73 protein-coding genes (1 of these 73 running past the window's edge) are annotated in these 88,611 nt (G+C 64.4%); 51 read left to right on the top strand and 22 right to left on the bottom strand.

Annotation, left to right across the window (positions count from 1 at the left end; translation table 11 throughout):
- Positions 1-247: 247 nt before the first annotated feature.
- Both HWE04_RS08085 and ppk1 read right to left on the bottom strand, forming a co-directional pair.
- The gene (locus HWE04_RS08085; RefSeq protein ID WP_241812064.1) at positions 248-727 is read right to left on the bottom strand and encodes a SixA phosphatase family protein; all 480 of its coding nucleotides are present in this window, start codon (positions 725-727) and stop codon (positions 248-250) included.
- Between the two features lie 54 nt (positions 728-781).
- Positions 782-2,896 (bottom strand): polyphosphate kinase 1, encoded by a 2,115-nt coding sequence (ppk1, locus tag HWE04_RS08080; RefSeq protein ID WP_006464981.1) that lies wholly within the window; start codon positions 2,894-2,896, stop codon positions 782-784.
- Positions 2,897-3,290: 394 nt separating this feature from the next.
- Here ppk1 and pstS point away from each other — a divergent pair, with 394 nt between their 5' ends.
- The 8 genes from pstS (at position 3,291) to HWE04_RS08040 (ending at position 12,278) form a co-directional block, all read left to right on the top strand.
- Positions 3,291-4,340: a phosphate ABC transporter substrate-binding protein PstS gene (gene pstS, locus HWE04_RS08075; protein ID WP_234295768.1), complete on the top strand. Its 1,050-nt coding sequence runs from the start codon at positions 3,291-3,293 to the stop codon at positions 4,338-4,340.
- A 172-nt stretch (positions 4,341-4,512) separates the two neighbouring features.
- Positions 4,513-5,523 (top strand): phosphate ABC transporter permease subunit PstC, encoded by a 1,011-nt coding sequence (gene pstC, locus HWE04_RS08070; protein ID WP_039876741.1) that lies wholly within the window; start codon positions 4,513-4,515, stop codon positions 5,521-5,523.
- Positions 5,523-6,419, top strand: a complete 897-nt coding sequence (pstA, locus tag HWE04_RS08065; protein ID WP_006464984.1) for a phosphate ABC transporter permease PstA — start codon at positions 5,523-5,525, stop codon at positions 6,417-6,419. Before pstC ends, pstA begins: the two co-directional genes overlap by 1 nt.
- 35 nt (positions 6,420-6,454) lie before the next feature.
- Positions 6,455-7,255, top strand: coding sequence for a phosphate ABC transporter ATP-binding protein PstB (pstB, locus tag HWE04_RS08060; protein ID WP_006464985.1), 801 nt, complete (start codon positions 6,455-6,457; stop codon positions 7,253-7,255).
- A gap of 171 nt (positions 7,256-7,426) precedes the next feature.
- Positions 7,427-8,137: a phosphate signaling complex protein PhoU gene (gene phoU, locus HWE04_RS08055; protein WP_006464986.1), complete on the top strand. Its 711-nt coding sequence runs from the start codon at positions 7,427-7,429 to the stop codon at positions 8,135-8,137.
- A gap of 87 nt (positions 8,138-8,224) precedes the next feature.
- Complete coding sequence (locus HWE04_RS08050) at positions 8,225-8,902, top strand: response regulator (protein WP_006464987.1); 678 nt, start codon at positions 8,225-8,227, stop codon at positions 8,900-8,902.
- Positions 8,903-8,978: 76 nt separating this feature from the next.
- Positions 8,979-10,289 carry a phosphate regulon sensor histidine kinase PhoR gene (phoR, locus tag HWE04_RS08045; RefSeq protein WP_077237677.1) on the top strand — a complete coding sequence of 437 codons (1,311 nt, stop codon included), beginning with the start codon at positions 8,979-8,981 and terminating at the stop codon, positions 10,287-10,289.
- A gap of 363 nt (positions 10,290-10,652) precedes the next feature.
- Positions 10,653-12,278, top strand: coding sequence for a methyl-accepting chemotaxis protein (locus HWE04_RS08040; RefSeq protein ID WP_241812063.1), 1,626 nt, complete (start codon positions 10,653-10,655; stop codon positions 12,276-12,278).
- A gap of 88 nt (positions 12,279-12,366) precedes the next feature.
- Here HWE04_RS08040 and HWE04_RS08035 read toward each other — a convergent pair whose 3' ends face one another.
- The 7 genes from HWE04_RS08035 to HWE04_RS08005 form a co-directional block, all read right to left on the bottom strand.
- Entirely contained in the window at positions 12,367-13,686 is a 1,320-nt protein-coding gene (locus HWE04_RS08035; protein WP_006464990.1) for an MFS transporter, read from the bottom strand.
- A gap of 184 nt (positions 13,687-13,870) precedes the next feature.
- Positions 13,871-14,623 carry an SDR family NAD(P)-dependent oxidoreductase gene (locus HWE04_RS08030; RefSeq protein ID WP_006464991.1) on the bottom strand — a complete coding sequence of 251 codons (753 nt, stop codon included), beginning with the start codon at positions 14,621-14,623 and terminating at the stop codon, positions 13,871-13,873.
- Positions 14,624-14,781: 158 nt separating this feature from the next.
- Complete coding sequence (locus HWE04_RS08025; RefSeq protein ID WP_006464992.1) at positions 14,782-15,627, bottom strand: ureidoglycolate lyase; 846 nt, start codon at positions 15,625-15,627, stop codon at positions 14,782-14,784.
- Positions 15,628-15,976: 349 nt separating this feature from the next.
- Complete coding sequence (locus HWE04_RS08020) at positions 15,977-16,723, bottom strand: glucose 1-dehydrogenase (protein WP_241812062.1); 747 nt, start codon at positions 16,721-16,723, stop codon at positions 15,977-15,979.
- 437 nt (positions 16,724-17,160) lie between these two features.
- Entirely contained in the window at positions 17,161-17,931 is a 771-nt protein-coding gene (locus tag HWE04_RS08015; RefSeq protein ID WP_241812061.1) for an SDR family NAD(P)-dependent oxidoreductase, read from the bottom strand.
- 57 nt (positions 17,932-17,988) lie between these two features.
- Positions 17,989-19,188, bottom strand: coding sequence for an arabinose transporter (locus tag HWE04_RS08010; protein WP_241812060.1), 1,200 nt, complete (start codon positions 19,186-19,188; stop codon positions 17,989-17,991).
- 90 nt (positions 19,189-19,278) lie between these two features.
- On the bottom strand, positions 19,279-20,607 hold the full coding sequence (locus tag HWE04_RS08005) for an amidohydrolase family protein (protein ID WP_241812059.1): 1,329 nt from the start codon (positions 20,605-20,607) through the stop codon (positions 19,279-19,281).
- A gap of 184 nt (positions 20,608-20,791) precedes the next feature.
- Here HWE04_RS08005 and HWE04_RS08000 point away from each other — a divergent pair, with 184 nt between their 5' ends.
- Positions 20,792-21,715 (top strand): LysR family transcriptional regulator, encoded by a 924-nt coding sequence (locus HWE04_RS08000; protein ID WP_234296815.1) that lies wholly within the window; start codon positions 20,792-20,794, stop codon positions 21,713-21,715.
- A gap of 69 nt (positions 21,716-21,784) precedes the next feature.
- On the opposite strand, the gene HWE04_RS07995 is transcribed toward HWE04_RS08000, so the two are convergent.
- Positions 21,785-23,515 carry a methyl-accepting chemotaxis protein gene (locus HWE04_RS07995; RefSeq protein WP_241812058.1) on the bottom strand — a complete coding sequence of 577 codons (1,731 nt, stop codon included), beginning with the start codon at positions 23,513-23,515 and terminating at the stop codon, positions 21,785-21,787.
- An 886-nt stretch (positions 23,516-24,401) separates the two neighbouring features.
- Here HWE04_RS07995 and HWE04_RS07990 point away from each other — a divergent pair.
- The 3 genes from HWE04_RS07990 to copD all read left to right on the top strand — a co-directional run bounded on the left by HWE04_RS07990 (position 24,402) and on the right by copD (position 26,711).
- Positions 24,402-25,310 (top strand): LysR family transcriptional regulator, encoded by a 909-nt coding sequence (locus HWE04_RS07990; RefSeq protein WP_241812057.1) that lies wholly within the window; start codon positions 24,402-24,404, stop codon positions 25,308-25,310.
- Between the two features lie 136 nt (positions 25,311-25,446).
- A complete protein-coding gene (copC, locus tag HWE04_RS07985; RefSeq protein ID WP_241812056.1) occupies positions 25,447-25,821 on the top strand; it encodes a copper homeostasis periplasmic binding protein CopC in 375 nt (124 codons plus the stop codon).
- On the top strand, positions 25,818-26,711 hold the full coding sequence (gene copD, locus HWE04_RS07980; RefSeq protein ID WP_241812055.1) for a copper homeostasis membrane protein CopD: 894 nt from the start codon (positions 25,818-25,820) through the stop codon (positions 26,709-26,711). The genes copC and copD overlap by 4 nt, the downstream gene beginning before the upstream one ends.
- A 20-nt stretch (positions 26,712-26,731) precedes the next feature.
- Here the strand turns inward: copD and HWE04_RS07975 are convergent, their stop codons facing one another.
- The 3 genes from HWE04_RS07975 to metC all read right to left on the bottom strand — a co-directional run bounded on the left by HWE04_RS07975 (position 26,732) and on the right by metC (position 29,381).
- A complete protein-coding gene (locus tag HWE04_RS07975) occupies positions 26,732-27,502 on the bottom strand; it encodes an amino acid ABC transporter ATP-binding protein (RefSeq protein WP_241812054.1) in 771 nt (256 codons plus the stop codon).
- The gene (locus HWE04_RS07970) at positions 27,499-28,149 is read right to left on the bottom strand and encodes an amino acid ABC transporter permease (protein WP_077237688.1); all 651 of its coding nucleotides are present in this window, start codon (positions 28,147-28,149) and stop codon (positions 27,499-27,501) included. Before HWE04_RS07970 ends, HWE04_RS07975 begins: the two co-directional genes overlap by 4 nt.
- A 68-nt stretch (positions 28,150-28,217) precedes the next feature.
- Positions 28,218-29,381 carry a cystathionine beta-lyase gene (metC, locus tag HWE04_RS07965; RefSeq protein ID WP_077237689.1) on the bottom strand — a complete coding sequence of 388 codons (1,164 nt, stop codon included), beginning with the start codon at positions 29,379-29,381 and terminating at the stop codon, positions 28,218-28,220.
- 100 nt (positions 29,382-29,481) lie between these two features.
- Here metC and HWE04_RS07960 point away from each other — a divergent pair, with 100 nt between their 5' ends.
- The 4 genes from HWE04_RS07960 to HWE04_RS07945 all read left to right on the top strand — a co-directional run bounded on the left by HWE04_RS07960 (position 29,482) and on the right by HWE04_RS07945 (position 33,550).
- Complete coding sequence (locus HWE04_RS07960; protein ID WP_077237690.1) at positions 29,482-30,411, top strand: LysR substrate-binding domain-containing protein; 930 nt, start codon at positions 29,482-29,484, stop codon at positions 30,409-30,411.
- A gap of 301 nt (positions 30,412-30,712) precedes the next feature.
- Positions 30,713-31,543 (top strand): ABC transporter substrate-binding protein, encoded by an 831-nt coding sequence (locus HWE04_RS07955; protein ID WP_241812053.1) that lies wholly within the window; start codon positions 30,713-30,715, stop codon positions 31,541-31,543.
- 22 nt (positions 31,544-31,565) lie between these two features.
- Positions 31,566-32,435 (top strand): transporter substrate-binding domain-containing protein, encoded by an 870-nt coding sequence (locus tag HWE04_RS07950; RefSeq protein WP_241812052.1) that lies wholly within the window; start codon positions 31,566-31,568, stop codon positions 32,433-32,435.
- 104 nt (positions 32,436-32,539) lie between these two features.
- Positions 32,540-33,550, top strand: a complete 1,011-nt coding sequence (locus tag HWE04_RS07945) for a succinylglutamate desuccinylase/aspartoacylase family protein (RefSeq protein ID WP_241812051.1) — start codon at positions 32,540-32,542, stop codon at positions 33,548-33,550.
- A gap of 37 nt (positions 33,551-33,587) precedes the next feature.
- On the opposite strand, the gene HWE04_RS07940 is transcribed toward HWE04_RS07945, so the two are convergent.
- The gene (locus tag HWE04_RS07940) at positions 33,588-35,132 is read right to left on the bottom strand and encodes a lyase family protein (RefSeq protein ID WP_241812050.1); all 1,545 of its coding nucleotides are present in this window, start codon (positions 35,130-35,132) and stop codon (positions 33,588-33,590) included.
- Positions 35,133-35,303: 171 nt separating this feature from the next.
- Positions 35,304-36,074: an SDR family oxidoreductase gene (locus HWE04_RS07935; protein WP_102661171.1), complete on the bottom strand. Its 771-nt coding sequence runs from the start codon at positions 36,072-36,074 to the stop codon at positions 35,304-35,306.
- A 225-nt stretch (positions 36,075-36,299) separates the two neighbouring features.
- On the opposite strand from HWE04_RS07935, the gene HWE04_RS07930 reads away from it, so the two are divergent.
- From HWE04_RS07930 to HWE04_RS07855, 16 genes are all read left to right on the top strand, one after another.
- The gene (locus HWE04_RS07930; protein WP_241812049.1) at positions 36,300-37,202 is read left to right on the top strand and encodes a LysR family transcriptional regulator; all 903 of its coding nucleotides are present in this window, start codon (positions 36,300-36,302) and stop codon (positions 37,200-37,202) included.
- 91 nt (positions 37,203-37,293) lie between these two features.
- The gene (locus HWE04_RS07925; protein ID WP_446719214.1) at positions 37,294-38,976 is read left to right on the top strand and encodes a VRR-NUC domain-containing protein; all 1,683 of its coding nucleotides are present in this window, start codon (positions 37,294-37,296) and stop codon (positions 38,974-38,976) included.
- A gap of 20 nt (positions 38,977-38,996) precedes the next feature.
- Positions 38,997-41,312 carry an ATP-dependent DNA helicase gene (locus HWE04_RS07920; RefSeq protein WP_241812047.1) on the top strand — a complete coding sequence of 772 codons (2,316 nt, stop codon included), beginning with the start codon at positions 38,997-38,999 and terminating at the stop codon, positions 41,310-41,312.
- A gap of 759 nt (positions 41,313-42,071) precedes the next feature.
- Positions 42,072-43,553, top strand: a complete 1,482-nt coding sequence (gene bcsQ / locus HWE04_RS07915; protein ID WP_241812046.1) for a cellulose biosynthesis protein BcsQ — start codon at positions 42,072-42,074, stop codon at positions 43,551-43,553.
- Complete coding sequence (gene bcsA / locus HWE04_RS07910) at positions 43,550-45,949, top strand: UDP-forming cellulose synthase catalytic subunit (protein WP_241812045.1); 2,400 nt, start codon at positions 43,550-43,552, stop codon at positions 45,947-45,949. Before bcsQ ends, bcsA begins: the two co-directional genes overlap by 4 nt.
- Positions 45,946-48,258 carry a cellulose biosynthesis cyclic di-GMP-binding regulatory protein BcsB gene (bcsB, locus tag HWE04_RS07905; protein ID WP_241812044.1) on the top strand — a complete coding sequence of 771 codons (2,313 nt, stop codon included), beginning with the start codon at positions 45,946-45,948 and terminating at the stop codon, positions 48,256-48,258. The genes bcsA and bcsB overlap by 4 nt, the downstream gene beginning before the upstream one ends.
- A complete protein-coding gene (gene bcsZ, locus HWE04_RS07900) occupies positions 48,251-49,498 on the top strand; it encodes a cellulose synthase complex periplasmic endoglucanase BcsZ (RefSeq protein ID WP_241812043.1) in 1,248 nt (415 codons plus the stop codon). Before bcsB ends, bcsZ begins: the two co-directional genes overlap by 8 nt.
- The gene (locus tag HWE04_RS07895; RefSeq protein WP_241812042.1) at positions 49,474-53,550 is read left to right on the top strand and encodes a cellulose biosynthesis protein BcsC; all 4,077 of its coding nucleotides are present in this window, start codon (positions 49,474-49,476) and stop codon (positions 53,548-53,550) included. Before bcsZ ends, HWE04_RS07895 begins: the two co-directional genes overlap by 25 nt.
- Positions 53,551-53,572: 22 nt before the next feature.
- On the top strand, positions 53,573-54,244 hold the full coding sequence (locus HWE04_RS07890) for an SGNH/GDSL hydrolase family protein (protein WP_039876752.1): 672 nt from the start codon (positions 53,573-53,575) through the stop codon (positions 54,242-54,244).
- On the top strand, positions 54,241-54,909 hold the full coding sequence (locus tag HWE04_RS07885) for an alginate O-acetyltransferase AlgF (protein ID WP_241812041.1): 669 nt from the start codon (positions 54,241-54,243) through the stop codon (positions 54,907-54,909). The genes HWE04_RS07890 and HWE04_RS07885 overlap by 4 nt, the downstream gene beginning before the upstream one ends.
- A gap of 25 nt (positions 54,910-54,934) precedes the next feature.
- Positions 54,935-56,350 (top strand): MBOAT family O-acyltransferase, encoded by a 1,416-nt coding sequence (locus HWE04_RS07880; protein ID WP_234295795.1) that lies wholly within the window; start codon positions 54,935-54,937, stop codon positions 56,348-56,350.
- 15 nt (positions 56,351-56,365) lie between these two features.
- A complete protein-coding gene (locus HWE04_RS07875; RefSeq protein ID WP_241812040.1) occupies positions 56,366-57,544 on the top strand; it encodes an alginate O-acetyltransferase AlgX-related protein in 1,179 nt (392 codons plus the stop codon).
- 398 nt (positions 57,545-57,942) lie between these two features.
- Positions 57,943-58,296 carry a hypothetical protein gene (locus HWE04_RS07870; protein ID WP_241812039.1) on the top strand — a complete coding sequence of 118 codons (354 nt, stop codon included), beginning with the start codon at positions 57,943-57,945 and terminating at the stop codon, positions 58,294-58,296.
- A 287-nt stretch (positions 58,297-58,583) separates the two neighbouring features.
- Entirely contained in the window at positions 58,584-59,948 is a 1,365-nt protein-coding gene (locus HWE04_RS07865; RefSeq protein WP_241812038.1) for a hypothetical protein, read from the top strand.
- Positions 59,941-60,663, top strand: coding sequence for a hypothetical protein (locus HWE04_RS07860; protein WP_241812037.1), 723 nt, complete (start codon positions 59,941-59,943; stop codon positions 60,661-60,663). Before HWE04_RS07865 ends, HWE04_RS07860 begins: the two co-directional genes overlap by 8 nt.
- Positions 60,663-63,476 carry an ATP-binding protein gene (locus HWE04_RS07855; RefSeq protein ID WP_241812036.1) on the top strand — a complete coding sequence of 938 codons (2,814 nt, stop codon included), beginning with the start codon at positions 60,663-60,665 and terminating at the stop codon, positions 63,474-63,476. Before HWE04_RS07860 ends, HWE04_RS07855 begins: the two co-directional genes overlap by 1 nt.
- 92 nt (positions 63,477-63,568) lie before the next feature.
- Here the strand turns inward: HWE04_RS07855 and HWE04_RS07850 are convergent, their stop codons facing one another.
- Complete coding sequence (locus HWE04_RS07850) at positions 63,569-63,817, bottom strand: hypothetical protein (RefSeq protein ID WP_006465087.1); 249 nt, start codon at positions 63,815-63,817, stop codon at positions 63,569-63,571.
- Positions 63,818-64,177: 360 nt separating this feature from the next.
- Between HWE04_RS07850 and HWE04_RS07845 the strand changes: the two genes are divergently transcribed.
- Genes HWE04_RS07845 through HWE04_RS07820 form a run of 6 tightly spaced genes read left to right on the top strand, consistent with a single transcriptional unit; the run spans position 64,178 to position 70,296 of the window.
- Positions 64,178-65,044 carry an STAS domain-containing protein gene (locus HWE04_RS07845; protein WP_241812035.1) on the top strand — a complete coding sequence of 289 codons (867 nt, stop codon included), beginning with the start codon at positions 64,178-64,180 and terminating at the stop codon, positions 65,042-65,044.
- 3 nt (positions 65,045-65,047) lie between these two features.
- Positions 65,048-65,404 carry an STAS domain-containing protein gene (locus HWE04_RS07840; RefSeq protein ID WP_006465085.1) on the top strand — a complete coding sequence of 119 codons (357 nt, stop codon included), beginning with the start codon at positions 65,048-65,050 and terminating at the stop codon, positions 65,402-65,404.
- A 33-nt stretch (positions 65,405-65,437) separates the two neighbouring features.
- Positions 65,438-65,848, top strand: coding sequence for an ATP-binding protein (locus HWE04_RS07835; protein ID WP_241812034.1), 411 nt, complete (start codon positions 65,438-65,440; stop codon positions 65,846-65,848).
- On the top strand, positions 65,833-66,882 hold the full coding sequence (locus HWE04_RS07830; RefSeq protein WP_241812033.1) for an ATP-binding protein: 1,050 nt from the start codon (positions 65,833-65,835) through the stop codon (positions 66,880-66,882). Before HWE04_RS07835 ends, HWE04_RS07830 begins: the two co-directional genes overlap by 16 nt.
- Complete coding sequence (locus HWE04_RS07825; RefSeq protein ID WP_241812032.1) at positions 66,879-68,678, top strand: ATP-binding protein; 1,800 nt, start codon at positions 66,879-66,881, stop codon at positions 68,676-68,678. The genes HWE04_RS07830 and HWE04_RS07825 overlap by 4 nt, the downstream gene beginning before the upstream one ends.
- A gap of 22 nt (positions 68,679-68,700) precedes the next feature.
- Positions 68,701-70,296 carry a hybrid sensor histidine kinase/response regulator gene (locus tag HWE04_RS07820; protein WP_241812031.1) on the top strand — a complete coding sequence of 532 codons (1,596 nt, stop codon included), beginning with the start codon at positions 68,701-68,703 and terminating at the stop codon, positions 70,294-70,296.
- Between the two features lie 37 nt (positions 70,297-70,333).
- Here HWE04_RS07820 and pcaD read toward each other — a convergent pair whose 3' ends face one another.
- The 3 genes from pcaD to HWE04_RS07805 all read right to left on the bottom strand — a co-directional run bounded on the left by pcaD (position 70,334) and on the right by HWE04_RS07805 (position 72,639).
- Complete coding sequence (gene pcaD, locus HWE04_RS07815; RefSeq protein WP_241812030.1) at positions 70,334-71,113, bottom strand: 3-oxoadipate enol-lactonase; 780 nt, start codon at positions 71,111-71,113, stop codon at positions 70,334-70,336.
- Between the two features lie 73 nt (positions 71,114-71,186).
- Entirely contained in the window at positions 71,187-71,474 is a 288-nt protein-coding gene (gene catC / locus HWE04_RS07810) for a muconolactone Delta-isomerase (protein ID WP_006465079.1), read from the bottom strand.
- Between the two features lie 211 nt (positions 71,475-71,685).
- Positions 71,686-72,639, bottom strand: a complete 954-nt coding sequence (locus HWE04_RS07805; RefSeq protein ID WP_006465078.1) for a LysR family transcriptional regulator — start codon at positions 72,637-72,639, stop codon at positions 71,686-71,688.
- Between the two features lie 144 nt (positions 72,640-72,783).
- Here HWE04_RS07805 and HWE04_RS07800 point away from each other — a divergent pair, with 144 nt between their 5' ends.
- The 13 genes from HWE04_RS07800 to HWE04_RS07740 all read left to right on the top strand — a co-directional run bounded on the left by HWE04_RS07800 (position 72,784) and on the right by HWE04_RS07740 (position 86,545).
- On the top strand, positions 72,784-73,989 hold the full coding sequence (locus HWE04_RS07800; protein ID WP_241812029.1) for a muconate/chloromuconate family cycloisomerase: 1,206 nt from the start codon (positions 72,784-72,786) through the stop codon (positions 73,987-73,989).
- Positions 73,990-74,038: 49 nt separating this feature from the next.
- Positions 74,039-74,974: a catechol 1,2-dioxygenase gene (gene catA / locus HWE04_RS07795; RefSeq protein WP_006465076.1), complete on the top strand. Its 936-nt coding sequence runs from the start codon at positions 74,039-74,041 to the stop codon at positions 74,972-74,974.
- A 97-nt stretch (positions 74,975-75,071) separates the two neighbouring features.
- The gene (locus HWE04_RS07790; protein ID WP_241812028.1) at positions 75,072-76,457 is read left to right on the top strand and encodes a Rieske 2Fe-2S domain-containing protein; all 1,386 of its coding nucleotides are present in this window, start codon (positions 75,072-75,074) and stop codon (positions 76,455-76,457) included.
- The gene (gene benB, locus HWE04_RS07785; RefSeq protein WP_077237715.1) at positions 76,454-76,957 is read left to right on the top strand and encodes a benzoate 1,2-dioxygenase small subunit; all 504 of its coding nucleotides are present in this window, start codon (positions 76,454-76,456) and stop codon (positions 76,955-76,957) included. Before HWE04_RS07790 ends, benB begins: the two co-directional genes overlap by 4 nt.
- A gap of 22 nt (positions 76,958-76,979) precedes the next feature.
- A complete protein-coding gene (gene benC, locus HWE04_RS07780; RefSeq protein WP_241812027.1) occupies positions 76,980-78,011 on the top strand; it encodes a benzoate 1,2-dioxygenase electron transfer component BenC in 1,032 nt (343 codons plus the stop codon).
- Positions 78,008-78,796, top strand: a complete 789-nt coding sequence (gene benD, locus HWE04_RS07775) for a benzoate diol dehydrogenase BenD (protein ID WP_077237717.1) — start codon at positions 78,008-78,010, stop codon at positions 78,794-78,796. Before benC ends, benD begins: the two co-directional genes overlap by 4 nt.
- Positions 78,797-78,846: 50 nt before the next feature.
- A complete protein-coding gene (locus HWE04_RS07770) occupies positions 78,847-79,260 on the top strand; it encodes a RidA family protein (protein WP_006465071.1) in 414 nt (137 codons plus the stop codon).
- A 90-nt stretch (positions 79,261-79,350) separates the two neighbouring features.
- A complete protein-coding gene (locus HWE04_RS07765) occupies positions 79,351-80,724 on the top strand; it encodes an MFS transporter (RefSeq protein WP_006465070.1) in 1,374 nt (457 codons plus the stop codon).
- Positions 80,725-80,877: 153 nt separating this feature from the next.
- Positions 80,878-82,047 carry a benzoate/H(+) symporter BenE family transporter gene (locus HWE04_RS07760; protein WP_077237719.1) on the top strand — a complete coding sequence of 390 codons (1,170 nt, stop codon included), beginning with the start codon at positions 80,878-80,880 and terminating at the stop codon, positions 82,045-82,047.
- Between the two features lie 17 nt (positions 82,048-82,064).
- Positions 82,065-83,345 (top strand): GTPase, encoded by a 1,281-nt coding sequence (locus tag HWE04_RS07755; protein WP_241812026.1) that lies wholly within the window; start codon positions 82,065-82,067, stop codon positions 83,343-83,345.
- On the top strand, positions 83,342-84,949 hold the full coding sequence (locus tag HWE04_RS07750; RefSeq protein WP_241812025.1) for a dynamin family protein: 1,608 nt from the start codon (positions 83,342-83,344) through the stop codon (positions 84,947-84,949). Before HWE04_RS07755 ends, HWE04_RS07750 begins: the two co-directional genes overlap by 4 nt.
- A gap of 82 nt (positions 84,950-85,031) precedes the next feature.
- Complete coding sequence (locus tag HWE04_RS07745) at positions 85,032-85,979, top strand: methyl-accepting chemotaxis protein (protein WP_241812024.1); 948 nt, start codon at positions 85,032-85,034, stop codon at positions 85,977-85,979.
- Positions 85,980-86,125: 146 nt separating this feature from the next.
- The gene (locus HWE04_RS07740; protein WP_241812023.1) at positions 86,126-86,545 is read left to right on the top strand and encodes a hypothetical protein; all 420 of its coding nucleotides are present in this window, start codon (positions 86,126-86,128) and stop codon (positions 86,543-86,545) included.
- A 98-nt stretch (positions 86,546-86,643) separates the two neighbouring features.
- Here the strand turns inward: HWE04_RS07740 and HWE04_RS07735 are convergent, their stop codons facing one another.
- The 3 genes in view from HWE04_RS07735 to HWE04_RS07725 are tightly spaced (at most 11 nt apart) and all read right to left on the bottom strand, a layout consistent with a single transcriptional unit that may run on beyond the window.
- Positions 86,644-87,393, bottom strand: coding sequence for an ABC transporter permease (locus tag HWE04_RS07735; protein ID WP_039876815.1), 750 nt, complete (start codon positions 87,391-87,393; stop codon positions 86,644-86,646).
- An 11-nt stretch (positions 87,394-87,404) separates the two neighbouring features.
- Positions 87,405-88,211, bottom strand: a complete 807-nt coding sequence (locus tag HWE04_RS07730; RefSeq protein ID WP_006465063.1) for an ABC transporter permease — start codon at positions 88,209-88,211, stop codon at positions 87,405-87,407.
- On the bottom strand, positions 88,204-88,611 hold the final stretch of the coding sequence (locus HWE04_RS07725) for an ABC transporter ATP-binding protein (protein ID WP_006465062.1). It continues 447 nt past the right edge of the window; only the last 408 of its 855 coding nucleotides appear in the window; its start codon lies off the right edge, out of view; its stop codon occupies positions 88,204-88,206. The genes HWE04_RS07730 and HWE04_RS07725 overlap by 8 nt, the downstream gene beginning before the upstream one ends.

Genomic DNA, 88,611 nt, shown 5'->3' with positions numbered 1-88,611 from the left:
TCAGCAAGAAAACAGGAAACACTTTATCAACCGGAGCTATTCCAAATTAAACTGGTCCGGAAAAACCGGGCAGGTCAGCAGGTCACATTGGTTTTATGGGGCATAATGGCTCGTTTAACTTTGAATGTTTGCAGCCGTCTTGTTTGCTCGTGCGGCATGTGTTCAGCCCGGAACGCAAAAAAGAAAAAAACGCTGCGACCAGCCGGTGCCGGTCGCAGCGTTTTTTTATACCTTGCCAGACCGGCTGTCAGCGCGGGTGATGCTTGCCCGAGGTCGCCAGCAATTCCGGTGCCACCACCGCCTTGAGGTAGTTGGTGGTGACGTCGCCGCGTTCGCGCTGGCTGATCCACCAGATATTGGCCTTGCGCAGCGACCACTCCTGCGGCTGGCCGCAGATCAGTTGTGCGGCCACCTGGCCCAGTGTCGGCTGGTGACCGACGACGAGTACCGGCTCGCGGCTGTCCGGCCAGTTGGCCGCCCGCAGCAGGTCGGCCGCAGTCATGTTGGGGGCCAGGTCGGCCACCACCTTGTGCCGGCGCTTGAGGGCCTCCACCGTCTGCAAGGTGCGTGTCGCGGGACTGACCAGGATACGGCAGCTTTCCGGCAGGTTGCGGTCCAGCCATTCAGCCATCTTGGCAGCCTGCTTGTGACCCTTCGGGGTCAGGGCACGGCCCTCGTCGGGTTCGCCCAGCTCGGCCTCGGCATGTCGCCATAGAATCAGGTCCATCTCAGCTCCTCGGATAAATCGGCAGGTGGCGTCGGGAGTGCTTCGGTGTTGGCCTCACTCTTCCGGTGGCGTGGCCGGAATGCCCAGCGTGGTCATCAAGTGTTGCTGGGCGTTGAAGCACTGCTGCTTGGTGCGCGGTTTCTTGAGCGTATAGACGCCATTGACGTCGAGCTGCCAGGAATTGGTGTTGTCCTTCAGGTAGGGGTTCAGACCTTCCGAAATCACCCGCTTCTTCAGCGTCTTGTCCAGCACCGGGAAGGCCACCTCGATACGGCGGAACAGGTTGCGGTTCATCCAGTCCGCACTGGCCAGGTAGACGTCGTGGGCCAGGTCGTTGCGGAAGTAATAGATGCGCGAGTGCTCCAGATAGCGGCCGATGATGGATCGCACCTTGATGTTTTCCGACAGTCCCCGCACACCCGGGCGCAGCGCGCAGGCACCGCGCACGATCAGGTCGATCTTGACGCCATCGGCCGAGGCCGCGTAGAGGGCGCGGATCACCGACTCGTCCAGCAGCGCATTCATCTTGGCGATGATGCGCGCCGGCCGGCCTTCGCGGGCGATCTGGCCTTCGTTGCGGATGGCACGGATGATTTCCTTCTGCAGCGAGAACGGCGCCAGCCACAGGTGCGTGAGATTGCGCGGCTTGGTCAGGCTGGTGAGATGGATGAAGACCTCATTGACTTCGGCCGTGAGCTCCTGGTTCGAGGTCAGGAGGCCGAAGTCGGTATAGAACTTGGTGGTATTGGGGTGATAGTTGCCGGTGCCGAGGTGGGCGTAGAAGCGCAGGCCCTGGTCGTCGTCGCGGCGGATCACCAGTGCCAGCTTGGCGTGCGTCTTCAGGCCGACCACCCCATAGACCACCTGCGCTCCGGCCTGCTCCAGTTTGACTGCCCAGTTGATGTTGGCTTCTTCATCGAAGCGCGCCATCAGTTCCACGATCACCGTCACTTCCTTGCCGTGCTGGGCGGCGTAGATCAGCGCCTCCATCAGGTCCGAGTTCATGCCAGTACGGTAGATGGTCTGCTTGATGGCCAGCACGCGCGGGTCGTGGGCGGCGGTGCGGATGAAATCCACCACCGGCTGGAAGGACTGGAACGGGTGGTGCAGCAGCACGTCCTTCTTGTCCAGGGCGGCAAAAATGTTCTCGCTGGCCAGTTGCGGCGGCAGGGTGGGGGAGAAGGGCGGGAAGCGCAACTCCGGCTGGTTGACCAGGTTCACGATCTCGCCCAGGCGCACCATGTTCACCGGACCCTGTACCGCGTACAGGCGGTTGCGTTCGATGTTGAACTGGTTCAGCAGGAACTGCGCCAGGTGTTCGGGACAATTGGCCGCCACTTCCAGGCGCACCGCCACGCCGAACTGGCGGCTCTGCAATTCGGTTTCCAGGGCCTGGCGCAGGTTCTTGACCTCTTCTTCATCGACCCACAGGTCGCTGTTGCGGGTCACGCGGAATTGCGAATAGGCGGTGATGTCGCGCCCCGGGAACAGGTCGGCGATGTGTGCATGGATCACCGAGGACAGCAGGCAGAACGAGGACTGGCCCTTGGCCGAGAGATGGTCCGGCAGCTTGATCACGCGTGGCAGCACCCGTGGCGCCTTGACGATGACGATGGCCGTGCCGCGCCCGAAGGCATCCTTGCCGGAGAGCTCGATGATGAAATTGAGGCTCTTGTTGTGCACCTGCGGGAAGGGGTGGGCCGGGTCCAGGCCGATGGGCGTCAGCAGCGGGCGCACATGCTGCTCGAAATACTGCTTGACCCAGGCGCGCTGCGCCTCGTTGCGGTCATCGTGGCGCAGCAGGTGGATACCGTTGGCCGCCAGTTGCGGCAGGATTTCGTCGTTGAGCAGTTCGTACTGGCGCGTCACGATGCGGTGGCATTCGGCGCTGGTGCGTTCCAGCGCGGCGCGCAGTTCGGGCGGATCGATATTCTCGCCCTCGATGCGATTGGCCAGCAGGCTGGCGATGCGCACTTCGAAGAATTCATCCAGGTTGCTGCTGCAGATGCAGAGGTAACGCAGGCGTTCCAGCAGCGGCACGCTGTCGTCTTCGGCCTGGGCCAGCACGCGTCGGTTGAAGGCCAGCTGCGACAGTTCGCGATTGAGGTAAATCGTATTGGCGGGAAGTTCAGGAGGTGTGCTGCTTTCCGGTTTTGCTTTTCTGATCATCAATGTTCCCTGTCCATCCACTTTGAGCGGGCAGTGTATTTAGGAGGTATGACGAGTTTATGACAACACTCATGTCGCTTTGTCACATTGCTTCAGTATAAGAGCAAGCCCATGTGATGACAAAAACATATTTGCTCATATGCAATGCGGGTTTCTCGGCATGACACGGAATTGTCAGGAAACCCGCGTGCAGCCTGGCGCCTGGTTTTGCAGCCCGGTACCAGGATCTGCCCCGGCGCCCGGCGAAGGGCCGCCGGGGCTGGCCTGGATGACAAGTTCGGGTCATAAACTCGTCACATTAGCTGGTTAAAGTTCGCCCTGTCTCGGAAGTCATCCCTCCCATCGTGATGTTTCTTTCTGACGTTCCTCTCTCAAAATCATAGGAGTAGTTGAAATGGGGTTTAACCATCTGATCAAATCTGTTGCAGTCGCAGTGGCCGGCGCTTTCGCCTTCAGCGGTGCCGCTCATGCAGCAGAAATCACCGGCGCCGGCGCCTCCTTCCCGTACCCGGTCTACGCCAAGTGGGCTGAACTGTACAAGACTGCCACCGGCAACAGCCTGAACTACCAGTCCATCGGTTCCGGTGGTGGTATCAAGCAGATCAAGGCCAAGACCGTCGACTTCGGCGCCTCCGACGCCCCGCTGCCGCAGAGCGAACTGGCCGAAGCCGGCCTGACCCAATTCCCCGCCGTGGTCGGTGGCGTGGTCCCGGTGGTCAACCTGGATGGCGTGACCCCGGGCCAGATCAAGCTGTCGGGCCAGGTTCTGGGCGACATCTACGCTGGCAAGATCACCAAGTGGAACGCGCCTGAAATCACCGCCCTGAACCCGGGCGTGAAGCTGCCGGCCGACGACATCACCGTCGTCTACCGTTCGGACGCTTCGGGCACTTCCTACGTGTTCACCTCCTACCTGTCCAAGGCCAATGCCGACTTCAAGGCCAAGATCGGTGCCGGTACCGCCGTCAAGTGGCCCACCGGCGTGGGTGGCAAGGGTAACGAAGGCGTTGCCGCCAACGTGCAGAAGGTCAAGGGCTCCATCGGCTACGTCGAGTACGCCTACGTCAAGAAGAACAAGCTGAACTACACCCAGCTCAAGAACAAGGACGGCAACTTCGTCTCCCCGGATGACTCCTCCTTCAAGGCTGCCACCGCCCACGGCGACTGGGCCAAGACCCCGGGCTTCGCAGTTGACTTCACCGACGCCGCTGGCAAGGAATCGTGGCCGATCTCCAGCGCCACCTTCATCCTGCTGCACAAGGAACAGGCTGGCGATGGCGCCAAGGGCAAGGAAGTCCTGAAGTTCTTCGACTGGGCCTACAAGAATGGTGGCAAGGTCGCCGCCGACCTGGACTACGTGCCGCTGCCGGATTCGGTCACCAAGCTGGTGGAAGATTCCTGGAAGAGCAACGTCAAGGACAGCAGCGGCAAGGCGATCTGGTAAGCCACCGTCAAGTCCGGCCGGGCTCTGAACAAGTCCGGCCAAGCAAGCCTCTCCCCTACGGAGTATTCGGGCCATCGCAGCGAGAACGAGCAACTCTGGAGCACAGAGCATTCGCGGCGATGGCCCGTTTTAATGGTGAATTCAAATGAGCGCTAATTATTCCACCACGGCAATGTCGAATACCGAAGTCAAAAAATCCCCGACAGAGACTGATAGTGCGCAGGTCGCGCGCGAGAAGTTGATGGCCGTCATGCGCCGCCAGCGACTGCAGGACTTCTTCTTCCACAAGATCACCCTGATCTTCGCCCTGTCGGTGCTGCTGATGCTGGGCGGGATCATCGTTTCCCTCATCATCGGTGCTGCACCCGCGTTCCAGGCCTTCGGCCCGGGTTTCATCACGCGCGTCGAATGGGACCCGACCAATAACGAATTCGGCGCCATGATCGCCATCGTGGGTACGCTGTCGACCTCGATCATCGCCTTGCTGATCGCCTTCCCGGTCAGCTTCGGCATCGCCCTGTTCCTCACCGAAATCTGCCCCGCCAAGCTGCGCCGCCCGCTGGGTACCTGCGTGGAGCTGTTGGCCGGCGTGCCTTCCATCATCTACGGCATGTGGGGCCTGTTCGTGTTCGCCCCGCTGTTCTCGGAATACGGCCAGCCCTTCCTGAAGGCCACGCTGGGCCAGATTCCCGGCATCGGCGTGCTGTTCTCCGGCCCCACCATGGGCATCGGCATCCTCACCGCCGGCCTGATCCTGTCGGTGATGATCATCCCCTTCATCTCCTCGGTGATGCGCGACGTCTTCGAAGTGGTCCCGGCCGTGCTGAAGGAATCGGCCTACGGCCTCGGTTGCACCCGCTGGGAAGTGGTGCGCAAGGTGGTGCTGCCCTACACCAAGACTGGCGTGGTCGGTGGCGTGATGCTGGGCCTGGGCCGCGCCCTGGGCGAGACCATGGCGGTCACCTTCGTGATCGGCAACTCGCACCGCCTGTCCTGGTCGCTGTTCTCGGCCGGCAACTCGATCGCCTCGACCCTGGCCAATGAAATCGCCGAAGCCTCCAGCAAGCTGCACGTGTCCTCGCTGTTCGCGCTGGGCCTGATCCTGTTCGTCATCACCTTCATCGTCCTGTCCGCCGCCAAGATCATGTTGATGGGCATGACCCGCAAGGAAGGAGCCAAATAATGAGCCAGACCGTACCAACCGGCAGCGCCGCCGCCAACGCGCCGCAAGCCATCAATCCCGTCTACCGCAAGCGCCTGCTGCAGCATCGCATGGGTATGCTGTTCTCCTTCCTGGCCATGGGCCTGGGCCTGTTCGTGCTGGCCTGGATCCTGCTGACCCTGGTCTTCAAGGGCGTGGCCGCGCTCAATCTGGGCCTGCTGACCGAAAACACCCCCGGACCGGGCGATGCCGGCGGCGGCCTGTTGAACCCCATCGTCGGCTCGCTGATGATGGTCGGCATCAGCACCCTGATCAGTACCCCCATCGGCATCCTGGCCGGCGTCTACCTGGCCGAGTATGGCGAGGAGAGCAAGCTGGCCCAGGTGACCCGCTTTGTCACCGACATCATGCTGTCGGCACCGTCCATCGTGATCGGCCTGTTCATCTACGCCATCTACGTGGCCAACGTGAACCACTTCTCGGGCTGGGCCGGTACCTTTGCCATCTCGCTGATCGCCATTCCGGTGGTGGTGCGTACCACCGACAACATGTTGAAGCTGGTCCCCAGCGGCCTGCGTGAAGCCGCCTTCGCACTTGGTGCGCCGCGCTGGAAGGTGGCCATCATCGTGCGCCTGCGTGCCGTCAAGGCCGGCGTGGTGACCGGCGTGCTGCTGGCGGTGGCCCGTATCTCGGGCGAGACCGCGCCGCTGCTGTTCACCGCCCTGAACAACCAGTTCTTCAGCACCAACATGAACCGTCCGATTGCCAACCTGCCGGTGGTGATCAACCAGTTCGCCATGAGCCCGTATGACAACTGGGTCTCGCTGGCATGGGGCGGCGCCTTGCTGATCACCTTCAGCGTGCTGCTGCTCAACGTGCTCTCGCGCACCCTGTTCAAGCAACAAATCCCCGGCTAATTCTCCAAGTGACCGACATGACTACTGCTCATCAAATGGCAAGCCACGCTACTACCGCATCCGCCAACGCTGCTGCGGACAAGAAGGCCACGCTCGAAGTTTCGCAACTGAATTTCTACTACGGCGGATTCCAGGGCCTCAAGAACATCAACCTCAATATCTGGGAAGGCAAAGTCACCGCCTTCATCGGTCCCTCGGGCTGCGGCAAGTCGACCCTGCTGCGTACCTTCAACCGCATGTACGACCTGTACCCCGGCCAGCGTGCCGAGGGCAAGATCATCTACGCCGGCAACAACATCCTGGAGCCGGGACAAGACCTGAACATGCTGCGCGCCAAGGTCGGCATGGTGTTCCAGAAGCCGACCCCGTTCCCGATGTCGGTCTACGACAACATCGCCTTCGGCATCCGCCTGTACGAAAACCTGCCCAAGGGCGAGATGGACGAGCGCGTCGAATGGGCGCTCAACAAGGCGGCATTGTGGGGTGAAGTCAAGGACAAGCTGCACAAGAGCGGTCTGTCGCTCTCCGGTGGTCAGCAACAGCGTCTGTGCATCGCCCGCGGCGTCGCGGTCAAGCCGGAAGTGCTGCTGCTGGACGAGCCGACCTCGGCGCTGGACCCCATCTCCACGGCCAAGGTGGAAGAGCTGATCGGCGAGCTGAAGAACGACTACACCATCGCCATCGTGACCCACAACATGCAGCAGGCGGCCCGCTGCTCGGATTACACCGCCTATATGTACCTGGGCGAGCTGGTGGAGTTTGGCGAGACGGACCAGATCTTCATGAATCCGGTGCGCAAGGAAACCCAAGACTACATCACCGGCCGGTTCGGCTGAACCGTCGTCTCGGCTACTGCGCGCTCCGATTTCGCGTCTGCGATGCTCGCCGTACTCCAGTACGGCTGCGCTTCTCGACGCGAACTCGAAGCGCTCGCTACGCCGATACGACGATTCCACAGAGTAGTCAGGGCACATATTTTTTATAGAATTTTCTTTTAGGGACGTCACATGACCGGCGATCATTCCTCCAAACAGTATGACCAGGATCTGGAGCAGATCCGCTCCAAGGTGCTTGCCATGGGCGGCATGGTGGAGCATCAGTTCCAGGATGCGATTGCGGCTTTCCGTAACGGTAACCTGGACGTGGCGCATCGCGTGATGAAGGACGACGAGGCCGTCAATCGGCTGGAAGTCGAACTCGATGATGCCTGCAGCCACCTCATCGTGCGTCGCCAGCCGACCGCCAATGACCTGCGTACCGTCATGGCGACCATCAAGATCATCACCGACCTGGAACGCGTGGGCGACGAGGCGACCAAGATCGCCCGGACCGCCATCCACCTGCACAAGCGGGGGATCGGTCTGGTGTCGCATTACGAGACCGTGAGCCTGATCGCCGAGCAGGCCATGGACCAGCTGCGTAGCGCCCTGGACGCATTCGCCCGCCTGGATGACAAGCAGGCCGCCGAACTGATCAAGCAGGATGAGCGCATCGACCACGGCTTCCGCTCCATCACCCGCAGCCTGATCACCTTCATGATGGAAGACCCGCGCACCATCTCCGGTTCCATCGATACCCTGTGGGTGGCCAAGGCCATCGAACGTATCGGCGACCATGCCAAGAACATCGCCGAGTATGTCGTCTACGTGGTCGGTGGCAAGGATATCCGCCATACCGACTTCGGTTCGGCCAAGTCGATCGAAGACGAAGAAGACTGATAGCACGGCGCCGGTGGTGGCGGTCGGGAAGAGCCGTCCATCACCGGGTTGCGGAGGGGAGACCCGCGATACTGCTCAACCGATACCATGACTACTATCCTCATCGTCGAAGACGAACCCTCCATTGCCGAACTGATTGCCTTCACCCTCAAGGAGGCGGGCTGGTCCAGTTTCGTCGTCTCCAACGCGGCGGCGGCCTGGGACTTCGTCCAGCATCGCGCCCCGCAACTGGTGCTGCTGGACTGGATGCTGCCGGACCGTAGCGGCTTGCACCTGCTCTCGCGCATCCGCGCCGATCGCCAGCTGCAGCAGCTGTCGGTAATCATGCTCACCGCCAAGAGCATGGAAGAAGACAAGATCGCCGGCCTCGACAACGGTGCCGATGACTACATCACCAAGCCCTTCTCGCCGCGCGAGCTGACCGCCCGCATCAAGGCGCTGCTGCGTCGCAAGAGCCCGGAGCACGCGCAGGAAGTGATGTCGGCCGGTCCGATTACGCTCGATCCGGCCAGTTGCTCGGTGAGCCTGTCGGGTGCGCGCATCGATATCGGCCATGCCGAATACAAGCTGCTGAAGTTCTTCCTGGCCCATCCCGACCGCGTGTTTTCGCGCAGCCAGTTGCTGGACCGGGTCTGGGGGGACCACGTGGTGATCGAGGAGCGCACCGTGGATGTCCACGTGCTGCGCCTGCGCAAGGCCCTGCGCGATGCCGAGTACCTGATCAAGACGGTACGCAGCGTCGGCTACATGCTCTCCACCAAATAAGCCCGCCGCCGCCCTATTCAGGCGACAATAACAAATCCGGGCGCGCGGGCGCCTGCAAGATCTATCTGCCAAATCAATGAGTCCACAACTTCTGTTCTGGATTCCTGCTGTATTGCGCCTGGTGTTGTGCCTGGCCGGAGCAGGAGTCGTCGGTTTCTTCTTTGGCCCGATCATCGGGCTGGTCACGGCGGTGCTGGCGGTCGGGGCGATGATGATCGCCCACCTGCATTACCTGCTGCGCCTGTCGACCTGGCTGGATGATTCCGGCCAGTCGCGCCTGCCCGACGGTTGGGGCGCCTGGACCGATGTCTATGCGCGCCTGTACCGCATGCGCCGCGATGACGAAAAGAACCAGGCCGAACTGGCCGAGTGGCTGGCGCGTTTCCGCCAGGCCATGAGCCTGCTGCCCGATGGCGTGGTGATCATGGACGACGTGCTGTTCCTGGAATGGTGCAACCCGGCCGCGCAGCAGCACCTGGGGCTCAAGCTGGACCGCGACAAAGGCATGCGCGTGACCAACCTGATCCGCAACCCGGCCTTCATCGACTACATCATCCTGGGCCGCTACGAGCAGCCGCTTACGCTGGCCCTGCATGAGCGCAAGCTGATCATCCAGATCATTCCCTTCGAAAACCGGCGCCAGATCCTGGTCACCCACGATGTCACCGAGTCGCAGCGTATCGACATGATGCGCCGCGATTTCGTGGCCAATGCCTCGCACGAGCTGCGCACACCCTTGACGGTCATCAACGGTTTCCTGGAAATCGCCCTGGCCCAGCCCAACCTGGACGAAACGATCCGTACCGCCCATCTGAAGCTGATGACCGAGCAGGGGCAGCGCATGCAGAACCTGATTGACGACATGCTCACCCTGACCCGGCTGGAATCGATCGACTATCCGCTGCGCTCGGAAGTGCTGCGGGTGCGCCCCTTGCTGGAACGCATCGCCGAAGAGGGGCGGGCGTTGTCGGCAGGCAAGCATGACATCCGCCTCGTGGTCGAAGGCCCCGATCTCAAGGGCAATGCCGACGAGTTGCGCAGTGCCTTCACCAACCTGGTCACCAATGCCGTGCGCTATACCCCGGAAGGCGGCACCATCACCCTGCGCTGGCAGAGCGATGAGCAGGGCGCGCATTTCGCGGTGCAGGACACCGGCATCGGCATCAGCCCCGAACATATCTCGCGCCTCACCGAGCGCTTCTACCGCGTCGACAAGAGCCGTTCCCGCGAGACCCAGGGCACCGGCCTGGGGCTGGCCATCGTGCGCCATGTCCTGCTGCGCCACCACGCGACACTGGACATCGCCTCGGTGCCGGATCACGGCAGCACCTTCACCGTGCATTTCCCGGCGTCCCAGACCATCGAGGACTACGCCGTACAGCATTGAGCAGATGCGAGCAGGAAACACCCGTGAAAGGCAATTGGAAAGGATGCTTCGGCATCCTTTTTTGATGTTTGAATTCCCGGGGCGGGCGTACCATGTGCGCAATAGCTCAGCATGAGCGTTCCATCTCTACGTACAAATACGAATGCCTGCCGGCAAGACTTGTTGGCAACAATAGCGCCACTCGCGGCAATCGAGGCAATCGCGGCACCGGCGCGGCCATCAGCCTGCCCGGCTCGTACGCTTGTCATGGTCCCGCGCTCAGGAAACCCCTGATCGTGCCTGTCCGTGTTTGCTTGCATCATCGGCCCGTGCGCCGCCCTTGGCGCCGGCCGACCCTCCACCCTTGCGCAAGAAGAGAGACAGATGAGCTATTTTTCCCACATGAAGATAGGCCGCCGCCTGGCCCTGGGTTTTGCTGTCATCCTGGCGGCTGCCAGCGTGGTGGTGGCATTGTCGATCTGGCGTCTGCATGGCATTGCCGCCGCAACCGACGAGATGATGCATGAACCCCTGACCAAGGAGCGACTAGTCTCGGACTGGTATCGCACCATCCATACCAGCGTGCGCCGCACGACAGCCATCGCCAAGAGCGCCGACCCCAGCCTGGCAGCCTTCTTTGCCGATGACGCCGCCGCCGCCACCCGCATGTCCACCGAGCAACAGAAGGCCATCGAAGCGCTGCTTGAGAGCGATCAGGAGAAAGAGGTCTTCGCCAAGCTCTCGGCCGTGCGCAAGGATTACATCAAATATCGCGACGCCATCTCCAAGGCCAAGGCCGATGGCCAGACGGAAGAAGCCGCCAGGATCCTGGCCGGTCCCTATGACGTGGCCGCCAAGGGTTACCTGGATCTGCTGCAGCAATTGCTCAATGTGCAGCGTGCCAACATCGACCAGGTGGCCGTCCACATCCACGACACCTATCTCCAGAGCCGCAACCTGATGCTGGCGCTGGCCGTGCTGCAGGTGGTGCTGGGCTGGTTGTTCGCACGCAGCCTGGCACTGGGCATTACCCGCCCGCTGGAGCAGGCGGTGGACGTGGCCGAAGCGGTGGCCGCAGGCGACCTCACCATGCGCGTCGATGAAACCCTGGCAGCGCGGCGCGACGAGACCGGCAAGCTCATGCACGCCCTGCATGCCATGACGGGCAACCTGGCGCGCATCGTCGGCCAGGTGCGCAGCGGCACCGATGCCATCGCCACCGCCTCGCGCGAGATCGCCACCGGCAACCTCGATCTGTCGGCACGCACCGAGCGCCAGGCCGGCGCCCTGGAAGAGACCGCCTCGGCCATGGAAGAACTGACCTCCACCGTCTCGCAGAACGCCGACAATGCACGCCAGGCCAACCAGCTGGCGGCCTCGGCATCGTCGGTGGCGCAGCAGGGCGGGGAGGTGGTGTCGCAGGTGATCTCGACCATGGGCTCCATCAACGAATCCTCACGCAAGATCGTCGACATCATCAGCGTCATCGATGGCATCGCCTTCCAGACCAATATCCTGGCCCTGAACGCCGCCGTCGAAGCAGCCCGAGCCGGCGAGCAGGGACGCGGCTTTGCCGTGGTGGCCTCCGAGGTGCGCTCGCTGGCCCAACGCTCCGCCTCCGCCGCCAAGGAAATCAAGACCCTCATCGATGACTCCGTGAGCAAGGTCGGCTCCGGCAGCGAACTGGTGGTCCGTGCCGGCAGTACCATGGACGAGGTGGTCTCCAGCGTGCGCCAGGTGGCCCAGATCGTGGCCGAGATCACCGCCGCCAGCAGCGAGCAGAGCGACGGCATCAGCCAGGTCAACCTGGCGATCAACGACATGGACCAGACCACCCAGCAGAATGCGGCCCTGGTCGAGCAGGCCGCAGCCGCCGCCGAAGCGATGCAGGAACAGGCAGCACGCCTGTCGGAGGTGGTCAGCCAGTTCCGCTTGCTGGCCCAGGACCAGGTGGCTTACGCCCACGCCGGCAGCGTCGATATCACACCCCTCAGGCCGGCCCTGCGTTGAGATCGCCTCTCCCCAAAAAAAAGAACCCGCCATGGTGGCGGGTTCTGCAAGCGTGCGGAAATCGTTTATATCATTTCCGTATACTCTCTCATTGCTGCGCCGGTTCCTTGAAATACACCCGACGCGGCAAGGCCCACAGCAGCAGTGCCGCACCCACCAGGCATTCCAGCGCCACCACGTACAGGCCCAGTGCGGCGCTGCCGGTGATGTCGCGGATCTTGCCGACCATGTAGGGCGTAATGATCCCGCCCAGCTGGCCCACCGAGTTGATCAGCGCGATGCCGGCCGCGGCTGCGGCACCACTGAGCACGCGCGGTGGCAGGATCCAGAACAGGCCGATGCCGGCGATGATGCCGGTGGCCGCTGCCGACAGCGCCACCACCAGGATCAGGGTATTGCTGCCGAACCAGGCGCTGGCGGCGTAGCCGATGGCACCCATCAGCGCGCAGGCAGCCAGGTGCCAGCGACGCTCGCCGGTACGGTCGGAGTTGCGGCCGATCAGGATCATGCCCAGGCCGGCGCACAGGTAAGGCACCATCGAGATCAGGCCGATGATGAAGGTGTCATCGGTGCCGGCCGACTTGATCAGCTGCGGCATCCAGAACACCAGGCCATAGATGCCCGAAGCCAGCATCAGGTAGATCAGCGACATGACGATGGTGGCCGGCTGCCGGATCGCTTCGCCGAAGGAGTGGGCCGCCTCGCTCTTGGGTTCGGCCGCGATGCGCTCGATCAGCAGGCGCTTTTCTTCCGGCTTCAACCAGCCTGCGTCCTCGATATGGTCATCGATGACCAGATAGCACACCACGCCCAGCAGGATCGAAGGAATACCTTCCAGCAGGAACAGCCATTGCCAGCCATGCAGCGCGCTCACGCCATGGGTGAACTTCATGATGCCGCCCGAGATCGGGCCGCCGATGATGCCGCATACCGCAATGGCCGCCATGAACAGCGAATTGATGCGACCCCGGCGCGCCGACGGGAACCAGTTGGTGAAGAAGTACAGCGCACCCGGTACGAAGCCCGCTTCCAGGCTGCCGATCAGAAAGCGCAGCACATAGAAGCTGGTCTCGCTGGTAACGAACATCATCGCCGCCGAGGCGATGCCCCAGGTGACCATGATGCGGGCGATCCAGCGCTTCGGCCCGACCTTGTGCAGGATCATGTTGCTGGGCACTTCGAAGAGGAAGTAACCGACGAAGAAGATACTGGCGCCCAGGCCATAGACGGCATCCGAGAAGCCCAGGTCGCTTTGCATCTGCAGCTTGGCGAAGCTGATGTTGACGCGGTCCAGGTAGGCGAACACGAAACAGATCATCAGCAGCGGTACGAAGCGCCAGGTGATACGGCGATAGAGCTGGGTTTCCATGTGCTCCGCCGCGCTGGCCGGAATGGTGGTGGTAGTCATGCGGGGTCTCTCCTCTAGCTTTTTCAAAAAATGAAGGCGCAAAAAGTCCATCGCCTCCGCGCAGTGCGGGAGGTCGTCTTATCGTGTTGTTGTCTTGTTGTTGTGCGAGGGGTGGCGCACGGAAGGACTCCGTGCGCCATGGCCGTTCACGCGATCCACGCCAGCGGCAGCCGGCGCCGGAGCATCAGTAGGTCGCGCGGCCGCCCGACAGGTCGAACACGGAGGCGGTGGTGAAGGAATTCTCTTCCGACACCAGCCAGGCCACCATGGCCGCCAGTTCTTCCACCTTCACGAAGCGTGCACGCGGGATCTTCGAGAGCATGTACTCGATGTGCGCCGGCGTGCATTGCTCCAGGATGCGGGTCTGCGCCGCCGCCGGGGTGATGGCATTGACGGCGATGTTCTTGGTCGCGGTTTCCTTGCCCAGGCTCTTGGTCAGGGCGATCATGCCGGCCTTGGCGGCGCTGTAGGCCGAGGCGGTGGGATTGCCTTCCTTGCCGGCGATGGAAGCGATGTTGACAATGCGGCCGTAGTTCTGCGCGATCATGCGCTGGACCACCACCTGGTTGACGTAGAAGGCACCGTTGAGGTCGATGTCGATGACGCGACGCCATTCTTCCGGCGAATAGTCCGCCACCGGATTGTTCTGGCCGGCGATACCGGCGCTGTGCACCAGGATGTCGATGGACTGGGTCAGCTTCTCGGTGGCTTCGATGGCCTTCTTGACGTCGGCTTCGCTGGAGATGTCGACCTTCACGGTCTCCACATTGCCCAGCGCTTCCAGCTTGCTGCGCGCGTCGGCCAGTGCCTTTTCATCCATGTCCCACAGCACGACCTTGGCCTTGCCCTGCAACAGACGTTCAGCCACGGCATAGCCGAAGCCCTGCGCACCGCCGGTGATGATGGCGCTGCGGCCCTGGAAATCGTAGTGATTCATTGTTTCTCCTTCCCTGATTCGGTCATTGGGTAACGCAGGCCGCACGAGCCTGCGCAACATTTTTTCTTGTTATTGAATTGGATTTGGCTGCGCCACCGGATGGCGGCGCAGCACTGACGCGGCGCTGAGGCCGCGATGATGCAGCGATGATGCAGCGATCAGGCGTCGATGGTCTTCTGCTGTTGCTCGCCCAGGCCGTCGATGCCCAGACGCATGGTCTGGCCGGCGCGCAGGAACACCGCTTCCGGCTTGACGCCCATGCCCACGCCCGGCGGCGTGCCGGTGGAGATGACGTCGCCCGCCTGCAGGCTCATGAAGCGCGACAGGTAGGACACGATGTGCGCCACGCCGAAGATCATGGTGCTGGTGTTGCCGTTCTGGTAGCGCTTGCCATCCACTTCCAGCCACATGCCCAGCTTCTGCGGATCGGCCACTTCGTCACGGGTTACCAGCCAGGGGCCGATGGGGCCGAAGGTATCGCAGCCCTTGCCCTTGTCCCAGGTGCCGCCGCGCTCGATCTGGTATTCGCGCTCGGAGACGTCGTTGACCACGCAATAGCCGGCCACGTGGGACATGGCGTCCTTCTCGTCGATATAGGTACCGCCCTTGCCGATGACCACGCCCAGTTCCACTTCCCAGTCGGTCTTCTTGGAGCCGCGGGGGATCTTGACGTCGTCATTGGGGCCGACCACGGCCGAGGTCCACTTGTTGAACACCACCGGCTCGGCGGGGATGGGCAGGTTGGATTCGGCCGCATGGTCCGCATAGTTCAGGCCGATGCAGATGAACTTGCCGATATTGCCCACGCAGGCGCCGATGCGCGGCGAGCCTTCGACCACCGGCAGGCTGGCGATGTCGAGCTTGCGGATCTTGTCCAGCGAAGCATCGTCCAGGGCGGCGCCGTTGACGTCCTTGATATGGGCCGACAGGTCGCGGATCTTGCCGGACTGATCGAGGATGCCGGGCTTTTCCTGCCCAACCGGGCCGTAACGCAGTAATTTCATCTGGTTTCCTTGAAGAAAGAATTGTCTCGGATCGGCGTCGTCGCCCGCTGGCGGCGCATTGGCGCGCAAGCGAATGGGATCACCTGTCGTTTTGGAAGTTGGATATTACCAGTTTATTGGTAAGACCAATAGGCCAATTTTGTGAGGGAAGGGCAAATCGACCTGCGTGTGTCAGTTTTGAACGCAAATCGACACCAGGAGCATCTTCTGGCAAAACGAGGGTGAAAAAGGCGAAAAGGGGCGAGGCAAAAGCGCCTCACCCCTTTTCACATTTCTTGAAATAAAACCTCGGGTCGACTATCTGATCCCTTTTTTTATTTCCAGGCCGCCACTCCTGTGGGATGGTTTCTTAGCGGCTGCCGCCGCCGGCCAGAATCTTCTCGCCAGTCAACCAGCGTGCATCATCCGACGCCAGGAATGTGACCACGTCGGCAATATCATTGGGCTGGCCAATGCGGCCCAGCGGCGTGTTGCTCACGGCCCAGGTCTCGAAATCCGAACCGATAAAGCCGGCACTGTGGGTACCTTCAGTCTCGACCATGCCAGGATTGACGCTGTTGACGCGGATCTTGCGCGGCGCCAGTTCCTTCGCCAGCACGCCGGTGATGGCATCGACGGCACCCTTGGTGGCAGTGTAGACGGCGCTGCCGGGCGGCGTGATGCTGCTGACGACAGAGCCGATGTTGATGACGCTGGCACCTTCCTGCAGATGCTTGGCGGCGGCCTGGGTTACCAGCAGCAGGCCCAGCACGTTGACGTTGAACTGTTTATGAAAATGCTCTTCGGTGATGGCTTCCAGCGGCACCATGTCGTATACGCCCGAATTGTTGACCAGAATGTCGAGGCGACCATATTCCTTGATGGCGGCGTCGATGATGCCTGCCGCATGCGCTGCATTGGACACGTCGCCGCCCACGGCCACTGCACGGCCACCTGCGGCGACGATCTCCCCCACGACCTTGTCGGCGCCGGCGCGGCTGGTCGCGTAGTTGACGACGACGGCGGCACCGCTGGCTGCCAGCGCCTTGGCGATGGCAGCGCCGATTCCTTTCGATGCGCCTGTGACGACGGCGACCTTGCTTTGAAGTTTGCTCATGATGCTTCCTTTCTGTTGGTGGAGGAAGAATGTCGGAGACGACATCTTGGTCGCACTATAAGCAGCATGTTTTTACGGATAAAGCCGCCTTTTTCGACTTCACTGTTCGCAAAATAAATACAATTCATTCAATTAATTATTTTTGTCATAAATAAATGCAACAATTGAATTTCCACAATGCCTCGGTGATCAGGACGACCATCACCGAACACGATCCTCCTCCGACCAAGTCCCCTCATTGGGTCAGCAGTCAGCCAACACCCTGCCCGCAAGCCATAGCGCGCCAGCATGCCTGCATGCAAGCGCTTGAGTTCGTCGATGGTCAGCGCTGCATCTGGGCTTGTTCATGCTCAGGTGCATGAAAATCGCGCCAAATCGCGCCAGAATCGCGCCAAATTGCGCCAAATTGCGCCGCCGGTAACGCACCTCCCTCCGAATCACCCGGGAATATCGATCCCGGAGAGTTTCGCGCAGAGGTCGATCAGGCGATCCTGCTGAATCACATCGAGAGCGACAGGATTCGGGTCCATCTTTTTGAGGTGATAGAAATACTTGCCCGTCACCTGTGCCTTCGCGTCACCGGAGGCGGCCAGCCAGGCTTGCGTGAGATGGGCCTGTTGCATGTCGTCCGGCGCACCAGGTCCGCCCATCTTGGTGGGGACCCACCCTGGCTCCAGAGCATTGGATTTCACCATCGGCCAGCGTCGGGCGATCGCCATGGCCAGCATGGCATCGTGCAGTTTGCTCTCTGCATAGGCGTCCGAGCCATTCCATCGACGTTGCTCCCACAGCAGGTCCTCCAGGTGGGGGCGCACGTGATGATGCATCCCCGAGCTCAGATAGACCAGGCGGGAAGGGCGCTGGATCAGGGCGGTGAGCACATAGGCCGACAAGGTATTGATCGCAAACACATGGGGCAGTCCGTCGACGGTCAGCCGATGCGCTTCACGGTAGCCCACGGCGGCATTGTGGATGACGGCATCGAACTGCCCCAGGGTATTGACCTGGGCGGCCAGCGCGATGCTGCCGGCGATGGTTTCCACGTCGCCCGTGACAATGGCCTCGGCCTTGGGACTGGCACGTCGGGTTTCGGCGGCGCGAGCGGCGTTGCGTGCATGCAGAACTACGCTGTGCCCTTGCTGGATCAACAGCTGGCCCGCCATCAGGCCCAGGCCAGTGGAAGAACCGGAGATGAAGATGCGTGACATGAATTGCTCCTGGATGAATGAGGCGACCCGCCAACGGCGGGCCCGGAATGACGATACTTAGGACCGGGAACGAACGGGTCCAGCGATCAGAACGCCTCCCGCAAGTGCGCAGGCCGTTCCGAAGAGATAGACCGCAGCGTAGCCCAAATGCGTTGCGATGACGCCTGCGACCGGTCCCGCGATGCCATAGGCGATGTCCAGGAAGGCGACGAAGGCAGCCATGGCGCTGCCGCGATTGGCCGGCGGCACCCGCTTGAGCGCTTCCACGCCCAGCGCCGGAAAGATCAGGGCGCATCCCAGGCCGGTCACCAGCGCGCCGGCCAATGCCAGCCAGGCAGTGGGGGCCGCCCACAGCAAGAGTTGGCCCACGGCTTCGATCAGCAAGGAGCAGAGCGCCACGCGGTAACCGCCCAACTGGTCCGGGAGATGGCCCAGCGCCAGTCGTACGAGGATAAAGCCGATGCCGAAGGCGGTCATGACCAGGCCCGCGTTATCCCAGTGACGTGCAGCGAAATAGAGCGAAGCGAATGCCGTCAATCCCGACAAGCCCACTCCCTGCAGCATCAGTCCCAGACCCTCGCGCCAGATGCGGCCCAGTACCAGATGGAAAGGCAGGCGATCGCCACCGGCCGACAGGTAGGAGGTCGATCCCAGGACGATCAGCGCGGCCAGGACCGGTGCCAGGATGCAGGCCATCATGGCAGCCGCCAATCCATAGTGCAGATAAAGCGCCATACCGATCGGAGCGCCGATGGACAGGGCGGCAAACATGGCGATCCCGGTCCAGGACATGGACATGCCGGCACGCTGGGGGCCGACCGAGGCGATTGACCAGGACACGCAACCGGTGACGAACTGGCTTTCGCCAAGACCGGCCGCCAGGCGCCCTGCGATGATGATGATCAGGCTGGCACTGCTGGACATGCCGGGCCAGGCCGCCACCAGATAGAGCAGGCCTGCGACGGCCGACACCACGGCACCTTGCAAGGCCGAACGTTTGCCGCCAAGCTGGTCGGTCAGGCGCCCGGCGTAGCCGCGCGTGAGCACCGTCGCCAGGAACTGGATGCCGATCGCCAGACCGACCAGCAGATCGCCGAAGCCCAGTCGCTGGTGTACGAACAGTGGGATGACCGGTAGCGGCAGGCCGACTGCCAGATAGCCGCAGAACAGCGCGGCAATGACGCCCGGTGCCGGGCGGGGCCGGTGAGCCGGGGCCAGAGCGGCCTCCGGCACGGGTTTGGAAACGAGGGTTCGCATGATTGCCCCTTGAAGGAATACGGTGATGAATGGCGACCCGGTGCGCAGGACGACGCGGATCGCCGCAGCGCGCCGCGTCAACGCCGGCGATCAGGCCCGGGTCTTGAACAGATCGGTGCGATAGCCGCTGGCCTGGATCAGGAAGTCGCGCGAGGCAGTGATCTCGGCATTGAGCTTGGCCTGGTCGACATCGATCAGGCGGCCGCCACGCTTGCGCAGGGTGCCCGCTACCATGACGGTATCGACATCGGCGCGTTCCACCGCCTGGACGATGGTGCCGATGGCATGGGTGACAGGCCATACTGCCACGCCGGTGGTACGCACCATGATGATGTCGGCCTGCTTGCCGGGGGTCAGTGTTCCGACCTGGCCTTCCAGCCCGGCGGCGCGGGCGCCATTGACGGTGGCCGCCTGCAGGACCGCTTCCACCGAGATCGGCGCCGGTGCATCTGCTTCGCCACGGAAACGGCGATAGCGCATGGCCGAGCGTTGCTGGCCGAACAGGGCATGCATTTCGCCGAACATGTCGCTGCCGAATGCAGTATCCAGATCGATGCCCAGGGCCGGGGTGAGACCATGATCGATGGCGATCTGGTAGGCGAAGCTGTCATCGTCGAAGCCGAACAGGGCATCCGAACGGGGATTGACGGTGATGTTGACCCCGGCATCGGCCAGCAGCTTCCAGGTTTCCGGCGGTACGCGGGTGCAGTGGTTGAAGATATTGTCGCTACCCAGCACGCCGGCTTGCGCGAACTCCGGCCCCAGCTTGGCCAGATCGCCGATGAACTCGGTCAGGATGCGCATGTCCAGTTCGCGCGCCACGCGCCACCAGTCCAGATTGAGCTGGCCGAACAGGCCGACCTTGACCAGATTGCCGGCATGGTTCCAGTTGCTGGCCAGGCGCTGCAGGTCTTCCGGCAGGTGGGCCGAGCTGGCCTGCTTGTCCATGGCTGGACCGACCATATGCAGGGCGCGAATGCCGCTGCCTTCCAGCGCATCCAGCGCAGCGTCGGTGTGTTCGGGGCTGCGGGAGCTGTGGCAGGCATCGATGAGGGTGGTGATCCCGGCGTCCAACGATGCCACGGCGGTCAGCCTCGTGCTCAGGAACATGTCCAGCGGACGATAGTGGGCTCCCAGTTTTTCGGCGACCACATCGATGTAGGCGAACAGGTCATCGACGTCCGGCAGCAGACGGCGCATCACGCCCAGCCAGGCATGATGGTGAGCATCAATCAGGCCCGGCATGACGATATGGCCGCTGGCGTCGATCACTTCGGCGTCATCGACAGCCAACTGCGGGCCGACGGCGACGATGCGCCCACCCTCTACCAGAACATCGCCGGTGACAAGATTGGGGACCTTGGGGTCCATGGTGACGACGGTGCCGCCTTTGAAGAGGATACGTTGCGAATGGCTCATGATGTGCTCCACGGGGTTGGATTGAGATCGACCGGAATCGCAAGGGCGTCAAAAGCCCCTCGCTTCTCCGGTGCGGCGGCCAGATCCTGCCTGGCGCGTCGTTGGAGGCACTTTACGCGGCGAGCCATCTTTGATTAAGATGGGGAAAGGCAAATCATCTTTGCTAAAAGTCAAAGGAGCAGGTATGGGTTTCGATGGGCGACTATTGTCGGGAATGACAGTATTGGCGGCAGTGGTGGAAACCGGGAGCTTTACCCGGGCCGCCGAGGTACTGGGGCTGTCCGCCTCCGGTGTCAGCCGTGCCGTCACCCGCCTGGAGGAGCGCATCGGTATCCGGCTTCTGGATCGCAGCACGCGCGCCCTGCATCTGACCGACGATGGCGGGCGCCTGTATCAGTTGGCCGCGCCCCATCTGTCGGGTATCGAAGAGGCAGCCAATGCCGTGTCCCGTTCGGCCACCAGTGCCCGCGGCATTCTGCGGGTGGGTTTGAATCCGCTCTTTTCCGGTCACGTGCTGGCGCCACGCATTGCTGAATTCACCGAGCGCTATCCCGAGATTGAACTGGTCAGCGTGGCTTTTCCCGATAACGCCGATCTGGTGAGCGAGGGGATTGATGTGGCGGTGCGATTTGGTCCGCAACCCTCATCGGCCATGACGTCGCTGAAGCTGATGGAGACCCGGGTGCTGACCGTGGCCGCTCCCGGCTACCTGAACAAGCACGGCACACCACGCCATCCTGATGAACTGGTGAAACACGATTGCATGCAGTTCATCGATCCCCGACGCGGCAGACCGTTCAACTGGGAGTTTCATCGTGGCAAGGAGGTAAGGCAGATCCAGACCCGGGGCCGGCTCACATTGACCGATCCCAATACCATGGTCGGCGCCTGTATCGCCGGTGCCGGCATTGCACAGGTACTGGCGCTGGGGATGGCGCCTTTGTTGGAGAGTGGGGCGCTGCTTGAACTCTTTCCCGATTGGCCGGGCGAGACCTTCCCGCTGTATCTGATCCGGCCCTCGCGCCGCTTGCCGCCGGCGGCGGTCCAGGCCTTCATCGACTTTTGCGTGGAGATATCCAGGCCAGGGCGCAAGCGCCCCGGCCATTGAGTCGCCCGCCAGGGCAGCTGGTGCGCCGTCGGCAAGACTGCGCGCCCGTTCACTGCGCCCATGCCCCGCTCAGAAGGTCGCCCAATCCTCCTCTTTTGCCGCCTGCGCGGCACTCTGATGGTTCAGGCGCCGGGGCGCGGCGTGGCCCACCGCCTGGCTTGTCGTGGCGGCTGTGGTGGCTGTGATGGCCGGCGGCGCAGCCGGGCGTGGCGCATCCTGATAGCCGATAGCGTTCTGTCCCAGGTTGAAGATGCTCACGATCTGGGCCAGGGCATCGGCCTGGTCCTGCAAGGCGCGCGAGGCGGCAGCGGCTTCTTCCACCAGCGAGGCATTCTGCTGGGTCACATCGTCCATCTGCATGATGGCCTGGTTGATCTGCTCGATACCGGCGGTCTGTTCCACGCTGGCCGCCGAGATCTCGCCGATGATGGATGTCACCTTGCGCGAATTCTCCACGATGCCGCTCATGGTAGTGCCGGCCTGGTCGGCCAGGCGCGCGCCGACGGTGACCTTTTCCACCGAGTCTTCAATGAGCGCCTTGATCTCCTTGGCGGCTGCGGCCGAACGCTGCGCCAGATTGCGCACTTCGCTGGCGACCACCGCGAAACCGCGCCCCTGTTCGCCGGCCCGCGCCGCTTCGACGGCGGCGTTAAGAGCCAGGATGTTGGTCTGGAAGGCGATGCCGTCGATCACGCTGATGATGTCCACCACCTTGCGCGAGGAGTCATTGATGGCGCTCATGGTATCGACCACCTTGGCCACGACCTCGCCGCCTTCCAGTGCGACGATGGAGGCCGTGGAGGCCATCTGCTTGGCGTCTTGCGCATTGTTGGCGTTGTGCTTGACGGTGGAAGTCAGTTCTTCCATCGAGGACGCCGTTTCCTCCAGGGCGCTGGCCTGCTGCTCGGTACGCGCCGACAGGTCCAGGTTGCCGGTGGCGATCTGGCGCGAGCCGGTGGCGATGCTTTCGCTGCTGGTGCGCACCGTCTGCACCACCTTGCGCAAGGACGCCTGCATCATGTGCATGGCATTGACCACGCTGCCCTGGGCCGCATGGCTGGTATCGATATGGGTGCTCAGGTCGCCCGAGGCGATGGCGTCGGCGGCGGCGGCCACGTCGCGTGGTTCACCGCCGAGCTGGCGCGTCAGGTTGCGCGAGATGAACAGGCCCAGCGCCACGCCGAAAAGCACGCCGCCGCAGGTCAGCACGATCAGCAGGCTGCGGATGTGGGCATAGATGAGGTCGGTCTCGTCGTTGAGCTTGTCGGCATTGTCCTTCTTGACCTCCATCATCTGCAGCATCATCTTCTCGGCCTCGTTGGCCAGCGGACGCACGGTGGAGAACAACTGGCTGGTGGACTGGCGGCCATCGGCCAGGGATTCCTTGCGCAGCACCTCGGCCGTGGCGGTGATGGCACCCCGATAGGCTTCGAAGGCCTGCCTGGCCTTGCCTACCAGGGCCAGGCCTTCGGGCGTGCTGAAGCGCTGTTCGGCTGCGCTCAATGCCTTGTCGGTGTTGTCCAGGCGCTTGGTGAGTTCATCCAGGCTGTTCGCACGTTCTTCGGCAGTCTCGGCCAGCATGGCGCTGCGGATGGCACGATTGGAGGAGCTCAGGTCCAGCGTGGCCTGGGCAGAATGGCGCAAGCCAACCACCTGCTTCTCGTACATCTCGGTGGCCAGGTCATTGATCTGCCCGGCCTTGAGGATGCCGATGGTACCGATGATGGCGCCGATCGTGGCCACGGCCAAGAAACCACCGAGGAGTTTGTGGCTGACTTTCAGATTGGTGAACCAGTTCATTGCTGCCCCTTATTTCAAATTGAGTTGCATGGCATCGCAGTCGCTCGCGTGCATGTGGTCTGGGCCAGGTTGCGTAGGTGCGTGGGAACCTGCCAATCGCTGTTGAAGACAGGAGATCGGACTTGCCTCGGCCAGAGGGGGTAGGGAGGTACTGCGGGTGATGAGCGGGAATTTCCAGGCCAGGCGTGATCCGAGATTCACCGTCGACGTGCGATCCTTGGTTCTTCTCGTGTCTGGCCAGCGGACTGTATTACAGATGAGCATCCGCGTTTAGTCCCCTGCAGCCTGAAAGACTGTTTGTAAAAACGGGGGAATACAGGGCCGTGAGGCCCGGTTCAGCTGGTCCGCGAATGCATTCCGGCGCACCTGCCGGGTTGGTGCAATGTGGCTCGCCTCCCCGCACTCGACCGGCCGAAGCGGCCGGGAGCAAGGTTTGCCGTGACTTCGTAGCGCCACGGCACGCCGCCGTATCCGTGTGGAAACTATCAAGTTAAATTAACTATTTATTTAATTTTTGCGCCCTAATCAATCCCTCCCTCCTGTATTACATTCCGCAGTTGATGCAGCTTTGCTGCCGAGCTGGTCGATCCGCCATCCGGGTCGCGGGCTGCCGACGCAATCCTGTCGGCCTTGATGCCGTCTTGTCACCCGAGCCGGCCCAGGCGATGTCCTGGTCCTTGTACGGCCTGCCTTTTCCACCGGCAATATGGCCGACTCACATCTAGAGAAGAATTGCTATTCCGTACAATCCGTCATTTAAAGGAATAAGTTCATCCATATCATGTTGCGATAGAAAAAACTCGCATTGCACCGCCACCGGATTCGGGCGCGGTCGCATCAGCATAGTGAATCAATGAGAAAACTTGGAATAGACGATCTCGCGCGAATGGCCACGTTTGCGCGCGTGGTGGAACTGGGTGCTTTTTCGCGCGCCGCCAAAGCCCTGGGCCTGACCACCTCTTCGGTCAGCCAGCATGTCAGGATGCTTGAGTTGTCATTGCAGGCGACGCTGCTCAATCGCTCCACCCGCAAGCTCAGTCTGACCGAAGCGGGTACGCTGTTCTACAAGCACTGCGCGCACATCGTCACGGCCGCCAGCGAAGCCGAGCAAAGTGTTGCGGTACTGAACAACGAGATGGTGGGAGAGTTGCGCATCGCCGTATCGAGTTTCATGTCCACCCGATACCTGATTCCGGCGCTGCATGATTTCATCAAGCACAATCCCAAGATCAAGTTGCGCTTCGAAGTGGCCGATCACAACATCGACCTGATCGATCACCGCATCGATCTGGCACTGCGTGCAGGTCGCAATCGCCAGCCGGGCGACATCTTCCTCGGACGCTTCGCCGACGTCCTGTGCGCCTCGCCGGAATACCTCGAGAGCCGGCCACCCATCCACTCGCCGGTGGATCTGTTGCAGCATGATTTCCTGCTCTTCAATCCCCATGGCGAACCTTGTTTCCTGGAATTTTCCAACGAGGCCTCAGGCACCGTGCGCGTGCGCCTGCAACCGCGCATCAGCGCCAATCATGCCCGCTCCCTGCGCTTTCTGGCGCTCGATGGTCACGGCATTGCGCGCCTGCTGCAGAACAAGATCGACGAGGATCTCCAGAGCGGACGACTGCGCCAGGTGCTCCCGCAATGGTCGTTGGGCGGTTTCGACATCTTCGTGACCGTGCGTCATCGCGACAACATGCCGGCCAAGGTGCGGCAGTGCCTGGATCATATCGAGCATTACTTTGCATCGATCCTCCCGCTGCACGCCATGCCCGTCTGTGCTGCGGCTTCTGGCTGAGCCTGTATGGCTGCGACAATTTGTCGCGGGCGCGCTTGCGCCAGCGGAGTAAGCTGTTGACCCTGCCTCATCCACAGGCATTGCTTCTTTCGTTCAGTCATTCAGTCTTCCAGTCATCTCCAGCCAGACCCACAACATGAAAAAGCTCCGCCATCTCCTCCCCCTGGCCCTGCTGGCCAGCCTCGCCTTCACCTCATCGGCCTGGGCGCATGCCCATCTCAAGTCTGCAGCACCCGCCGACCAGGCGGTGGTAGCCGCTGCGGCTGCTCCTACCGATCTGACGTTGGTGTTTACCGAAGGCCTGAACCTGAACTTCAGCGGCCTCAAGCTGCTGGGCCCTGATCAACAGGAAATCAAGCTGGGCCAGGCCATGCTGATGGACCAGGGCAAGTCGCTGATGGTCCCGGTGCCGTCGCATCTGGGCGCAGGCAAGTACACCGTGCAATGGCATGTGCTCTCGGTTGACGGTCACAAGACCGAGGGAAGCTACCACTTCACCGTCGCCCCTTGAGTGGCGCGGTAGCGCTGCTGGGGCTGTGCCGCCTGCTGCTGGACGGCGCCGCGCTGTTCCTGTGGGGAATGACGCTGATGCTGCTGGCGCTGGTGCCGCAGCCCTTGCGCGATGCATTGTGGCAGCGTCTGGCGCTGTGCCGCCGTGTCCTTTGCACCCTGATCCTGCTGGCCGTAGCCGGCACCTTGCCGCTGCAGGCGGCGATCCTCGGTGAGGGCTGGCCAGACGCACTGCGAATGCAGATGCTGACGGCGGTCGCCAATGGCACCTCGATCGGTACGGCATGGTGGTGCCAGCTGAGTGCGTTGGTCCTGCTATTGGCGGCCGGCCTGTTCCGGGTCACCTTGGCCCAGCGCGCCAGCCTGCTGGCCAGTGCCATTTTCCTGGCGGGACTCTCCCTGACCGGCCACGCAGCCATGCACCAGGGCTGGCCCGGCTTGCTTCACCAGGCCAACGACGTGCTGCATGTCTGGGCCGTGGGCGCCTGGGTCGGTGCCTTGCCGGTGGTGCTGCTGGTATTGCCGCGCCTGCAGCGCAGCGCGCAAGCGCCAGAGACAGCACAGGCGGTGACCATCCTGCGCCGCTTTTCCACCGCTGGGCATGGCGTGGTTGCGCTGGTGTGGTTGACCGGCCTGGTCAACACCTGTTTCATCCTCGGCGGCTTGCCGCTGGACTGGTCGTTTACCTATCAGCGCCTGCTGGCACTGAAGTGCGTGCTGGTGGGCGTGATGGTGCTGGTGGCGCTGTTCAATCGCTATGGACTGGTGCCGGCACTACGCCGCCAACCGCGCGCCTTGGCGCTGCTGGCACGCCTGACCTGGCTGGAGATCCTGCTGTCGCTGCTGGTCATGGCACTGCTGGCCTGGCTGGGGATGCTGCAGCCGGACTGAGGCTGCAGCCTGAGCCGGTCTCAATCGTGCAGGCGTCCCAGGAACTGGCGACAGCGTTCGCTGGCCTGGGCGCCGAAGAAGTGTTCCGGTGTCGTATCTTCCAGCACATGCCCGCCCTCCATGAAGACGATGCGATCCGCCACGTCCCGGGCAAAGCGGGTTTCATGCGTGACCACCAGCATGGTCATGCCTTCCTTGGCCAGTTCACGCATGACGTTGAGCACATCGTCGCGCAACTCAGGGTCCAGTGCCGAGGTCGGTTCGTCGAACAGGATCACTTCAGGCTCCATGGCCAGGGCGCGTGCGATCGCCACGCGCTGTTTCTGGCCTCCGGAGAGCTTGCCGGGATAGGCATCGGCCTTCTCCGCCACTCCCACCTTGCCCAGCAGCGCCAGGCCGCGTCGCCTCGCCTCTTCGCGGGCCACGCCCTTGACCGAGATCAGTCCCTCGATCACGTTCTGCAAGGCCGTCATGTGAGGAAACAGGTTGAAGGACTGGAAGACCATCGCCGTCTGCTGGCGGATCTGCAGGGTCTTGCGACGGCGCTCGCGTGGCGGCAGTGCCGCCGGTTCGGCCAGCTCCACGCCGCAGATCTCGATACTGCCGCGATCAGGCAGTTCCAGCAGGTTCAGCGAACGGATGAAGGTGGTCTTGCCGGACCCGGACGGCCCCATGATGACCACCACCTCGCCGCGCGCGACTTCCAGATTGACGTTGCGCAGCACCTGATTGGTGCCGAAGGCCTTGGCCAGTCCGCGCACGCGGACGGTACATTGTGCGGCTTGGTTCATTGATAGCGCCTCGACAGTGTCTCTTCCAGCCAGGTTTGCAGCAGGGTGAGCAGTTGATTGATGATCCAGTAGATGGTCCCGACGATGATGAACATGTCCATGTAGCGGAAGGTGGTTGCACCCAGCTGGTCGGCTACGCGGGTCAGTTCCACCACCGTGACGGTGGAGGCCAGCGAGGTGTCCTTCATCAGCGCGATCAGGCGGCTTCCCAGCGGCGGGATGGCGATGCGCAAGCCCTGCGGCAGGATCACCCGCAGCAAGGTCTTCCAGTACCCCATGCCCATGGACCAGGCGGCTTCCCACTGGCCACGGTCCACCGCATTGATGCCCGAGCGGAAGTTCTCGCTCAGATAGGCGGCCGAGAAGAGCGTGAGCGCCAACAAGGCGGCCGGGATCGGGTCGATGGTGATGCCGTAGTTGGGCAGGCCGAAGTAGATCAGCAGAATCTGGATCAGCAGCGGCGTGCCGCGAAATATCGAGACATAGGCAAAGGCCAGCCAGCGCAGCGGCCGCCAGTCGGAAATGCGGGCCAGGGCGATCAGCATGCCCAATGCCGAGCCCAGCAGGAATGAACCGAGCCCCAGGCCCAGCGTGACCAGCACTGCCTTTTCCAGCAGCGGCAGCGCCCTCAGGAACAAATCAACCATACTCCTCCTCCCTGCGATGGCGGACATCGCCTCCGATGTCGCCCTCGTTTTTGTCAGTCATGAATCGATCAGCCCGCTGTCTGTGCTTGTGCATACGCGGCCAGCGCCCGGTCCAGATCGGCGATCAGCAATGTGCTGTCTTCCAGTCCGATCGACAGCCGTACCACCGGCTGATCGGTTGCCGGGAAGGCGCGATTGGCCTGCAGTGCGGCCGGATAGTAGGCCGCCAGGCTATGCACGCCGCCCCAGCTGGCGCCGATGACGAAGTGCTGCAAGCTGTCGAAGAAGCTGTGGAAGGCCTGTTCGGGCCCCGGTTTGAGGATCATCGAGAACAGGCAGCCATGGGTCCGGTAGTCGCGTTTCCAGAGTGCGTGGCCCGGGTCGGACTCCAGCGGCGGATACATCATGCGCTCTACCATCGGATGCTGTGCCAGATGGCGCGCCACCTGCAGGGTGGCACTGCCTTGCGCGGCCACCCGCAGCTTCAGGGTTTCCAGTCCACGCAGTACCAGGAAGCAATCTTCCGGGCTGACCTGCTGGCCCAGGATGCTCTGGGTCTCGCGCAGGATGTCGTAGTGGGCATGATCATTCATGCTGATGCAGCCCATGAGCACATCGGAATGTCCGCCAAGGAACTTGGTGGCCGCCTGGATGCTGAAGTCCACCCCATGGTCGAGACCGGCAAAGCCAAGAGGACTGGCCCAGGTATTGTCAAGCATGGTCAGCACGCCGCGTTGACGGGCCACCGCAGTGATGGCCGGGATGTCCTGCATTTCCATGGTCACGGTGCCGGGAGCCTCCATGCAGATCATGCGGGTATTGTCCTTGATCAGCGCTTCGATGTCGGCGCCCATGTCGGGACGATACAGCTCGACCTCCACGCCCATCCGCGCCAGCCATTTCTCGGCGAAGCTCTTGAGCGCGCCGTAGCAGGCCGCCGAGACCAGCAGGTGGTCACCGCCCCGCACGAAGCCCATGACGGTCGTCATCAATGCCGCTGCCCCGGAGGGAGCGATGACGCAGTGGCGGCCATTCTCCAGTTGCGCCACTTTCTGTTCCAGCAGGCGGGCGGTGGGAGTCCCGGTCACGCCATAGCTGAAACCGTCGGGTTGGCGCTGCTTGCGCTGGACGAAATCCTCGAAGTTGTCGAAGACCACGGTGGAGGCGCGCATCACCGCCGGAGACAGGCTGGCGAAGGCTTCTTGCTGGGAGGTCGGAGTGTTCGTGCTCATGCGATTATTTTGTTAATGTAAAAAAGACGGTCTCAGTATCCGCAAGCCGGACGGGACCAGCAACAGCAGGCGTCACTAACTCTATAAGCGATACTTATACATGGACATGCGAGACATCCAGGTCTTCCGGGCCGTCATGCGGGCCGGTACGACCAGCAAGGCAGCGGCTTTACTGAACGTATCGCAACCGGCCATCAGCCAGTCGATCCGCAAGCTGGAGGCTTCTTCCGAACTGCGTCTGTTCGAGCGCACGCGCGGCCGGCTGGTACCTACGCAGGAGGCACTGGCCCTGATCGTGGAGGTCGACCGCTGCTTCGCCGGCTTCGAGATGATCGAGCACCGCATCCGCAGCTTGCGCTCGTTCGGCCTCGGGCGCCTGGCCATCGCGTCCTTTCCCGCACTGGGGATAGGCTTCATGCCACGCGCCATCGCCGCCTTCGGCCTGGCCGAGCGGCGCGTGCAGATGTCGTTCCAGATCATGAGTTCGCGCGAGGTCTACCAGCAGGTCAGCGCCGGACAGCTGGACTTCGGCCTGATGGCTGATGAGCTGGCAGTGTCCGGGCTGGAGCATTCGCAGTTCATGAGCGTGCCGGGGGTGATCGTGATGAACGATCGCCATCCGCTGGCCGGCAAGCCGCTCATCACGGCCGATGACCTGCTGGAGCATCCCTTCATCGCTCTCAATCCCGAGGATGCCAGTCGCCGTCGGCTGGAGCAGGAACTGATCCAGCAGGGCAAGGTGCTGCGCCCCATCCTGGAGACACCCTATTCCAATTCGGTCTGCGAGTTCGCCCTGCGCGGGGTCGGCATGGGCATGGTCCATCCCATCCTGGCACTGGACTACGTCACCCGGGGCCTGCGCCTGAAACCGATGGAAGTCGCGGCCCACTTCACCGCCTTGCTGGTATTTCGCCCTGGCGTTCCCATGTCCGAAAATGCCAAGGAATTGCTGCGTGTCATGCGCATCCAGATGGAGTCGGACATGAATGCGCTGCGTCAGGTGCTGTATCAGAAGCCGGGCGCGTTCTGAACAGGCCTGGCCTGTCCGTAATGGTGCGCCGCGCACATCCTCTGTGCAAATCGGCAGCCCGCATGGGCCCAGGCTGGGACTGCAAGCCACCTTCTCCTCACGTGGCATAAGGCGTTGAGGCCAGCCGCGTTATCATTCCAGGCTGCCCGGTGGTGGTGCGGCATTGCAAAATCCCCGGTCTGTTCGGTGCACACTCTATAAGTTCTGCTTATCAGGTTAGAAACCCGCTCTCATTGCCGGGGCGCCGGCAGCGCCGCAAAATGGGCCTCGACATTCATCAATCATCGAGGGGAGCAGCACCATGCAAATGCGTCATTTCATGTTGAAACTATGCGTGTCGGCGCTATTGGGGTTGGCCGCCGGCGCGACGGTGGCACAGAACATCCCGGCCGATATCCTGGCCAGTGCACGGGCGGCCGGCGTGATCCGCATTGCCAACACCCAGAGCAGCCCGCCCTGGAGCCTGATCGACGACAAGCTGCAGCCGGCAGGCTATGACGTGGAGGTCGCCAAGGAAGTGGCACGGCGCATCGGCGTGGCCAAGGTAGTGTTCGTGGCCGACAGCTTCAAGAATTTCGTCGAGGGACTCAAGGCCGGCAAGTATGACCTGGTCATGAATGACCTGACGCCAACGCCGGAACGCGAGAAACAGGTCGATTTCGCGGCGCCCTACGGCGTGGAGGACTTCCGCATCTTCGTCCTGTCCAGCAATTCCACCATCAAGGATCAGCCCGATCTCAAGGGCAGGAAGGTCGGCGTCACCACCGGCACCAGTAACGAGACCTGGGCTCGCGCACATCTGAAGGAGTCCGATATCCGCACCTATGACAATGGCGGTTTCGTGTTCAATGACCTGGGCAACGGGCGTATCGATGCGGTCATCAGCTCCCATTTCGGCGGCATGAAATACGCCAACGTCAACAAGCTGCCGATCAAGGAAGTCGGGCCGGTCCTGATCTACCAGCTTTCCGCGCCGGCCATGGTCAAGGGGCAGCCGGCACTGAAGGACGCGGTCAGCAAGGCAATTGCCGACATGACCCGCGATGGCACACTGGACCGGCTGGCACGACGCTGGGTCGGACCCGAGTTCGACATGGTGGGCGACATCCAGCGCGCTCTCAGACAGCAGTGACGCTCTGGGAAAGGAGCCATCCATGGAGAATACCTTGCGCAGGTCGTTGCAGCGGCTGCTGAGGCTGCCCACACTGACATTGACACTAATACTGGGTCTGGCGGCGGGCACGGTACTGATGCTGCCGATGCTGTCGGCACAGGCAGCCGCTGACGATTCCCTGAGCCGCCTGCTGCAGGCCGGGGTGGTCAGGATCGCCAATACCCAGACCAGCCCGCCCTGGAGCTACCTGGACGACAAGAACCAGCCTGATGGTTATGACGTAGCGGTAGCCCGCGAAATCTTCCGCCGCGTCGGCGTGGCCAGGATCGAGTTCATCGCTGACAAGTTCAAGAACTTCGTGGAAGGCATCAATGCGCGCAAATACGACGTCGTCGTCAACAGCATGGCGCGCACGCCGGAGCGGGAAAAGGTGGTGGATTTCACCTTGCCCTACACGGTGCAGGACTTCCGTATCTGGGTCAATGCCAGCAATACCGATATCCGTGACCGCGCCAGCCTGAAGGGCAAGAGCGTTGGCGCCAGTGCCGGCACCGCCAATGAAATGTGGGCGCACAAGAACCTCCCGGACTCGCAGGTACGCGCCTACGAAGGGGGCGGCTTCCTCTACAACGATCTGGTGAGCGGCCGTCTGGATTCGGTGATCGACTCCTATTTCAACGGCTACAAGATGAAGACCATCAACAACCTCCCGGTAAAGACGGTCGGTGCGCCGCTGGTCTATTCGCTCGGTGCGGCCGTATTGCCCAAGCACGCCGACGCACTCAAGGCCGCCATGGACAAGGCGATCACCGACATGATCGCGGATGGCACGTTGCAGAAGATCGCGCAGCGCTATGTCAGCCCGGAGTACGACATGGTCGGCAACATGAAGAAGGCGATCGATCACTGATCCGCGCAGATCTGGCGTGTTCCTCAATACCTGAAGCATCCGATACGCCGGTTACATCCGATACACCCGATATATCCAATACATCCAATACATCAGAACATCACATGGCAAGCAATCCCATCAAGAGCGACGTCGATTTCGATGCCGACGGCAAGCAGATCGGTTTTCTGCGGCTTCCGCACTCCGTCCACCGGTCTGCCTACGGCTGGCTGCCCATTCCGGTGGCTTCGATCAAGCGCGGCGAGGGACCGGTGGTCATCGTCAGCGCGGGTACCCACGGCGATGAATATGAAGGACAGATCATCGTCTCGCGGATGATCCGCGAGATCCAGACCGAGATGGTCAGCGGGCAATTGATCCTCCTGCCCATGGCCAATGCCCCGGCCGCCGAGGCCGGTCTGCGGACCTCGCCGCTGGATGACGGCAATCTCAACCGGCTCTATCCAGGCGATCCTGCCGGCACTCCCTCGCAGGTGATCGCCCACTACATCGAACATGTGTTGCTGGCCCGTGCCGATTACATGCTGGACCTGCATTCCGGCGGCAGTTCACTGATGTACGACGGCGCCAACATGATGGGCCTGGAGCCACGCGATGCGGAAGAGGAACAGAAGGTCACGGGCCTGCTCAAGGCCTTCGGTCTTCCCAAGGCCTTCCTGTACCAGCCTAACCCGGTCAATGTCACCGCCGCGGCGCGCCGCCAGGGGGCGATCTGTTTCCTGACCGAACTGGGTGGCGGTGGTGGTGTCGATGCCGCTCTGGTGCGGCAGGGCATGCAGGGTGTGCTGCATCTGCTGGGCTATATCGGGCTGTTGCAGGGCAAGCTGGTGCCGCCGCGACCACCCGCCGATGCGCGGCTGATGGCCATCGACCGCAACCGGCATTATGTCTACGCGATGGACCACGGCGTCTATGAACCGCTGGCCGAGCTGGGCGAAGTGGTCAGGCAAGGGCAGGCGGCGGCCCTGATCCACTTCCCCGACAATCCGGTGCGCCCGCCCGAGACGGTGAGTTTTGCCGCCGATGGTGAGATCGTCTGCAAGCGCGCCATCGCCCAGGTCAGACGCGGCGATTGCATCTTCCAGCTGGCCAGCGAGCGCAAGTCCTCACTCTGAGGCGCTACCATGCGCCCGCTGACCGGGCCGGACGAGATCACCTGACCCCGGCCGCCGCTCCCAGCCGATCGAAGTCCGCATCCAGCTTCTCCAGCGAGGTCCGGATATGCTGCTGGCGCGCCTTGATCCAGGCGTCCTGGCGGCTCACCCGTTCATTGGCCTCGCGCAGCATGCGGTCCATCTCGGCCGGTTGCGGGCCGCCCACGGTGGCGCGATTGCGCACGATGGCAACCGGGTCCAGGGTGCTGCGGAACTCCTGCTCCGACATCGGCAACACCTGCGGGAATTCGGAATTGAGTACTGCCTGCGTGTAGATGCGCTGCGCCTGGGCGTAGGGGAAGTCCAGCGGACGGATGTCGTTGGCCTTGGCATATTCCACCACCTCCGACGCAAAATGATGGCCCACCCGGAACGGCAGCTTGTACTTGCGCATCAGCACGTCGGCCAGTTCCTGGGAGGCGGTCCAGTCGCTGTTGAGTTCTTCCAGCGCGCGCTGGGGATTGATGACCAGCGCATTGAGGATGCTCTCCCAGTTCTTCAGGACCTTGGCCGCATTGAGGACCATGGCCTTGTTGGCCTTCACATCCTTGGGGTCGCTCATGCCGGGCGGGATGTTGTGTGCCTGCAGGGCCGCGCCCATGCCTTCGGTGAGTACCGTGGTGGCATCGCGACGGGTGCTGTTGAGCAGGCCCGGATTGCGCTTCTGTGGCATGGCTGAGGAGACGTAGGTGTTCTCGCCCCCTTCCTGCAGCAGTATCCAGGGACGGGGCTGGGCATACTGCGTCATCACGTCCTGAATGAAGGTGCCGGCATGCAGGGCGATGGACGAGACCACCGCGCCGGCTTCCACCGGCTCATCCACCGCCGACAGTTGCGAGGCATCGTAGGCGTTGTCGACGATGGCACCGAAGCCCAGATAGTCCGCCATGCGCTGGCGGTTCAGCGGCCAGCTGGTGCCGTTGAGCACGGTGGTTCCCATCGAGGAACGGTCGATGCGGAGATAGGCCTCGCGGATGCGCTGGGCATCGCGGTCCAGTGCGGCGGCAAATCCCAGCAGGTAGTGGCCATAGCTGTTGGGCTGGGCCGCTACGCCGTTGGTATAGTTGGGCACGATGGTGTCGCGCTGGCGCGCTGCCAGCTTCACCAGGGCCGCGGTGGTGGCATTGAGCTGGGTCGCCAGGGCCAGCATGTCTTCGCGCAGGATGGCCGAACGCATGGTGGCCAGCATGTCCTGGCTGGAGCGGCCGGCATGCAGCAAGGTGATCTGCGGGCCGGCCGCCTGGATCAGCAGCGGCTCGAAGGTGATGACCAGGGTAGGGCGCTTGGCGCCCGGCTGTTCGGCATCGGCCAATACCTTGCGGATGCCCTTGACGATGAGCGGGGTCATCGATTTGTCCAGCAGGCCTTCGTCGGTATTGATGACGGCAGTGGCCTTGTTGATCTCGCCCAGCCAGAAGAATTCGTCGTGGCGTTGCTGCTGCTGTTGTGGCTGTGGTGGCTGCTGCTGCGGTTGCTGGGCATGCAGCGGGGCCGTCAGGGCCAGCAGGGCGCTGGCAAGGGCAATCGTGGAAAGTTTGTACACCTGGGTCTCCGTGGGTCTTTGGCGATGATCGTTGTTGAGAGGGCAAACCGGGTTTGCCGGGTGCCAATCTTATCCGGCAATGGCGATTTTGTTTTGTCCCGCCTCGGCTGACCACCCAGGCGCAAGGTGCTGCCGGGATGGCCGTCCCCTGCGCCCGCCGGGCAAGCCGCCTCAGGACACGCTATCGACCAGGGTTTCGCCGCCGGAGACTTCCACCACGGTGCCGGTGACGTAGGGATTGGTCATCAGGAACAGGGCGGCATGGCCGATGTCCTCGGCGCGGCCGACGCGGCGGGCCGGGAATGCTGCGGCCACTTTCTCCTTCAGGCCGGCGCGCACCTCGGCCGGCAGGAAGCCCCACATGTCGGTATCGGTGAAGCCGGGGCGCAGGGTGTTCACGCGGGTCGGGGCCAGTTCGATGGCCAGCGCGGCCGACAAGGCTTCCACGGCCGCAAAGGCCGGCGTGACGGCCGCGAAGCCGGGCTTGGGACGTACCGCCAGGCCACCGCTGAGGAAGGTGATCGAGCCCCCGGCACGCAGCAGCGGCGCGGCATGGCGGGCACAGGCCCAGCTGCCGAGGTACTTGCCTTCCATGTAGCTGCGCGCGCCTTGCATGTCGGCGTCCATGAAACCGCCCCAGCTGCCGATGTCGGGTGCGGCGGTCACGACCAGGTGATCGAAGGCACCGATGCCCGCGAAGGCCTGGCGTACCGAGGCTTCGTCGCGCATGTCCAGGCTGACCTGTTCGAAGTTGCCCAGGTCTGCGCGTTCCTGAATGGTCGCCACCCTCCGGCTGGCAACTACGACCTGGGCCCCCGCCGCCTGCGCTGCCTGCGCAATGCCCAGGCCGATGCCGCTCTTGCCGCCGACCACCACCACCTTCTTGCCGGCGAGGTTCAGGGAGGGGGCTGCAGCGAGGGGCTGATGTGTAGATGTGCTCATGTTCAATTCTCCTCAAAGGAATGTTCAGGAGGCGCCGCTATAGCGCCGGTGCCGGTCGGGAAGCCAAAGGCTGCCCGGTCAACGTGAGGAAATCGTAATTCCTGTCGATGTTGATGATAATCAGGTGGGATTCGATTACTCTTATTCCAATATGGAATAAATCCCTGTTCGCCATCCTGATGACAGGACGAAGGCAAGGCAGGGCAACACCGAGGAAGACGGAAGATGGACAGATTTCATGAACTGAACGCCTTTGTCGCCGTGGTCGAGGCCGGTGGCTTCTCGGCGGCGGCGCGGCGGCTGGGCGATTCGCAGTCGGCCATCAGCAAGTCGGTCAACGCGCTGGAAAAGCGTCTGGGCGTGCAGTTATTGCAGCGGAGCACGCGCAGCGTGCGGCTGACCGAGCACGGGCGCCAATACTACGAGCGCACCCAGCCGCTGCTGGAAGAGATGGCCCAGGCCGATGGCGAGATCATGCGCACTACGCTGGAGATCTCCGGCCCGGTGCGGGTCGCGGCGGCGACCTTCGGCCGGCTGCACGTCCTGCCGCTGCTGCCGGCGCTGCTGGCGCGCTACCCCGGGGTGCGGCTGGACCTGCAACTGGCCGATGGCGTCAACGACCTGCTGGCCGAGGGCATCGACCTGGCCATCCGGGTCAGTCCGGAGCGCCATCCGGATGCGGTGGTCAAGCGCATCACCAGCAGCCCGCTGGTGTGCGCCGGTTCGCGCCACTATTTCGCGCAGCACGGGGTGCCGGCCACGCCGCAGGCGCTGGCGCATCACAACTGCCTCATCTACAAGGACATGCGTGAATGGCACTTCACCGGTCCCCAGGGGCGGTTCAGCGTGCCGGTCAGCGGCAACCTCTCGTCCAATACCGTGGAGACCATCCTCAGCGCGGTGCAGGCGGGCCTGGGCATCGGCATGTTCAATCGCGCCTCGCTGGTGGAGCCGGAGCAAGGGCGGGGCAGGGGAACGCAGCAGGACTCGCAGATCATCACCGTCCTCGATGACTTCATCGACGACACCCGCGACATCTGCCTGGTCTGGCCGCGCCGCCGCTTCATCCCGGCCCGGGTGCGGGCGGTGACGGAGTTCTTCGCCGAGGCGCTGGCTCCGCGCCTGTAATCGCCCTTGCAATGGTTCTTCCGATGGTCCTTGCGGGCAGTCGGAAGGGGAGACGCGTTATACTGTGCTTATATACAGTTAAACGCCCCAGATGCATCCCATGGCCGCCGTTTTGGACCCCACCCACCGTTTTTACTACCTCGGCAACTTCCAGCAGGTTCTGGACTGGCTGGCGCAGCGCTATGGCGATCTGCTGAACGCGGAAGAACGCGACTTCATCACGGCCTTCCCCCGCTTGCCGCTGGCTTCGCGCGCACTGTTCGTGCGCATGATGATGCGTAAAGGTGAACTCTTTCGCGTCAGTAAACTGGCCTATCCGGAGATCGATTGTTCATTGCAGGCTTTACGTGGCCTGCCAGGGGCCTGGGTCGAACATGACCCTGTGCTGAGCCTGCAGCAGTTCGCCCAGCTATCGACCCGGGCCGAGCTGCTGGTGCAGTTCGATTCGCCGGCCTTGCGCTCGCCTGCGTGCAAGGCCCTGCGCAAGGACGCCTTGTTGTCGCTGCTGGCCGAGGATGCCGCCCACGGTCATCCGCGGCCTTTTTCGCAATGGCAGCACAAGGGCAGCGACCAGGCCGTGCGCTTGCTGAACCGGCCGCTGTGCGAACGCCTGCGGCTGATGTTCTTCGGTAACCTGCGCCAGGACTGGAGCGAATTCGTGCTGGCCGATATCGGCACCCTGCGTTATGAGCGGGTCACGCTGGGGCCGGAGGCCAGGGGTTTTCGCAGCCGTGCCGACATCGATCTCTATCTGCAGCTGCACGCCTGTCGCCAGGCCTACGAGGCCGGCACCGCCGCGGGCAGCCTGTTGCCCATGCTGCCCCACGGCGCGTTCGACAATCCCTGGCTGGACAGTCGGCGCCAGCGATTGATGTTCCGCATCGGCCAGTTATTCGAGAAGCAGCAGGACCTGTCCCAGGCGCACGCCGTCTATGCAGGCTGCGCCTATCCGGGGGCCCGCGCGCGTGCCATCCGCGTGCTGGAAAAACTGGGCCGCTTCGGCGCCGCGCACAGCTTGCTGCGCACTGCGCAACAGTCGCCGGAAAGCGAAGCGGAGCGCCAGCATCTGGCACGCATCGCACCGCGACTGGCGCGTCAGCTGGGGCAGCCGGCACCGGGGCGGCGCCGCGCCGCTATTGTCGATCGCCTGGACCTGAACCTGCCCCGCCAGGGCGCTGCACGGGTCGAACTGGCGGTGGGCGATTACCTGCAACGGCAGCAGCCAGAGGCAGCGGTGTTCTACGTCGAGAATGTGCTGGCCAATGCCCTGTTCGGCCTGCTGTGCTGGGAGGCCATCTTCGCTGCCATTCCTGGCGCCTTCTTTCACCCCTTCCAGCGCGAGCCGGCTGACCTCTTCAGCGCCGACTTCCATGGGCGCCGGCGTGCGCAGTTCGAGCGTTGCCTGGCACGGCTGGAGGATGGCAGCCATCGCGCCGCCATCCTGGCCACCCATGATGCCAAGGCCGGCGTGCAATCGCCCTTCGTGGCCTGGGGTGGGCTCACCCGTGAGCTGCTGGAACTGGCGCTGGACTGCATCCCGCCCTCGCACCTGCGCTTGTGGTGCCTGCGCATCCTGGAGGACGTGCGCGAGAACCGCAGCGGCTTCCCCGATCTGATCCAGTTCTGGCCGCAGCAGCGCAGCTACCGCATGATCGAAGTCAAAGGCCCCGGCGACAAGCTGCAGGACAACCAGTTGCGCTGGCTGGACTATTGCGCCCGCCACGGCATGCCGGTCTCGGTGTGCTACCTGCAGTGGGAGGCACTGGCTGCATGAGCTTTGTTGCCGCACTCTCCATGCCTCCCGCATCCGCCGCATCCACCAACGCATCCACGGTGGCGCCTGCCACGGACGAGGCGCCGCGCTACCGCGTCTCCGTGCGGGCCCTGTCCGAATTCACCGCCAAGGTCGGCGATCTGGACCTGCGCTTCACGCCCACCCCCACCGCGCAGGAGGGCATCGCCGGCCACGCCATCGTCGCCGCCCGGCGCGGTGAGCACTACCAGAGCGAGGTGGTGCTGGCGGCCGAGCATGGCTCCTTGCACGTGCGCGGTCGCGCCGACGGATACGACCCGCAACAGCAACTGCTGGAAGAGGTCAAGACCTATCGCGGCCAGATCTCCAGCCAGCCCGAGAACCATCGACAGTTGCACTGGGCGCAGTTGCGCGTCTATGGTCACCTCATGTGCGAGAAGCTGGACCTGCCGCAGATCAGGCTGGCGCTGGTGTATTTCGAGATCGGCAGCCAGCAGGAAACCCGCTTCGAGGAGACCCGGCCCCGCGAAGAACTGGCCAGCCTCTTCGCCAGCCAGTGCGAGCGCTTTGCACGCTGGGCCGCGCAGGAACTGGCGCATCGCGCCGCCCGCGATACTGCCCTGCAGACCCTGGCGTTTCCGCATGGAGATTTCCGGCCCGGTCAACGGCAACTGGCGGAGGCCGTGTTTCGCGCCCATCGCAGCCGCCGCTGCCTGCTGGCGCAAGCGCCGACCGGTATCGGCAAGACCCTGGGCACCCTGTTCCCGGCGCTCAAGGCGGCACCGGAGCAGCGACTGGACAAGATCCTCTTCCTCGCCGCCAAGACACCCGGCCGGCAACTGGCGCTGGACGCCGCCGCCACCCTCACGGGCAGGGATGGCCAAGGCCTGCCGCTGCGGGTGCTGGAGCTGTGCGCCCGTGACAAGGCCTGCCAGTATCCGGACCGCCTGTGCCGGGGCGACTCCTGCCCGCTGGCGCAGGGCTTCTACGACCGCCTGCCGGCAGCGCGCTCGGCCTGCCTGGAGGCTGCGCTGCTGGACCGCCAGCGGCTGCAGGAGATCGCCCTGGCGCACCAGGTCTGCCCCTACTACCTGGGCAGCGAGATGACGTGCTGGAGCGATCTGATCGTCGGCGACTATAACTACTGGTTCGACGGCGGTGCCATGCTGCACGCGATGGCACAGGCCCATGAATGGCGCGTCAGCGTGCTGGCCGATGAGGCGCATAACCTGGTGGCCCGCGCCCGCAGCATGTACAGCGCCCAGTTGAGCCGCGCCGGCCTGCGCGCGGCACGGGCGGTGGCACCCCCCGCCGTGGCACGGCCGCTGCAGCAGCTGGCGCGTGCCTGGACCACGGCGACCAAGGGCGCGGATCTGCCGTATCAGGTGCTGGAGGCGCCGCCGGCGCGCCTGGTCGATGCCCTGAGCAATTGCATCGCCACCCTCAACGACTACCTGGCCCAGGTGGCGGTGCCGCTGGAGCCGGCCCTGCGCGATTTTCATTTCGATGCCATGGCCTTCGTCCGGCTGGCCGAGTCCTTCGGCCCGCATTCGCTGTTCGACCTGACGCGCCACGACCAGCGTGACAACCTGCTGTGCATCCGCAATGTGGTGCCGGCGCCTTTCCTGGGGCCGCGCTTTGCCTTTGCGCAGTCGACCACGCTGTTTTCGGCCACGCTGGCACCCTGGCATTATTTCGCCGACCTGCTGGGCATGCCGCCGTCGACCGCCTGGATCGATGTCGATTCGCCATTCCACGCCAGCCAGTTGCAGGTACGGGTGGCGCGCGAGATCTCGACCACCTGGCAGCGTCGCGCCGCGTCCATCGATCCCATCTGCGCCCTGATGGCGCACCAGTACCGGCAGCAGCCGGGCAACTACCTGGCCTTCTTTTCCAGCTTCGACTATCTGCAGCAGGCCCGCGATGCGCTGAACCGCCTGCATCCCGACATTCCCACCTGGCAACAGTCTCCGCGCATGGCCGAAGCCGAGCGTGATGCCTTCCTGGCGCGTTTTGCCTGCGGCGGGCGGGGCATCGGCTTTGCCGTGCTGGGTGGTTCCTTCGGCGAGGGCGTGGACCTGCCGGGCGAGCGTCTCATCGGCGCCTTCGTCGCCACGCTCGGCCTGCCGCAGTTCAATCCGGTCAATGAACAACTGCGCGAACGCATGCAGGCCCTGTTCGGCGCTGGCTATGACTACACCTATCTCTATCCCGGACTGCAGAAAGTGGTGCAGGCGGCAGGGCGCGTCATCCGCACCGAAACCGATCAGGGCACGGTCTGGCTGATCGACCAGCGCTTCGCCCGCCCGGAAGTCCGGGCCCTGTTGCCAGGCTGGTGGCAGGTGGGGCAGGGGTAGCGCAACTGCTTCCCTGTCCACTTTCTGTTCTGCTTCCTCTTCCGCTCCACCTCCCGTCTCCTCCATGGTCCACTTGTTGCTTGATGGACGTGATGTTGCTTGATTGTCACGCAATTGGATTAAGTCACGACAGCGCAGCATGTCGCCCCGACAATTCGGGTTGTGCTTGATCAGCCTCTATCAGGGTTTTCCCGAGTGACAAGTTTTTGGGATCGCATACGATAGGGTTGCGTTTTCCGCTGCCCGTGACGAAGAGCCGCCAGCACATCGGTCGCCCGGCGCCAGAGCAGGCGCTCAATGAAATGTTGTTCATCTGCAGTCGGAAATTTGTGAGCGGTGTGCAGGTAGATGTGCCAAATCTGCGACGGATTTAATTGCAAAGCGTCACTAATAGGCGACAAGAGCATTGCGAGAAAGATAAGATGCTGACCTCGTCCTTCAGCATTTCCTACCGGGAACTGAACAGCTTTTTAACGAAATTTTTCAACTTTTGGTCAATTGAAGGTTGCGATATCAGGATTTGTTTGTTTTAATGACAACTCTGAAATGTGGTCGTTTTTATAACATTTCTTCATCCTGGCCCATGGGGACTTCTTCGCAGCACGCGAAGGAAAGTGACCGCCGACAGAGCGGAACGATGCATATAGCCAACCAATGGCGAAAATTGAGAAGTTTTGGCGATTTTTAACAAGGTTTAGGGCAGGTCCGATGCCTCTGGTCAAAAGCCGGCACCCGTGATCCTGAGCAGGGAGTAAAGAAATGGGAAACGATATCTCCAACTTGCTGAGCAAGTTCGGGGCAACGGTGGATGGCTATCTCGAAATCGAGGCCGCGATCGACTACAAGGAGCCGGTGCGCAAGCCCGCTGCGCCCAAGGTGGTGGTCGAGGCTGCGCCCGCAGTCCAGCAGCAGGCTGAACGGGTGGCCGAGCAGGTGGCACAGGCTGCCCCGGCCGTGGTCAAGAGCGTGCCGCCCATCGTGGTGGCCAAGTCGGTGGCGCCCCAGCAGCGTATCGAACCCGTGATGGAACCGGTGGTGGATGTGGATGTGGCGGCGGCCAAGGTCGAGGCCCCTGTTTCGGCACCGCATCCGGCCCCCATGGCGGCCCTGGTCTCGTCGACCCTGGTGCCAGCGTCCAGCCCCTTGCCTGCGGAAATCCCGGCGCAGCCACAAGTTCAAGCTGAAGCTGAAGCTGAAGTTCAAGTTCAAGCCCGATCGGATTCGCCCGAGCCCCAGCCGGCCGACGCCGCCCTGGTCACGCGTGAGGCCATCGCGCCCGCGCCGGCACCCCTGGCGGCTGCGCTGGTGACAGCGACCGCTCCGGCCGTGATGCCCACGGTGGTGGCGGATGCCGCCGTGCCTTCCATGCTGCGTTCGCTGCTGGGTGAAGTCGCCCAGCAGCGTCAGTCCAAACAGACAGCCGGCGCCAACAAGGTGCTGGCCAGCCTGACACCCTCCACGCCGGCCCAGGTCATTGCCATCGTCTCGCCCAAGGGCGGGGTGGGCAAGACCACCCTGTGCTCGGCCTTGGCCTGCGCGCTGGCGCGGCACGGCCGGGTGATCGCCATCGATCTCGATCCGCAGAATGCCCTGCAGTACCACCTGGGCGTGAGTGTATTGCCCGAACCCGGCAGCGCCGGTCCGGCGCCCGCTGCGATCCACGCCGAGGCGCCCGACTGGCGCGCCGCCTGGCGCGACGGCAGCGCCGGCACCAAGGTGGTCACCCATGACGTGGTGGCGCACCAGGGCGAGGCCGGGATTGCCCGGCAGATGGCACTCGATCCGCAATGGCTGACGCGTCAGCTGCAGGCCATGGACCTGCAGCCGGGCGACGTGGTCATGCTGGACCTGCCGGCCGGGCAGAGCGCCTACTTCGACCAGGCCCTGCAAGCGGCCGACCAGGTAGTGGCGGTGGTGACCCCCGATGCCGGTTCCTTCCTGGCGCTGGAACATATGCGCCAGGCCCTGCATGGCCGCAACAACTGCCGCTACATCGTCAACAAGTACAACGCCGCCCGTACCTTCAGCCAGGACATGCTGGAAGTCCTCAAGCGCTGGATGGGGTCGCGCCTGGCCGGCGTGATCGCACTGGACCACGCCATCAGCGAAGGCCTGGCCTACGGCTTCAATCCGCTGATCAAGGCCGGGCATTCGCCGGCTTATGACCAGCTCCGGACCATCAGCGAGCAATTGCACGCCGAGGTCGTCAAATCCGCCCTCGCAGGTGGACGCGCATCATGAGTCAACCGCAAGCGCAGTCGCAATCCCGTTCCTCCAAGGCCAGCCAGGCGGCCACTGCCGCCGACCCGGCCGCACCCACCTCCAACCGCCTGCAGACCTGGATCCAGACCTGGGGCGAGCGCCTCGAAGCGCTGCCCCGGCGGCCGCGTCGCTGGCTGCAGCTGGGCCTGCTGCTGGTGGCGGTGCTGCTGGCGCTGCTGCTGGTGTCGGTGCCGCTGGAGTTCTATACCCAGTGCATCTTCGCGATCGGCTGCTTCGTGGCGGCGCTGATACTGCGCAAGCAGTCCGGCCGCTTCCCGGTGCTGGTGCTGATCACGCTGTCGCTGATCGTCTCGATGCGCTATATGTACTGGCGCATCACCTCCACCCTGGCCTTCGAAGACTGGCTCGACATCATCTTCGGCTATGGCCTGCTGGCCGCCGAAATCTATTCGCTCATCGTGCTCACGCTGGGTTACCTGCAGACCGCCTGGCCCTTGCGTCGCAAGCCGCAGATGCTGACCATGCCGCCTTCGGAATGGCCGACGGTGGACGTCTTCATCCCGTCCTACAACGAGTCGCTGGACATCGTTTCGCTGACCATCTTCGCCGCCCAGGCCATCGACTGGCCGCAGGAAAAGCTGCGCGTGCACGTGCTGGACGACGGCCGTCGCGAAGACTTCCGCGAGTTCTGCAACAACATCGGCGTGAACTATCTGGTGCGCTCGGACAACAAGCACGCCAAGGCCGGCAACCTCAACGAAGCGCTCAAGGTCACCGATGGCGAATTCGTGGCCATCTTCGATGCCGACCACGTGCCGACCCGCTCCTTCCTGCAGATCTGCATGGGCTGGTTCTACAAGGACCCCAAGCTGGCAATGCTGCAGACGCCGCACTTCTTCTTCTCGCCCGATCCCTTCGAGAAGAACCTCAATACCTTCCGTTCCGTACCCAATGAAGGTGAACTGTTCTACGGGCTGGTACAGGATGGCAACGACCTCTGGAACGCCGCCTTCTTCTGCGGCTCCTGCGCCGTCATGCGCCGTACCGCATTGATGGAGATCGGCGGCATCGCCGTCGAGACCCTGACCGAGGATGCCCACACGGCGCTGAAGATGAACCGTGCCGGCTACAACACCGCCTATCTGGCCATCCCCCAGGCGGCCGGTCTGGCTACCGAGAACCTGGCGCGTCACATCCGCCAGCGGGTGCGCTGGGCGCGTGGCATGGCGCAGATCTTCCGGGTCGACAACCCCTTGCGCGGCAAGGGCCTGAAGCTGGGGCAGCGGTTCTGCTACCTCAATGCCATGCTGCACTTCTTCTATGGCCTGCCGCGCCTGATCTTCCTGACCGCGCCGCTGACCTATCTGTTCTTCGGCGCCCACATCTTCCACGCCTCGGCGCTGATGATCACGGCCTATGTGCTGCCGCACGTGCTGCACGCCAGCCTGACCAACTCGCGCATCCAGGGGCGTTTCCGCCATTCGTTCTGGAACGAGGTCTACGAGACCGTGCTGGCCTGGTACATCCTCGGCCCGGTGCTGCTGGCGCTGGTGAACCCCAAGCTGGGTGGCTTCAACGTCACCGACAAGGGCGGCATCATCCTCGACAAGCACTTCGACTGGAAGCTGGCGCGCCCCTACATCGTGCTGTTGCTGCTGAACCTGCTGGGCATGGTCTTCGGCGTCTGGCAGCTGGTGATGGGCGACCCCAATGCGATGACCACCATCCTCATCAACATGGCCTGGACGCTGTACAACGTCATCATCAGCAGCGCCGCCATGGCGGTCGCTTCCGAAACCCGCCAGGTGCGCAGCGAGCCGCGCGTGGCCGCCGAGCTGCCGGTACGCATCAAGCTGGCCGATGGCAATGAGGTCAGCGGTACCACGCTGGACTTTTCGCAGAAGGGCATTGGCCTGCGCCTGCCCAAGGGCGTGACGATCGCCCGTGGCCAGCACATCAATGTGACGCTGTTCCGCAACCAGCAGGAGAAGGAATTCCCGGCCGTGGTGGTGTTCAGCCGTGGCGAAATGGTCGGCGCCCAGTTCCATGAGCTGACCCTGCGCCAGAACAGTGAACTGGTCCGCCTGACCTTCTCGCGCGCCGATATCTGGGCCAACAACTGGGGCAAGAGCCGCCGCGATACGCCGTTGAAGGCCTTGCGTGAAGTCTCGCTGATCGGTGTGAACGGTATCAAGGAACTCATCCGCGCCACCCTGATCCAGCTGCGCCTGTGGCGTGATACCCGGCGCCCGCCGGCGGCGGCTGGCGTCAAGCAGGATCCGGTGGTGGAAGCGGCACCGGCAGCACCGCTAGCTGCTGCTACGGCCGCAGGCGCTCCGGTAGCAGCAGCGGCAGGCGCGGTCCCGGCCGATGTAGTGGTTCAGGCATTCGACAAATCAATGGAAAAACAATGAAAAACAAGCAGTCTCCAGGAAAGAACCCGACTTTCCGTCGGCGCTCCATCTGTCTGATCATGGCCGGCGTAGTGGCCTCGGGCAGCCTGCCGATCCAGGCCCTCGCGGCTGCCGCGGCGGCCCCTGCAGCTCCCTCTGCTGCCGGTGGTGCTACTGGTGCGGCCACCTCGCCGATGGCCGGTGATCCCTACAACTTCAGCCTCACGCAACTGGGCCGTGGCTATCCGATCACGCTGCACGGCGTCGATGCCACCGACAGCGTCGGTTTCGACGTCCCGGCCAACCAGGTGGTGACCGGCGCCAACGTGACCCTGCAATACACCTATTCGCCGGCGCTGCTGCCGGATCTGTCGCAGATCAACGTGATGGTCAACGACGTGGTGGCCGGCAGCATCCCGCTGCCCAAGGAAAATGCCGGTACCCTGCAGACCAGCAAGGTCGAGATCCCGACCAAGCTGATCACCGAATTCAATCGCCTGAGCCTGCAGTTCATCGGTCACTACACCATGGGGTGCGAAAACCCGCTGCATTCCAGCCTGTGGGCGCGCGTGAGCAACGAGTCGGTACTGGCCCTGCAGACCACGCCGCTGCCGATGAAGGACGACCTGTCAATGATGCCGCTGCCGTTCTTCGACCGCCGCGACATGCGCATGCTGAACCTGCCCTTCGTGTTCGCCGCCGCGCCTGACAATGGCACCCTGGAAGCCGCCGGCACGCTGTCGTCCTGGTTCGGTGCGCTGGCCAGCTATCGTGGTTCGCGCTTCCCGGCGCAGATCAACGCCTTGCCGGCCAAGGGCAATGGCGTGGTGCTGGTCAGCAGCGAAGGCGCCAGCCAGATCGGCGCACTGGAAATCGCTGCCCCCAAGGGCCCGACCCTGACCATGGTGACCAACCCCAACGATCCCAACGGCAAGCTGCTGCTGGTGACCGGCCGCAATGCCGAAGAGGTCAAGCGTGCCGCTGCTGCTGCCGCCCTGGGCAACAAGGCGGTGGCCGGCAATTCGGTGGTGATCGACAAGCTGCAACCGGTGGCGCCGCGCAAGCCTTACGATGCGCCCAACTGGTTGCCCACCGACCGCCCGGTGAAGCTGGCTGAGCTGATCGATGCCAAGCGTCTCAATGTGTCCGGCTACAATCCGGGCGACATCACCATTCCGCTGAACTTCCCGCCGGCGCTGTCGAGCTGGCGCCAGGACGGTGCCAAGCTGGACCTGCACTATCGCTATACACCACAGCCGCGTTCGAGCAATTCCTCGCTGATCGTCAGCTTCAACGACGGCCTGATCAAGTCCGACGTGCTGCTGCCCCGCGACAAGCTGGACCAGGGCCTGCTGGCCGCCATCAAGAGCGATGCCCTGGAGCGCGAGATGAGCGTGCGCCTGCCGCTGGATACCGCGGCCCTGCAATCGCGCCTGCAACTGCGCTACATGTATGACTACGTGAAGCAGGGCGAGTGTGCCGACATCATCATCGACAACGTGCGCGGCAGCATCGATCCTGAGTCCACCATCGACCTGCGCGGTTACGACCACTTCATGGCCATGCCCAACCTGGGCGTGTTCAAGGATGCTGGCTTCCCCTTCACACGCATGGCCGATCTGTCCGAGACTGCCGTGGTCCTGCCGGACAACGCCAGCGATGCTGACCTCGGCGCCTACCTGACCGTGCTGGGCCGCTTCGGCAGCGCCACCGGCTACCCGGCCACGGGTGTGGCCGTGACCCAGGCCGCGCAGATCGCCAAGTTTGCCGACAAGGATCTGCTGGTGATGGCCTCGGGCCAGAACCAGCCCCTGCTCAAGCAATGGGCCGACCGCCTGCCCACCCTGGTGACCGGCGACAAGCAGCGCTTCGACCTGTCGGACCTGGCACTGCGCGTGGGGGGCTGGCTGGGCCTGGACCCGAAGGCGGCGCAGCGCCGCACCCGTCTGCAGATGGCCTTCTCGGGCGGTGACCCGACCTCCTACCTGACCGGCTTCGAGTCGCCGCTGGACGGCAGCCGCAGCGTGGTGGTGCTGGCCGGTGGCGACAAGCTGGGCCTGTCGCAGATCATGTCGGCCCTGGCCAGCAAGGAAGCCGAATCCGGCGCCGTCCAGGGTAGCCTGGTGGCGGTGCGCGGCGAGAGCATCGAACCGCTGCTGGCCGAGCAACAGTATTTCGTGGGTAGCATGTCGCCGCTGCGCATGCTGCGCTGGTGGCTGTCGCAGCACGTGGTGAGCATGTTCCTGATGGTGGCCCTGGGCATCCTGTTGCTAGGTGGCCTGGCATACCTGACCCTGCGCGCCAAGGCGAGAAAGCGCCTCAATGCGTAAGGCCGGGCATTCGGTAGTGAACAGGGCCGCCTCCCCGCGCCGGCGCCGGGTGGTTGGCCTGCTGGGCGCGCTGGGGGGGCTGGCCGCCACACCGTGGCTGCCGGCCCTGGCCGCGACCCAGCAGAACTGCACAGCCCAGGATTGGCCCGCATGGCAATCCTGGGCTGCAGCACATGTACAGGACGATGGCCGGGTGCTGCACTCCAGCCTGCTGCCCAATCACACCACCTCCGAAGGCCAGTCGTACCACATGCTGCTGGCGCTCATCGCCAACGATGCCACGCGCTTTGCCAAGGTCTGGAACTGGACCCTGCACAACATGCTCGGCAACGACCCCGGCAAGATCCTGCCGGGCTGGCTGTGGGGGCAGGGCAGTGACGGCAAATGGCAGATGCAGGACGCCAATTCGGCCTCCGACGCCGATCTCTGGATCGTCTATACCCTGCTGGAAGCGGCGCGCCTGTGGCAACGTCCGCAATACCGCAAGCAGGCGCTGGACCTGCTGGACAATATCGAAGCCAAGCTGGTGGTGGACCTGCCCGGCCTGGGCAAGATGCTGCTGCCGGGGCCACAGGGCTTCAACCAGCGCAATGCGCTGTGGACGCTCAATCCCAGCTATCTGCCGCTGCCGCTGCTGCGCCGTCTGCAAAAGGAGCGACCCAACGGTCCCTGGCAACAGCTGGCCGACAATACGCTGCGCATGATCCAGGGCTCGGCGCCTCGCGGCTACGTGGCCGACTGGGTGGCCTACCGTATGCTGACGGTGCAATCCGGGCAGTTCCAGGTCGATCCGGCCAAGGGCGACCTGGGCAGCTATGACGCCATCCGCGTGTATCTGTGGGCCGGCATGACCTCGCCCCGCGATCCGGCGGCCGCGCCGCTGCTGGCGGCACTGGATGGCATGCGCCAGAGCCTGGCCGCGACCGGCGTGCCGCCCGAAAAGGTCCAGGTGACCACGGGCGCGACCGAAGGACAGGCACCGTTCGGCTTTAGCGCCGCGCTGTTACCCTATCTGGTCGCCAAGGGTGAAACCGCCATGGCGGCGCAACTGCAACGTGCCGTCACGCAACAACTGGAGAACGGACTGGCGCAGCCTGACCCGCGCCCCGAAATCCTGTATTACAACGTCATGCTGGGCCTGTTCGGATTGGGATGGGTCGAGAAACGCTATCAGTTCCGCGATGACGGAACGCTTAATTTGTCCTGGGAGAAGTCATGCGCGCGCGCCGTTCAACGCTAGCCATCGGAGTCCTGAGCGCGCTGCTGGGTGTGGCCGCTCATGCGGCCGAGCCGGAGCTGGCGGCTCAACTGATCGAACAGGGCCAGTACTGGCAGGCACGCGACAACTCGCAGCGTGCCGCCGAGGTGTGGCAGAAGGTCTTGCAACTGGATGCGAATCAGGTCAATGCCCTCTACGGCATGGGCCTGGTCGGAGTGAGGCAGAACAAGCCGCAGCAGGCCAAGCAGTACCTGGACCGCCTGCAGGCGCTGTCGCCACAACCCTGGCAGGCCAACCAGCTGGCGCAGGACATCGCCCTGGCCAAGCCGGAAAACAAGGCCCTGCTGGCCGAAGCCCGCCGCCTGGTCGACGCCGGTGAACGTGATCGCGCCACCGACACCTTCCGCAAGATGTTCAACGGACTCACGCCGCAAGGCACGATAGGACGGGAGTACTACAACAACCTGGCCTTCAACGATGCCGCCTGGCCCGAAGCGCGCAAGGGCATGGAACGCCTGCTGCGCGAAACCCCGGACGACAGCATCCTGGCGCTGTTCTACGCCAAGCAGCTGGCACGTCATGAAGATAGCCGCGTGGAAGGCATCCGCCAGCTGGCACGCCTGTCGAAGAAGACCGACATCGGCGGCGACGCCGACGAAAGCTGGCGCCTGGCGCTGACCTGGCTGGGGCCGCCGTCGCCGGCGCAGTATTCGCTGTTCGAAGAATTCATCAAGAGCCATCCCGACGACCAGCAGATCCGCGATTTGCTGGCCAAGGGCCGTCAGCAGGTGGCCGGCGCCCAGCAGCCGACCGTGGTCGGACGCGGCCTGCAGGCCCTGGAAAAGGGCGACCTGCAGGAAGCCGAGAAGGCCTTCCAGGAGCGCCTGTCCTCGCATCCCGACGACGTCGATGCCCTGGGTGGCATGGGCGTCATCCGCCAGCAGCAGAACCGCCTGGCCGAGGCCGAGCCCTTGCTCGCCCGCTCGGTCGCCAGGGGCGGCACGTCCTGGAAGAAAGCCCTGGACAGCGTGCGCTACTGGCTGCTGATCCAGCGTGGCCGTGACCTGCAGGCACGCGGCCAGACCGCGCAGTCGCAGGACGCCCTGGCCCAGGCCATGCGCCTGGACCCCAAGAGTATCGATGGTCGCGTGGCCATTGCCGATATCCAGGCCAGTGCCGGCCAGTACGAAGCCGCCACTGCCAATTACCGCCAGGTGCTGGCGGCGCAGCCCAAGCAGGTGCCGGCCATCCGTGGCCTGGTCAACGTGCTGGCGCAGACCGGCCACGCCGATGAAGCCCTGCGCCTGCTGGACCAGCTGACCCCGGCGCAGCAGAACGAATTCGGCGACCAGGGGCGCCTGCGTGCCCTGCGCGCGCGCCAGCAGGCCACCCTGGCCGAGCAGCGCAACGACATCGACGGCGCCCTGGCGGCCATGCGCGAGGCCGTCAAGAACGACCCCGACAACGTCTGGACCACCTTCGACCTGGCCCGCCTGTACGTCAAGGCCGGCCAATCCAAGCAGGCGCGCACCACCATCGACGACTTCACCCGCGAACACCGCGACAACGTCGAAGCCCTGTATGCCAGCGCCTTGCTGTCGGTGGAAATGGAACAGTGGCAGGACGCCCTGGACACGCTGCGCCGCATCCCCGACCAGCGCCGTACCGCCGCTATGAACGAGCTGGCCAGCCAGGTGACACTGACCATCCAGGTCAATCATGCCACCGAACTGGTCAAGACCGGTCAACGCCAGGAAGCCCTGGTCCTGCTGGATCGCGTGCAGCCGCAGGCGGCCGGCAATCCGGAGCGCACGGGTACCCTGGCCTCGGCCTATGTCGATGCCGGCGACGCCCCGCGCGCCATGGCGATGATGCAGCCGCTGGTCAATCCACCGGCCACGCCCTCGGTCAATACGCGCCTGCAATACGCCTCCATCCTGCTGCGCGCGGGCGAAGATGCGCAGGTCTACAACATGCTCACCGCCTTGCAGAACCAGAGCATGAATGCCGCCACCCGCAAGCAATACGACGACCTGCGTTTCCTCTACCGCGTGCGCCAGGCCGAACGCCTGCGCCAGGGAGGCGACCTGGCCGCCGCCTACGACACCCTGGCTCCGGCACTGGCACAGCGCCCCACCGACAACGACGCCATCGCCGCCCTGGCCCGCATGTTCAATGCGGCCGGCGACAACCTGCGCGCACTGGCTCTGTACCAGCCGCTGGTGCAGCGCAATCCGCGTGACGCCAACGTCTTGCTGGGGGCGGCCGACACCGCCGTACAGGCCCGCGAGAATGCCTATGCCCTGAAGCTGCTGGACCAGTTCGGCAAGCTCGACAGCAGCGACCCCACCACCTTGACCGAGGCAGCACGCATCTATCGCGCCCTGGGCAAGACCGGCGAGGCCACCGCACTGCTGCGCAAGGCCGTGGCGATTGAGAACGGTGCGCGCCAGCGCACGCTGGCGGCGCAAGGCAATGGCTTCGATCCGGCCATCAATCCCTTCCGCACCCAACGTCGCCTGCCGGGCAGCGACGACATGGCCGCCATTCCGCCGCCGGCCGAGACCATGCTGCGCCCGGTGGCCATGGCCGCGCCGGCCGTGGTCGATACACTGCCCATGCCGGCCAATCCGGCCATGGCGCAGCGCCAGTTGCAGGCGCAGCAGGCCCTGCAAGCACAACAAGCCCAACAGGCGCCGGCCTATGGCACCGCACTGGGCCCGGTGTTCAGTTCGGCCGCACCGGTGGCCGCAGCGCCGGTGCAGGGTGGGGCATATGCCCAGGCCCAGCCGGGCGTGCGTGCCAGAAATACCAACGTCGCCAACGCCCCCACCACCGCACTGCCCGGCGCGGCCACGGCCACCCAGCGCGCCCTGCTGGCCATGCAGGGACCGTCCGCCAATGGCGCCGCCGTGGACAACCTGAGCCCGGCCCAGCGCGCCCTGAACGACATCCTGCAATCGCGCAGCGCCTATGTCACGCAAGGCGTGGTGGTGCGCGGCAATGCCAGCGAGTCGGGCCTGAGCCGCATGAACGACATCGAGGCCCCGCTGGAAGTGAACATGCCCGTCGGTAACGACCGCGTGGCCGTACGCATCACGCCGGTCTCGCTGGATGGCGGCACCCTCACCGACGAACCGGCCAGCCGCTTTGGCGGTGGCGGCAGCAGCGCCACCGGCCTGGGCAAGCAGAGCGCCAGTGGCGTCGGGGTGGCAGTGGCCTACGAGCGTCCCGAGGATGGCGTCAAGGCCGACCTCGGCACCACGCCACGTGGCTTCAAGTACCCCAACATCGTTGGCGGGGTGAGCGTGGAGCAGTCCTTCCCCGGCAGCAGCACCAACCGCTTCGCGGTGAACGTGTCGCGCCGCGCGGTCAACGACAGCATTACCTCGTTTGCCGGCAGCACCGATCCCCGCGCCGGTCTGTCCTGGGGCGGCGTGACCGCCAACGGTGGTCGTGCCGAGATGAGTTCGGACGATGCCCAGACCGGGGTCTACGCCTATGGCGCGCTGCACAGCCTGCGCGGCCGCAACGTGGAATCCAACACCCGGGTGGAACTGGGTGGCGGTGCCTACCAGTACCTCACCAATGCCGAGGACGAGAAGATGACCGCCGGCGTGTCGGCCACCGTCATCAGCTACGCCAACAACCAGAACTTCTATACCTACGGGCATGGCGGTTACTTCAGTCCGCAGGCCTACCTGGGTCTGGGCGTGCCGGTCACCTGGGCCAAGCGTTCCGACAAGTTCACCTTCCAGCTCAAGGGCTCGGTGGGGATGCAGTATTTCCGCCAGGATGGGGCTGACTACTTCCCCACCGATGCCGCACTGCAGGCCGCCAGTGGTCGTCAGTACGCGCAGCAGACCAAGACCGGCCTGGGCTACAGCCTGGAAGGCAACGGCGAATACCGCTTTGCGCCCCGCCTGTTCGTCGGTGGCGCGCTGCGTCTGAACAATTCGAGCGACTTCCGCGAACTCAACGTCGCCATGTATCTGCGTTACACGCTGGAGGACATGCAGGGCAGCTTCCTGACCCTGCCGGTCAGTCCGTACCGTTCTCCTTATTCCAACTGATCCTTTTTATCGACATATCGCTATGGCTACTGCATCCGTTCTGGCAGGTCTGACTATCCTGGTGCTTGGCGAGAGCCACATGAGTCTGGCAGACCACCTCACCGAACCCCTCAACGCCAAGCTGACCCAGCTGGGCGCCAAGGTCCATTCCATCGGCGCCTGCGGCGCCAGCGCCGGCGACTGGCTGACCACCAAGAAGGTCGATTGCGGCGCTGATCAGGTCGACAACGGCAAGATCCAGATCAAGGGTCGCGAAGCCACCACCACCCCGATCGGCCAGCTCATCGCCAAGGACAAGCCGGATCTGGTGGTGCTGGTCATCGGCGACACCATGGCCTCCTACGACAAGCCGGACTTCCCCAAGGCCTGGGCCTGGCAGAGCGTGACCGGCCTGACCAAGGCGATTGCCGCCACCGGCACCAAGTGTGCGTGGGTCGGCCCGGCCTGGGGCAAGGCCGGCGGCATGTACGGCAAGAACGACGCGCGCACCCAGCTGATGTCGCGCTTCCTGGCTTCCAACGTGGCGCCCTGCACCTATATCGATTCGCTGACCATGTCCAAGCCCGGCCAGTGGGTCACCACCGATGGCCAGCACTTCACCGTGGCCGGCTACAAGTCCTGGGGCAATGCCATCGGCGACGCGCTGGCCAAGCTGCCGGCCGACGCCGTGAGCAGCAAGGGAGCCAAGAAATGAAGGTGATGCAGGCACTGGCCGCCGCTGCGGCCCTGCTGTGCGGCGCCAGCGCGCTGGCTGCCGACATCCCGCTCTATCCCACCGGCCCGGCCGAGGATGCAGCCTTCATCCGCTTCGTCAACGGCACTGCCGAGCCCTTGCAGGTGCTGGCCCAGAAGGGCCAGCCGCCGCTGAAGCTGGAAGCGGCCAAGCCGGTCTCGTCCTTCTTCCCGGTGACGGCCAAGTCGACCATCAAGGGTACCCTCACGGTCGGTGCCAAGAGCCTGGAGCTGGGCGTGCAGGCCAAGCCCGGCGAATTCGCCACGGTGGTAGTGCTGCCCGGTGCCAAGGGCATCAGCCAGGTGACGGTGCAGGACAACCCGGACGACTTCAATGGCCTGAAGGCCTCGCTGGCTTTCTTCAACCTGGATGCTTCCTGCGCCGGGGCGGCACTGCGCCCGGCCGGGCGTAACGCCGACCTGTTCAAGGACGCCAAGCAGGGCAGCCTGCAACGGCGCTCGATCAACCCGGTCAAGCTCTCGGTGCAACTGGTGTGCGGCGGTGCCAACACCGGCCCGGCGCTGGACCTGGGTGAACTGAAGGCGGGCGAACGCTACAGCGTGCTGCTGCTGCCGTCGGACAAGGGACCGCGCCTGCTGGCGGCGACCGACAAGCTGGCCAACTGATCCATCGCCCGACTGCGCTGCCGCCATGGTCTTTGCCTCGCTTGAATTCCTGACGCTGTTCCTGCCGCTGTTCCTGCTGGTCTATGCGGTGGTGCCGCAGCGCGGGCGCAACCTCGTGCTGCTGCTGGGCAGCTGGCTGTTCTACGGCTGGCTGAGCCCGCTGTTCCTGTCGCTGCACGTGGTGCTGACCATCGTGGCCTGGGTCGGTGGCCTGCTGGTGGACCGCTCGCGCGAGGACGGGCGAGGGCGCGTGCGCCTGCTGACCGCGCTGGTGGTCTTCAATACTGCGGTGCTGGTCTGGTACAAGTACGCCAACATCGTCGCTGCCACCATCAGCGACCTGATGGTCCAGTACGGCGCCATGCCGCTGGCCTGGCAGAAGGTAGCGCTGCCGGCCGGCCTGTCCTTCATCGTGCTGCAGGCGATCTCCTATCTGGTGGACGTGCATCGGCGCACGGTGGCGGTGGAGCGCAGCTTCATCAACTACGCCACCTATATTTCCATGTTCGGCCATTCGATTGCCGGCCCCATCATCCGTTACGACTGGGTGCAGCGCGAACTGACCCAGCGCTGGTTCAACTGGGAGAATTTTTCCCTGGGCGCGCGCCGCTTCATGGTCGGCATGGCCATGAAGGTGCTGGTGGCCGACACCCTCTCGCCGGTGGTGGATGCCGCCTTCCACCTGCAGCAGCCCAGCTTCGTGGACGCCTGGATCGGCTGCCTGGCCTATTCGCTGCAGCTGTTCTTCGACTTTTCCGGCTACAGCGCCATGGCCATCGGCCTGGGGCTGATGCTGGGTTTCCACTTCCCGGAAAACTTCAACCATCCCTACCTGGCCGGCAGCATCCAGGATTTCTGGCGGCGCTGGCACATCTCGCTCTCCAGCTGGCTGCGCGACTATCTCTACATCGGCCTGGGCGGCAACCGCCATGGGGTGTGGAAGACCTACCGCAACCTGTTCCTGACCATGGCCATCGCCGGTCTCTGGCATGGCGGTGACAGCTGGAACTACCTGCTCTGGGGCTCGGCCCACGGGCTGGCCCTGTGCCTGGATCGCGCCTGGTCGCGTTCATCCTTGCCTGCCATCCCGGGCTGGCTGGCGCATGTGCTCACGCTGCTGTTCGTCTGCCTGGCCTGGACCCTGTTCCGTTCGCCCGACTTCGCCACCGCCGCCACCATGTATGCCGGCCAGTTCGGGCTGCACGGCATGGGTTTGAGCGACGCACTGGCCGTGGTCTTGCGCCCGGTGCAGGCGCTGGCCGTGCTGCTGGGCCTGTTCTGGATCGTCGCGCCCCTGTGGCAGGAGGCCAGCCAGGTGCGCTGGGCCGATAGCGTGGTGTATCTCTGGTTCCTCCGGCTGTGGCCGGTGGCCGGCTTCCTGCTGTCTTTCGCGCTGATTGCCAGCCGTGAGACGGTGCCTTTCCTCTACTTCCAGTTCTGATCCCGCGAGTCCGCCATGAGCACGCCTCCCGTCTCCGCTCCTGCCACGCCGGCCGCCCCCAGCGCCCTGGCCCGGCGCGCCAGCCGCTGGGCCGGCCTGGTCCTGGCCGTGGTGCTGGCAGCCGGCCTGCTGGGCTGTGGCTGGCTGGTCTATGCCAGCAAGATCGAATGGCTGCCCGCCAGCTGGACCCGTGACGATGCCCTGCATGGTGAACTGACCCATCGCATCGCCAAGCAGTTGTCCAATGCCTGGCTGCCGGAACAGGCCGCCCGGCTGGAACGCGCCGGCAGCTGGCTGCTGCTGCATGACACCGGCCCCCGGGTGCGCAGCGGTTGCCCTGGCTGGCTGTTCCTGACCGAGGAATTGCAGGTCCATCGCGATGCCCAGGCCAACGCCCAGGCCAAGCTGCAGGCCGTCATCGCGCTGCGCCAGAAGCTGGCGCAGCGCGATATCGCCCTGCTGGTGGCGGTGGTGCCCGACAAGAGCCGCATCGCCGCCGCGCAGTTGTGCGGCCTGTCGCGCCCGGCCCAGCTGGAAGCACGCGCCGCCCAGTGGGTCGCCGGCCTGCAACAGGCTGGTGTGCGCACCATCGACCTGGCCCCGACGCTGGCACCGCTCGGTGCCTCGGCCTGGCTGCGCACCGATACCCACTGGAACGAAACCGGCGCGCAGGCCGCGGCTGCTGTGATTGCCGCGCAGGTGCGTGCCGCCGGCCTGCAGCCCACGCCGGCGCAGGCCTATCAGGCCCAGCCCGGCCCGCTGGCGCGCCGCCCCGGCGACCTGGTCCACCTGGCCGGCCTGGACTGGCTGCCACTGCGCTGGCAACCCCAGCCGGAAGAGGTCGCGGCCACCGAATTCAAGGAAGTGGCAGCAGCGGGGCCTGCACCGACTGCACCGGCCGAAGCCACCAAGGGAGGCGACGACCTGGACGACCTGCTGGGTGACCAGCAGCTGCCCAATGTGGCCTTGATCGGCACCTCGTTCTCGCGCAATTCCAACTTTGTGGGCTTCCTGCAGCAGGCGCTGGGTGCCAAGATCGGCAGCTTCGCCAAGGATGGCGGCAAATTCTCCGGCAGCGCCAACGAGTATTTCTCCAACCCTGCCTTCACCCAGACCCCGCCCAAGCTGGTGGTATGGGAAATCCCCGAGCGCGATCTGCAGACGCCGTATGAGGCGATCAGGCTGGGGCGGTGAGTCATCGGTGGGCGGCGGGAATCGCCCAGTTTTCTGTTGGCTAAATTCCACCTCGTCGTGAGCGCGGCGAGTTCAATCATCTCCAGGCCAAGTCCAAGCCTTGGATGGTCCCTGTGACCGCTTCCCTGATTGCTCATCTCCACGGCAAGCGCGCTGAGTAAAACACTGGGCACGTCATCGACGCACCATGCAGTGTGACTTACCGCTCGGGACAACAAGCGCAAGGATCATCTGGCGCTGCCCTTTGGTGGAATGGATCGAACTTCAAAACCCTGTACAGTGGCCGTCCAAAAAAACGGATGGGATTTAAATTTTGCTGACAGCGTGCTGGGCATCCGCAGTGCTCAGGAGAAAAGCGCCGGCAGATTCCATCTCCGTAACGACCAGCCTGGATACAAATGAAATTCAAACGACCAGTTCCAGTATTTTTGCTGGCATTCATTCTGTCGGCATCGACTGAACAAGCATTCGCCGCGCGTGGAAAACCTATCACGCGCATTGATGGATGGAAGCCGACGACAGAAATACTGGAATACCATTCCTGCGGAATGGCCGATATGTGCTGGGTGGCAGAGCTCAAGAACAAGAAAACGAGGAAGCGGATTGCCGCACTTCGCTGCAATGGCGAAAAGCTATTTTCGATTTTAGGGAGGGAGCCTGAGAAAATCGCTGCCGCGAATTGCCATGCGTTCGAGGATAAAGACAAATTTGAACAGATACCCCGAGCATTTCGCACCTTGCTTAATCGCTGACAACGCCCCCTCGCGTCGTTCCGCTACCGGGAAGCCGTCGATTCGAGCGTGCAAAGAAACGCCCGCCGCACGGTCACTCCGCACGGTCACCCATCACTCAGCGCAAGACCAGCTACGGTGATGTACCGACGCTGGCTTCCCAATGCAATAAATAAAATATTGTATTTTTATAAATAATCTCTTCCCGCTTTCTCCTTTCCACCGCTCTCCCACCCGCTTTGCTGGAGGCCAACCCCCGGGCCTGCTAAACTTGCCGGTCCGCCCACTGTGCAGGGCGGGCTCCAGGCATGGTCCTGGCCAACCTCCACGACAAATTGACAGAAGAATTCGACCCCGCTCCCCTTGCGGACGAGCATGAATCAGGCTCCTTCGAGAGCTATTTCCGCGATCCCACCCAGGCCGCCGAAGCGCCCCTGGCCTGGGGCCTGGGCCAGCGGCTGGATGTGCTGGACGCCCTGCGCGGCCTGGTCTCCGGTGGCCAGGCGGCGGCACGCCTGCGCATCTGGGTGTTCCTGGAACTGGCGGCCCAGCCGCAAGGGCGGCTGCAGCGCGAAGACCTGAACCAGCTGTTCTACGCCCTGAAACCCGAGGCCATGGACGCCGCGCTCAAGCGCCTGCGCGACCTGGGCCTGCTGGTCTGGGACGCCACCGGCCAGGATTACCAGCTCTCACCCATCGCCCAGCAGGTGCAAGCCCTGCTGGCGCCGCTCACGCGCGCCGTCGGTGAGGATGACGAGATGGCCGCGCTGCTCTCGCAGGTGGCCGGGGCCCAGGCCCTGGGCCTGTCCGACGCCAGCCAGATCCGCCACCTGCATGCCCAGCTGGCGCGCCTGCACGACCAGTTCGCCGATGCCATCGAAAGTGGCTCCGAAGCCCTGCTGCGCGAAGCCCAGCCACGTTTCGAACGCGCCCTGAAGCTGGTCAACCGCGCCGGCGAAGCCCTGACCGCCCTGATCCGCAGTGAACATGCCGACGCCCGCCTGGAGCGCGAAGCCCGCGCCCTGGGCAATGGCCAGGCCCGTCTGCTGACCATGGCCAGCCAGTTCACTCGCGCCCTGCAACAGGCTGACCGCCAGCGCGTCACGCTCGGCAGCACCGGCGTGACCAGTTCGGACGTGCGGCGCTGGCTGCAGAGCCATCCCGATCTGTCCTCCCTGATGGGGGAGGCGCTGTCCATGGGCGTCAAGCCGGTCTTCGTCAGCGGCCACGAATTGCTGGATGTGGCCGAGGGCGAGTTCGAACGCGACCGCCCCGACGCGCAGCGCTCGCAAGGCCTGCCGCCCCCGGCCCAGGCGGTGGAGGGCAAGATCGAAGCGCTGCGCATGCCGGTCGAACTGGGTGACCTGATCGCCCAGCTGGGCCGGCTGGGCGCCATGCCGCAAGAGAGTGGCGCGGAACCACCGCAGCCGCAGCCGCTGTCGACCGTGGTACTGGGCGGCAGCTTCGGCAAGGCCGCCTATCGCCTGCAGTTGCTGCCGCTATTGGGCGACCGCCAGGCGCAGACCCTGCAGGGCCAGACCGGCGACCTGGCGCGCCTGCCATGGCAGGCCGGCTTCCTGCCGCTGGTCGAGAAAATCGATGACCCGGATGTCGCCGCCATCAGTGGCGGCGCCATCCACCCAGATCCATCCCCGGAAAGACCGAATGAGTGAGACCCTAGACGAGGCCGGCCTGCTGGCCGCCGAACTGCTGGCCCGCCGCTGGCTGCCGCGCAAGCATCCGCGCGTGCGCCGCGCCCTGATCGATGCCGACCTGTGGCAGGCGCTGCAGGACCGGCTGACGCAGGTGGGTTTGCGGCTGGTGGACAATATCCACGCCGACCATATCAGCGTGGCACTGGTGCGCCCGGCCGAGTACGCCGTCTTCGGCGAAGCCGGCATGAATGCCAACAACAACATCGACCTGCCACGCGATGCGATCTCGCTGCTGGTGGTGCTGTGGTCGCTGATCGTGCTGCCCAAGCGCGAGCGCCAGTCGGCGCGCGCCGCCGGTGACGCCGGCGAGCAGCAGGAAGAGATGTTCCACACCGACAAGCCCATGCCCAGCGCCGCCGAGGTCAGCCCGGTGGTGTCCTATCGATCGCTGCTGGCCGACTTCGGCACGCAGCTGGGCAAGAAGATGCGCATGGACGGCAACCTGCGTCGCCTGGAAGCCCACGGCTTTATCGTGCGACGCGGTGACGACATCGCCGAAGGCCCCTTGCTGGACCTGCTGCTGGACTACGACGCCCTGGCGCCGCGCATTCTCGATGGCGCCCTGGGTGAAGTGCTGGCCCGCGCCACTGCCCGCGAGGAAGCCGCAGGGGCCGACGCCGACCAGAGCGACCCGGCACCGGTAAAACCGGCAGACGAAGAAGGAGAATTCTGATGTTCCACCTGCAATCGCTGGAACTGCTGCAGTGGGACTATTGCCAGCGCCTGACGCTGCCCCTGGACGGTTCCATCATCACCATCGCTGGCCCCAATGGGTCCGGCAAGACCACGCTGCTGGACGCCATGCGTACCCTGCTCGGGCTGGAGTGCTCGGGCGGGCGCAGCTACAAGACCTATGCCCGGCACGCCAATGCCGACACCACCTGGCTGCGCGCCACGGTGGACAACCGTCCGCATGGCCGCCAGACCTCCACCCGTCCGTTCGCCCGCAACCTGCTCTATGCCGATCAGGTCACGCTGGCCTGCCGCATCGAGCGCAACGGTGGCGACTGGCAACGACGCTACTGCATGAGTGATGGCGATGTCGCCATCGAAACCCTGGCGCAACTGCCGGAGAAGGATTGGCTGGGCCTGGACCACTGGCGCAAGCGTCTGGAAGGTGCCGGGCTGTCGCGCGCGATTGCCCGCGTGCTGGCGCTGGAGCAGGGCCAGACCGACCGCCTGTGCGAATTCTCGCCCAAGGAATTGCTGCGGCTGGTGTTCGAGGTCTTCGGTGACCAGGAAGTGCTGGACCGCTACGAAGAAGCCCGTCGCCACCAGCGCGACCTCGCCGCGGAAGTGACGCTGGCCGAGCAGGAACTGGCCTATAGCGAGGCGCAACTGGCCCAGCTCGACAGCCGCGTGACCCTGTATCGGCAATACCAGGGCAAGCTGCGCGAGCGTGAAATCCTGGCCGCCGAGGTGATCCCCGTGCTGCGCTGGCATGAAGAGCGCCAGACCACGGCCGGACGCCTGCGCGAACTGCACCGCCAGCGCCTGCATCACAACGAGCAGCGTCGCCAGCGCAGCAGCGATGCGCTGCAGCTGTCGGCACTGCTGACGCAACAGCAGGCCGCCCGCGAAAAGGTGAGCACGCTGGAACGCGACAAGGCCGAGGCCCAGCAGGCCCAGCAAAAAGCCCGCGATGCCGAAAAGCCGGTCGAGGAACTGGTCAAGCAGGCCGATGAACTGCTGGCCCTGTCGGCAGTGGAAGGCGATGCCGCGCAACTGCTGTCACGGGTGGAAGAACTGGAGCAGCAGAAGGGCGCATTGAACGACCGCTGGCGCGACCTGGAGCAGCAGCGCAAGCAAGCCCAGGAAGCCCTGGAACGCCTGAGCGGACAGCGCCAGGCCCCCAAGCCGGGCGATGTGCAGCAATTCAGCCGCAGCCTGCGCCAGGCCGGCATTGCGCACCACATCCTGGCCGATGTCATCGAGATCGGCGACGACCACTGGCGCGCCGCCGCCGAAGGGGTGCTGCGCGCGTCCTGCTGGGTGGTGGTGCTGGACGACCCCAAGGATGAAGCCGCCGCCATGGCCCTGGCCGAGCGCGAGCGCTATCGTCACTACGTGGTGTCGGACGCCGCCACCGCACCGGCCCAGCCGGCCGCGGACAGCCTGCTGGCGGTGCTGCGTTTCTCGGCCAAGGCGCCGTCCTGGCTGCTGCGCCAGCTGGCGCAGATCCGCCGTGTGGAGGATACCGTCGAGGGTGCGCGCCTGGGTGGCGAATGGATCACGCCGCAAGCCTACTGGCGCGACGGTCGGGGCGGACGCAGCGTCTGGCGCGACCCGGGTGACTATCAGTTCGGCGCCGCCGCCATGGCCTCGCGCCAGGCCTCGATCCAGAAACGCCTGGCCACGCTGGACGATCAGCTCACCGATGTCGTGCTCAAGCAGAGCGAGGTCAAGCGCCAGCTGGAGGCCGCCAAGAAAGCTACCGAAGGCCACCTGGCCGCCGAGGAACTGGCGCGCCGTAGTGAAGAATTCGAGCAGGCCAGACGTCAGTTGCCCTCGTTGCGCGCAGCCCGGGTGGCCGCCAGCGAACGCTGGACGCAACTGGATGCACAGCATGCCGACGCCATCGAACAGCGCACCATCATCGATGGCAAGTACCAGGGCCTGCAGCGCCGCCTGCGCGACACCGAAGGCGACCTGGCCGGCCAGGAGCGCGACTGGCGCACCCGCCACGACGAGCAGCGCGCCCGCGCGCTGGCCTCGCGGGCGCAGAAGGGGCGCTTCCCGCAACGCTGGATCGGCGCCGACGCCGTGCAGGCGCTGTACGAGAAATACAGCAACGCCAAGCAGGCCGAACTGCGCATGGCGGCGGTGGAAACCGAGCTCGACAGCGGCCAGTGGGAAAAGGACGGCACCGTCGAAGACAAGCACCTCATCATGCAAGGCACGGTGGGCAACCAGCGCAACGAACTGGACTCGCGCAAGATCAGCAATGCCCAGGCCGAGGAAGCGGTAGGCAATGCCCGCGAACGCTACATCGATGTGTTGCGCGCCACCGTGCGGCGCTATCGCAAGAACATCGTCGATCTCGGTGCGCTGGCCGGCGTGATCGTCAGTGCCGACCTGCCGCACCTGGACAACGACGACACCGTACTGCGCCAGGCCGAGCTGAAGGTCAGCTTCAACTTCGACGGCAAGGGCGAGATCGGCCTGAACGACGGCGAAGCCTCGGGCGGGCAGCAGGTCATCAAGTCGCTGATCCTGCTGGTGGGCTTGTTGAAGGACGACGACATGCCGGGCGGCTTCGTCTTCATCGACGAACCCTTTGCCCACCTGGATGTGCGCAACATCCAGCTGGTCGGCAACTTCCTCAAGTCGACCCGCGCCCAGTACGTGCTGACCACGCCGATCACGCACAACGTCGAAGTCTTCGAGCCGGCCGATATCACGCTGGTGACCTCGAAGAAGCCGCGTGAAGCCCGCTGGGCGCCGCCCATCGGGGTGTTGCAGCGGCGGCTGCGGCTGGATGCCTGAAGCGGCTAAGAGGGAAGGAAGAGGGCGCTGACGCTGGTCAGCGCCTTTTTTTCAGGGCCTGTTGACACTGAATCTGCGAGTGTGAACAGGCCCTAGCGCAACTCGCGCACTATCCGTCCGGGAGGCAAGAGGCCAGACGGCACTTCCGGTACCTCGGCCTCCAGCAATTGATGGGCCACGCATTCGCACCAGTGGATGCCGCGGGCCAGTGCCAGGGGCTTGGAGTCGTACAGGCCCGGCAGGGAGCGCTTGGGGAAGAGCTGCCCAATGGAGCGGTGGCGGATTTCCACGCCGCTGACGAACCAGCTGTCGGCGCGGTTGGCGCACCAGACCCTGAACATGAACGGCGAAGAATGTCCCGTCACTTCGTAACAAGACATCGTGTTTGCACGTTGACCCAACTGCTTTCCTCCTATGGTTTGGGCGGCATTATAAACAGCGTCGGGCAAGCTTGCCAAAGGCCCCGGCGCTAGCGCAAGCGCCAGCATTTCCAGTCCACAAGAAAATCAGCAGGAAGTAGGCGGGGGTAATGGATTCCTACAAGGCTTGTAGGTGTTGTCTTGCATAGCTTCAAAGCCGCGTCACCTAGAATGGTCAGACCGTGCGTCCAGGGGGACTGCAGGCGCCCGGTACCTTTCCCAATGCGCCTTCCGCCAGCCACGCGAAGCGGAAGGTATGACCGTCCAGGACACAAAAAGAACATGACTTCCGCTCACACCCAGCAACTGACCGTGATTCTCAACCAGCACCAGCAAAACCTGCTGGAAAACTGGCTCACGACCTTGACGTCCAAACTGGGCCGCAAGGAAAAAAGCGGTGAATTCGAAATCCGCCGCCAGGCCGAACAGTTCCTGAGCCTGCTGGCCCGTACCCTGGAAAGCGGGGCCGGCAGCGACACCGATGGCAACGACTGGGCCGATGTGCGCCACCTGCTGGGCGAAGTGTCGCGTACGCGTGCGCTGCAGGGCTTTTCCTCGCTGGATACCGCCAGCTTCGTGTTTGCCCTGAAGGAACCGCTGTTCGACCATCTGCGCAGCATCCTGGGCGAGCAGCCGGCCCAGCTGGCGCAGGAGATCGCGGCCACCAGTTCGCTGTTCGACAAGCTGGGCCTGTACACCATTGAAGTGCACCAGAAGGCGCGCGAGCAGGTCATCCTGCGTCAGCAGCAGGAACTGCTTGAGCTGTCCACGCCGGTGGTGCAGCTGTGGCAGAACGTGCTGGCGCTGCCGCTGATCGGCACGCTCGACAGTGCGCGCACCCAGGTGGTGATGGAAAGCCTGCTGCAGAAGATCGTCGAGACCGGCGCCATGATCGCCATCATCGACATCACCGGCGTGCCCACCGTCGATACGCTGGTGGCCCAGCATCTGCTCAAGACCATCGCTGCCGCCCGCCTGATGGGCGCGGACTGCATCATCAGCGGCATCCGTCCGCAGATCGCCCAGACCATCGTGCATCTGGGCGTGAACCTGGAAGACGTGACCACCAAGGCCACTCTGGCCGATGCCTTCATGATCGCGCTCAAGAAGACCGGCTCGCGGGTTACTGTCCAGAATACGGAGCAGTAATCCATGGAACGCATCCCTATCCTGCGCATGGGGCGCTTGTTGCTGGTGACCATCCAGGTCGACATGCACGATCGCCTGGCCATGGCGCTGCAGGACGACCTGACCGAGCGCATCGTCAAGGACCGCGCGCGCGGCGTGCTCATCGACATCTCCGCGCTGGACGTGGTGGATTCCTTCATCGGTCGCATGATCAGCAATACCGCCTCGATGGCGCGGGTGCTGGACGCCCGCACCGTGGTGGTAGGCATGCAGCCGGCCGTGGCCATCACCCTGGTCGAGCTGGGACTGACACTGGATGGCGTGCGTACCGCCCTCAATGTGGAACGCGGCGTCAAGCTGCTTGAGTCGGAGAGCGACTGATGGGCGCGCCCCACATGCCGTGCGAGGTACACGGTGGATGAACAGCAACTCCTGACCCAGACCCTGCAGACCGACGAAGACGTGGTGCGCCTGCGCAAGCTGGTGCGCGACCATCTGGTGCGACTGGGCTTTTCGCTGGTGGAGCAGACCAAGATGGTGACGGCGGCCAGCGAACTGGCGCGCAATACCCTGCGCTACGGCGGTGGCGGCGAAGCCCGCGTGGATGAGCTCAATAGCGGCACCCGACGTGGCCTGCGACTGGTATTTGCCGACCAGGGACCGGGCATCGCCGATATCGGGCTGGCGCTCACCGATGGCTACACCACCGGCGGCGGCCTCGGGCTGGGACTGTCCGGCGCCAAGCGGCTGGCCGATGAATTCGAGATCGATACCGCGCCGGGCGCGGGAACCCAGGTAAGCATCATCAAATGGAAACTGTTCTGACGGCCTCGCGCAGCGAGGAATGCGTCGCCGTCAATGAAACCGTCGATATCGCAGCAGCGCGGCGGGCGGCGGCCGACCTGGCGCGACGACTGGGTTTTGCCCAGGAACCGGCGGCCCGGCTGGCGCTGGTGCTGACCGAAGCGGCCACCAATATTCTCAAGCATGCCGGGCATGGAGAAATCCTGTTGCGCTCCGTCATGGGCAATACCGCAGCGGGTGCGGCGGTACGTGGCATCGAGATGCTGGCCATCGATAATGGCCCCGGCATGCAAGATGCCGGGGCCGCCATGACCGACGGCAGTTCGACCACCGGCACCTATGGTGTGGGGCTGGGCGCGATCCGGCGTCAGTCCGACGAATTTGACCTCTATTCCTGGCCCGAGCGCGGCACGATCCTGCGCGCCGTGCTGTGGGAGGCGCCGGGCGCGCGCCAGCCGTGGCAATGCGGCCTGGTCTGCCTGCCCTTGGCGGGCGAGCAGCGCTGCGGTGACGCCGGCTGGGCGGCGACCGTGGATGACGGGCTCTTGTCGATGGTGGTCGATGGCCTGGGCCATGGCGACGCTGCCGCCGACGCCGCCGATGGCGCCGTGCAGGTGCTGGCCGACATGACGGCGGTCAGCCGCGTGCGACCACCTTCCGAGCTGGTGCCGCCCATGCACACCGCCTTGCAGAAGACGCGGGGCGCGGCGGTGGCCGTCGCTAGCATCGATGTGCAGGTCGGCAAGGTGCGCTTTGCCGGGGTTGGCAATATCGCCTGCTGTACCAGCCTCGGCGGTCAACGCCGTCATCTGGTATCGGTCAATGGCATCGTCGGCCACAACCTGCGCAAGGTGCAGCAGTTCGAGACGCCCTGGCAGGATGGCATGCTGCTGATCCTCCATTCGGACGGGTTGACCAGCCGCTGGTCGCTGGATGGCTATCCGGGCGTGGAACAGGCGCACGCGGCCGTGATTGCGGCCTTGCTGTATCGTGATTTCTATCGTGGCCGTGACGACGTCAGCGTCATGGTCCTGCGTCAGGGAGAGGCGGGATGACCTTGCGTTTGCTCACCGTGGCCATCGGGAATGAAATCGATGTGGTCGGCGCTCGCCAGCGCGCGCGCCAGATCGCCGAATTGTGTGGCTTCGCCCAGCAGGACCAGGTGCGCATCGCCACCAGTATCTCGGAACTGGCGCGCAATGCCTTCCGCTATGCCGGGCGCGGTCAGGTGGAGTTCGCCATCGAAGGCAGTACCGCCCCGCAGACCTTGCTCATGTGCGTGCGCGACCAGGGGCCGGGCATTGCCGACCTGGAGCTGGTGCTCTCCGGGCGCTATCAGTCCCATACCGGCATGGGCCTGGGGCTGACGGGTGCGCGCAAGCTGATGGATGCCTTCGATATCGAGACCGCCCCGGGCAAGGGCACCACGGTGCTGATGCGCAAGCTGCTGCCGCCGGCGGCACGGTTGATCACGCCGCGCGTGGCCGGTGAGATCGGCAGCGCGCTGGCGGCCGCACCGGCCGGGCTGGCCCTGTTCGAAACCCAGCAGCAGAACCAGGAATTGCTGGCCACCCTGGCCGAGCTCAAGGGCCGTCAGGAAGAGTTGCTGCAACTGACCCGCGAACTGGAAGACACCAACCGCGGCGTGGTGGCGCTGTATGCGGAGCTGGATGAAAAGGCCGACCACCTGCGCCGCGCCGACGAGGCCAAGTCGCGCTTCCTCTCCAACATGAGCCATGAATTCCGCACCCCGCTGTCCTCCATCCGGGCGCTGGCCAAGTTGTTGCTGGATCGGGTGGATGGCGAACTCGGTACCGAGCAGGAACGCCAGGTGCGCTACATCCTGGACAGCGCCGGGGCCTTGTCGGAACTGGTCAATGACCTGCTGGACCTGGCCAAGATCGAGGCCGGCAAGGTCGAGATCCAGCCCAGCCGCTTCCAGGTAGCCGAACTCTTCAGCGCCCTGCGCGGCATGCTGCGCCCTTTGCTGGTGTCGGACCGGCTACGCCTGAGTTTTGTCGCTCCTGACGAATGCGAGATGTTCACCGATGAGGGCAAGCTTTCGCAGATCCTGCGCAACTTCATCTCCAATGCCATCAAGTTCACCGAGCAGGGCAGCATCACGGTGACCGCCGAGCCGTTGCACGACGGCACGGTGCGCTTCTCGGTCACCGATACCGGCATCGGCATCCCGCCCCAGCATCTGGGCATTATCTTCGAAGAATTCTCGCAGGTGGAAAACCACCTGCAACGCCACGTCAAGGGCACCGGCCTGGGCCTGCCGCTCTGTCGCCAGCTGGCCATGCTGCTGGGCGGTGAAGTGGCGGTGGCCAGTCAGCAGGGCCAGGGTTCGACCTTCAGCGCGGTGATCCCGGTGATCCATGCCGGCACCGGGGCCCTGCCCGATGGGTCGCCGCTGGCCTTGCACGAGCGGCCGGAGCCCTCGGCCGCCAGCCTGCCGGTGCTGGTGGTGGAAGACCGGCCTGAATTGCGTCTGCTGTACCAGCGCTACCTGCACCAGTCGGAGTTCCGCGTGGTGCCGGCCTCGTCGGTGGCGGAGGCCGAAGCCCTGTGGCGCAACGGCGAGCCCTGCGCCGTGGTGCTGGATATCCTGCTGGACGGCAAGGATTCCTGGCACTGGCTGGTGCAGCTCAAGAACGACCCCTCGCGTTGCGATGTGCCGGTCATCATCGCCTCCGACGTGGACGACAAGAGCAAGGCCATGGGACTGGGCGCGGACGCCTATTTCCTCAAGCCGGTAGGACGCGATGAGCTGCTGGCGGCCCTGCGTTCGCTGGTGGAATTGCCGCCGCATCGAAACGAAATCGCCCTCGGCGAGGTCAATGCCTAAATCCCTGTTACCCATGCCTGCCATGAGCCATCCTCAACAACTGATCCTCAACGTCGACGATACCGACGCCGCACGTTATGCGCGCACCCGTATCCTGACCAAGGCCGGGCTGCGCGTGGTGGAGGCTGCCAGCGGCACCGAGGCACTGGCGCTGGCACGCGAACTGAAGCCAGCGCTGATCCTGCTGGACGTGAAGCTGCCCGACATCCACGGCATGGAAGTCTGCTCCCGCCTCAAGGCCGATCCGGCCACCGCCTCCTGCCTGGTGCTGCAGACCTCGGCCTCCTACATCGGACTGGCCGACAAGATCCGCGCCCTCGAAGGCGGCGCTGACAACTACCTGTTCGAACCGATCGAACCGGCCGAGCTGGTGGCCAACGTGCATGCGCTGCTGCGCCTGGCCAAGGTGGAGAACGAGCTACGCGAGATCGACCGCCGCAAGGACGAGTTCCTGGCCATCCTGGCGCACGAGCTGCGCAATCCGCTGGTGCCCATGCGCAATGCCATCGGTATTCTCAACACCCGGGCGCCGGATGCGCCGGAGTGGGAGCTGCGCGCCCGCAACACCATTTCCAATCACCTCGACCACATGGTGCGGCTGGTGGACGACCTGCTGGACGTGTCGCGCCTGTCACACAACAAGCTGGCGCTGCAGCTGCGTCGCACGCTGGTGGCCGAGGTCATCCACAATGCGCTGGAATCGGCCCAGCAGCTGATGGAGCGCAAGCGTCAACAGCTGCACCTGGACATGGCCGATGCCAGCCTGGCGGTGGAGGGTGACGAGGTCCGGCTGGCCCAGGTGCTGATCAACCTGCTGCACAATGCCGCCAAGTTCAGCCCGGAGGGTGGTCATATCTACCTGGCAGCGCAGGCTGAGGCCGACAAGGTGGTCTTGACAGTCCGGGATGAAGGCATCGGCATCGCCGCCGAGCGACTGGACGATATCTTCGGCATGTTCGCCCAGGCCAATGCGCTGGGTCATGATCGTCAGGATGGGCTGGGAATCGGCCTGTCGCTGGCACGCAGCCTGGTCCAGCTGCATGGGGGCGAATTGACCGTGCAGAGTGCCGGCATCGGCCAGGGCAGCGTGTTCCGTATCGAACTGCCGCGGGCCATGCCGGACAAGACCGCCAGCGGTTCCGACCCGGCAAATGCGACGGCCGAGACGACTGCCACGAATGCCGCGAATGGCGCAAGCACCACAAACGCAGCAGCATCAACCGACGGCACGCCGCGTGCCGGCATGCGCGTGCTGGTGGTGGACGACAACATCGACATCGCCGACACCATGAAGGAATTGATGGAGTTGCTGGGCCACGATGTGCAGGCGGTCTATAGCGGCACGCGTGCCATCGCCCGTGCCAAGGAATGGGTTCCCGATGCGGTGTTGCTGGACATCGGGCTCAAGGACATGACCGGTCACGACCTGATCCGCGCCCTGCGGGCCGAGCCGGCCACCCGCAACGTCTACTTGCTGGCCTGCTCGGGCTTCAGCAGCGATGAAGACAAGCGCGAAGCCTACGACGCCGGTGTCGACGACTACCTGGTCAAGCCGGTCGACCTCGATACCCTGGCGCAACTGGAGTTGCGCCGTCCGCCGCCGCGTGCCCGCGCATGAAGCATCCGGGTCGCGGGGCCGGGGACGGCGCGGCGGCTTATTGCTTCAGGAACTGCAGCACGGCCTGGGTGAAGGACTTGGGCTGCTGCTGGTTGGAGATGTGGGCGGCATCGAATTCCACATACAGCGCGCCCGGGATGGTGGCGCGCATGAATTGTCCATCGGCCGGTGGCGTGGGAACATCGCAGCTGCCGGCAATCACCAGGGTCGGGGCAGTGATGCCGGCGATGGCCGCGCGCAGGTCGTTGTCTCGCACCGCCGCGCAGGCGCCGGCATAGCCTTCGGCCGGGGTCGCCAACAGCATCGTGGTCAGCGCTTGCACCTGCTGCGGATGCTGGGCCGCATACTCCGGCGTCAACCAGCGTGACACCACTGCTGCCGCAATGGCGGACAGGCCGTCACGCTGCACGGTCTCGATGCGGCTGTTCCATGCCTCGGGGGTGCCGATCTTGGCCCCGGTATTGCAGAGGATGAGCTTGCTGACCCGCTCGGGATGATGCACCGCCAGCCACATGAAGGTGCTGCCACCCATGGAAAGGCCGCAGAAATGCGCCTGGGCGATCTGCAGATGGTCCAGCAGGGCGATGACGTCACCCCCCAGCTGGGCGATGGTATAGGGGCCGGGCGTAACCTCCGACTGGCCGTGGCCGCGGGTGTCGTAGCGCAGCACGCGGAAGTGCTGGCTCAGTTCGGCCATCTGCGGCTCCCACATCGCCAGCGAGGTCCCCAGCGAATTGGAAAACACCAGCACCGGCAGCGAGGCATCGCCGTCGAGTTGATAGTGCAGCTTGATTCCGTTCAGTGTTGCGAATGGCATGGATCGATCCTTGACGCGCCGGCCGGCATCAGGCCGGGGGCGCGCGATGGTGGTCAGCAGGGAAGGGGGAGGCTCAGCCGATCTGTGCGATGGCCGAGGGGTGCTGGGTCAGCGGGGTGACCGAGATGCTCATGAAGGGATACAGCGGCAGCGCCGAGAGGATGTTGTGCAGCTCGTCATTGCCCGAGACATTGAAGATGCTCACATTCGCATACTGACCCACCACACGCCACAGGTCGCGCCACTTGCCTTCGCGCTGCAGCTTCTGCGCCATCTCCTTCTCGTCCTTCTTCAACTGGTCGGCGACCGCCTTGTCCAGGGTGGCGGGGATGTTGACTTGCATTTGGACCATGAACAGCATGATGTTTTCTCCGTTATCGCGTTGTGATTATGGTGGGGGCGAGGGCTGAAGCTTCAGATGGAATGTTCGATTAACGAACATTAATCCTTTATTCGCACAGCCGAGTGTAGGCGTGTGCCGGTGAGGATGTCAACCTGGGACGACAGCGCAGTGCATCAATGAAGCCCGCATACAGCTGTACCACAGCACCACAGCACCACCACCACGGCGCTCAATCGCGCCGCTCGGGATTGGGGAAGCCGGTGGCCGGGAAGGAACTGGTCTCGATGTCCAGCCAGGCCGGGCGCTCGGCGTACATGTCCGCCACCAGTTGCTTGACGGCCTCGATGTACCAGGCGTTGTCGTTGATGCGGTGGGTCAGGATGATGGGCGAGGTGGCACGCGGGTCGTCGATCAGCCGGTAATGCAGGTCATTGCGCAGGCGCGCCGAGGCCGGGATCAGGCACAGGCCCGACTCCGCCGCCACCAGGCCCAGGGCGGTCTGGATTTCGCGCACCTCGTGCACTTCGGCGGGATGGATGTCCTGGTCGTTGAGCAGGCTCAGGATGTGGTCGGCAAAGCTGGGGCGCGGTTCCTTGGGATAGACGATCAGCTTCTGGCCATGCACTTCCTTCAGGCTCACGCGCTGGTGGCTGGCCGCCAGCGGGAAGGAGGGCGGGATCGCCAGTACCAGCTTTTCCTCGCGCAGGACGATGCGCGCCACCGTGGCGTCGTTGCTGCGGATGCGGCCGAAGCCGATATCGATGCGGCCCGACTTGAGGGCCGCGAACTGCTGCATCGAGGTCAGTTCCAGCAACTGGATATCCACCTCCGGGTAGTGCTGGCGCAGCTTGCGTACCAGCACCGGCAGGCCACCGTAGAGGGTCGAGGCGACGAAGCCGATGGAGAGTGTCTGGCGCTGGTTCAGGCCGATCTGCTGGGTGGCGTTCTTCAGCTGCTCCAGGCGGTTGAGGATCTGCAGCGCCTGCTCGTAGAACACCCGGCCGGCCTCGGTCAGGCGCAGCGGGCGGCTGTTGCGCAGGAGCAGTTGCACGCCCAGCTCTTCTTCCAGCAGCTGGATCTGGCGGCTCAATGGGGGCTGCGCAATGTGCAGCTGCTCCGAGGCCCGCGTGAAGTTGCGCGTATTGGCGACGGCGACGAAGTATTTCAGTTGTCTGATGTCCATGGCCAAAAATCATATCGCACGGGAACAAAAGATGTCTAATTCTTTGATTTCTTTGGGTGCGCTGCAAAACTATATAAAAAAGGTATGAAACTAGATGTATTTGGTGTTGGCAATGGCAGGGCTTTCGGGTGTTCAATGCAAGCCATGGATACCCAACAACACCTTCACACTGCGGCAGCCCCGGCGAGCATCGAGCGGGTCGAGACCTTCCTGGTCGATCTGCCCACCATCCGCCCCCATCAATTGTCGATGGCGACCATGAACGGGCAGACCCTGATGCTGGTACGCCTGTATTGCTCCGACGGCAGTGTCGGTGTGGGCGAGGGCACCACCATCGGCGGCCTGGCCTACGGCGCGGAGTCGCCCGAGGGCATGAAGCTGGCCATCGATACCTATTTCGCACCCCTGCTGCTGGGGGCCAACGCCAGCGCCATCCCGGCCCTGATGGCACGCCTGAACAAGGCCATCCAGGACAACCGCTTCGCCAAGTGCGCCATCGAGACTGCGCTGTTCGATGCCCTGGGCCAGCGCACCGGCCTGCCGGTCTCGCAGCTGCTGGGCGGACCGGCCCGCGACAGCCTGCCGGTGGCCTGGACCCTGGCCTCGGGTGATACCGCCAAGGACATCGACGAAGCCGAGCGCATGCTGGCCCAGCGTCGCCACAATATCTTCAAGCTCAAGATCGGCCGGCGCGAGGTCGACGCCGACGTTGCCCACGTGGCCGCCATCAAGAAGGCCCTGGGCGACCGCGGTACGGTGCGGGTGGACGTGAACATGGCCTGGAGCGAACTGGAAGCCCAGCGCGGCCTGGCCGGCCTGGTCGATGCCGGCTGCGAACTGGTGGAGCAGCCGGTGGCCTCGCCCCAGGCGCTGGCACGCCTGAAGGGCAAGCATGCCATCGCGGTGATGGCCGATGAATCGCTGACCGGCCCGGCCTCGGCCTTCGCCCTGGCGCGCATCGGCGGCGCCGACGTCTTTGCCATCAAGATCGAACAATCCGGTGGCCTGCGCGCGGCCCAGCAGGTGGCTGCCATCGGCGACGCCGCCGGCATCGAACTGTACGGCGGCACCATGCTGGAGGGCGCCATCGGCACCATCGCCTCGGCGCACGCCTTCGCCACCTTCCGCGAACTGCAGTGGGGGACCGAACTGTTCGGGCCGCTGCTGCTGACCGAGGAAATCCTGGCCACGCCCCTGCAGTACCAGGACTTCCATCTCGCCATTCCGCAAGGCCCCGGCCTTGGCATCGTGCTCGATGAAGAGCGTGTGCAATACTTCCGTCGCGACCGCAGGCAAGGCGCTACCGTGACCACAGTGACAGCAGCGAGGCCGACCGCACTGGTCGGATAAAACAAAAAATCACTTTCCCCGATCGATAAATCCAATAGGAGACTCAACCATGGCAGCCAAGATTTTCAGCACCCCCGAAGTACAAGATTTCCTGCGTCTGGCCAGCGGCCTGGACACCGAAGGCGGCAGCCCGCGCACCAAGCAGATCGTGCATCGCATTCTCTCGGACCTGTTCAAGACCATCGAAGACCTGGAAATCACGTCCGACGAATACTGGGCCGGCGTGGCCTACATCAACCGCCTGGGCGCCTCCAGCGAGGCCGGCCTGCTGTCGCCGGGCCTGGGCCTGGACCGCTTCCTGGACATGCGCATGGATGCCGAAGATGCCGCGCTGGGCATCACCGGCGGTACCCCGCGCACCATCGAAGGTCCGCTCTACGTCGCCGGTGCACCGGTGGAGCAGGGCTTTGCCCGCCTGGATGACGGCAGTGACCAGGCCGGCCAGACCATCATCATGCACGGTACCGTCTACGGTGCCGACGGCAAGCCGCTGCCGGGCGTGCAGGTCGAAGTCTGGCATGCCAATACCAAGGGCTTCTATTCGCACTTCGATCCGACCGGCGAGCAAAAGCCGTTCAACATGCGTCGCACCATCATCACCGACGCCCAGGGTCGCTACAAATTCCGCAGCATCATGCCGGCCGCCTACGGCTGCCCGCCGGCCGGTCCCACCCAGGGCCTGCTCAATGAACTGGGTCGTCACGGCAACCGTCCGGCGCACATCCACTTCTTCGTCACCGCCGAAGGTCATCGCAAGCTGACCACGCAGATCAACATCGAAGGCGATCCGCTGATCTATGACGACTTCGCCTACGCCACCCGCGAAGGCCTGGTGCCGCCGCTGGTCGAGCGTACCGATGCCGCCAGCATCAAGGCCGAGGGCCTGGAGGGGCCGTTCGCCGAGATCGTCTTCGACATCTCGCTGACTGCCCTGGTCAACGGCGCCGACAACCAGATCGTCGATCGCCCGCGTCTGGCGGCCTGACGCGCCCCTTCGGCGCCACTTCGTCCACCCCCCGCCGCAGTGAAGCCGCGATGGCCACCATCGCGGGGGGCGGCTTGCACCCTGGAGAAACCGCACCATGAACACCCTCGCCGCCGCTGACAAGTACCAAGCCGTCGACAGCCTGCTCGACAGCGCCCTGCAGGAAGACCCGGCCAATGGCATCTTCCGCTGCCGTCGTGACATCTTCACCAACCCTGAGCTGTTCGAGCTGGAGATGAAGCACCTGTTCGAATCGAACTGGGTCTACCTGGCCCACGAGAGCCAGATTCCCGAGGTCAACGACTACTACACCACCTGGATCGGTCGTCAGCCGGTGGTCATCACCCGCGACAAGACCGGCCAGTTGAACGCCGTCATCAATGCCTGCGCCCACAAGGGCGCCATGCTGTGCCGTCGCAAGCACGGCAACAAGAGCAGCTTCACCTGCCCCTTCCACGGCTGGACCTTCAGCAACAGCGGCAAGCTGCTCAAGGTGAAGGACGAGAAGACCACCGAATACCCGGTCTCCTTCAACAAGGACGGCTCGCACGACCTGACCCGGGTGGCGCGCTTCCAGAGCTATCGGGGCTTCCTCTTCGGCAGCCTGTCGGAGGACGTGCTGCCGCTGGAAGAGTACCTGGGCGAGACCCGCGTGATCATCGACCAGATCGTCGACCAGGCGCCCAACGGACTGGAAGTCCTGCGTGGCAACTCCAGCTACATCTACGACGGCAACTGGAAGATGCAGATGGAAAACGGCTGCGACGGCTATCACGTCAGCACCGTGCACTGGAACTACGCGGCCACCATGGGCCGCCGCAAGGAAGGTGGCACCAAGGCCACCGATGCCAACAACTGGAGCAAGGCGGTGGCCGGTGTCTATGGCTTCGAGAATGGCCATATCCTGTTGTGGACCAATACCCTCAACCCGGAAGTGCGCCCGATCTGGAACCAGCGCGAAGAACTGGCCGCCCGCGTCGGCCAGGCCCGCGCCGACACCATCGTGGCCCAGACCCGCAACCTGTGCCTGTATCCCAACGTGTTCCTGATGGACCAGTTCGGCACGCAGATCCGCGTGGCCCGTCCGATCAGCGTGGACAAGACCGAGATCAGCATCTTCTGCTTCGGCCCCAAGGGCGAGAGTGATGAAGACCGTCGGCTGCGCATTCGCCAGTATGAAGATTTCTTCAATGTCTCCGGCATGGGTACCGCCGATGACCTGGAAGAATTCCGCGCCTGCCAGGCCGGTTACGCCGGTTCGACCGTGCGCTGGAACGACATGAGCCGTGGCGCCCCGCTGTGGAAGCAAGGCCCAGACGAGAACGCCCGCAAGATGGGCATGAACCCCAAGCTGAGCGGCGAGCGCAGCGAGGATGAAGGCCTGTTCGTCTGCCAGCACCACTACTGGACCGAGCAGATGCGCAAGGCGGTCGTCAAGGAGCGCGCCGCGCTGCAAGAGGCACAGGAAGGAGCACAAGCATGAGCAGCACCGTCGAACTGGGCGCGGTATGCGCCTTCCTCTATCGCGAGGCACGCCACCTGGACGAGCGTGAATGGGAACCCTGGCTGGAACTGTACGCTTCCGATGTCGAGTACTGGATGCCGGCCTGGGACGACGACGACCAGCTGACCCAGGACCCGCAGCGCGAAATCTCGCTGATGTACTACGCCAACCGGGAAGGCCTGGAAGATCGCGTGTTCCGCATCAAGACCGAGCGTTCCAGCGCCTCCATGCCGGAGCCGCGCACCAGCCACATGATCGCCAACGTGGAAATCCTGGCCGAGCGGGATGACGCCGTGGACGTGCGCTACAACTTCCACACCCTGTCGCACCGCTACAAGATCACCGACCAGTTCTTCGGGACGGTGCTGGCCACGCTCAGGAAGAGCGCGGGCGCCCCGGGTGGTTTCGTCATCGCCCGCAAGAAGATCGCACTGAAGAACGACTATATCCGCCAGGTCATCGACGTCTATCACGTCTGAGACCGGCGGCAGGAGACAGCAAATGAGCAGCTACCGCATCGCCCTCAACTTCGAAGACGGCGTCACCCGCGTCATCGATTGCGGCCCCAAGGAAAAAGTCCTGGACGCCGCCTTCCGCCAGCGCATCAACCTGCCCATGGATTGCTCCGATGGCGTATGCGGCACCTGCAAGTGCCGCGCCGAGAGCGGTCGTTACGACCTGGGCGATGACTACATCGACGATGCCCTGAGCAGCGACGAGGCGCAATCCGGTCTGGTGCTGACCTGTCAGATGGTGCCGCAGTCGGATTGCGTGGTGGCCGTACCGGTCGCCTCCACCGCCTGCAAGACCGGCACCGCCCGCTTTGGCGGCAAGGTGGCACAGGTGACCGGGTTTGCCGGTGCCGCCTTCGAACTGGTGCTGGAGGTGGCAGCCGATGCGCCCGGTTTCCTGCCGGGGCAGTACGTCAACATCGGCGTGCCGGGCAGCGACCAGCATCGCGCCTACTCCTTCAGTTCGGCCTCGGGCGCTGCGCGCATGAGCTTCCTGATCAAGAACGTGCCGGGCGGCCTGATGAGCAGCTGGCTGGCCACCGCCCGGCCGGGTGATGCTCTCGACCTGACCGGGCCGCTGGGCAGCTTCTACCTGCGACCGGTGACCCGGCCGGTGCTGATGCTGGCCGGCGGTACCGGCCTGGCGCCTTTCCTGTCGATGCTGGAAGAGATGCTGCGCCAGGGCATCGACCAGCCGGTGCACATGATCTACGGCGTCACCCGCGACCAGGACCTGGTGCTGGTGGAGCGCCTGGAAGACTATGCCCGCCGCCTGCCCGGCTTCAGCTTCACCACCTGCGTGGCCGATGCCGCCACCGCGCACCCGCGCCAGGGTTACGTGACCCAGCACATGCCGGCCGAGGTGCTGCACGATGGCGCGGTGGATGTCTACCTGTGCGGGCCGCCACCGATGGTGGAGGCGGTGCAGAAGCACGTCCAGGCCCAGGGCATCAGCCCGGCCAGCTTCTACTACGAGAAGTTCGTCACCAGCCAGCCGGCCCCGGTGGCGGTGGCAGCATGAGCGGGGCCGCCGTGAAGGCCCGCTTCCAGGGCAAGGTGGTGGTCGTCACCGGCGCCGCCCAGGGCATCCTGCGCGGCGTGGCGCTGGCCATCGCCGCCGAGGGTGGGCGGGTGATGCTGGTGGACCGCGCCGAGTTCGTCCACGAAGTGGCGGCCGAGGCGCAGGACGGGCGCGGCATCGGCTTCGTCGCCGACCTGGAAACCTATCAAGGCGCCCAGGCCGCCGTGAGTGAGGCCATCACCCGCTTCGGCCGCATCGACGTGCTGATCAACGGCGTGGGCGGCGCCATCCGCATGCGACCCTTCGCTGAATTCGAACCGTCCCAGATCGATGACGAAATCCGCCGTTCCCTCATGCCCACCCTGTATAGCTCGCATGCGGTGCTGCCGCATATGCTGCGGCAGGGCGCGGGGACGATCGTCAATGTGTCCTCCAATGCCACGCGCGGCATACGGCGGGTGCCGTATTCGGCCGCCAAGGGAGGCATCAATGCCGTGACCACCGCGCTGGCCATGGAATACGGCGAGCGCGGCATCCGTGTGGTGGCGACCGCTCCTGGCGGCACCCAGGCCCCGCCGCGTCGCGTGCCGCGCAATGCCGAGGGCGACAACGCCCGCGAGCTGAGCTGGATGCAGGAGGCGATACAGCAGGTCATCGGCTCCACCTTCTTCAAACGCTACGCCACGCTGGAAGAGCAGATCGCTCCGATCCTCTTCCTCGCCTCCGATGACGCCAGCTACATCACCGGTGCCGTCCTGCCGGTGGCCGGCGGCGACAACGGCTGATCCACCTGATTCACATCATCCACACCATCCACAGATCACGGAGCCAAGCCATGCCAGAGCGCCAGGCCATCATTCCCAAGGGAATGGAAGACGTCTACGAAAAGATCGGTTATGCCCCCGGCGTGCTGGTGGGCAGCATCCTGTATGTGTCCGGCCAGATCGGCCGCAACCACGCCATGCAACTGGTCGAGCCACGCGAAGCCCAGATCGTGCAGGCCTTCGAGAACCTCAAGCAGGTGCTGGAGACCGCCGGCGGCACGCTGGACGATATCGTCGACCTCACCAGCTTCCACACCGACATGCGCGACCTGCCGCTGTTCATCAAGGTTCGCAACCGTTACCTGACGCGCTATCCGCTGCCGGCCTGGACCGCCATCGGCGCCCACATGCTGGGCGGCGCACCCGGCTACATCGTCGAGATCAAGGCGGTGGCACATCTGCGACACGAGGAGACCAGGCACTAGGTAAGCGCAGCACCCGATCCATCAGACATAACAACAACGCACAACAACGTACAACAACGGACTACAACCGAAACAACGGAGGAGAACCCCATGAAGACCCTGGAAGTGAGCCAGATCATCGACGGCGCGCGCTTTACCAAATTCCACTGGATGGTGATGTGCCTGTGCGCATTGCTGCTGGTGTTCGACGGCTATGACCTGTTCATCTACGGCGCCGTGCTGCCGGTACTGATGAAGGAGTGGAGCCTGTCGCCAGTGCAGGCCGGCGCACTGGGCAGTTATGCCCTGTTCGGCATGATGTTCGGTGCCTTCATCTTCGGCCCGCTGGCCGATCGCATCGGTCGCAAGAAGGGCGTGGCGATCAGCTTCGTGCTCTTTAGCGTCTCCACCTTCCTGAGCGGCTTCTCGACCTCGCCCACCGAGTTCGGCGTGTATCGCTTCCTGGCCGGTCTGGGCTGCGGCGGCCTGATGCCCAATGCCGTGGCGCTGATGAACGAGTACGCGCCCAAGCGCTTGCGCAGCACCCTGGTGGCCATCATGTTCAGTGGTTATTCGCTGGGTGGCGTGCTGTGTGCCGGCCTGGGCATCTGGATGCTGCCCAACTTCGGCTGGCAGTCGATGTTCTTCGCCGCCGCCGTGCCGCTGGTGCTGCTGCCGCTGATCCTGTGGAAGCTGCCGGAATCGGTGGGCTTCCTGCTGCGCCAGGGCAAGCATGAGCAGGCGCGCGCCATGCTGGCGCAAGTCGCCCCGCTGGCCGGCATCGCTGCCGATACGCAACTGGTGCAGGCCGAGGCCAAGGGTGCCGGTGCACCCATGCTGGACCTGTTCAAGCAGGACCGCAGCGTCGGTACGCTGATGATCTGGGTGTCCTTCTTCTGCTGCCTGCTGATGGTGTATGCACTCGGTTCCTGGCTGCCCAAGCTGATGGCCAGCGCCGGTTATAGCCTGGGTTCCTCGCTGTCCTTCCTGCTGGCCCTGAACTTCGGCGGCGTGGTTGGTGCCATCGGTGGCGGCTGGCTGGGCGACCGCTTCACCCTGCCCAAGGTGGTGATCAGCTTCTTCGCCGTGGGGACCGTGGCCATTGCGCTGCTGGGCTTCAACAGCCCCACGCCGGTGCTGTACCTGCTCATCATCGTGGCGGGCGCCACCACCATCGGCACGCAGATCCTGCTGTATGCCAACACCGCACAGTTCTACCCGCTGGCGATCCGTTCCACCGGTCTGGGCTGGGCCTCCGGCGTGGGCCGCTCGGGCGCCATCGTCGGCCCCTTGCTGGGCGGTGCGCTGATGGCGGCAGCCCTGCCGCTGAAGATGAACTTCCTGGTCTTCGCCATCCCTGGTCTGGTGGCGGCGCTGGCGATCGGCATCTTCATGCTGCGCTACCGGCATGCCGGCCAGGGCGCCAGTGCCAACAGTGTCGGCGCGAGCGGCGTGTCGCCAGCATCGGTGTCGCGCAGCGTTTAAGATCGCAACTTCAGGACGGCGGCTCGGCGCTGCGATGGTTCGGCCATCGCAGCGCCTGGCCTTTTGAACATCAGGGGGGCAGGGCACAGCCGGCTCCCTCCCGTGTCGTTGCCTGTAGCTTGAGGGCAGGCAGCATGTAGCAAGGAACGATTCATGGTCCATCGACAAGGCTCGCTCACGGCGTGGGTGGCCGGTTTCCTGGCAGTACTGATTTCCTATGCGGGGCCGCTGGTGATCTTCGTGCAGGCTGCACACGCCGGTCAGGTTCCGACTTCTCAACTGGTGTCCTGGGTCTGGGGCATTTCCATGGGGGCGGGGGTGAGCGGCCTGCTGTTGAGCTGGTGGTTCCGGCTGCCCATCATCACCGCCTGGTCGGCTCCCGGGACGGCGCTGCTGCTGAGCCTGTTCCCCGGCATCAGCATGCCCGAGGTGGTGGGTGCCTATGTGATGGCGGCGCTGCTGCTGATCCTCATCGGCGTGACCGGTTACTTCGAGAAGATCCTGGCCTTCATCCCCAAGGGTATCGCCGCCGGCATGATGGCCGGCATCCTGTTCCAGTTCGGGGTGCAGGCCTTCCGCTCCAGCGCGGAGGCACCCCTGCTGGTGCTGGTCATGCTGGCCGCCTACCTGGCCGGGCGCCGCTGGTGGCCGCGCTACGGCATCGTGGTGGTGGCGCTGGTGGGTTTCGCGGTGGCCTTTGCCAGTGGTCGCACCCATCTCGGCGAGCTGGGGCTGGAACTGGCGCAGCCGGTCTTCATCGCACCGCAGTTCAGCCTGGGTGTGTTCTTCAGCTTTACCATCCCGCTCGTGCTGGTGAGCCTGACCGGGCAGTTCCTGCCAGGCATGGCGGTACTGCAGCTGGCCGGCTACCATCCGCCCACCCGCGCGGTGGTCACCGGTACCGGCCTGGCCTCGCTGGTGACCGCCTGCTTCGGCGGCATCACCATCGTCCTGGCGGCCATCACGGCGGCCCTCTGTACCGGCAAGGATGCGCATCCCGAGCCCGGCAAGCGCTACCTGGCCGGCATCGCCAATGGCGTGTTCTATCTCATCGGCGGGACCTTCGCGGCTTCCATCGTAAAGTTGTTCACCGCCTTCCCCAAGGAATTGATCGCCGCACTGGCCGGTCTGGCCCTGATCGGCGCCATCGTTTCCAACATCCGCCTGATGAGCGAGGAGGGCGGCTATGTCGAACCCTCTGTCATCACCTTCCTGGCCACGGCCTCGGGCATGAGCCTGTTCGGACTGGGCGCGGCCTTTTGGGGCGTGGTGTTCGGCATGGCCGCCTACTGGCTGATCGGACGCCCCAGAAAACCAGCTTGAGCTGTATGGAGACTGCAATGCAAAAAGATACCGGATCCACCGACCCCTTCGCCCCCCTGGCCAGCGAGATCCTGGCCGTGGCACCCGGTCGTGCGCATGACCTGGCGCGACTGCGGGTGCTGGCGCAACGGGCCGCGCCCGCCACGGTGACCGTGGTGGGCAAGTACAACCACGGCAAGAGCCGCCTGTTGAACGAGCTGATGGGCAGCGACGTCTTTGCCGTCGCCGACCGCCGCGAGACGGTGAGCCTGTCCGAACACCGGCATGCCGATGTGCGCTGGCTGGATGCACCCGGGCTGGACGCCGACGTGGCCGAGCAGGACGATAGCCATGCCCAGGAGGCAACCTGGCTGCAGGCCGATATCCGCCTGTTCGTGCATGCCGCCAAGGAGGGCGAACTGGATGCGGCCGAGCGCGCGCTGTTGCAGGCCCTGCGCGACGACCAGCAGCGCACGCGCCGCCAGACCCTGTTCGTACTGACCCAGGTCGACCAGATGGCCGACGAGGCGCAACTGGAGCGGGTGAGCGGCGCCATCGCTGCGCAGGCGCCGGGCTTGACGCTCCATCCGGTGTCGTCCACACGCCACCGCAGCGGCATCGAAGGCGGCAAGAAGCTGTTGCTGGAAAAGAGCGGCATTCCCGCCCTGCAGGCCTGGCTGCGCGATGTCACGGCACAGGTCCCGGCGGCGCGGCGCCATGAGCGCGCGCTGCTGCTGGACGAGATCGACCAGCAACTGCAGCACCAGCGACGCAGCGCGCAAACACAGTTGCAGGCACTGCGGCAACAGCAGCACCAGCAGCGCCAGGATTTCGAACAAGGTCTGGAGGCGGTGCTGGACAAGGTGCATCAGGACCTGCTGCCGGTGCTGGAGGTGGAAGGCGACGACCCGGCCCTGGTGCCGGACACGGCCGCCGACGAATTCAAGCTCACCGCCGGCAAGCGCGAGCGGGCGCGCATCCACGTCGCCTATTCGCGGGCCTGCATCGCCATCCGCGCCCATCTCATCAAGCACGGGGTAGAGGGCTTGCCGGCCGACCAGCGGACCTCGGTCACCAGCCTGGATACGGTGATGGTGGCCGTCATGGGCATTTCCATCAAATACCGCGCCGACCTGCGCCGCCGTTTCTGCGAGCCGGCCGGACGCGGGCAGATGACGCAGTCCTTCCTGCACTACTACGAACTGTCGGAAGACCGCCAGGCCCTGGTGCAGGCAGTGGCGCACGCCGACGCCGCGCTGCATGCCATCACCCGCGCGGCCGACGCGCTGGAGCAGTTGCGCGCGGTGGAGCTGGCATGAAGACGTCGGAACAGCGTTTCATCGACATCATTGGCAGCTCCGGCAGCTCCGGCAGCTCCGGCAGCTCCGGCGGTGCCGAAGCGGATGTGGCAACCCTCCTCGCCGCGTTGCGTGACTGGCTGGCCTCGCTGGATGCGGCGCTCACGGCCGGCCTGATCGAGGCCGGTGGCCTGCAACCCGGCAGCGCGCTGGCGCAGCGCATCGCTGCCCTGCATCAGGCACTGGCACAGCAGCACCAGCAGCGCGAAGCCCAATGGCTGGCACTGGCACCGGCACGCGCCCTGGCGCAGCGCTTCGAGGGCAAGCTGATGGTGCTGGTGTTCGGCAAGTTCAATGCCGGCAAGAGTTCGCTGTGCAACTTCCTGGCCGAACGCTTCCGGCAGCATGGGCAGGCGGTGCAGTATTTCCATCTGCAGGGCGGCCAGCTGCTGGCCTCGGACGAGGCCTTCCACGAGGGCGCCACCGAGACCACGGCGCGCCTGCAAGGGGTGTGTCTGGGCGATGGACTGGTCTTGCTGGATACCCCCGGCCTGCATTCGGCCACCGATGACAATGCGGCCCTGACCCAGCGCTTCCTGGACAGTGCCGATGCGGTGCTGTGGCTGACCAGTTCGACCTCGCCGGGACAGGTGCAGGAACTCGACGAATTGGCCCGCGAACTGCGCCGAGGCAAGCCACTGCTGCCGGTGGTGACGCGCAGCGATGTGATCGACGAAGACGAAGTCGATGGCCAGATCGTCAAGTGCCTGCGCAACAAGTCCGACGCCAACCGCGCCGACCAGGAAGCCGATGTCGGCCACCGCGCCGCCGACAAGCTGCAGGCGCTGGGCGTGGCGGCGGCCCAGCTGAAGCCGGCGGTGTCGGTCTCGGCCTACGTGGCGCGCAGCACGGGCGCCGATGCAGAGGCCATGGCCGGTGCCGGTTTCGAGCGTCTCTATGCGGCCCTGCTGGAACTGCTGGCCCCCGCGCTGGCCTATCGCGCCCGCAAGCCGGCCGAAGTCCTGCTGCATCATTTGCAGGAGGAGGTGGAAGCCCCCTTGGTGAACCAGACCATGCCGGCCCTGACTGCCCTGCGCCAGCAGGTGCAAGAAGAACTGGACAGCCTGCCGGCCCGGCAGGCGCGTCTGGTACAACAAGCCTGGCGCGAGGTGATGCCGCAGCTGGCCGACCTGCTGGAAGCGCATGCCGGGGTGGCCGAGGTAGCCAACGTGGCAGCGGTGGCAGCCACATTGCGCGCGGCCTTGCAACAAGCGGCCGCCCAACATGCCCAGGCCTGCCTGGACAGTCACATCTTGCCCACCCTGGAGAGCGCGCTGGACCTGCCTGCCGATCTTGGCTACGACAGTGCGCCGACCGATGGCTTGCCAGCCGCATATGAAAAGCTGTACGAGACCCTGGGCGCGGCCGTGCAGGACAGCCTGCAGCGTGTGGCCGGTGACCTGGCCGAGCGCTGCGCGGCCCGCCTGCAAGCCCTGGATCAGGCGCTGCAGCACAAGCAGAAGATCATCCTGGACGGCCAGCGCCGCCTGGGCCAGATCGCGTCCCTTCTGCGTGGCCTGCACGCAGGTGCGAGCCAATTGCGTGAACCGGCGCAGGAGGTGTGACCACGCTTGAGCGCATATACGGCAGGACCATGGCAACACCCCTATAAAAAACGATAAACGCAGCATCAGGGAGGAAAGCAGCATGTGGAAGAACAATCTCAAACGGCTATGCCTGGCCGTATCGATCATATCGGTCGTCTTGATCGTCGGCGCCGGCTGGCGCCTGTTCAACGCCGCCCATGACGTGGGTGCGCAGGCGCTGGCCTTGCTGCTGCCGCTGGCGGCGCTTGGTCTGCTGATAGGCGGTACTGGCCTGCGCGGACGCGGAACGGAGCTGGCGGTGGCGCAGATGCTGCCGCCGGCCACCGAGCTGGTGCCGCCGCTACCGGTAGAGCAGGTCAGCCAGGGCTACATGGTTGCCGAAGCCGGCATGCAGGATCTGCATGCGCGCGTGCAGGATCTGGTGGCCCTGCTGGAGCAGACCATCGCCGACATGGCACGCGCCGGCGTGGTGGCGCGGCAATCCGGTGGCAGTGTCGACAGCGCGGTGGCGGCCGTGCAGCAGACGGTGACGGCGGTGGCCACCATCAGCCGCTATATCGATGGTTCGCTGCAGACCTACCGTACCCTGGTGGAGCAGGCTGCGACCATCGGCAAGATCGTCGAGACCATCCATGAAATCGCCAGCCAGACCAATCTGCTGGCATTGAACGCGGCCATCGAGGCCGCCCGTGCCGGCGAGAGCGGGCGCGGCTTCGCGGTGGTGGCGGCCGAGGTCAAGCGGCTGGCCGGCCGGGTCGGGCAATCCAGCAAGGAGATCGGCAAGATCGCCACCTCGCTGAGCCAGTCTTCCGGCAGTGCCCTGCGCGAGGCCGAGGCGGCGGCCTCGCAGGCGGCGCTCGGTCGCAACAGCGCCGATCAGGCCCATGTGGCGATGGCCGATGTCATCGATGGCGCCCGCAAGCGCGTGGCCATCGTCGGCGGCATCAACGACGCCCTGGCACGGCAGTCGCAGGTGGCGGCGGGTCTGTCGCAGCAGGTGCAGTTCCTGTTGCAGCAGGGAACGGCGCGGGTGTTGCGCATCGATTGAGCGGCGTGCGGGTGGAATCTTTTGCGGGGTTAAGGATCAGTTAAGTCTATGTCACTAGAGTGAATCTGACGGCGCCAGCTCGACAGTGGCGTCGTGATTCGTCTCTTGATCCTTCAAGTCTTCATCTACGTACAAGGAGAGCCATCATGGATATCAACAAGATCACCGCCATCAGCGCCATCGTCTTCGGTCTGGCCGGCATGGCGGCACCCTTCGCACAGGCCCAGACCCAGGATACCCAGGGTAGCGTGGCCTACATGAACGGCGGCATCGGCGCGGGCGAACAGACCAAACTGCGCGAGGCGGCCAAGGACTACAACCTGCGGCTGCTGTTTTCCGAAGCCAAGGATGGCGCCTATGTCAGCAACGTCAAGCTCAGCGTCAATGACAGCCAGGGCAAGACCGTCTTCAGCCTGCCCGGCGCCGGCCCGATGACCAATCTCAAGTTGCCGGCCGGTCACTACGAGGTGAAGGCGGACTACAACGGCGTCACCAAGACCAGCAAGGTGGAGGTGGGCCAGAAGCCGACTTCGCTGAGCTTCAACTGGGCGCATCAGGACAACTGAACAGGTCCCTGCTGACGCAAAAAAGATCCTGTGTGTTTCCACACAGGATCAATGTGTCCAACACAGACACAAGGGAACCGTCTGGACCCGGCCGCGCTTCAGCGCGGCGACAGGCGTCGTCCCAGCCACATCAGGCCGCCGTTGCAGGCCAGGGCGAAGACTGACAGCAGCAATGCCACCGCCATGATGGTGCGGATGTCGCCCAGGTTCATGGCATTGGTCAGCAGGAAACCCAGCCCCCGCTGCGAGGCGAACATCTCCCCGATCAGCACCCCCAGCAGCGTCAGCGAAAACGCCAGGCGCAGGCCGGCCGTGATTTCCGGCAGGATGGCCGGCAGCACGATGTGCAGCAGCGACTGGCGGCGCGTCAGCCGCATCGACTGGCCGGCGCGCAACAGCACCGGGCGCATCTGGCGGATCGCATTCATCGTGAAGACCATGATGGGGATGATGCCGTGCATCACCCCGAAGGCCACCTTGGCCGACAGGCCCAGCCCGAACACCAGCAGCACCAGCGGATAGAGCGTGACCTTGGGGATGGCGTACATGTTCAGGAGGATGGGTTCGGAGACATCGCGCGCCATCCGGTTCACGCCCAGCAGCAAGCCTGCCGCCAGGCCACCCACCAGCCCGATCAGCAGGGCGTAGAGCAAGGCCTTGCCGGTTTCCAGCGCATGCAGCCAAAACTCGCTGGTCTGCATCATGCTGCCCAGGGTCAGCACGGCCTGCCCCGGCGAAGCCAGCGCACTGCCGCCATTGATCCAGTACAGGCCCTGCCAGGATACGGCCAGGCCGGCCGCCAGCAGGGCGTAGAGCAGCGGGGTTTGCATCTCGCGCATCGGTTTCATGGCTTGTCCTTTCAGCGACGCAGGCGCGCCTGCAGGCGGCGGTCCAGCGCGTTCAGCAGGAGGTTGACGAGGGTCACGCTGGCCAGCACCAGGAACATCAGCGCATACATGTCGTTGTTCTCGAAGTTGTTGTAGGCATAGCCGATCGCATAGCCTATTCCCGAGCCCGAGAGGATGAACTCGGAGGCGATCACGCCGATGAAGGCATAGGCCACCACCAGCTTCACCCCGGTAAAGAGGTAGGGCAGTGCCGCCGGCAGCTTCACGCGTACCGCCGATTGCCAGGGTGTGAGCCGCAGTACCCGGGCGGTCTTGTGCAGGGCGCGCGGGATACGGTCCAGCCCGTTGAGGGTGGCGGTGATCATGGTGACGATGGCCAGCAGCACGGCGATGGCGATGATGGGTGCCGAGCCCACGCCGAAGAGCACGATGAAGACCGGATAGAAGATGAAGGTCGGCACCGCGTAATAGCTGGCCAGCAGGGGTTCGATGGCGCTGCGCAGGCCCGGCAGCGCATGCAGCAGCAGGCCGCAGATGAAGCCGAGGATCACCGCCAGTACCGTGGCGGCGCCGATGTTGGCCAGGCTGATGGCGATGTCCTTGTCGAACTTGCCTTCGCGCAGGATTTCCCAGGCGTGGCGGGCCATGGCCGAGGGCGCGATCATGGTGGTGGGCTGGATGAGGCCGCTGCGGCACAGCAGTTCCACCAGCCCGATCAGTACGATCACCACTGCAATGCGGACCAGGCCATCGAGCTGGTGTGCCGACCTGCGCGCCGGGCTGGCGGCAGCGCTATGAGCAGAGCTTGCTTCAGCCATGGCTGGCTCCCATTACCTTCAACGACTCCACCCGCAGGCGTTCCCACAGGCGGGCATTGACCTCGCCGAAACGTGGTGTGGAGACCACCCGGCTATCGCGGTCACGCGGCCAGCCGGTCTCGACGATGTCGATGAACAGGCCCGGCCGCGAGGACATCACGCCGACTCGGTCCGACAGCATGGCCGCCTCGTCCAGCGCGTGGGTGATCAGCAGCACGGTGGCGCCGGTCTCGCGCCACAGGCGCAGCAGTTCGTCGCCCATCAGCAGGCGGGTCTGCTGGTCCAGCGCGCCAAAAGGTTCATCCAGCAGGATCAGGCGCGGCTGCTGCACCAGCGTGCGGGCGATGCACACGCGCTGGCGCATGCCGCCCGAGAGTTGCGCCGGGTAGGCGGTGGCGAA

Source organism: Herbaspirillum sp. C7C2 (genome assembly GCF_022627865.1).
GTDB classification, from domain to species: Bacteria; Pseudomonadota; Gammaproteobacteria; order Burkholderiales; family Burkholderiaceae_D; genus Herbaspirillum; species Herbaspirillum frisingense.
This window is presented reverse-complemented; position numbering and strand designations above follow the sequence as displayed.

Bases quoted from the DNA above. Each gene is read 5' to 3' on its own strand.
- HWE04_RS08000 (WP_234296815.1), top strand. From the start codon at position 20,792: ATGGGTTTCGATGGGCGACTATTGTCGGGAATGACAGTATTGGCGGCA.
- bcsQ (WP_241812046.1), top strand. From the start codon at position 42,072: ATGGGAAACGATATCTCCAACTTGCTGAGCAAGTTCGGGGCAACGGTG.
- catC (WP_006465079.1), bottom strand. From the start codon at position 71,474: ATGCTGTTCATGGTCCAAATGCAAGTCAACATCCCCGCCACCCTGGAC.
- HWE04_RS08030 (WP_006464991.1), bottom strand. From the start codon at position 14,623: ATGAATCACTACGATTTCCAGGGCCGCAGCGCCATCATCACCGGCGGT.
- HWE04_RS07885 (WP_241812041.1), top strand. From the start codon at position 54,241: ATGAAGGTGATGCAGGCACTGGCCGCCGCTGCGGCCCTGCTGTGCGGC.
- copC (WP_241812056.1), top strand. From the start codon at position 25,447: ATGAAAAAGCTCCGCCATCTCCTCCCCCTGGCCCTGCTGGCCAGCCTC.
- benD (WP_077237717.1), top strand. From the start codon at position 78,008: ATGAGCGGGGCCGCCGTGAAGGCCCGCTTCCAGGGCAAGGTGGTGGTC.
- HWE04_RS07975 (WP_241812054.1), bottom strand. From the start codon at position 27,502: ATGAACCAAGCCGCACAATGTACCGTCCGCGTGCGCGGACTGGCCAAG.
- HWE04_RS07895 (WP_241812042.1), top strand. From the start codon at position 49,474: ATGCGCGCGCGCCGTTCAACGCTAGCCATCGGAGTCCTGAGCGCGCTG.
- phoU (WP_006464986.1), top strand. From the start codon at position 7,427: ATGACCGGCGATCATTCCTCCAAACAGTATGACCAGGATCTGGAGCAG.
- HWE04_RS07945 (WP_241812051.1), top strand. From the start codon at position 32,540: ATGGCAAGCAATCCCATCAAGAGCGACGTCGATTTCGATGCCGACGGC.
- HWE04_RS08010 (WP_241812060.1), bottom strand. From the start codon at position 19,188: ATGCGAACCCTCGTTTCCAAACCCGTGCCGGAGGCCGCTCTGGCCCCG.
- HWE04_RS08005 (WP_241812059.1), bottom strand. From the start codon at position 20,607: ATGAGCCATTCGCAACGTATCCTCTTCAAAGGCGGCACCGTCGTCACC.
- benC (WP_241812027.1), top strand. From the start codon at position 76,980: ATGAGCAGCTACCGCATCGCCCTCAACTTCGAAGACGGCGTCACCCGC.
- pcaD (WP_241812030.1), bottom strand. From the start codon at position 71,113: ATGCCATTCGCAACACTGAACGGAATCAAGCTGCACTATCAACTCGAC.
- HWE04_RS07890 (WP_039876752.1), top strand. From the start codon at position 53,573: ATGGCTACTGCATCCGTTCTGGCAGGTCTGACTATCCTGGTGCTTGGC.
- HWE04_RS07735 (WP_039876815.1), bottom strand. From the start codon at position 87,393: ATGAAACCGATGCGCGAGATGCAAACCCCGCTGCTCTACGCCCTGCTG.
- bcsZ (WP_241812043.1), top strand. From the start codon at position 48,251: ATGCGTAAGGCCGGGCATTCGGTAGTGAACAGGGCCGCCTCCCCGCGC.
- benB (WP_077237715.1), top strand. From the start codon at position 76,454: ATGAGCAGCACCGTCGAACTGGGCGCGGTATGCGCCTTCCTCTATCGC.
- HWE04_RS07970 (WP_077237688.1), bottom strand. From the start codon at position 28,149: ATGGTTGATTTGTTCCTGAGGGCGCTGCCGCTGCTGGAAAAGGCAGTG.
- HWE04_RS08015 (WP_241812061.1), bottom strand. From the start codon at position 17,931: ATGTCACGCATCTTCATCTCCGGTTCTTCCACTGGCCTGGGCCTGATG.
- pstC (WP_039876741.1), top strand. From the start codon at position 4,513: ATGTCGAATACCGAAGTCAAAAAATCCCCGACAGAGACTGATAGTGCG.
- HWE04_RS07855 (WP_241812036.1), top strand. From the start codon at position 60,663: ATGTTCCACCTGCAATCGCTGGAACTGCTGCAGTGGGACTATTGCCAG.
- HWE04_RS08025 (WP_006464992.1), bottom strand. From the start codon at position 15,627: ATGAAATTACTGCGTTACGGCCCGGTTGGGCAGGAAAAGCCCGGCATC.
- catA (WP_006465076.1), top strand. From the start codon at position 74,039: ATGGCAGCCAAGATTTTCAGCACCCCCGAAGTACAAGATTTCCTGCGT.
- HWE04_RS07830 (WP_241812033.1), top strand. From the start codon at position 65,833: ATGGAAACTGTTCTGACGGCCTCGCGCAGCGAGGAATGCGTCGCCGTC.
- HWE04_RS08085 (WP_241812064.1), bottom strand. From the start codon at position 727: ATGGACCTGATTCTATGGCGACATGCCGAGGCCGAGCTGGGCGAACCC.
- HWE04_RS08020 (WP_241812062.1), bottom strand. From the start codon at position 16,723: ATGAGCAAACTTCAAAGCAAGGTCGCCGTCGTCACAGGCGCATCGAAA.
- HWE04_RS07990 (WP_241812057.1), top strand. From the start codon at position 24,402: ATGGCCACGTTTGCGCGCGTGGTGGAACTGGGTGCTTTTTCGCGCGCC.
- HWE04_RS07880 (WP_234295795.1), top strand. From the start codon at position 54,935: ATGGTCTTTGCCTCGCTTGAATTCCTGACGCTGTTCCTGCCGCTGTTC.
- HWE04_RS07770 (WP_006465071.1), top strand. From the start codon at position 78,847: ATGCCAGAGCGCCAGGCCATCATTCCCAAGGGAATGGAAGACGTCTAC.
- HWE04_RS07755 (WP_241812026.1), top strand. From the start codon at position 82,065: ATGCAAAAAGATACCGGATCCACCGACCCCTTCGCCCCCCTGGCCAGC.
- HWE04_RS07920 (WP_241812047.1), top strand. From the start codon at position 38,997: ATGCCTCCCGCATCCGCCGCATCCACCAACGCATCCACGGTGGCGCCT.
- HWE04_RS07730 (WP_006465063.1), bottom strand. From the start codon at position 88,211: ATGGCTGAAGCAAGCTCTGCTCATAGCGCTGCCGCCAGCCCGGCGCGC.
- HWE04_RS07750 (WP_241812025.1), top strand. From the start codon at position 83,342: ATGAAGACGTCGGAACAGCGTTTCATCGACATCATTGGCAGCTCCGGC.
- ppk1 (WP_006464981.1), bottom strand. From the start codon at position 2,896: ATGATCAGAAAAGCAAAACCGGAAAGCAGCACACCTCCTGAACTTCCC.
- HWE04_RS07805 (WP_006465078.1), bottom strand. From the start codon at position 72,639: ATGGACATCAGACAACTGAAATACTTCGTCGCCGTCGCCAATACGCGC.
- phoR (WP_077237677.1), top strand. From the start codon at position 8,979: ATGAGTCCACAACTTCTGTTCTGGATTCCTGCTGTATTGCGCCTGGTG.
- HWE04_RS07765 (WP_006465070.1), top strand. From the start codon at position 79,351: ATGAAGACCCTGGAAGTGAGCCAGATCATCGACGGCGCGCGCTTTACC.
- HWE04_RS07950 (WP_241812052.1), top strand. From the start codon at position 31,566: ATGGAGAATACCTTGCGCAGGTCGTTGCAGCGGCTGCTGAGGCTGCCC.
- HWE04_RS07845 (WP_241812035.1), top strand. From the start codon at position 64,178: ATGACTTCCGCTCACACCCAGCAACTGACCGTGATTCTCAACCAGCAC.
- HWE04_RS07955 (WP_241812053.1), top strand. From the start codon at position 30,713: ATGCAAATGCGTCATTTCATGTTGAAACTATGCGTGTCGGCGCTATTG.
- HWE04_RS07875 (WP_241812040.1), top strand. From the start codon at position 56,366: ATGAGCACGCCTCCCGTCTCCGCTCCTGCCACGCCGGCCGCCCCCAGC.
- HWE04_RS08050 (WP_006464987.1), top strand. From the start codon at position 8,225: ATGACTACTATCCTCATCGTCGAAGACGAACCCTCCATTGCCGAACTG.
- HWE04_RS07935 (WP_102661171.1), bottom strand. From the start codon at position 36,074: ATGAGCACATCTACACATCAGCCCCTCGCTGCAGCCCCCTCCCTGAAC.
- HWE04_RS08035 (WP_006464990.1), bottom strand. From the start codon at position 13,686: ATGACTACCACCACCATTCCGGCCAGCGCGGCGGAGCACATGGAAACC.
- HWE04_RS07745 (WP_241812024.1), top strand. From the start codon at position 85,032: ATGTGGAAGAACAATCTCAAACGGCTATGCCTGGCCGTATCGATCATA.
- HWE04_RS07840 (WP_006465085.1), top strand. From the start codon at position 65,048: ATGGAACGCATCCCTATCCTGCGCATGGGGCGCTTGTTGCTGGTGACC.
- HWE04_RS07865 (WP_241812038.1), top strand. From the start codon at position 58,584: ATGGTCCTGGCCAACCTCCACGACAAATTGACAGAAGAATTCGACCCC.
- HWE04_RS07790 (WP_241812028.1), top strand. From the start codon at position 75,072: ATGAACACCCTCGCCGCCGCTGACAAGTACCAAGCCGTCGACAGCCTG.
- HWE04_RS07760 (WP_077237719.1), top strand. From the start codon at position 80,878: ATGGTCCATCGACAAGGCTCGCTCACGGCGTGGGTGGCCGGTTTCCTG.
- HWE04_RS07995 (WP_241812058.1), bottom strand. From the start codon at position 23,515: ATGAACTGGTTCACCAATCTGAAAGTCAGCCACAAACTCCTCGGTGGT.
- HWE04_RS07960 (WP_077237690.1), top strand. From the start codon at position 29,482: ATGGACATGCGAGACATCCAGGTCTTCCGGGCCGTCATGCGGGCCGGT.
- HWE04_RS07740 (WP_241812023.1), top strand. From the start codon at position 86,126: ATGGATATCAACAAGATCACCGCCATCAGCGCCATCGTCTTCGGTCTG.
- pstB (WP_006464985.1), top strand. From the start codon at position 6,455: ATGGCAAGCCACGCTACTACCGCATCCGCCAACGCTGCTGCGGACAAG.
- HWE04_RS07850 (WP_006465087.1), bottom strand. From the start codon at position 63,817: ATGTTCAGGGTCTGGTGCGCCAACCGCGCCGACAGCTGGTTCGTCAGC.
- HWE04_RS07870 (WP_241812039.1), top strand. From the start codon at position 57,943: ATGAAATTCAAACGACCAGTTCCAGTATTTTTGCTGGCATTCATTCTG.
- HWE04_RS07930 (WP_241812049.1), top strand. From the start codon at position 36,300: ATGGACAGATTTCATGAACTGAACGCCTTTGTCGCCGTGGTCGAGGCC.
- HWE04_RS07925 (WP_446719214.1), top strand. From the start codon at position 37,294: ATGCATCCCATGGCCGCCGTTTTGGACCCCACCCACCGTTTTTACTAC.
- pstA (WP_006464984.1), top strand. From the start codon at position 5,523: ATGAGCCAGACCGTACCAACCGGCAGCGCCGCCGCCAACGCGCCGCAA.
- HWE04_RS07820 (WP_241812031.1), top strand. From the start codon at position 68,701: ATGAGCCATCCTCAACAACTGATCCTCAACGTCGACGATACCGACGCC.
- pstS (WP_234295768.1), top strand. From the start codon at position 3,291: ATGGGGTTTAACCATCTGATCAAATCTGTTGCAGTCGCAGTGGCCGGC.
- HWE04_RS07825 (WP_241812032.1), top strand. From the start codon at position 66,879: ATGACCTTGCGTTTGCTCACCGTGGCCATCGGGAATGAAATCGATGTG.
- bcsB (WP_241812044.1), top strand. From the start codon at position 45,946: ATGAAAAACAAGCAGTCTCCAGGAAAGAACCCGACTTTCCGTCGGCGC.
- bcsA (WP_241812045.1), top strand. From the start codon at position 43,550: ATGAGTCAACCGCAAGCGCAGTCGCAATCCCGTTCCTCCAAGGCCAGC.
- HWE04_RS08040 (WP_241812063.1), top strand. From the start codon at position 10,653: ATGAGCTATTTTTCCCACATGAAGATAGGCCGCCGCCTGGCCCTGGGT.
- HWE04_RS07860 (WP_241812037.1), top strand. From the start codon at position 59,941: ATGAGTGAGACCCTAGACGAGGCCGGCCTGCTGGCCGCCGAACTGCTG.
- HWE04_RS07800 (WP_241812029.1), top strand. From the start codon at position 72,784: ATGGATACCCAACAACACCTTCACACTGCGGCAGCCCCGGCGAGCATC.
- metC (WP_077237689.1), bottom strand. From the start codon at position 29,381: ATGAGCACGAACACTCCGACCTCCCAGCAAGAAGCCTTCGCCAGCCTG.